This is a genomic window from Pedobacter psychrodurus, from assembly GCF_004331735.1.
Taxonomy (GTDB): Bacteria; Bacteroidota; Bacteroidia; order Sphingobacteriales; family Sphingobacteriaceae; genus Pedobacter; species Pedobacter psychrodurus.
Genome location: NZ_SJSO01000004.1, coordinates 1 through 115,343 on the forward strand (window position 1 = coordinate 1; position 115,343 = coordinate 115,343).

102 protein-coding genes and 2 pseudogenes (1 of these 104 running past the window's edge) are annotated in these 115,343 nt (G+C 37.0%); 50 read left to right on the forward strand and 54 right to left on the reverse strand.

The window, feature by feature from the left end; translation table 11 throughout:
* A pseudogene (locus EZ456_RS25275) lies at window positions 1-221 on the forward strand (hypothetical protein); the annotation flags it as partial.
* A gap of 148 nt (window positions 222-369) precedes the next feature.
* Here EZ456_RS25275 and EZ456_RS25790 read toward each other — a convergent pair.
* The 18 genes and pseudogenes from EZ456_RS25790 to trpS all read right to left on the reverse strand — a co-directional run bounded on the left by EZ456_RS25790 (window position 370) and on the right by trpS (window position 20,825).
* Window positions 370-474 (reverse strand): IS3 family transposase, encoded by a 105-nt coding sequence (locus EZ456_RS25790; RefSeq protein ID WP_131528020.1) that lies wholly within the window; start codon window positions 472-474, stop codon window positions 370-372.
* Window positions 440-592, reverse strand: a complete 153-nt coding sequence (locus tag EZ456_RS25050; RefSeq protein ID WP_165501254.1) for a hypothetical protein — start codon at window positions 590-592, stop codon at window positions 440-442. The genes EZ456_RS25790 and EZ456_RS25050 overlap by 35 nt, the downstream gene beginning before the upstream one ends.
* A 222-nt stretch (window positions 593-814) precedes the next feature.
* Window positions 815-978 (reverse strand): annotated as a pseudogene (locus tag EZ456_RS25855) (IS3 family transposase); the annotation flags it as partial.
* Window positions 979-1,541: 563 nt separating this feature from the next.
* A complete protein-coding gene (locus EZ456_RS05245) occupies window positions 1,542-2,858 on the reverse strand; it encodes a C10 family peptidase (protein ID WP_205945032.1) in 1,317 nt (438 codons plus the stop codon).
* On the reverse strand, window positions 2,858-3,337 hold the full coding sequence (locus EZ456_RS05250; RefSeq protein ID WP_131528024.1) for a hypothetical protein: 480 nt from the start codon (window positions 3,335-3,337) through the stop codon (window positions 2,858-2,860). The genes EZ456_RS05245 and EZ456_RS05250 overlap by 1 nt, the downstream gene beginning before the upstream one ends.
* 927 nt (window positions 3,338-4,264) lie before the next feature.
* Entirely contained in the window at window positions 4,265-5,536 is a 1,272-nt protein-coding gene (locus tag EZ456_RS05255) for a nucleoside recognition domain-containing protein (protein ID WP_131528026.1), read from the reverse strand.
* A gap of 276 nt (window positions 5,537-5,812) precedes the next feature.
* Window positions 5,813-8,671 (reverse strand): S9 family peptidase, encoded by a 2,859-nt coding sequence (locus EZ456_RS05260; RefSeq protein ID WP_131528029.1) that lies wholly within the window; start codon window positions 8,669-8,671, stop codon window positions 5,813-5,815.
* Between the two features lie 222 nt (window positions 8,672-8,893).
* Window positions 8,894-10,699, reverse strand: a complete 1,806-nt coding sequence (gene yidC, locus EZ456_RS05265; protein ID WP_131528031.1) for a membrane protein insertase YidC — start codon at window positions 10,697-10,699, stop codon at window positions 8,894-8,896.
* 20 nt (window positions 10,700-10,719) lie between these two features.
* On the reverse strand, window positions 10,720-12,336 hold the full coding sequence (locus EZ456_RS05270) for a CTP synthase (RefSeq protein WP_131528033.1): 1,617 nt from the start codon (window positions 12,334-12,336) through the stop codon (window positions 10,720-10,722).
* A 159-nt stretch (window positions 12,337-12,495) separates the two neighbouring features.
* The gene (locus EZ456_RS05275; protein WP_131528035.1) at window positions 12,496-13,257 is read right to left on the reverse strand and encodes a GLPGLI family protein; all 762 of its coding nucleotides are present in this window, start codon (window positions 13,255-13,257) and stop codon (window positions 12,496-12,498) included.
* A gap of 6 nt (window positions 13,258-13,263) precedes the next feature.
* Complete coding sequence (locus EZ456_RS05280; RefSeq protein WP_131528037.1) at window positions 13,264-16,038, reverse strand: outer membrane beta-barrel protein; 2,775 nt, start codon at window positions 16,036-16,038, stop codon at window positions 13,264-13,266.
* 145 nt (window positions 16,039-16,183) lie between these two features.
* On the reverse strand, window positions 16,184-16,660 hold the full coding sequence (locus EZ456_RS05285) for a DinB family protein (RefSeq protein WP_131528039.1): 477 nt from the start codon (window positions 16,658-16,660) through the stop codon (window positions 16,184-16,186).
* 28 nt (window positions 16,661-16,688) lie between these two features.
* Window positions 16,689-17,255, reverse strand: coding sequence for a hypothetical protein (locus EZ456_RS05290; protein WP_131528042.1), 567 nt, complete (start codon window positions 17,253-17,255; stop codon window positions 16,689-16,691).
* Window positions 17,256-17,266: 11 nt separating this feature from the next.
* The gene (locus EZ456_RS05295; protein WP_131528044.1) at window positions 17,267-17,836 is read right to left on the reverse strand and encodes a hypothetical protein; all 570 of its coding nucleotides are present in this window, start codon (window positions 17,834-17,836) and stop codon (window positions 17,267-17,269) included.
* A 246-nt stretch (window positions 17,837-18,082) separates the two neighbouring features.
* Window positions 18,083-18,871, reverse strand: a complete 789-nt coding sequence (gene kdsB, locus EZ456_RS05305; RefSeq protein ID WP_131528046.1) for a 3-deoxy-manno-octulosonate cytidylyltransferase — start codon at window positions 18,869-18,871, stop codon at window positions 18,083-18,085.
* Window positions 18,868-19,071 (reverse strand): DUF5808 domain-containing protein, encoded by a 204-nt coding sequence (locus EZ456_RS25510; protein ID WP_131528048.1) that lies wholly within the window; start codon window positions 19,069-19,071, stop codon window positions 18,868-18,870. Before EZ456_RS25510 ends, kdsB begins: the two co-directional genes overlap by 4 nt.
* A gap of 62 nt (window positions 19,072-19,133) precedes the next feature.
* A complete protein-coding gene (locus EZ456_RS05315; RefSeq protein ID WP_025144984.1) occupies window positions 19,134-19,748 on the reverse strand; it encodes a deoxynucleoside kinase in 615 nt (204 codons plus the stop codon).
* Between the two features lie 78 nt (window positions 19,749-19,826).
* Window positions 19,827-20,825, reverse strand: a complete 999-nt coding sequence (gene trpS, locus EZ456_RS05320; RefSeq protein ID WP_131528050.1) for a tryptophan--tRNA ligase — start codon at window positions 20,823-20,825, stop codon at window positions 19,827-19,829.
* Between the two features lie 513 nt (window positions 20,826-21,338).
* Here trpS and EZ456_RS05325 point away from each other — a divergent pair.
* The 6 genes from EZ456_RS05325 (at window position 21,339) to EZ456_RS05350 (ending at window position 24,461) form a co-directional block, all read left to right on the forward strand.
* Window positions 21,339-22,064: a lysophospholipid acyltransferase family protein gene (locus EZ456_RS05325; protein ID WP_131528052.1), complete on the forward strand. Its 726-nt coding sequence runs from the start codon at window positions 21,339-21,341 to the stop codon at window positions 22,062-22,064.
* Between the two features lie 2 nt (window positions 22,065-22,066).
* Window positions 22,067-22,357, forward strand: a complete 291-nt coding sequence (gene gatC / locus EZ456_RS05330) for an Asp-tRNA(Asn)/Glu-tRNA(Gln) amidotransferase subunit GatC (protein ID WP_131528054.1) — start codon at window positions 22,067-22,069, stop codon at window positions 22,355-22,357.
* Window positions 22,358-22,436: 79 nt separating this feature from the next.
* Window positions 22,437-23,195 carry an ABC transporter ATP-binding protein gene (locus tag EZ456_RS05335; RefSeq protein ID WP_131528056.1) on the forward strand — a complete coding sequence of 253 codons (759 nt, stop codon included), beginning with the start codon at window positions 22,437-22,439 and terminating at the stop codon, window positions 23,193-23,195.
* Window positions 23,196-23,262: 67 nt separating this feature from the next.
* Complete coding sequence (locus tag EZ456_RS05340; RefSeq protein ID WP_131528058.1) at window positions 23,263-23,811, forward strand: cob(I)yrinic acid a,c-diamide adenosyltransferase; 549 nt, start codon at window positions 23,263-23,265, stop codon at window positions 23,809-23,811.
* Window positions 23,812-23,896: 85 nt separating this feature from the next.
* Window positions 23,897-24,118 (forward strand): DUF2795 domain-containing protein, encoded by a 222-nt coding sequence (locus EZ456_RS05345; RefSeq protein WP_010603503.1) that lies wholly within the window; start codon window positions 23,897-23,899, stop codon window positions 24,116-24,118.
* Between the two features lie 184 nt (window positions 24,119-24,302).
* The gene (locus EZ456_RS05350) at window positions 24,303-24,461 is read left to right on the forward strand and encodes a lmo0937 family membrane protein (RefSeq protein WP_108199010.1); all 159 of its coding nucleotides are present in this window, start codon (window positions 24,303-24,305) and stop codon (window positions 24,459-24,461) included.
* A 101-nt stretch (window positions 24,462-24,562) separates the two neighbouring features.
* Here EZ456_RS05350 and EZ456_RS05355 read toward each other — a convergent pair whose 3' ends face one another.
* On the reverse strand, window positions 24,563-25,228 hold the full coding sequence (locus tag EZ456_RS05355) for a 2-C-methyl-D-erythritol 4-phosphate cytidylyltransferase (protein ID WP_131528060.1): 666 nt from the start codon (window positions 25,226-25,228) through the stop codon (window positions 24,563-24,565).
* Window positions 25,229-25,301: 73 nt separating this feature from the next.
* On the reverse strand, window positions 25,302-26,351 hold the full coding sequence (gene queA, locus EZ456_RS05360; RefSeq protein WP_131528062.1) for a tRNA preQ1(34) S-adenosylmethionine ribosyltransferase-isomerase QueA: 1,050 nt from the start codon (window positions 26,349-26,351) through the stop codon (window positions 25,302-25,304).
* A 200-nt stretch (window positions 26,352-26,551) separates the two neighbouring features.
* Between queA and EZ456_RS05365 the strand changes: the two genes are divergently transcribed.
* A complete protein-coding gene (locus EZ456_RS05365) occupies window positions 26,552-27,796 on the forward strand; it encodes an ABC transporter permease (RefSeq protein WP_131528065.1) in 1,245 nt (414 codons plus the stop codon).
* Between the two features lie 366 nt (window positions 27,797-28,162).
* Here EZ456_RS05365 and EZ456_RS05370 read toward each other — a convergent pair whose 3' ends face one another.
* Entirely contained in the window at window positions 28,163-29,359 is a 1,197-nt protein-coding gene (locus tag EZ456_RS05370) for a pyridoxal phosphate-dependent aminotransferase (RefSeq protein WP_205945033.1), read from the reverse strand.
* A 113-nt stretch (window positions 29,360-29,472) separates the two neighbouring features.
* Here EZ456_RS05370 and EZ456_RS05375 point away from each other — a divergent pair, with 113 nt between their 5' ends.
* From EZ456_RS05375 to bioA, 3 genes are read left to right on the forward strand one after another with little or no spacing between them, the layout of a single operon-like run.
* Window positions 29,473-30,459 (forward strand): cation diffusion facilitator family transporter, encoded by a 987-nt coding sequence (locus tag EZ456_RS05375; protein ID WP_131528067.1) that lies wholly within the window; start codon window positions 29,473-29,475, stop codon window positions 30,457-30,459.
* A complete protein-coding gene (locus EZ456_RS05380) occupies window positions 30,446-30,898 on the forward strand; it encodes an NUDIX domain-containing protein (protein ID WP_131528069.1) in 453 nt (150 codons plus the stop codon). The genes EZ456_RS05375 and EZ456_RS05380 overlap by 14 nt, the downstream gene beginning before the upstream one ends.
* 2 nt (window positions 30,899-30,900) lie before the next feature.
* Window positions 30,901-32,205 carry an adenosylmethionine--8-amino-7-oxononanoate transaminase gene (bioA, locus tag EZ456_RS05385; protein WP_225876473.1) on the forward strand — a complete coding sequence of 435 codons (1,305 nt, stop codon included), beginning with the start codon at window positions 30,901-30,903 and terminating at the stop codon, window positions 32,203-32,205.
* A gap of 228 nt (window positions 32,206-32,433) precedes the next feature.
* Here bioA and EZ456_RS05390 read toward each other — a convergent pair whose 3' ends face one another.
* From EZ456_RS05390 to EZ456_RS05430, 9 genes are all read right to left on the reverse strand, one after another.
* Window positions 32,434-32,868, reverse strand: coding sequence for an SRPBCC family protein (locus EZ456_RS05390; RefSeq protein ID WP_131528071.1), 435 nt, complete (start codon window positions 32,866-32,868; stop codon window positions 32,434-32,436).
* A 204-nt stretch (window positions 32,869-33,072) separates the two neighbouring features.
* Complete coding sequence (locus EZ456_RS05395; protein WP_131528073.1) at window positions 33,073-33,489, reverse strand: VOC family protein; 417 nt, start codon at window positions 33,487-33,489, stop codon at window positions 33,073-33,075.
* 281 nt (window positions 33,490-33,770) lie between these two features.
* Window positions 33,771-34,106, reverse strand: coding sequence for an MmcQ/YjbR family DNA-binding protein (locus tag EZ456_RS05400; protein WP_131528075.1), 336 nt, complete (start codon window positions 34,104-34,106; stop codon window positions 33,771-33,773).
* Window positions 34,107-34,122: 16 nt separating this feature from the next.
* Window positions 34,123-35,496 carry an exonuclease domain-containing protein gene (locus EZ456_RS05405; RefSeq protein WP_131528077.1) on the reverse strand — a complete coding sequence of 458 codons (1,374 nt, stop codon included), beginning with the start codon at window positions 35,494-35,496 and terminating at the stop codon, window positions 34,123-34,125.
* A 126-nt stretch (window positions 35,497-35,622) separates the two neighbouring features.
* On the reverse strand, window positions 35,623-36,252 hold the full coding sequence (locus EZ456_RS05410) for a hypothetical protein (protein WP_131528080.1): 630 nt from the start codon (window positions 36,250-36,252) through the stop codon (window positions 35,623-35,625).
* An 8-nt stretch (window positions 36,253-36,260) separates the two neighbouring features.
* Entirely contained in the window at window positions 36,261-36,614 is a 354-nt protein-coding gene (locus EZ456_RS05415) for a response regulator (protein WP_225876489.1), read from the reverse strand.
* A 124-nt stretch (window positions 36,615-36,738) separates the two neighbouring features.
* Entirely contained in the window at window positions 36,739-37,497 is a 759-nt protein-coding gene (locus EZ456_RS05420; protein WP_131528084.1) for a LytR/AlgR family response regulator transcription factor, read from the reverse strand.
* Window positions 37,498-37,661: 164 nt separating this feature from the next.
* Entirely contained in the window at window positions 37,662-38,744 is a 1,083-nt protein-coding gene (locus EZ456_RS05425) for a sensor histidine kinase (RefSeq protein ID WP_131528086.1), read from the reverse strand.
* Window positions 38,745-38,835: 91 nt separating this feature from the next.
* Window positions 38,836-39,576, reverse strand: a complete 741-nt coding sequence (locus tag EZ456_RS05430; RefSeq protein ID WP_131528088.1) for a LytR/AlgR family response regulator transcription factor — start codon at window positions 39,574-39,576, stop codon at window positions 38,836-38,838.
* Between the two features lie 290 nt (window positions 39,577-39,866).
* Between EZ456_RS05430 and EZ456_RS05435 the strand changes: the two genes are divergently transcribed.
* The 4 genes from EZ456_RS05435 to idi all read left to right on the forward strand — a co-directional run bounded on the left by EZ456_RS05435 (window position 39,867) and on the right by idi (window position 42,597).
* Window positions 39,867-40,142, forward strand: a complete 276-nt coding sequence (locus EZ456_RS05435) for a hypothetical protein (RefSeq protein WP_131528090.1) — start codon at window positions 39,867-39,869, stop codon at window positions 40,140-40,142.
* 186 nt (window positions 40,143-40,328) lie between these two features.
* Window positions 40,329-41,234 (forward strand): MerR family transcriptional regulator, encoded by a 906-nt coding sequence (locus EZ456_RS05440; protein WP_131528092.1) that lies wholly within the window; start codon window positions 40,329-40,331, stop codon window positions 41,232-41,234.
* On the forward strand, window positions 41,218-42,054 hold the full coding sequence (locus EZ456_RS05445) for a phytoene/squalene synthase family protein (RefSeq protein ID WP_131528094.1): 837 nt from the start codon (window positions 41,218-41,220) through the stop codon (window positions 42,052-42,054). The genes EZ456_RS05440 and EZ456_RS05445 overlap by 17 nt, the downstream gene beginning before the upstream one ends.
* On the forward strand, window positions 42,055-42,597 hold the full coding sequence (gene idi, locus EZ456_RS05450; protein ID WP_131528096.1) for an isopentenyl-diphosphate Delta-isomerase: 543 nt from the start codon (window positions 42,055-42,057) through the stop codon (window positions 42,595-42,597).
* 293 nt (window positions 42,598-42,890) lie between these two features.
* Here idi and EZ456_RS05455 read toward each other — a convergent pair whose 3' ends face one another.
* On the reverse strand, window positions 42,891-43,094 hold the full coding sequence (locus EZ456_RS05455) for a KTSC domain-containing protein (RefSeq protein WP_131528098.1): 204 nt from the start codon (window positions 43,092-43,094) through the stop codon (window positions 42,891-42,893).
* Between the two features lie 536 nt (window positions 43,095-43,630).
* Between EZ456_RS05455 and EZ456_RS05465 the strand changes: the two genes are divergently transcribed.
* The 4 genes from EZ456_RS05465 (at window position 43,631) to EZ456_RS05480 (ending at window position 47,794) form a co-directional block, all read left to right on the forward strand.
* Complete coding sequence (locus tag EZ456_RS05465; RefSeq protein ID WP_131528100.1) at window positions 43,631-43,819, forward strand: hypothetical protein; 189 nt, start codon at window positions 43,631-43,633, stop codon at window positions 43,817-43,819.
* Window positions 43,820-44,563: 744 nt separating this feature from the next.
* Window positions 44,564-45,376: a HipA family kinase gene (locus tag EZ456_RS05470; RefSeq protein WP_394343140.1), complete on the forward strand. Its 813-nt coding sequence runs from the start codon at window positions 44,564-44,566 to the stop codon at window positions 45,374-45,376.
* Window positions 45,354-45,737, forward strand: coding sequence for a DUF3037 domain-containing protein (locus EZ456_RS05475; RefSeq protein ID WP_131528102.1), 384 nt, complete (start codon window positions 45,354-45,356; stop codon window positions 45,735-45,737). The genes EZ456_RS05470 and EZ456_RS05475 overlap by 23 nt, the downstream gene beginning before the upstream one ends.
* Before the next feature lie 143 nt (window positions 45,738-45,880).
* Entirely contained in the window at window positions 45,881-47,794 is a 1,914-nt protein-coding gene (locus EZ456_RS05480; protein WP_131528104.1) for an AAA domain-containing protein, read from the forward strand.
* Between the two features lie 230 nt (window positions 47,795-48,024).
* On the opposite strand, the gene EZ456_RS05485 is transcribed toward EZ456_RS05480, so the two are convergent.
* Window positions 48,025-49,878, reverse strand: a complete 1,854-nt coding sequence (locus tag EZ456_RS05485; RefSeq protein ID WP_131528106.1) for a DNA topoisomerase 3 — start codon at window positions 49,876-49,878, stop codon at window positions 48,025-48,027.
* A gap of 202 nt (window positions 49,879-50,080) precedes the next feature.
* Here EZ456_RS05485 and EZ456_RS05490 point away from each other — a divergent pair, with 202 nt between their 5' ends.
* Window positions 50,081-50,524, forward strand: a complete 444-nt coding sequence (locus EZ456_RS05490; RefSeq protein WP_131528108.1) for a hypothetical protein — start codon at window positions 50,081-50,083, stop codon at window positions 50,522-50,524.
* Here EZ456_RS05490 and EZ456_RS05495 read toward each other — a convergent pair.
* Window positions 50,521-51,306: a murein L,D-transpeptidase catalytic domain family protein gene (locus EZ456_RS05495; RefSeq protein ID WP_131528110.1), complete on the reverse strand. Its 786-nt coding sequence runs from the start codon at window positions 51,304-51,306 to the stop codon at window positions 50,521-50,523. The two genes, EZ456_RS05490 and EZ456_RS05495, sit on opposite strands and share 4 nt — an antisense overlap.
* 215 nt (window positions 51,307-51,521) lie before the next feature.
* Between EZ456_RS05495 and EZ456_RS05500 the strand changes: the two genes are divergently transcribed.
* Window positions 51,522-52,970, forward strand: coding sequence for an SDR family oxidoreductase (locus EZ456_RS05500; protein WP_131528112.1), 1,449 nt, complete (start codon window positions 51,522-51,524; stop codon window positions 52,968-52,970).
* A 143-nt stretch (window positions 52,971-53,113) separates the two neighbouring features.
* Here EZ456_RS05500 and EZ456_RS05505 read toward each other — a convergent pair whose 3' ends face one another.
* Together EZ456_RS05505 and EZ456_RS05510 are read right to left on the reverse strand one after the other, a co-directional pair.
* Complete coding sequence (locus EZ456_RS05505) at window positions 53,114-55,021, reverse strand: DUF3857 domain-containing transglutaminase family protein (protein ID WP_131528114.1); 1,908 nt, start codon at window positions 55,019-55,021, stop codon at window positions 53,114-53,116.
* Window positions 55,022-56,995 (reverse strand): DUF3857 domain-containing protein, encoded by a 1,974-nt coding sequence (locus EZ456_RS05510; RefSeq protein ID WP_131528116.1) that lies wholly within the window; start codon window positions 56,993-56,995, stop codon window positions 55,022-55,024. It abuts the gene before it with no gap.
* A gap of 183 nt (window positions 56,996-57,178) precedes the next feature.
* On the opposite strand from EZ456_RS05510, the gene EZ456_RS05515 reads away from it, so the two are divergent.
* Window positions 57,179-58,132, forward strand: coding sequence for an exonuclease domain-containing protein (locus EZ456_RS05515; protein WP_131528118.1), 954 nt, complete (start codon window positions 57,179-57,181; stop codon window positions 58,130-58,132).
* Window positions 58,133-58,208: 76 nt separating this feature from the next.
* Complete coding sequence (locus tag EZ456_RS05520; protein ID WP_131528120.1) at window positions 58,209-60,068, forward strand: M1 family metallopeptidase; 1,860 nt, start codon at window positions 58,209-58,211, stop codon at window positions 60,066-60,068.
* Window positions 60,069-60,180: 112 nt separating this feature from the next.
* Here the strand turns inward: EZ456_RS05520 and EZ456_RS05525 are convergent, their stop codons facing one another.
* Together EZ456_RS05525 and queG are read right to left on the reverse strand one after the other, a co-directional pair.
* Window positions 60,181-61,026, reverse strand: coding sequence for a hypothetical protein (locus tag EZ456_RS05525; RefSeq protein WP_131528122.1), 846 nt, complete (start codon window positions 61,024-61,026; stop codon window positions 60,181-60,183).
* The gene (gene queG, locus EZ456_RS05530; protein WP_131528569.1) at window positions 61,027-61,962 is read right to left on the reverse strand and encodes a tRNA epoxyqueuosine(34) reductase QueG; all 936 of its coding nucleotides are present in this window, start codon (window positions 61,960-61,962) and stop codon (window positions 61,027-61,029) included. It abuts the gene before it with no gap.
* A gap of 136 nt (window positions 61,963-62,098) precedes the next feature.
* Between queG and EZ456_RS05535 the strand changes: the two genes are divergently transcribed.
* On the forward strand, window positions 62,099-62,305 hold the full coding sequence (locus EZ456_RS05535; RefSeq protein ID WP_131528124.1) for a hypothetical protein: 207 nt from the start codon (window positions 62,099-62,101) through the stop codon (window positions 62,303-62,305).
* Window positions 62,306-62,364: 59 nt separating this feature from the next.
* Here the strand turns inward: EZ456_RS05535 and EZ456_RS05540 are convergent, their stop codons facing one another.
* From EZ456_RS05540 to EZ456_RS05550, 3 genes are all read right to left on the reverse strand, one after another.
* Window positions 62,365-63,876, reverse strand: coding sequence for a bifunctional GNAT family N-acetyltransferase/carbon-nitrogen hydrolase family protein (locus tag EZ456_RS05540; RefSeq protein ID WP_131528126.1), 1,512 nt, complete (start codon window positions 63,874-63,876; stop codon window positions 62,365-62,367).
* 237 nt (window positions 63,877-64,113) lie between these two features.
* On the reverse strand, window positions 64,114-65,136 hold the full coding sequence (gene ruvB, locus EZ456_RS05545) for a Holliday junction branch migration DNA helicase RuvB (protein WP_131528128.1): 1,023 nt from the start codon (window positions 65,134-65,136) through the stop codon (window positions 64,114-64,116).
* Window positions 65,137-65,167: 31 nt separating this feature from the next.
* Complete coding sequence (locus EZ456_RS05550; protein ID WP_131528571.1) at window positions 65,168-66,061, reverse strand: 3-hydroxyacyl-CoA dehydrogenase family protein; 894 nt, start codon at window positions 66,059-66,061, stop codon at window positions 65,168-65,170.
* Between the two features lie 143 nt (window positions 66,062-66,204).
* On the opposite strand from EZ456_RS05550, the gene EZ456_RS05555 reads away from it, so the two are divergent.
* Window positions 66,205-66,456 carry a RagB/SusD family nutrient uptake outer membrane protein gene (locus tag EZ456_RS05555; protein WP_131528130.1) on the forward strand — a complete coding sequence of 84 codons (252 nt, stop codon included), beginning with the start codon at window positions 66,205-66,207 and terminating at the stop codon, window positions 66,454-66,456.
* Window positions 66,457-66,865: 409 nt separating this feature from the next.
* Here EZ456_RS05555 and pdxH read toward each other — a convergent pair whose 3' ends face one another.
* Window positions 66,866-67,516, reverse strand: coding sequence for a pyridoxamine 5'-phosphate oxidase (gene pdxH, locus EZ456_RS05560; RefSeq protein ID WP_131528132.1), 651 nt, complete (start codon window positions 67,514-67,516; stop codon window positions 66,866-66,868).
* 46 nt (window positions 67,517-67,562) lie between these two features.
* Between pdxH and EZ456_RS05565 the strand changes: the two genes are divergently transcribed.
* A complete protein-coding gene (locus EZ456_RS05565) occupies window positions 67,563-68,126 on the forward strand; it encodes a YqgE/AlgH family protein (RefSeq protein ID WP_131528134.1) in 564 nt (187 codons plus the stop codon).
* 145 nt (window positions 68,127-68,271) lie between these two features.
* On the opposite strand, the gene purE is transcribed toward EZ456_RS05565, so the two are convergent.
* The gene (gene purE, locus EZ456_RS05570; protein ID WP_131528136.1) at window positions 68,272-68,778 is read right to left on the reverse strand and encodes a 5-(carboxyamino)imidazole ribonucleotide mutase; all 507 of its coding nucleotides are present in this window, start codon (window positions 68,776-68,778) and stop codon (window positions 68,272-68,274) included.
* 83 nt (window positions 68,779-68,861) lie between these two features.
* Window positions 68,862-70,001: a 5-(carboxyamino)imidazole ribonucleotide synthase gene (locus EZ456_RS05575; protein WP_131528138.1), complete on the reverse strand. Its 1,140-nt coding sequence runs from the start codon at window positions 69,999-70,001 to the stop codon at window positions 68,862-68,864.
* 54 nt (window positions 70,002-70,055) lie between these two features.
* Between EZ456_RS05575 and EZ456_RS05580 the strand changes: the two genes are divergently transcribed.
* Window positions 70,056-71,246 carry a BaiN/RdsA family NAD(P)/FAD-dependent oxidoreductase gene (locus EZ456_RS05580; protein ID WP_131528140.1) on the forward strand — a complete coding sequence of 397 codons (1,191 nt, stop codon included), beginning with the start codon at window positions 70,056-70,058 and terminating at the stop codon, window positions 71,244-71,246.
* 49 nt (window positions 71,247-71,295) lie between these two features.
* Here the strand turns inward: EZ456_RS05580 and EZ456_RS05585 are convergent, their stop codons facing one another.
* Complete coding sequence (locus EZ456_RS05585) at window positions 71,296-72,012, reverse strand: hypothetical protein (RefSeq protein WP_131528142.1); 717 nt, start codon at window positions 72,010-72,012, stop codon at window positions 71,296-71,298.
* Between the two features lie 179 nt (window positions 72,013-72,191).
* On the opposite strand from EZ456_RS05585, the gene EZ456_RS05590 reads away from it, so the two are divergent.
* Window positions 72,192-74,408: a B12-binding domain-containing radical SAM protein gene (locus EZ456_RS05590; RefSeq protein ID WP_131528144.1), complete on the forward strand. Its 2,217-nt coding sequence runs from the start codon at window positions 72,192-72,194 to the stop codon at window positions 74,406-74,408.
* A 395-nt stretch (window positions 74,409-74,803) separates the two neighbouring features.
* Here the strand turns inward: EZ456_RS05590 and EZ456_RS05595 are convergent, their stop codons facing one another.
* Complete coding sequence (locus tag EZ456_RS05595; protein WP_165501256.1) at window positions 74,804-78,031, reverse strand: amidohydrolase family protein; 3,228 nt, start codon at window positions 78,029-78,031, stop codon at window positions 74,804-74,806.
* Between the two features lie 15 nt (window positions 78,032-78,046).
* Entirely contained in the window at window positions 78,047-79,015 is a 969-nt protein-coding gene (locus tag EZ456_RS05600; RefSeq protein WP_131528146.1) for a PDDEXK nuclease domain-containing protein, read from the reverse strand.
* 112 nt (window positions 79,016-79,127) lie between these two features.
* Between EZ456_RS05600 and EZ456_RS05605 the strand changes: the two genes are divergently transcribed.
* From EZ456_RS05605 to rplT, 9 genes are all read left to right on the forward strand, one after another.
* Complete coding sequence (locus EZ456_RS05605; protein ID WP_131528148.1) at window positions 79,128-81,020, forward strand: RecQ family ATP-dependent DNA helicase; 1,893 nt, start codon at window positions 79,128-79,130, stop codon at window positions 81,018-81,020.
* Window positions 81,021-81,206: 186 nt separating this feature from the next.
* A complete protein-coding gene (locus tag EZ456_RS05610; RefSeq protein WP_131528150.1) occupies window positions 81,207-82,514 on the forward strand; it encodes an MFS transporter in 1,308 nt (435 codons plus the stop codon).
* Window positions 82,515-82,536: 22 nt separating this feature from the next.
* Window positions 82,537-83,274 (forward strand): (Fe-S)-binding protein, encoded by a 738-nt coding sequence (locus EZ456_RS05615; protein ID WP_131528152.1) that lies wholly within the window; start codon window positions 82,537-82,539, stop codon window positions 83,272-83,274.
* Window positions 83,275-84,251: 977 nt separating this feature from the next.
* Entirely contained in the window at window positions 84,252-85,151 is a 900-nt protein-coding gene (locus EZ456_RS05620; RefSeq protein ID WP_131528154.1) for a hypothetical protein, read from the forward strand.
* Between the two features lie 219 nt (window positions 85,152-85,370).
* Window positions 85,371-86,459 (forward strand): acyltransferase family protein, encoded by a 1,089-nt coding sequence (locus tag EZ456_RS05625; RefSeq protein ID WP_131528156.1) that lies wholly within the window; start codon window positions 85,371-85,373, stop codon window positions 86,457-86,459.
* A 271-nt stretch (window positions 86,460-86,730) separates the two neighbouring features.
* Window positions 86,731-88,656: a threonine--tRNA ligase gene (gene thrS, locus EZ456_RS05630; protein ID WP_131528158.1), complete on the forward strand. Its 1,926-nt coding sequence runs from the start codon at window positions 86,731-86,733 to the stop codon at window positions 88,654-88,656.
* A 17-nt stretch (window positions 88,657-88,673) separates the two neighbouring features.
* Window positions 88,674-89,243, forward strand: coding sequence for a translation initiation factor IF-3 (gene infC, locus EZ456_RS05635; protein WP_056872808.1), 570 nt, complete (start codon window positions 88,674-88,676; stop codon window positions 89,241-89,243).
* 29 nt (window positions 89,244-89,272) lie between these two features.
* Window positions 89,273-89,473 (forward strand): 50S ribosomal protein L35, encoded by a 201-nt coding sequence (gene rpmI / locus EZ456_RS05640; RefSeq protein ID WP_116251007.1) that lies wholly within the window; start codon window positions 89,273-89,275, stop codon window positions 89,471-89,473.
* A gap of 76 nt (window positions 89,474-89,549) precedes the next feature.
* Window positions 89,550-89,894, forward strand: a complete 345-nt coding sequence (gene rplT, locus EZ456_RS05645; RefSeq protein ID WP_025144714.1) for a 50S ribosomal protein L20 — start codon at window positions 89,550-89,552, stop codon at window positions 89,892-89,894.
* Between the two features lie 83 nt (window positions 89,895-89,977).
* Here rplT and EZ456_RS05650 read toward each other — a convergent pair whose 3' ends face one another.
* From EZ456_RS05650 to EZ456_RS05665, 4 genes are all read right to left on the reverse strand, one after another.
* Window positions 89,978-91,579 carry a discoidin domain-containing protein gene (locus EZ456_RS05650; protein ID WP_131528160.1) on the reverse strand — a complete coding sequence of 534 codons (1,602 nt, stop codon included), beginning with the start codon at window positions 91,577-91,579 and terminating at the stop codon, window positions 89,978-89,980.
* Between the two features lie 582 nt (window positions 91,580-92,161).
* Window positions 92,162-92,491, reverse strand: a complete 330-nt coding sequence (locus tag EZ456_RS05655) for a YegP family protein (protein ID WP_131528161.1) — start codon at window positions 92,489-92,491, stop codon at window positions 92,162-92,164.
* A gap of 119 nt (window positions 92,492-92,610) precedes the next feature.
* The gene (locus EZ456_RS05660; RefSeq protein WP_131528163.1) at window positions 92,611-94,062 is read right to left on the reverse strand and encodes a DUF294 nucleotidyltransferase-like domain-containing protein; all 1,452 of its coding nucleotides are present in this window, start codon (window positions 94,060-94,062) and stop codon (window positions 92,611-92,613) included.
* Window positions 94,052-94,729, reverse strand: coding sequence for a 3'-5' exonuclease (locus tag EZ456_RS05665; RefSeq protein WP_165501257.1), 678 nt, complete (start codon window positions 94,727-94,729; stop codon window positions 94,052-94,054). Before EZ456_RS05665 ends, EZ456_RS05660 begins: the two co-directional genes overlap by 11 nt.
* Window positions 94,730-94,968: 239 nt before the next feature.
* Between EZ456_RS05665 and EZ456_RS05670 the strand changes: the two genes are divergently transcribed.
* Window positions 94,969-96,258 carry a M16 family metallopeptidase gene (locus EZ456_RS05670; RefSeq protein WP_225876474.1) on the forward strand — a complete coding sequence of 430 codons (1,290 nt, stop codon included), beginning with the start codon at window positions 94,969-94,971 and terminating at the stop codon, window positions 96,256-96,258.
* Window positions 96,259-96,269: 11 nt separating this feature from the next.
* Window positions 96,270-97,553, forward strand: a complete 1,284-nt coding sequence (locus EZ456_RS05675; protein ID WP_131528169.1) for a M16 family metallopeptidase — start codon at window positions 96,270-96,272, stop codon at window positions 97,551-97,553.
* Window positions 97,554-97,882: 329 nt separating this feature from the next.
* On the opposite strand, the gene EZ456_RS05680 is transcribed toward EZ456_RS05675, so the two are convergent.
* The 3 genes from EZ456_RS05680 to EZ456_RS05690 all read right to left on the reverse strand — a co-directional run bounded on the left by EZ456_RS05680 (window position 97,883) and on the right by EZ456_RS05690 (window position 101,825).
* On the reverse strand, window positions 97,883-98,620 hold the full coding sequence (locus EZ456_RS05680; protein WP_131528171.1) for an MIP/aquaporin family protein: 738 nt from the start codon (window positions 98,618-98,620) through the stop codon (window positions 97,883-97,885).
* A gap of 107 nt (window positions 98,621-98,727) precedes the next feature.
* Entirely contained in the window at window positions 98,728-100,218 is a 1,491-nt protein-coding gene (glpK, locus tag EZ456_RS05685; RefSeq protein ID WP_131528173.1) for a glycerol kinase GlpK, read from the reverse strand.
* 14 nt (window positions 100,219-100,232) lie between these two features.
* Window positions 100,233-101,825 (reverse strand): glycerol-3-phosphate dehydrogenase/oxidase, encoded by a 1,593-nt coding sequence (locus EZ456_RS05690; protein ID WP_131528175.1) that lies wholly within the window; start codon window positions 101,823-101,825, stop codon window positions 100,233-100,235.
* A gap of 158 nt (window positions 101,826-101,983) precedes the next feature.
* Here EZ456_RS05690 and EZ456_RS05695 point away from each other — a divergent pair, with 158 nt between their 5' ends.
* Together EZ456_RS05695 and EZ456_RS05700 are read left to right on the forward strand one after the other, a co-directional pair.
* Complete coding sequence (locus EZ456_RS05695) at window positions 101,984-102,748, forward strand: DeoR/GlpR family DNA-binding transcription regulator (RefSeq protein ID WP_108198946.1); 765 nt, start codon at window positions 101,984-101,986, stop codon at window positions 102,746-102,748.
* A 45-nt stretch (window positions 102,749-102,793) separates the two neighbouring features.
* On the forward strand, window positions 102,794-103,183 hold the full coding sequence (locus EZ456_RS05700) for a response regulator transcription factor (protein ID WP_131528177.1): 390 nt from the start codon (window positions 102,794-102,796) through the stop codon (window positions 103,181-103,183).
* 69 nt (window positions 103,184-103,252) lie between these two features.
* Here the strand turns inward: EZ456_RS05700 and EZ456_RS05705 are convergent, their stop codons facing one another.
* Window positions 103,253-103,930: an acetyltransferase gene (locus EZ456_RS05705; RefSeq protein WP_131528179.1), complete on the reverse strand. Its 678-nt coding sequence runs from the start codon at window positions 103,928-103,930 to the stop codon at window positions 103,253-103,255.
* Window positions 103,931-104,644: 714 nt separating this feature from the next.
* Here EZ456_RS05705 and EZ456_RS05710 point away from each other — a divergent pair.
* The 9 genes from EZ456_RS05710 to EZ456_RS05750 all read left to right on the forward strand — a co-directional run.
* Complete coding sequence (locus tag EZ456_RS05710; protein ID WP_131528181.1) at window positions 104,645-105,403, forward strand: polysaccharide biosynthesis/export family protein; 759 nt, start codon at window positions 104,645-104,647, stop codon at window positions 105,401-105,403.
* Window positions 105,404-105,425: 22 nt separating this feature from the next.
* Complete coding sequence (locus tag EZ456_RS05715; protein WP_131528183.1) at window positions 105,426-107,717, forward strand: GumC family protein; 2,292 nt, start codon at window positions 105,426-105,428, stop codon at window positions 107,715-107,717.
* A gap of 346 nt (window positions 107,718-108,063) precedes the next feature.
* Entirely contained in the window at window positions 108,064-108,612 is a 549-nt protein-coding gene (locus tag EZ456_RS05720; protein ID WP_131528185.1) for a UpxY family transcription antiterminator, read from the forward strand.
* Window positions 108,605-109,903: a nucleotide sugar dehydrogenase gene (locus EZ456_RS05725; protein WP_131528187.1), complete on the forward strand. Its 1,299-nt coding sequence runs from the start codon at window positions 108,605-108,607 to the stop codon at window positions 109,901-109,903. Before EZ456_RS05720 ends, EZ456_RS05725 begins: the two co-directional genes overlap by 8 nt.
* Window positions 109,904-109,907: 4 nt before the next feature.
* Window positions 109,908-111,350 (forward strand): lipopolysaccharide biosynthesis protein, encoded by a 1,443-nt coding sequence (locus EZ456_RS05730; RefSeq protein WP_131528189.1) that lies wholly within the window; start codon window positions 109,908-109,910, stop codon window positions 111,348-111,350.
* The gene (locus tag EZ456_RS05735; RefSeq protein WP_131528191.1) at window positions 111,347-112,504 is read left to right on the forward strand and encodes a DegT/DnrJ/EryC1/StrS family aminotransferase; all 1,158 of its coding nucleotides are present in this window, start codon (window positions 111,347-111,349) and stop codon (window positions 112,502-112,504) included. Before EZ456_RS05730 ends, EZ456_RS05735 begins: the two co-directional genes overlap by 4 nt.
* A 14-nt stretch (window positions 112,505-112,518) precedes the next feature.
* Window positions 112,519-113,388 (forward strand): glycosyltransferase, encoded by an 870-nt coding sequence (locus EZ456_RS05740; protein ID WP_131528193.1) that lies wholly within the window; start codon window positions 112,519-112,521, stop codon window positions 113,386-113,388.
* 6 nt (window positions 113,389-113,394) lie between these two features.
* Window positions 113,395-114,489: a glycosyltransferase family 4 protein gene (locus EZ456_RS05745; RefSeq protein WP_131528195.1), complete on the forward strand. Its 1,095-nt coding sequence runs from the start codon at window positions 113,395-113,397 to the stop codon at window positions 114,487-114,489.
* Window positions 114,486-115,343 carry the 5' portion of an O-antigen ligase family protein gene (locus EZ456_RS05750; RefSeq protein ID WP_131528197.1) on the forward strand. The gene runs 360 nt beyond the window's last position, so only the first 858 of its 1,218 coding nucleotides appear in the window; it begins with the start codon at window positions 114,486-114,488; its stop codon lies beyond the right edge, outside the window. The genes EZ456_RS05745 and EZ456_RS05750 overlap by 4 nt, the downstream gene beginning before the upstream one ends.

The following is a 115,343-nucleotide window of genomic DNA, read 5'->3' on the forward strand; positions in this document are numbered from 1 at the left end:
AGGGTTTGATCAACTATTACGGAAAATTCCATAGCTCAAAGTTGAAAGGCTTTCTGCGTGGGGTTAATGCAAAGTTGGCTAACTGGGCAATCAGGAAATACAAAGGGTTGAGAGTCAGCGTGACCAGTGCGATGAAATGGCTAAAGCGTTTATATAAACGAAAACCAAAACTCTTTGCACACTGGACATTTGGCTCAAAACCTACTATGGAATTACGATAATAAGAGCCGTATGATGGGAGACCATCACGTACGGTTCTGTGAGAATCTCAGGTTGAGATACCTGGGTTTACTTGATAACTATTGAGCTATTATTAAAAATCCCCGATTTGAAATAGACCGTCCACAAAAGTTTGGACAAACGTAACAATTAACTATTTAGGCTGTGAGCTCGGTATTCCACCGGGCTCATTCCTTTTAGATTCAACCCGATTTTATCATTATTGTAGTAATTGATGTAACTTGTCAATGTCATTCCATAACTCTTCCACTGTTGTCCGGTTAAAGTCTAAAATAATGACAAAATCTTTAAAATTAAGCTGAAAAAGCGGTTTTTGTTCCGCTTCTAAAAGGCAAGCCCCCTGTTTTTCCAATTTTAAAAATTCTTATCTAAATCCGGCTGTCCGGTAAAAAACTACTCATTTGTTGAAGTTCTAATCATTTAAACCATTTATGGCTCAAATATCCAGCAAAATATCCTCTTAGTATATAAATATTGCAGCCATTTGCGGTTAGGCTGTCCGCTAAAAATTCATACAAAAAAGTTTACCGGACAACAGTGTAACTCTTCTACGAATAAGTATTTTTTGAGATAAAAATACCTCATACTTCAGCGTACCAAAAAAGTTTTCTATTATAACATTATCAAGGCAGTTTCCCTTTCTCGACATGCTTTGAATAATTCTATTCTTGCGCAGAATACCTTGGTAACTTTTCATCCTATATTGTATTGCCATCCCTGATCCGAATGTAATATTGGTTTGGAACTCTTTGCATCTTTTTCAGTGCATACCAAGCATATCGGTAATATGCCCGAAATTCGGCACCAGAGATAGTGAATAGCTTATAATATCCCAATTGAATAAATCTATTACGTGAGAGAGAGATACAGTTTTTTGCCCGCTACACTGAATTTAGTGACATCGGTAGCCCATTTTTCAAACGGCCTATTTGCATTAAACTGCCTTTTAGTATATTAGGTGTATTCTTCTCTTCTTCTCCTTTGTAAACTATGTATTTCTTAAGCTTGACGACCATCTCGCCAGTCAGTCTCAGGACAGTTTTGTGATTGATGGCATGCCCTTATTTTTTTAGTTGAAATAGCATTCTCCTATAGCCGTATCTACATCTATCCTTATGCTGTTTGGCAAGTGCAATGATGCGTGTCCCAATCACTTCGTACTTATCAATCACCTTATTACGCTTCATATAGTAATAAAACGAGCTTCATGCCATATTGGGTACCATCAAAAGCATTGACAGATCAAACACCTCCTAAAGTGTCTAACTTTTTGGGGCACTGCAGAGGCTTAAGGTGACATCTTAATATATATCTGTGATCATTCCTTTTTTATAATTAAAGGTATATCCAGGAGCTGGATTCCAATTATCAAATGCATACCAACCGTTATAAGAACCATTCCATCCCCAGTTCATTGATAAATGACCATAACCTACCTGAAAAATGTACATCCATGGGCTTGCACCTGGTTCTGGTCTTGGGTCATTTGTTAACATACATTCAAACATATAGGTGTCTTTATACCCATCACATACCCATGCATGCCCTTCTTCGTAACTATTAAAAATCCACCATTTACCTTGTTTTCCACCTGTTAAAATAACCGGTCTTCCTAGGTTTAAATCGAATTTAACTTTACTATAGTTGTAGTTTGCAGCGGTACTTTGGCCATATCCGAAGGTTTGTAAACCCATTATCGCCTCCCCGTCTGTAGCACCTGAACCATCGCAGCCATAGTCCATAGAGCAAGCTTGACCGACCAGTGACATTAGGTATTGGACATCCGCATTGCCATAGTTGTTACTCATCCCAGCCCAATTAAAATTAAACATAGATGGTTTTGCGTGGTATCTCAAGATTTGAGCAATGGCAGTTGCATAACAACCTGTCGGAGCACGACCATTTGAGTAGTTAGAACAACCCATATGCGGACAAAGATCGTTATAACCGGTACCCTGACCCCATTGCGTTTGCAATAATGGTCCAACTTGGGCTACTATCATAGACAGCTGGTTCCCTTCTTCAAACCGATCACAAGGGAAGTTCCATAAATCCACGGACGATAACTCATTGTTTCGTCCGTTAAGACTTAGTTTTTTTTGATTCGAAACTATTGGAGCTTTCTCTAAAAGATTTTTCCAACTCTTTTTGATAGTTTCAGTCGGCTTTAGATTTTTCTTTCTAATTTCTGTGATACCATCATTAGTTTGCTGAAGCCATGCAACCAAACCAGGTGGATAATTTATTTTTTCACTTACTTCAAAGTTTCCTTTGTCTGCATATGCCAGTATCGGAATTGCACGTTTATCAGCCGAAACAATCGCAAAACCGCCGTCATCATAATTTAATATATAAAAGCTAGGTTCAGATTTATTTGGGTCGATTGTAAATGCTTGTTTAATAATTTTGGCCTTTGCCGACACCTTTGTGTTTTTAGATGCCATTATTTTTGCCTTCGATGTATTGAATGATTCTTGAATAGCAATGGATTTTGCTGTTGAAAGATCTACAAAATTTGAATCTTTGAGTATCTTGTCTGTTATTTCTAAGTTGTTTTTTTCTTTTGCACATCCGAACAGAAATACAAGAAGAACGAGAGTGGTTAATTGTTTTTTCATCATTTAATTATATTAATTATTTTATTTGAAGAATTCGTATCTGTCCACACCACCACGTCATTATAAGTTACACTAACGGTTAGGGCACTATTGCGATTTGGATGTAAATATTTATAAACAATTTTATCTTCGGTATTATTATTGAACCTTAAAATTACCGTTGCCTCATCCGTATCAAGGAAAGGAAATGGATATACCTTTAACATTTTTTCATTTAACGGGCCAGGTATTAATTCAAATCCTTTCTCACTTCCGGTTGTTTTGTTAGGACGAACTTCCTGCCCGTTAACATTATATATTACTGCCAAGTTCTCTATATAAGCTTCGGAAAGAAGAGGACTGCCGATGGCATTGGAATATGTAAAATAAACAGATAAATCAAGTACAGGACTGTTTTTCCCACCTTGTTTTTTACATGAAATTATATTCATCAATCCCATAGCCATTATGATGTGACAAGAAAATAAGATATATTTCATATGGGCTTTCACATTTTAAAAAATTAAAAGATTTTTATTTTGAATTATAACGAGAGTATTTTAGCGCAAAAGAGAAACTTATGCGTTCACGATTAAGTTGAATTGGGAAAGAGAGATTTAATTTCATAAGAGATGTTTTTAGTTTTCGATTACATAAAAGTATTATATTATTTAATATAAAATGACAATAAAATGTAACAAAACTAATGATAATAAAGTAGCTAATTCTTTACAACTAAGCATACAGATTCTTCAGTTGATGACTACATTGCCCGATATTTCTAGGGAATATTAAGATTAATCAATGAAAAGTGCCGCTACTTGTGATAAATTGAATATTTTTTTGATAATATAAAAACAGCAAAATTCTAAAATATTGGATGCAGCTTTGGAAAACTCAAGAATAATATTTAGCCTTTTTTAAAGGCGAAGAAAATTAGCGAATTTTGCTCTATATATTAGAAATTTGTATTCTTGTATTGATTTCAGACTCCAATTTCAATGAAATTATTTTCCAATTGATACCATAGTTATATTGAATCTCCGTTGACTTGCGAGATTTGTAACAAATCAGTACCGCTTTACAATCTTGGTATCGATGATTTAAATGCTCGAGTTTAGTGGGATAAACCTTAAAATAGTACTGTATTAGCGTTTAAATTACGCGACTCTTGTTTATATTAAAAAAACCTGTTAGATTAATTTCTGACAGGTTTTTTTTATATCTGTTCAACTCTTTCTATTTGTCATTCTGAATGCAATAAAAAATCTTTAAAAGAAGGGGAATGAAATGGGATTGGAGCTGAGTCTGAAGTTAACAAGCCTGATACCAATACGATCAAATAGATTGCTTCGCCCGATGAAAAATCGGTCTCGCAAAGGACAACAGGACTAATGCACTAATGACAAATAAACCAATGAACCGCTTTATGCAAAAAACATATAACTAAGCGCAATCGCTGTACAAACCCCAACCAAATCGGCTAGTAACATCGAACCGATGGCATAACGTGTATTTTTTATTCCAACAGAACCAAAGTAAACCGCTACTACATAAAAAGTGGTATCAGAAGCACCTTGAAAAACGCCTGATAGCTTACTGGCAAATGAATCTGGTCCGCTAGAAATCATGGTGCTTACCATCATTCCGCGAGCAGCACCACCACTTAAAGGCCTGATTAAAGCTGTTGGCAAAGCGTCTACAAATTTAGTGTCGGCTCCAATAAACACAAACATGTTTTTAATACCGCTCATTATTACATCAAAAGTTCCGCTGGTTCTTAACATGCTTACGGCAACTAAAATTCCAACTAAATAAGGGACAATTTTCAATGCAGTTTCAAATCCACCTTTGGCCCCATCGATAAACGCATCAAAAACATCTATTTTTTTATATAATGCACCCAATACAATCAATAAAAAGATCAATAAAATTATTCCGCCGCTTAATAAGCCTGAAAATGATTTTATACTTTCTGCATTTAACTTGCTTACATACCAAACCAGTAAGCCAACTACTGCCGAGATACTTAATACCCAGGTAATGATAACGGGTTGAAGTAAGTTTATCTTTTGTTTAAAGGATACGATGAGCATGGCGGCCATGGTACCAACAAAAGTTACGATTAGGCACGGAATAAAAATATCGGTTGGGTCTTGCGCATTTTGGGTTGACCTAATGGCGATTACACTAACCGGAATTAAACATAAACCTGCGGCGTGTAAACATAAAAACATAATCTGTGAATTACTGGCCACATCCTTATTTGGATTGAGCTCTTGCAAACTTTCCATAGCCTTTATGCCAAAAGGGGTAGCTGCATTATCTAAACCTAACAAATTGGCTGAAAAATTCATGATCATGTGCCCCATAGATGGGTGCCCTTTTGGAATTTCGGGAAAGAGTTTCGAAAAGAAAGGACCAATAATTCTGGATAATAAACGAATACCGCCTGCTTTTTCGGCAATGCTCATTAAACCCATAAATAAAGCCAGTGTTCCAATTAATTTAATGCAAAGGTCAACCGCGATCCAGCAAGTTTCGATAATGCCATCTAATTTTAAAGGATTTAAGGGATCGGATGATTTTCCGATTACCATCCAGTTAAAAATATCGCTATGTCCGAAAAAGAAACATTTAATACTTGCTACAACAATAGCCACGATAATAAATGCTGACCAAATTCTACTTAATGCCATTAGGGTTGTTTAGTTTTATTTGAAAAGGTTAAAATACTTCTTTTAGTCGAAAGTTCATAGAAGAGATTTTGGAGTTGGGAGTTCAGAGTTACTGGCGATCGCTCTATTTATGGTCGAATAATAGCAATGAATTTATAGTATTTATCCAATGAAAAATCCATGATACAAAGCTTTTGATATGCTTGTATCATGGATTTAGATTCTTAGTTGCCAGCATTGGATTGTCGTTTTCTGAATTAAGCACGCTAAACTCCCAACGCTAAACTCCAAACTCAGCTAAGGCTTATCATCTGTTAATTCAAAACCCCAGGTTTTTCCTTTTTCAGTAGCAGGAATCCCACTTGTCATCCAAGCTGGAGCCTTTGCGCCTTTTAAATAATAATCAAAAAATTGTTGTTCGCGGATTTGAATATCCTTACGATTCTGGCGTTGAACTAAGTTATGCGCTTCACCATTATAGTTAAGCATCCAAACTGGTTTACCTAATCGACGTAAACCGGTAAACATTTCTATTCCCTGATACCAAGGCACAGCACCGTCTGCATCGTTAGCCATTACCACAACTGGTGTATTTACTTTCGGGAACATAAATAAGGGTGAATTCTCGATATATAATTCTGGTTTTTCCCAAAGTGTTGCACCAATACGGCTTTGTGTTTTTTCATACTGGAACTGACGGTTCATACCGGTTTCCCAGCGGATACCACCATAAGCAGAAGTCATATTGGCTACAGGTGCACCAGCCCATGCTGCAGCATACATGTTATTTTGGGTAATTAAATAAGCTACTTGGTAACCGCCCCAACTTTGACCCTGGATACCAATTTTACTACCATCTACCCAGCTGTTTTTCTTTAAGCTTTCTACGCCAGAATTGATGAACTCTACAGCAGATTTACCTGGGTGACCAGTTTCGTAGCTAATATCTGGTGCAAAAACCAGATATCCATTACTCACGAAATAAGATATATTTAAGCGTGACGGCGTAGGTGCCGGCGCTTGATAAGTGTATAAACCATCGGTTAGTTTTTCGTAGAAATAGGCGATCATCGGATATTTTTTATTTGGATCGAAGTTTTCTGGTTTGTACAGAATACCTTCAGCTTTATAGCCTTTTGGCGTGGTCCATTTAACCAGCTCAGCCGTACCCCAATTGTAGTTTTTTTGTTGAGGATTGGTATTGCTTAATTTGGTTTCAGTTTTTAAATCTGTAGTGATATAAACATTTGGCGATTCTACATAATTGGCTTTATCGTAAATGTAAACATCAGCATCTTTAGCTTTTACCAGGTTTGAATATTTAAACTTAGCCATTACTACCAATTCTGGTGCTTTAGCTGAACTTACGTTGGTGCGGTAAAAACCGTTTTCTTTAGTTAAATTGTTAAAACCATCTAACCAAACTGTTTCGTTCGGTTTTACAAATTTGCTATCGGCATTGCGCTCAAATCTGTTGTCCTGTTGTACTCTTTCGTAACGGAAGGTAATGTTATTTGCTCTTCCAAAACCAGCGGTAATATTTTTTGGTGCCGATTTTCCGTCTGGTGAGAACGACCAGATATCATATTTATCGTTAATTAGAACAGCTTTATCACCTTCAGTCCAGGTAGCTAAGCCATAAGCAGAAGGTAAGTCTGGTACATCATTCTCTTCATCAACAAATTTTTCGCTTAAACCTGCTGTTAAAACGGTAACCTTTGCAGTAGCTACATGGTAAGTATTCCAACTGCCTGATTTTCGATCAAAGTATAAAACATAATTCCCTGCTGGTGAAGCTATTGCATAACCATTGAGGTTTTCTATAATTTTCTTTTTCTGGCCATTTTTAGTATCAACCAAATAGTAATCTTTTGAAGTTGAGCCGCTCCATTGTGATTCTATCCTGCGACCGTAATCAGTAGAAGCCAAAACCTGCCCGGCATCACCTTCAGCAATGATGTTTGCATCAGGCAATTTTAAGTCTGCTAAAGGAATTACTTTTGGATCACTGCTATAAACGTCAATCACCGATAAATAACTTTTCTTACTGTCTCTTTCTGCGTTTTTAAGCTGCATAGGCTGTAAATAGTCGTCTTTGTAATTCCAAACATCAACTTTAGCCACTTCGAAATCTACAATAGTTGTGTCTTTTGGTTTTTTGATAGGAGAGATGCCAAAAAATAATTTCTTGCCATCTTTACTAAAAGTTATTTTACCATCGCCATTAACCGACCATTTTGCGGGCAGCCCAGGCATATCAAAATCAACCAGTATTTGTGCTGTATCGAGCGTTAAGGAGTTGTAATAAATATTGTAATCTTTTATTTCCTGTTTCTCCGGACTTTGTTCGCCCACAAAGGCCACATGTTCGCTTTCCTCATCAAAAGTGAAGTTTTTGAAACTTCCTTTTCCCTTAATCAGGGTTTTAAGTGCGCCTTTTTCTGTATTTAACAAGAATATACCTTGTGGAGCAGTTTTGTCCTTTTTAGATCCGCTACAGGCAAAAACTAACTGTTTGCCATCTTTACTAAAGTAATAATCGGTAACAAATTTATAGGTTTTATCTGTGCCTGTTAAAAGGTTTTTTACCACTAAATCAGTTCCCTCTTCGGTTTTACCTTTACCTGCAGGTTCATCATCGGCAAAATCTGTTTCACCATCTTTTTTATCGGTTGGTTTTACTGTTTTCTTTGCGGTATCTGGTTTTTCAGTTAAATAGGCCATTACACTTGCACCTTCTTCAGGAAATTTGAAAGATTTTACTCTTGCCACTTTTGTAACAGCACTGGTAGTGAGGTTAGCAATACCTAAAGAGTCTTTTGGCAATTCATCAGGCTTTCTCTTTTTAATTTTAGCCTGACGTAAATCTTTATTTAAGGGACGGATGTTAAAAGCCGCGAATTTAGAATCGTTACTAAACTGCGAGTTCATTCCTCTTGGTATATTGATCTTCGCATTGGTTTTAATATTGGTAAGGTACAATTGTACATCTCCTTCTTGCTGTAAGATGCTGTACATAGCCCATTGGCCATTATTTGATAATTGCTTTGTTCCTACTGATTCCCAATTATCATATACCGAATGATCTAAAGGTTTCTTTTGTGCGTAGGCAAAGCTGACAACGAAAAACAGAATAATAGTTAGTCTCTTTTGCATTTTTAGAAATTATTAATTTGTTGGTTGAGATTTAATCTTCTAAAATTGGAATTTTTTAGCTTATTAAGAAACTTGTATGTCAAATATTACAATTAAAAGCATTTAGTTGGAAAGTATGAGGTCGGAGGCCCAATTTACGCCATGCGCTTAGCGCTCCGCTCCAAACAAAAAACCTCGATCACTTTTAAGCGATCGAGGTTCTCGTTATAGTTGAGCAGCTAATTATTTTTTAGCTTGTTGTTGCTGACGCATATAATCATCTAAACGCTGTTGGAATTTAGATTTTTTCTTTTTCTCATCAGCTGGTCTGGCTTTGTTCTGTTGAATCAAAGCGTGGATCTTATCATCATCAACCATTTTACGAATTAAGAACTGCTGTCCGAAAGTCATTAAGTTGGCTAAGAAATAATAATAGTTTAATCCGGCAGGGTAGCTGTTTAATACACCTAAGAAAATAACGGGCATAATGTAACCGATGTATTTCATTTGGCCTGTTGCTCCAGAAACCTGATTGTTAAAATAAGTCATAATCAATGTAGAGATGGTCATCAATACACACATTAAACTTAAGTGATCGCCAATGAAAGGGATTTTTACACCAAATTTGATAAACTCATCATAAGTTGATAAATCTTTCATCCACAAAAAACTCTCACCACGTAACTCAAACAAGTTAGGGAAGAAGAAGAAAAAGGCCATTACCAAAGGCAATTGTAATACCATCGGCAAACATCCGCCCAGAGGATTAACACCGGCTTTCTTATATAGTTTTAAATATTCCTGTTGAACCAATGTTGGATTATCTTCACCTACCTTAGCTTTAATTTCGTCCATTTCTGGCTTCAATACCCTCATCTTCGCCATTGACAGGTACGACTTGTAAGTAAGCGGTGATAAAGCAACTTTTAGTAAAATGGTTAATACCAAAATAATTAAGCCGAAGTTCCAATTAAAGTTATTTAGAAAATTAAATACAGGTAGTACAATGAAACGGTTAATGTATTTTAAAGGCCAGTAACCCATATCAACCTGTTGCTCTAAATCATAACCTTGTGCTTTTAAAGCAGAGAATTTGTTGGTTCCGAAATAGAATTCCATTTCATAAACCTGATTAGCGGTATGTGCATATGGCAACTGCATATTGGCATCATAAAACTTCACCAAGCCTGGAGATGTTGGGATTTTAACTTCTAAACTTCCTTTTTCGAAAGCCTGTTTCGAGATTAAAGAAGCTGAGAAAAAGTGTTGTTTGAAAGAGAACCATTGGATTTTACCTTTCGATAAATCTTCTTTCTCATCTTTCGAAACACTGAGGTGATCTACATCGCCATCTAAATATTTGTAGTATGGCGCAGAATAACGGTGCTCACTTTCGAGCGATTTTTCTTGCTGTAATAAAGTAGTTTGCCAGTTTAATCCAATGTTATTGCCTGCAATTACTTGTTGTAAGCCAACCAGGTTAATGTTGAAACCAACTTTATTGCTCAGTGCTTTTAAATCGTAAACATATTCTACGTATGCATTAGCACCATAATTGGCACGCATGGTAACGGTATTTCCGGTTTTTGTTGGTGTAAAGTATAAATCGTTGGTATTAATTACTTTACCAGCAGCATTAAGGTTTAAGCCAAATTTATTCTGATTTCCATCAAATAAAATTAGGGGCTTACCGGTAAAGGTTTTCTGACCTTTAATTTTAACCGAGGTAATTTTACCACCTTTATTGCTTAAAGTGATTAATAAATTCTCGTTTTCTAAAATAGTATTAGCTTCTGTGCCATTTATAGCAGTACCAAAAGGGCCTTTTAGGGCTAAAGAATCTACAACTGGGTTAGCAATGGCAGCTGTTTTAGTGGTGTCTTTTTGAATTGGACTAACGCCAATCTGTTTTAGTGAATCTGCTCTTTTAGTAGAGTCGATTCTTACTTGTTCTCTTTTTACTTCAGCTTCATTTGGCTTCAAAAAGTAGAATGATCCTGCCAAAATGATCATGATCAGGAACAGTCCTGTAAAGGTATTTCTATCCATTATTTATGTATGTACTGCTTTTAATTCGTTTTCTTTTTCGCAAACTCCATCGCAGCGGCGACAAATTTAACAAAAAGTGGGTGAGGATTAGCAACTGTTGATTTTAATTCTGGGTGAAACTGTCCACCAACGAAAAATGGATGATTTTTAAGCTCCACAATTTCAACTAAATTGGTCTGTGGGTTCATACCCGACGCAATCATTCCTGCATCTTCATACTGCTTTAAATATTCATTGTTAAATTCGTAGCGGTGACGGTGGCGCTCATTGATGTGAGATTTCCCATAAATAGAAAAAGCTTTTGTTCCTTTTTTAATATCGCAAGGATAAGAGCCTAAACGCATGGTTCCACCTTTATTTGTTATTTTTTTCTGCTCTTCCATCATGTTAATTACCGGATTTGCAGAATTTTCTTCAATTTCTGTAGTATGTGCATCTTTTAAGCCTAAAACATTACGTCCAAACTCAATAACGGCACATTGCATACCCAGGCAGATTCCGAAGAAAGGAATATTGTTCTCACGAACGTATTTGATGGCATCAATTTTACCTTCAATACCACGACTACCAAAACCTGGCGCTACCAATACACCTTGTAAATGGCCCAGTTTATCTTTTACGTTATCTGGGAAAAGACCTTCAGAGTGGATGTATTCTACCTTTACCTTACATTCATTTTTCGAACCTGCGTGTACAAAAGATTCGATAATTGATTTATAGGCATCAGGTAATTCTACATATTTACCAATCAAGCCTATTTTAACTTCGGCAGTTGGGTTTTTTAAACGGCCAAGGAAATCTTTCCAGCTTTCCATATCCGGATCATTCTTGGTTGGCAGTTTTAATTTCGATAAAACAGTTTTATCCAATTGTTCTTTTAACATCAACAATGGCACATCATAAATTGTAGATGCATCCATCGATTCGACTACCGCATTGATGTTAACGTTACAAAATAAAGCAATTTTTTTTCTGATCTCAGGGCTAATGTGGTGCTCGGTTCTGCAAACCAATATATCTGGCTGTATTCCGTATTCCAATAAAGCTTTAACAGAGTGTTGTGTTGGCTTGGTTTTTAACTCGCCGGCAGCAGCCAAATAAGGCACCAAAGTTAAGTGGATAACAATCGCATTGGTGCTGCCTTCTTCCCATTTAAACTGACGAACAGCCTCAATAAATGGTAACGATTCGATATCACCAACAGTTCCGCCAAGTTCAGTAATGATAATATCATAATCACCACTATCGCCTAAAATGCGCATGTTGCGTTTAATCTCGTCGGTAATGTGAGGAACAACCTGAACTGTTTTGCCCAGATACTCGCCTTTACGCTCTTTGTTAATTACATTCTGGTAAATACGGCCTGTGGTAATGTTGTTTGCCTGTGAGGTTGGAACGTTAAGGAAACGTTCATAATGACCAAGATCCAGGTCGGTTTCAGCACCATCTTCAGTAACAAAGCATTCGCCATGTTCGTATGGATTTAAAGTTCCCGGATCGATATTAATGTACGGATCGAATTTTTGAATGGTTACACGGTAGCCACGTGCCTGTAAAAGTTTAGCTAAAGATGCGGAAATGATGCCCTTACCTAAAGAGGAAGTAACACCGCCCGTAACAAAAATATACTTTGTCATGATTGATAATTTGTGAAATTAACCAGGTGTTTTAAGCCTGTTTAATTGTTTTTGTACGGGATACAAAGGTACAAAAAATTATCACTCGATTAGGTTTTGCTTGAATATTTTTTAATGATATTATGTCTCTGATATTGACTGGTTTAGGTAATACGCCTGTTAAAGTATCAGCGTATAAAGTTCTTTTTTGATATCATCTATCTTTCTTGGGTTCTTTTTATCATCGTAACGGGTATAGAGGTCGATCATTTTTTTGAAATCTTTTTCGGTATCCGTTCTTTTCCCTTTTGCAGGAGGAGCAATGTTAAAGATGGGAACGTTTTTCGCTTCAACCTTGATGGCAAACCAGGTGGTATTGTACCGTGGTATGGCCAGCCCCAATATCATTCCAGGTAAGCCCGTAAATCCCTCGGGGCCGCCTTTTAATAAAATTTCCTCGCTATAGAAAGCCACTACAGTAACAGAATCGTTTATTACTGCTATTGCTTTACGGCATTCGTAACCTGCAATTTGGCGTACATCATGCATGATTTTCCAATTGAGATGGGGAATAGTGTCTTTTAAAATAAAATCTTCGCCGCTTATTGGTTTTCTTATTACCCTTGCTTTTTTGCTAAAGTCGGTATACAGCTCATTCGTATTCTCGCCAGCAATAAAAAAGAAATTATTGTCATTTAAGGTTTCTTTCGGTTTAATCTTATAAATGGAGCTACTGTCGTTAAAACTATAATCCCAATTGGAAGTCCTGTATTTGCTCATTTTATCCCTGGCGTCGTCAGATATCCAGGTGTTTGATGCTAATTGCTGTTTTTGATTGATTTTTTTCTCGAAAGTTATTTTAGCACTTTTGATGAAAACAGTTTGTGCAATCACTCCTGTTACTGCAAAAAACAAGATTATGGTTAGTCCTAAATTCTTCATCTTCAATTATTTTTTGTCTTGTTTAATAAAGTTTCCGGTTAAATTATAGGTGATACCAATTAGGACGTACCTCGGAATAAAACTGTTGGTGTATTCACTGATGTTATTGCCTCCAACGTAACGGTTATAGCCAATTTTTTCTGCCAGAATATCAGAAATAGATACTTTTAATTCCAGTTCTTGCGCTTTAAGCATCTTCTTTGATAAATAAGCATTCCATAGCGCAATATTTACCGGTGTGCTGAACGAAGAGTTTGCAGGCTGATAAGATAAGGATATGGAGGTGTTAAATTCGGTATTATACGGTAGTTCAATGTTACCCGAAATATCATGGTTGTGGCTAAAGTTTTTACCATTATTTATAGAACCGATTGATGAACGGCTGTTCGAAAATATAAATGAAGGGTTATACTGCACCTGGACTTTATCACCATAATAACTAAATCGGGGACGTAAATTAAGGCTATTGTTCACGTTTTCATTCAGTTTGTTATTTAAAATGGAAACCGAGTTCGAATGGTTATAACTGGCATTTAAACCTATATTGAAATTAATCTTACTAAAACTTTTATTAAAGCTTGCACCCCCGTAAAAATTGTTATTGCCATTTAAATTGATATAACTGCTCACGGTTTTGTTCACGTCATCAATCGTTCTCGAGCTCACAACAGCATTTTTGGTAAAGCTATAGCCACCATACACATATGCATACATCTGCGATTTTTGTTGGTAAGTGTTAAAATTAAAGCCAATATTATTATTGAATGATGGTTTTAAGTTTGGATTACCTTTAATTTCGTAAAGGGGATTATTTACCTGTATGATGGGTTGTAATTGATCCAGACTTGGCTGCCTGGTACTGCCGTTGTAATTTAACGATACACTAGTACTTTTACCAAGTTTATAGTTAAAGTTACTCTGTGGCGCCCAGTTTAAATAGTTTCGGTTAAATTCGTTGTTCCGGTCCAGATCATTCAGCTCGAATGTAGTTTCAGTAGCTTCTGCACCACCAGATAGGGTGAATTTCTTTGATCTGTATTGCAGCACAATTTTACCGATGTTCGAAAAATTATTGAAATCGAAATTGTTGCTCAGCGAATCGATTCGTTTATTATTTAATGATTTATCGAACACTAATTTATGGCTATTTGATGTTACAGTTTTAAAGCTGTAGGCTGTTTGTAATGAAAATTGCTTGCCCAATGGTTCTGTATACGATATTCTGGTACCCAGAGAGCTTTCACTACCCGAATTATCGTTCAGGAAGTCTTGGTTAATAGTTCTATTGATTGCTCCATTCCCATCATAATAATTGGTAACACTTAAGCTGGTGCCCAAACTGGTGCTGTTTTTGGTTTCAGGCTGTACATCGATGGAAAGCGTTCTTCCTTTTTTTACAAACTTTTTGGAGTAATTGATATTGCCGTTAAACAGGTCGTTTTCGCCATTGCTATCATTAAACTGGTCACTATTGTTTACAAATATCCCTGCGTCATTTTTAGTTTCGTTAGTACTCGTATATAGGTTGCTGCTTTTGCGTTTACTGCCTGCAAATGAAATTTTTAAAGTTGATAGCGAATCTAATTTAATATCAACACTTCCTTTTAAACTTTGTCCGGTGTTTCTGTTTTCACTATTTGAGCTGCCCTCACTAAAGAAGTTTGTTCCGTTAGGCAATAGCGACTGGTTTTTAGATGTTGTTCTGTCCAATATGTTTCTATCACTGCCTTTATAATTGAGCTTCAAACCAACTTTGTTTTCATTCCATTTGTCAGAAAAATGCGCACCATATCCTGTTACATCAGGCAGACCACTTGATGGTGAAAAATCATCTTCATCGTTGTTGCCATAACTGATCATTACGGTACTGCCATCATCACCAACTTCAATCACATCATAATCATTGCCTTTTAGCTTGCTCATGGCAGCACTTGCCTTCGAATCTTGATTGGTATTGGAGTTAGAACCAAAAACGGCGGCTTTTAATTTGTTTTTATAAATGCCTGCCATACCACCTATGTTTTTATAGTGCTTTAGGTCGCTATTGGCATCCAGGGTACTGAGATACCCATTTTTGGCGTTTTCCTTGAGTTTGATGTTCATCACTTTCTCTTTGGCATCGCCCTCTTTTATACCGGATAATTCTTCCTCCTTGGTTTTTTTGTCGTAAACCTGAACTTCGCTAACCGCATTGGCTTTCAGGTATTTCTGGGCCAGAAGTGGATCATCACCAAAAAATTCTTCGCCATCAACCAAAAGCGTATTTACATCTTTTCCACCTGCTTTTATGGCGCCATCTTTGTCAACCTCAATTCCAGGTAAGCGCCTTAATAAATCCTGTAGATTAGCGTGTGGTTTTACTGCAAAGCTATCTGCCTGGTAGGTTATGGTATCGCCCTTCATACTAATGGCCTGCTTTTGTGCCTTAATTACCACTTCATTTAAAAGCGTTGCTTTGCTATCCATCGCGATATTACCCAGGTTAAATTTTGATGAATCAGACAATTGGATGTCTCTTATATAATCGGCCATCTTAGGAAAGGTGACCACCAGGGTATAATTTCCTTTTTTTAAATTAGAAAACACAAATTCACCGTTAGCCTTGGTCCGTGCATCTTTAACTAAAATGGAATCTTTGCTTCTTATCAGCAGGATAGAGCTGTTCTGTAATTTTGTTTTTTCAACGGTATCAACCACAACACCTTTTATGCTTGCGTTTTGCGCTTGGGCTGAAAAAAATAATAACGAAAAAAGAAGAACTGAGAGGAGTTGCTTGAGCATTTATGTTGTTGAAAAAGCGTTAAATAATTTGTGTCTGGTTAAGCGCTCTAAAATACAACTATTTATTTAGTTTAAAAATAAATATTAAAATATTTTTTTTGATAACGAGAAGAGGGGAGAGCTTAGCGCTGAGGAGAATGGCATTTTATTTTCCTGCTGCAAAAATTAGTTTTTTGATAAGTACTAGCTGTCCAAGATGGTAGTAACTATGTTCTATTACACCTTCTACATTACGTAGATAGGTGCCGTATTTTTCATCAATAAATACCTGATCTAATTTTTCGTCACGCATTTGGGCTACTTCATTGGCGAAAGATGCCGAATTTACCAAAAACTCTTCCACCAGCTTTTTCCAATCTGTTTCTGATTGTATCGGTGGCAGGTCGAAACTATACTGATCCTTAATTTCTAGCAGCCCCCCTTTAAATACGTTTAAAAGGCCAGCCAAGTAATAATTGATATGATAGGTTAAAGCTGCAATTGTATTTAAATCTGCTATTTGGTGTACGGCCTGTTGCCAGGTAATGCTCAATAATTGTTCCTTGTAGTTGGTATTGGCAATCCAATATCCGTTTAATAAAACCTCCCTTAGTCGGTTTGCAATAAATTCAGATCTTTTCATTTCTAAATTTTTGTGTCTGTTTTCCCCGTTAGCAGCAGTTGTAGTAAATCTTCACTTTCTGTTCTTTTTCACTCCAGGCAATGTAAATGTTGTTTTCTTTTCCTAAACGATACTTAAATCCATTTAAGCCCGATTTCTTTAATTCTTCGTAAAGTGCTTTATCAGGGGTATAATTATCGGCCTTATCTTCGGGCATTACCGCTGGTTCCAGAAAGTTATCATCGCTAAAAAAATCATCAGCAATGGTTTTTAAGAAAATAATCTGATCTTTTTCTTTTGATAAGTCAACATTTGGATCGGTACTGCCCAATAATTCAGTTCCTTTGACTTTGGTGTTGTAAATTTCTTTTCCATCAGCATTTTTAATGGTGAAGTTCAATACCATTTCTTCGGGTTTTCTGCCGGTAAGTTCGATCTTAAAAGTATCCAACCGTTTTAAATCAGAAAAAGATTTGGCAAGGCTTTGGTTAACATTTTTAAACTCAATGGCATTGGTTTCTTTTTTGCCGTTTGAATTGCAGGCAACAAGTGCTAAAAGGCAGATAGCAACGAAGAGCGATATATTTCTCATACTCAAAACTACAAATTTTATCATGCCGTTTAAAATTAAAAGGAATAACCAACTGATAGCCACAATTGAAAGTCAAAATATCCATTTGGTAGTTTGCTGTTTAAATTATTATGAACATTAAAATAGTTCCCATAGCCTAATCCTGTTAATCCTTCTAAGAGAAAATGTTTCTTTGGGATAAATGATACCCCAAAAGTTCCACCATAACGTAAAGAACTTGCCTTAAAATCTCGATCATGGCCCCAACTAAAAAAGCCCGTATTATCTACTGAGCTGTGTGAGACCACTGTTTTATTTAGATTTCCGAAATAAGCACCGTAGAAAGCGTTAGCTTCTCTATTTTTAATTGCCCTGATGTATTTCTTTGCACGCAGTAAAAAACCATCGTAATGGTAATAATCGCGGTAACCGAAATTTTTAATTTCTCCCGAGGTATAGGCAAACTCTAAACCATAAAGATCAGAAAAGGTCTTTTCTACAGATAGGGTAGGTCTTTTAGCAACCAAATTTAAAAGATTTGTTTTCACAATTAAGCCAGCCGGTTTTTGCGCAAAAATGGCAGAGTTACATAATAAGAAAATAAATAGGAGCGTTTTCTTTTTCATAGATAAACGAAAATACTAAAATATCGGCTTCAAGCAATTAATGCTATGGCATATTGTAATTTAGTATTTATAGTTGCGTAAACCAGCCATAAATCTTTACCCTAAACTGGGTTTCCAAAAAGTGGCTGGCGAACCAAGGCCTTATACAGGTTGCAATATCCAGATGGAACTAGTGATTAGATAGGTTAGGGAGTGTTTATGGTTTAGGGAGTAGCACTAACCGCTAACCCCTAAACTTATAACCAATTATTCTAGTTTCAATGCTTTAAGTAATTTGTTCAGCTTTAATAAATCCTCGGGCGTATCAATAGCAACAGTTTCCAGATCGGTAACCTTAGTTTGGATATAAAATCCGTTTTCAATCCAGCGAAGCTGCTCTAGGCTTTCGGCAATTTCTAAAGAAGATGGTGGTAATTTGGTAATGGCTTTTAAAGATTCTGTACGGTAACCATAAATCCCGATGTGCTTGTAAAACTGATGCTTCTCTGCCCATACGCCCGGTTCGCCATTTCTGAGAAAAGGAATCGGACTACGGCTAAAATACATGGCTCGGCCATTTACATCGATTACCACTTTAGGACTATTCGGATTGTACACACTTTCCTGACTCTGGATCGATTTAATTAGCGTAGCTAACTGTACTTTCTCTTCAGTAAAGCAGCTTGCCAATAATTCAATCTGTGCAGGCTCAATAAAAGGTTCATCACCCTGGATGTTGATCACAATATCGTAGCCAGGTAAAGTTTCAATTACTTCAGCGCATCTATCGGTTCCACTTTGGTGATTAGTTGAGGTAAAGATAAATTCTCCACCAAACCTTTTCACTTCATCAGCAATCCGTACATCATCGGTGGCAATAACTACTTTCGATAAACTTTCGGCTTTCGATGCTTGCTCGTAAACCCTTTGGATCATGGTTTTTCCGGCAATATCTACTAAAGGCTTTCCCGGAAAACGGGTAGAGGCATATCGTGCAGGAATAATTCCGATAATTTTTGGATTTCCTAATGTGGAGCTTAAATTTCTATCACTCATATATTCTTTCGATAGAATTGATAAAAAACAAATATGAAGATCAATGCGATGATAATATAAGATATCGGATGTGCAAAATTGAATGTCCAACCAAGCAATTTTATACGCTTCGGAACAATTAATCTCGAGTCTTTTTTATTGAAATAAAAAGTACCCCATTTCCAGTTCTCTGCAGTATCATGCTCGAAATCTTTTCCCATATTTATCGCATTTATAGTTAAATAATGTATTCCACCTATAACTCCCCTTTAGGGGCTGGGGACTAAAATAAACCGTTAATCTCCGCTTCTATAGATTGGATTACCGTACCTAAATCTTCTGGATTGTTGGTGAAATCTAATTTATCTTTATCTAAAATCAATAATTTACCCAGGTTATAACCTTTAATCCAGGCTTCGTATTTTTCGTTCAGTTTAGAAAGGTAGTCAATGCGGATACCTGCTTCGTACTCACGGCCACGACGCTGGATATTATTAACCAGTGTAGGTACCGATGCACGCAGGTAAACCAATAAATCAGGTGGTTTAATAAAAGAGGTAATATTATCAAAAATGGCCCGGTAATTATCATGATCGCGGGTGGTCATTAAAGCCATATCGTGCAGGTTTTCGGCAAAAATATGTGCATCCTCGTAAATTGTTCTATCCTGGATAACGTTACGTTTATTTACCTCAATATCGGTAATTTGCTGAAAACGACTATTAAGGAAATAAATCTGAAGGTTAAAGCTCCATCGTTTCATGTCGCTGTAAAAATCCTCCAGATAGGGGTTATTGTCCACAGCCTCGTATAAAGCTTCCCATCCATAATTCTTGGCCAACAAGCCTGTTAAGGTAGTTTTACCGGCACCTATATTTCCTACAATTGCTATGTGCATATTTTCTTGCGTTTTGCGGTGAGCGTTTTGCGTCAGGCGATTATAGCGCCAACCGCCATCCGCTTACCACAATATTAATTAAAAACTTTTAAACCCGATTAAACTGCGAACCTCTCTGATGGTTTTTTGTGCGCTTTCACGGGCTTTTAATGCGCCATGTTTAGCAACCTGCCTTAAATAAGAATCATCTTTAGCGATATCCTGAATACGCTCACGCATTGGTGCGGTAGCGATAATCATATCTTCTGCCAGTTGTTTTTTAAAATCGCCGTAACGGATCTGCATTTTGTTGTACAAATCTTCAAAATGAGCATGAGTATCAGCACTCGAAACCACTTTCATTAAATCGAAAAGATTCTGTATAGGCTCAGGTTTTGGTTGGTTTTCTTCTGTCGGACCACCGTCACTAACCGCTCTCATTACTTTTTTGCGGATGGTTTCAGGATCATCAGATAGATAGACTGCATTCGCTTCACCTTCTGATTTACCCATTTTGCCTTTACCATCTAAACCAGGTACTTTAACCAATTTATCAGAGTAGCTAAAAGCGTAAGGTTCAGGGAAATATTCTGTATTGTATAACCTGTTGAAACGGTTTCCGAAAGTACGGGCCATTTCCAAATGTTGCTCCTGATCTTTTCCAACAGGTACTTTTGTAGCCTTATGGATTAAAATATCGGCTGCCATTAATACCGGGTAGGTTAATAAACCTGCATTTACGTTATCAGGGTTGGCACGTACTTTATCTTTAAAAGAAGTACTGCGCTCCAATTCACCCATATAAGCGTTCATATTTAGATATAGATATAACTCCGCAATTTCGGGAACATCGCTTTGTATATAAATGGTGCTATTTTCTGGATCAATCCCACTAGCCAGATATTCAACCAAAACATGTTTAATATTTCCATGTAAATCGGCTGGAGTAGGGTGTGTAGTTAAAGAGTGTAAATCGGCGATAAAAAAGTAGCAATTATAGTCGTTCTGCATTTGAACGAAGTTTTTAACTGCACCATAATAATTACCCAAATGTAATTTTCCTGTTGAGCGAATGCCGCTCACCACTGTTTCTTTCATAATGGCACGAAATTAAAAATAAAATACAAGCAAATCATAAATCGCTTCAATTTTAATGGTAAGATTTTTTTGAGCAGTCGTCATCTCAACTGGAGTGGGTATATCGCGATCGTCATCTCTCGCTATTTCTTCGTCATTGCGAGGAGGAACGACGAAGCAATCTTTTCATGGCGCTTGGTATCTCACCGACCACAAGGATATTACCCATAATTTGGAAATCAAAGTCAGTATTTCATCGGAAACTTTAGCCCTTCTTTCCGTTACAAGTCCTCTCCCGATGAAAAATCGGGATGTGGGCTTTACACTTCAATAAGGTTTATAAACAGCGGTTTTGCAAGAATGAATTGTTTTAAATACAATCGTCATCTCGACCGTAGTGTTCCGAAGGAACTCCTTTGGAGGAGAGATCTTTAGACCGGCAGGGCGCCAGTGATTGGTGTTCTACGATCATATTCTTGGCCCAATGCAATCAGTTGTTTTAAATATCAAACTATTTTATATTTTTGATCATCTATGATTCACTTTCTAAGACAAGTACACCGGGTATGTTTTTTATTCTGGATACTGTTTTTTTTCGCGCTGTTCTATCCTTTATATTACATTACTTCTCGTAATGAGAAATATTATAACATCCTCAATTTTTTCAGAAAAGCCAATAGTTTTTTGTGCAGCTCGTTTTCAGGTGTTTTTTTTCGTTATCAATATGAAGAAAAGCTAAATTCAAAACAAACTTATATCTATTGTGCCAACCATACATCTAATCTGGATATCATGATTTTCTGCATCATGGGGCATGGTAAATTCCACTTTATGGGAAAGGATGAATTGTTGAATAATCCAGTATTGGGCATTTTTTTTAAAACCATCGATATTTCTGTAAACCGTGACAGTAAGATTTCGGCTTTTAAAGCATTTAAAAAAGCTGGCGAGAACCTAGAAAAGGGAATGAGCCTGGTTATTTTTCCTGAGGGTAAAATTGATGACCATTACCCACCAAAGTTAGGCGAGTTTAAAAATGGTCCGTTCCGTTTGGCTATTGATAAAAATATAGCCCTGGTGCCTGTTAGTATTACCGATGTTTGGAAAATTAATTGGGATGACGGAGCAAAGTATGGAAGTAAGCCAGGAATTTGCGATATTTACGTCCACAAACCCATAAATACATCAACTTTGGCCGATGTTGATTCTGATGTATTGAAAGAAAAGGTTTACAGATTGATTGATAGTAAGTTAGTATAAATATGAATTTAGACGCAAAAACCATCCATAAAATAGCCGATCTGGCCAGAATTCATATTGATGAAAAACAAGTGGATATACTGATCCCTGAAATGAACAAAATTTTGTCTTTTATGGAAAAGTTAAATGAATTGGATACTTCAAATGTAAAACCGCTGGTTTATATGAACGAATCGGTAAATGTTTGGAGAGAAGATGTCGTTAAGCAGGAAATAGCTACGGTTGATGGCCTGAAAAATGCCGCAAAGCATACCGACCAATTTTTCATGGTGCCAAAAATTATTGAAAAATAATAGATCAACAACATTTGAGCTTAATTTTCAATCCGCTTGTAACATCTTACCCGCTACGCTTGTCTAAAAAAGAAAAAACATGGAGAAACCACTCATCACTATAAAAGAAATTGGCCGTAAATATGTTATTGGGTCTGAAGTGATTCACGCGTTAAAATCAGTTTCTTTAGATATTAATAAAGGCGAATTCGTAGCCTTGATGGGCCCATCTGGTTCTGGTAAATCAACCCTAATGAATATTTTAGGCTGTTTGGATACACCTTCAAGCGGAACCTATGTTTTAAATGGAACTAATGTGAGTCACATGAGTGATGATGCCTTGGCAGAAGTGCGCAACCAGGAGATCGGTTTCGTTTTTCAAACCTTTAACTTATTGCCACGTTCAACATCTTTAGATAATGTTGCCTTACCCTTAATTTATGCCGGAACCAGTAAGAAGGACAGGGATGCAAGAGCAGCTAAGGCATTAGAAAATGTAGGCTTAGGCAATCGTATGGATCATAAGCCCAATGAATTATCGGGCGGTCAACGTCAACGTGTGGCTGTAGCCAGGGCTTTGATCAATAATCCCTCTATTATTTTAGCCGATGAGCCAACAGGTAACTTAGATACCAAAACATCAATTGAAATAATGGGCTTGTTGGAGGAAATTCACAGCAAAGGGAACACCATTATTCTGGTTACGCATGAGGAAGATATCGCGCAACACGCCCACCGTATTGTACGTATGCGTGATGGTTTGATTGAAAACGATTATTTAAATACAGATATAAAAAATGTCTCTCCACGTTTGCAGGCTTTGAATGATAATGGCAACGATTTTGAGAAAATTAACTAAAGCCCTAATTCCCCTGTAGGGGAATTAGGATTCACATAATTATTCCCCCTCAAAGGGGGCAGGGGGTATGAAAATCTACACTAAAACAGGCGATAAGGGCCAAACATCACTCATTGGAGGTACCCGTGTGCCTAAATACCACTTACGTATCGAAACCTATGGAACTGTTGACGAATTAAATTCGTACATCGGATTAATTATGTGTCAAGATATTGATGCGCATGACCAGAAACTATTAAAAGAAATTCAGGATAGGTTATTTACTATCGGCTCATCGCTTGCAGCCGACCCTGAAACATCTAAAATGAAGATCCCTGATCTGCACGATGCTGATGTTATCTTGTTGGAAAATGAGATGGATCTGATGAACGAAAAGCTACCGCCTTTAAAACATTTTGTTTTGCCTGGTGGAAATACTGTAGTTTCTTACTGCCATATTGCACGATGTGTTTGCAGAAGGGCAGAACGCCTGACAGTAGCGCTTGCAGATAATAGCTTTGTAGATGAGCGTGTAACAGTTTATTTGAATCGGTTAAGCGATTATTTATTCGTTTTGGCACGAAAACTGACCGTCTATTTCAGCGCGGAAGAAAACATTTGGATTCCGCGGATTTAATAGTGGAAAAATAAGTTTGTTTTGCTCAAAAATTTTAATATACTTTGCGCAATAATAAGAACAAGAATTTAATTGAATTGACGATATGTATTGGACATTAGAATTAGCATCGCACTTGGAAGACGCACCATGGCCTGCAACTAAAGACGAATTAATTGATTATGGTATCCGCTCTGGTGCCCCAGTAGAAGTAATTGAAAACTTACAGGCATTAGAAGATGATGGCGAACCTTATGAAACCATTGAGGAAATATGGCCAGATTATCCAACTAAAGAAGATTTCTTCTTTAATGAAGATGAATACTAGAATTTTAAACAGATAAAAACCTTTCAGTAAAACTGGAAGGTTTTTTTTTGCCTTACATTTTTGGTTTAACGTATTTAACAGGGATTGATGAGTGTGGGTAAATAAAATTTACATTTTTTAAACAAAACCGAAAAGCCATGTGTTAATAGAGCAATAATATAACATTGCTTAAAAAATTAACACTATGGGAAATTTATTGTATTTAGTCGCAGTAGTATTGGTGATACTATGGGTGATCGGATTTATATTTCACGGCTTCGGCGACGTTGGCGGAATAATCCACGTTTTATTGGTAATCGCAGTTATTGCAATTCTGCTTAAAGTAATTGGCCGGGCAACGTAAAAAATATATCGCACCGATATTCATTAATTTAGAAGTGAGTAACAGTTTAAAATAATGAATTAAAAAAAGGAGTTTCATTTTTGGAACTCCTTTTTCTAATTTTAATTTTTCAGCAACAATTCAGCAAGCTCCAGATCGATTGGGTAAGTAATTTTGATATTTCCTCTTTCTCCTTCGATGATATTAATTTCATAACCTATAGATTCTACCACGCTTGCATCATCGGTAAAATGAGAATTAAACTCCTGGTTATAGGCTTCTTTAAGAATGTTAAGGTTAAAAGTTTGTGGAGTTTGTACTAAATAGATTTCATCACGTTTTAATGCAGTTGTTTTATCGTCTCTAAGCAAGCGTACACTGTCGCTTGATTGCACTGCTGTAATAACGTTGCCCTGCAGCTCAGCTTCTTTAAAACAATTGTCGATAAGTGATTTGGAAACAAGAGGACGAACGGCGTCGTGAATGGCAACATAACTTTCTTCTTCTATAGCATGGATTGCATTTTTTACGGAGTGAAAACGCTCCGTGCCACCATCGATAACTTGGTGCGGTACATGGAAATTAAATTCTTCGCATAACCGTGCCCAATAGCCTTGCTGATCTTCGTTTAGAACCAATAAAATTTTAGGTTGAGTATCGCTTTGTGCAAAAGCTTTTATCGTGTGCATTAAAACCGGAAGGTTTTTGAGCAGTAGAAATTGTTTTGGGGTTTCCGTTTGCATCCGATTTCCAGAACCGCCTGCTACAATTATAGCGTAGTATTTCATATTTAAGAGATGAGATTATAGATTTGAGATATGAGACTTGTATAACTCAAATCTCACATCTCAATACTCAAATCTATATAATTAGCATGGCGTCGCCGTAGCTGTAAAATTTATATTTTTCTTTTACTGCAACTTCGTAAGCATTCATAACGTTTTCGTATCCGCCAAATGCACTTACCATCATCAATAAAGTAGATTCTGGTGTATGGAAATTGGTAATCATTGAGTTTGCAATATTGAAATCGTAAGGAGGGAAGATAAACTTACTGGTCCAATCGCTAGCTGATTTTAATGTTCTGTTTGCAGAAACAGCCGATTCAATTGCACGCATTGAAGTGGTACCCACCGCGCAGATTTTTCTTTTTTCCTCTAAAGCTTTATTTACGATACTTGCATCTTTTTGCTCGATAATAAACTGCTCAGAATCCATTTTGTGTTTGGTTAAATCTTCAACCTCAACAGTTCTGAAAGTTCCTAAACCAACATGTAGCGTTACTTCTGCAAATTCTATACCTTTAAGTTCAAGGCGTTTCATCAACTCACGACTAAAGTGTAAACCTGCAGTTGGAGCAGCTACTGCACCTTCATGTTTAGCGAAAATAGTTTGATAACGTTCTTTATCTTCGGCGGTAGCTTTACGTTTAATATACTTAGGAAGTGGGGTTTCACCTAAAATTTCAACGTTTTTTCTGAATTCTTCGTCAGTACCTTCAAATAAGAAACGGATGGTACGGCCACGTGATGTGGTGTTATCTACAACCTCGGCAACCAATAAATCGTCGTCGCCAAAATATAATTTATTGCCTACGCGGATTTTACGTGCCGGATCTACCAAAACATCCCATAAACGTAATTCCTTGTTTAATTCACGTAGCAAGAAAACCTCAATGGTTGCACCAGTTTTCTCTTTATTGCCATATAAACGAGCAGGGAAAACCTTAGTATTATTTAATATCATTACGTCTTTGTCATCGAAATAACCTAAAACGTCTTTGAAAATTTTATGTTCAATTTTACCGCTGTCTTTGTGTAAAACCATCAGGCGAGCTTCATCGCGTTGTTCTGCCGGATTGTTGGCTATTAATGATTCAGGTAAGTTGAATTTGAATTGTGATAATTTCATTCTTGATGAATTTTTTGAGGTGCAAAAATACGAATTTAATTTTTCTTTTCCGTATTTTATCAAACGCATTTTATGTATATTATGTTTTAATCATTTTAAATCAAATAATACAGGGCGATTAATGCATTGTAGACATAAAATTAATTAGTTTTGAAGATAAGCTGTAACCTTTTCAAAGGCTTTGCATCTAATCTTTAATTATGATAATTTTTAGGCTAATAGGCGAGAGTTTCCGTTTTGCATTTGATGCGTTGCGCCAGAATAAATTACGCACCATGTTATCGCTTTTGGCTATAACAATCGGTATTTTTACCATTATTGCTGTATTCTCTGCGGTAGATACCTTTCGCGGTAAATTGCAGGCCAGTGTAGATAAACTGGGCTCTAACACGATTTATATTCAAAAATGGCCTTGGAGTTTTGGCGATAATTACCCTTGGTGGAAATATATGAACCGCCCTCAGCCTTCGTTGCGCGATTTTGAAGCCCTCCGCGAAAGAATTGAAAATGCACAAGGCGTTACATTCGAAATATCGACTAACGATAGGACAATCAAATATAGAAGTAGCTCAGTAGAAGGGATTTCGGTATGGGCAGCATCACACGATTTTAATAAAACTTGGAATTTCGAACTTCAGGACGGCCGGTATTTTACCGAAAATGAGAGTAAAAACGGTTCACCTGTTTGTATATTAGGCTCTGATATTGCAGATGGACTTTTTGATGGCGATGCGCCAGTAGGTAAACAAGTGCAGATTTTAGGAAGAAGATTAACTGTTGTTGGTGTTTTCAAAAAAGAAGGAGAAGATATGTTGGGTACCTCTCTTGACAAAAACGTAAATATTCCAATTGCTTTTGCAAAAGGTGTTTTAGATATCCAAAGTGAACGCTACGGTCCACAAATTACCGTTCGTGGTAAGGATAACGTGAGCTTAGAAGAGGTAGAAAGCGAATTGAAAGGTTTAATGCGCTCTATCCACAGAATTAAGCCTGGCCAGGAAGAAGATTTTGCACTAAATAAAACCACCATTATTTCTAACCAGTTAGATTCGATGTTTAAAATGGTGAATATTGCCGGTTGGGTAATAGGTGGGTTTTCGATCTTGGTTGGTGGTTTTAGTATTGCCAATATCATGTTTGTATCGGTTAAAGAACGTACCAATATTATTGGTATCCAAAAATCGTTGGGTGCTAAAAACTATTTTATCTTGCTTCAATTCATATTTGAATCTATCTCACTTTGTATTTTGGGTGGCTTGCTGGGCCTATTACTGGTCTTTCTGCTCGCATTGGGGATTGGTGCGGCCACAGATTTCCATATTATACTGGGCTTGAATAATATTGCCTTAGGTATTGGAATATCGATTATTATCGGCACTATCTCTGGTTTTTGGCCAGCATATTCAGCATCAAGATTAGATCCGGTAGAAGCGATTAGGAGCTAGTTTTCAGTTAGCCGTTTTTAGTTAGCAATTAGCAGTTTTCTGCACTTCCGTAGTTCATAAACCTTATTGCAGTGGAAAGCCCACATCCCGATTTTTCATCGGGAGAGGACTTGTAACGGAAAGAAGGACTGGATTCTCCGATGAAATGCTTGCTTTCATTTTCAAACACCATATCGTCATTTCGAGCGGGGTGCAACGCAGTCGAGAAATCTGTTGCAATAGATCTCTCCATTCCGCTGGGCTTCAGTCGAGATGACGAACCTTTTTTTCTTGAGATATGATATAAATAAAAAACCCATGTTAAACTTAATTAACATGGGTTTTTATGATGATGTTGCTAACAGTAAACGGTTAACTGAAAACTTGTTAGGCTAACTTACCTAAAGCTTCTTTAATTCTTCTTAATGCTTCAACCAAACTCTCGTCTGATGCTGCGTATGATAAACGAATGTAGTTGTTGTTACCAAACGAATCGCCACCAACGGTTGCTACATGACCAACGTTTAATAAATACAAAGCCAGGTCTGATGAATCTTTAATCACGTTTCCGTCAGCATCTTTTTTACCGAAGAAAGAGCTGATTTCCGGGAAAAAGTAAAAAGCCCCATCAGGAAGATTTGTTTTTACACCTGGAATTTCATTTAATAAATTGTAAACCAATTCTCTACGGCGTAAAAATGCTTCTTTCATTTCTAAAACACTTGCTAAACCCTGCTCGTAAGCAACAATCCCTGCTCTTTGCGCAATAGAACACGTTCCAGATGTTGTTTGTCCTTGTAATTTATCATTTGCTGCTGCAATTTCTTTATTAGCTGCAATATAACCTAATCTCCAACCCGTCATGGCGAAAGCTTTAGAGAAACCATTAACAATGATTACACGGTCTTTAATGCTGCCGAATTGCGCAATAGACTCGTGTTTATCAACAAAGTTAATGTGCTCATAAATCTCATCAGATAAGATATAGATATTAGGGTGTTTTTCGAAAACGGCAACCAAAGCTGCTAATTCTTCTTTACTATAAACCGAACCTGTTGGATTACAAGGTGAAGAAAACATAAATAACTTCGATTTCGGTGTAATGGCTGCTTCTAACTGTGCAGGAGTGATTTTGAAATTACTTTCGATGTCCGTATCGATAAAAACAGATTTTCCTTCAGCCAGGGTTACCATTTCTGAATATGAAACCCAGTAAGGTGTAGGTATGATTACTTCATCATCCGGATCAATTAAAGTTAAAATAACATTCGATAGTGATTGTTTAGCACCTGTTGAAACAACGATCTGAGAAATATCATAATCCAGGTTGTTTTCTGTTTTTAACTTATTCACGATCGCCTGGCGCAGATCTGGGTAGCCCGGTACTGGTGAATAGCGCGTATAATTCTCGTCTAATGCTTTTTTAGCTGCATTTTTTACGTGATCGGGTGTATTGAAATCGGGTTCGCCAACACTTAAACTAATAATGTTAATGCCCTTTGACGCTAATTCGCGGCCAAGTTTGGTCATTTTAAGGGTTGCAGATTCAGATAGACTGTTGATTCTTTTGGATAAGGTGCTCATGGTTAATTACTTTGAGCGCAAATATATAAACCAAATATTATTCTGCACTAAAAAAGACATAGTTTTTCTCATTTAATTTATTCGATAAGCGTATTTTTGAAAAAAATATCCTTGTGTCGGTAAAAAAGAAAGCAATAATAATTTCTCTGGTGGTGAGTGTGGTGCTGATGTTGGCCAAGTTTGTTGCGTATTTTATTACGGGATCGAATGCCATCTTAACAGATGCAGCAGAGAGTATTGTAAACGTAATTGCAGGGAGTTTCGCCTTTTATAGCATCTATCTTAGTACGCAACCCCGCGACGAAAATCATCCTTATGGACATGGGAAGGTGGAGTTTTTCTCTGCCTTTGTTGAAGGGATATTGATTCTGATTGCGGGAGTGGTTATTATTTTCAAATCATCGTATAACCTTATTTATCCTCATGTAGTAGGGGAGCTATTAACCGGAACACTAATTATTGGTATTACGGGTTTAATTAATCTAATTGTTGGTCTATACCTCATAAACGTAGGTAAAGATGAACATTCGGTTACATTGCAGGCTGATGGCAAACATTTATTAACTGATACCTATACCAGTGTAGCGATTGTTTTTGGCTTAATATTAATTCAGCTAACAAATATTATTTGGCTAGATAGCTTACTTTCTTTTTTGGTAGGCTTTTATATTGTTTATTCTGGTTATAAACTTACCCGTGGTTCGGTGGGTGGATTAATGGATGAAAGTGATTTTACACTTGTTGAAGAAGTAGTAGATGTTTTACAAAAGAACAGGCACAACCCGTGGATTGATGTGCACAATCTTCGTACCCAGCAATATGGCCCTGAATTTCATATCGATTGCCATGTAACATTGCCATACTACTTTGATTTAAATAAAGTTCACCGCGAAATTTCGCAGATTGATGAACTGATCAACAAAAATGGCTTTCGTAAAGCAGAGCTCTTTATTCATGCAGATCCATGTTTGCCTGAGTGTTGCCATTATTGCCATATGAGTGAATGTCCGGTGAGGGCAGAGACCTTTAAAAAGGAAATTGTATGGACGCCAGAAATAGTAATTAAGAATAAAAAACATTTCGAAAATGAGCTACTTTAATGTTAGGGTTTATGGATTGTTAATTAACCAGAATAATGAGGTTTTGGTAAGTGATGAGGAAGAATATGGCTTTCGTTTCAGTAAGTTTCCGGGGGGTGGTTTAGAACTTGGCGAAGGCTTAATCGATGGATTAAAACGTGAGTTTGTGGAAGAGTGCGATGCTGAAATTGAAGTATTATCTCATTTTTATACTACAGATTTTTTTGAAAAATCGTCATTTAACGATAGCCAGGTAATTAGCGTGTATTATATCGTTAAAGAAAAAGCTCCTTTGCAGTTGGCCTTTAAAGATACCATTTACGATTTTGATGGAGAAGGTGAAATTCTTCAGGCTTTTAGGTGGGTGAAAATTGAAGATTTAAGTATTGAAGATATCACTTTTAAAACAGATAAAACCGTAGGCCAGCTTTTAAAAAATCAATATTCAGTTAACTTATAATCATGATGCTCGATAACGACCAAATCTTAGCTCCTTCCTCAAACCTCAACTTGGCTGAACGCGATAAAAAGGTAATCTGGCATCCCTATACCCAAATGAAAAATGCACTTCCTCATATCCCAATTGTTAGGGGTGAAGGGGTATACGTTTTTGATGAGGATGGTAAACGGTATATCGATGCGGTTTCATCCTGGTGGGTGAATATTCACGGTCATTCACACCCTTATATTGCACAAAAAGTAGCCGAACAGCTCAATGTGCTCGAACACGTAATTTTTGCAGGTTTTACGCACGAGTCCGCTGTATTGCTGGCAGAAAGGCTCTTGCCTATTTTACCAGGCAAACAAGATAAAGTTTTTTATACCGATAATGGATCAACCGCGGTAGAGGTAGCCTTAAAAATGTGCCTGCAGTACTGGGACAATAATGGCACGCCAAAAACGAAGATTTTAGCCTTTAAAAATGCCTATCATGGCGATACTTTTGGCGCCATGTCTGTTAGTGGCCGCAGTATTTTTACCGATGCTTTTAATAGTTTATTATTCGATGTTGAATTTATTGATCTTCCAAACGAAGATAATATCTCACATCTCATATCTCATATCTCAAATCTTACCGATACCGCTTGTTTTATCTTCGAACCACTCATTCTAGGATCTGGCGGGATGTTGATGTACGAAGCTAAACATTTGGATCAACTTTTATCGGCTTGTAAAGAAGCCGCGATTTTAACCATTGCTGATGAGGTAATGACGGGTTTTGGTAGAACGGGAACTTACTTTGCCTGCGAGAAATTAATTAATAAGCCTGATATCATCTGTTTAAGCAAAGGTTTAACCGGTGGAACAATGCCATTAGGGGTAACCACCTGTACGAATGAGATTTTTGAAGCATTCTTAAGCGACGATAAATTAAAAACGCTTTATCACGGACACTCTTTTACAGCAAACCCGATTGCTTGTGTAGCTTCTTTAGCGAGTTTAGATATTTTGTTAAAAAGCGAAACACTTCAGAATATTAAACGGGTAGAGGCCAAACATGCTGTTTTTCTTGAAGAAATTAAAGCGCATCCTAAAGTTAAAGCCATTAGGCAAACGGGAACAATTATCGCAATTGAGTGGGAAACAGGGAATGAAACTTCTTATTTAAGTAATCTGCGTAATTTGTTGTATGCTTACTTTTTAGATAAAGGAATTATATTGCGGCCATTAGGTAATATCATCTATATTCTCCCACCTTATGTAATCAGTGATGAAGATCTCAATTACATTTATGCAGCCATAAAATCGGCTTTGGAAGAGGTATAGGTAGCTTTTAAGTCGTAGCGAGAAGCTACGACCAGTATTTGAATCTAGTATTTGTCTTTTGGAATGGTCGTCATTCCCACGCAGGTGGGAATCTTAAAGCAATTTACAAATTAAGCTAAAGCATTAAGATTCCCAATCAAGTTGGGAATGACGAATCGACTAAATCTGTCATTCAAACTTCTTTGCTTTTCCTGAAACTGACTTCTCAGAATGACGAAACAAGTGAAACTACGATTCAGCCTCGAAATAATTTTTAAGCGCATCATTAACAAAATAAGTCCAGCCGCCATTGAAACTTGTTTTGGCAAAGTCAGGGCCGTTCTCAGCAAAGCTTTCTATGCCGCTATGTGTTAATTTAAGCCTTGTTTGCTCGCCTTGCTCAAATAACTCCCAGCTAACAACTGAATGGCCTGGGTAGCCATCATACCGCCAAGTGTAAGCGAGTTTTCTGCCTTCAACTATTTCTGTTATTTCGCAGAGATGTAAATATTGCGGTCCATCTTCCGGTCCACCAGAAAACTCAAATTTAAAACTCACTTCTGGCTTAAAGTCTTCCAATTGAAAATACCATTGTTTAATTTCGTTATTGTCGGTTAAAGCTTTCCAAACTTTTTCGATAGGGGCGTTGTACACCCGTTCTACAATAATTGGTTCGTTTTCCATCTTTATTTTGATTTTGTCTCTTTTGATAGAGTATTTCTAAAGCATCTAATTTGCTTGCCCAAAAAACACGGTATTGTTCTACCCACTTAGATACTTCTGCGAGTTTTTGAAATTGTATGTTACAATCAGTCGCGGCCTTGTTGGGTAATTTCTACCAAACCGCATTCCGTTAAATTTTAGTTTATTTTTCTTGAATGATAAAAACTAACCCAAGGGCATTTTGCTCATATCCATATAAAGAATACTCCATCTTTGTCCGTCCAGGTCAACAAAACCACAGCCATACATCCAGCCATCTTTGTAACCAGGCTCGCCATAAAGTGTACCACCTGCGGCTACCACTTTTTGCGCAAGGTCATCCACTTCTTCCGGGCTTTCTGCATCAAAGGAGAATAATACTTCACCACCATTGCGTTTATCGGCAATGCTGGTTCCTGCAAAACCCTCGTACAAAGTTTCTTCAAAAAGCATAATTGCTAAATTGCTTTCTCCTACTAAAAAACACGCAGAATCTTCGCGGGTACCATACTGAAGGTTAAGCGTGAAACCTAGTTGCGTGAAGAATGCTTTAGACTTGTTAATGTCTTTTACCGGAAGATTTATCCAAAGTGATTTTATCATAACGTTTTATATTTTGATGTAAGTAAAGATAGGTAAGCAGCTGTAGAGTTGTCCTTGCTAAAAAAGAAAATTTGCAGGGCTGTTTGAGACAATTTATTTTAGTAGTAAGTTTTTACCCCGTTGGGCATTAAAAAATAATAATGTTATCAGTTTATATTTTCTTATAATTCTATAGGGTCAACCTGCTAATTTTAGCCTTTTGTGTTAATTTTTACCATGTAAGACATTTAAGAGCATTTTAGCTCATTAAGCATAGACATGTTACTTTAGGAATGAGGTACCTAATATTTGTATTTTTCGGAAAGCTTTTTAGTCGCTACGTTACAATAAGAAAGTGTAAGCGCATCGAAGATCGTTTCATCTGTTAATGCTGTTAGGTCAAAAATAGTCCATCCTTGTTTACCCCATGCCCCGGTAGCCGGCCATATTCTGTTCTGATCAAAATCACAAAAAACAGACTGATCAATTGCTGATAATTTGAATGTCGCCTGCTTTTTTTGAATATTTAATGTAGCAAAGATCTTTTTATTTACCCGGAAAGATGTTTTTTCGAAATGTGGCAGTTCAATAACTTCATCAAAAGATAAACAATGTGCTATAAAAGTTGATGAATCCATGGGATATAATTGATTGTTACAATTTATACAATTTCTGTGGATGTTGTTCTGCGTAATTCAGAATTAAATTTAAAATATAACTGTTGGATTTATAGATAGATAAATCGTTTTTGATGGGGGCCAGGCCATCCGCAAGATAATCCTTATCCGTAAAGTAACCCATCCCATAAAATTTTCCATTCTCTACAACCAAACAGCTAAACTCGTCATCTTTTCTGCCTTCATCCACCAATGCGAAACTTGGTTGTTGTTTCTGGATATCGGCCAATGCAGTGTTTAATTTTTTATTATAAACACTAACAGTCTCTATTCCACTGCAAGCACCAAAACACTGGCCATTTTCATGGGCATAACATTTGGTTACTGTTTTTTGCAAATAACAAAGCTTTGCACAAAGTTGGTATTTGTCAACCAGTTGATTTAAAAAATTATAGCCTTCCAATAAACTGTTGAAACTTTGCAGTGCATTATTGTTTTTTTTATGTTTATCAATAGCTAAACGAAAATAGCCGTTTTGATCTTCGAAAACATATAGATCATATTTATGCTCATAGCGCTTCATTGCCCGGTTATTTTCTGGCCAAAGGCGTTTAATTTCATTGGCTTCTAAAATTAAGGCCATCAGTTCGGTGCCGCAAATTACGTGGTCTACATGATGAATAGTGCGTAAAAACTCCTGCCGCTGTCGGTTGGGTGTGTTACCGGTAAAGTGACTGGTTACGCGTTTTTTAAGATCTTTCGCTTTTCCAACATAAATAATTTTGCCCTTACTATCTTTAAAATAATATACACCAGGCTGATGAGGTAACCGCAAAATAGAAGCTTTATCTAAGTGGGGCGGTAAAACCTGTTCTTTCGATGTTTTCTTCAGCATATCGGCTATTATGCCTTCTTGGTCGCATTCCAGTAATAAATTGAAAAGGATACTTGTTGCATCTGCATCTCCCGCTGCCCGGTGTCGATTTTGAATCGGTATCTGCAACGCTGTACAAAGTTTTCCTAAACTATAAGAAGATTTGCCAGGAATTAGTTTTCTGCTTAATCTTACGGTACACAGTTTTCTGCATTGTAAATCGTATCCTGCAGTTGCCAAATGATGCTTCAAAAAGGAATAATCGAAGTTTACATTGTGTGCCACAAAAATCTTATCGTTTAATAGTTGATAAATCTGTAAAGCAACGTCATCAAAAGTTGGGGCATCCAATAACATGTTATCATCAATACCTGTAAGCGCCGTAATGTAAACGGGTATAGGCTGCTTCGGATTAATCAGGGTAGTGTAAGATTCAACTATTTCATTGCCATCATGGATGTTAATGGCAACCTCGGTAATACCATTTGCTGAGGCATGACCGCCAGTGGTTTCGATATCTACAACTGCGTATAACATTAAATTAATTTTAGATACAAATCTATGCTAAAATAATTAGTATGAAAATAATTTTGATTATTTCTTTAGCATAAAAAAAGCGGCTACGTATTTAACGTAACCGCTCCTGTATTTTGTATATAGCTGTTATTTAAGTTTACTAAGCAGTTTGCTTAAATTAGGTTTAATACCAACAGAGATTGGTACAGTGTTAAAAGCCCTGTTCTGGATTTTACTAAAACCATACATGTAACTGGCCTCCACAAATAAATTAGCGCCTCCAATATTGTATTCGATACCGGCGCCACCTTCGGCAATACCCAAACTGTTTGATTTATTATCTTGGGTAACCTGTAAAGTTGACGTATTGACCCCCGCCTGAGGAGTAAGAATAATTCCTCCACCGGCACCCGCAAAACCATAAAATGCCCATTTATTTACAATCTTCCGGTAACCTAGTGCTACATTTAATAAATAGGTGGTTGCTCTTCCTTTTTGAAGGGTATAAGTATATCCTGCATCTGGGGTAATCTGGTTAAAAGTGAAAGCATGTAAACTTACTTTTGGATACAGGAACAATCCACCATTGCCTAAACCTAAATTTATACCTAAAGATGTTGAAAATTTTGGCTTAAAATAATCCGAAGTTTCACCCATTGGGAATGCAAATCCAATTCCACTCATCGAATAGAGTTTATCAGGTCTGCTTTGTGCTTTAACTTTGATTGATATTGTTGCACATAACAATAGAAGAGGTGTTAGTAATTTTAATTTCATATCTGATTTTAATTTTCGGTTAAAGCATTTACTTTTTGGAGTAAATCTGCCATGTTAAAGGGTTTTTCTAAATAATCATCAGGATGGTATTTTTGAGACGAGATATAATTTTCATCATACCTGGCCGATGCCAAAATAATGGGTATGTTTTCTGTTTCTGGATTTAACCTTAACGCTTTAAATACGGCACGCCCATCCATTCCATTTAACATAATGTCTAGAATGATCAGATCGGGACCAAAATCTTTTATGGTTTTAAAAATATACCTAGGCGATAGTAACGGATAAACTTTATAATGTTCAGTTTCTAATACATCCTGGAAAACTTCTAATATATCTGGATCATCATCCACAATCAACACTCTTTTCAAAACAGATAAATCATTAATTAATAATAAATAGATTATCCTAATACAAAGTTTGGGACGTAATGTTTTGATTATGCGTTAAAAATTGATAGAGATGCTGATGTTAGGCTATTAAAGACTACATTATGGTGCCAGGACGGGGTTTTTCTTGCAGTAAATTGTTCTTAATAAAATTTGCAAAAAGTTCTATATATGCACCTGAAACAGTAAAGGATGTTTCGCCAGAAAGCAGTATTTTGTTGCCAAGTACACTCTTGATATGCTGCTTTGCAATAACAACAGTGGGGTTAACCTGGATAAATGCGGAATTTTTTTTCAACATTTTCAAAGTCTTGATAAAATTAGATTTTGAACTTAAAAAAGCATTTTTTGTAGTTTTAAATTGAATATCCTCTCCCATTTCTTCTACTGCAATTAAATCATCCAGATCTATTCTTACCAAATCGCCATTTTCTCCTTGTAAAGGGATATAAAAGAAATGATCGTCGAAAATAGAAAAAGGATGTTGTTCTTTTTTTCCAGTTGGGTAGAGGTTATTTATTGTTTTAGCAAAATGTAAAATAGAGTAGGGCTTAAGCAAATAAGCATCTGCGTCTACCTTAAAAGCATCGATTGCATACCTTGGGTGTGCAGTGGTGAAAACAAGGTGTTTTGTTTTTTGCCTTAACAGGCTTGCCAGTTCGATTCCTGAAAGCGAAGGCATTTCGACATCCATAAAAATAATGTCGACAGGATTAGATACCGATATTTCTGCCAGGGCTTGGAGCGGTTCAGTAAAAGTTTGGATAAGCTTTAAATCGGGCAGCTTGTCCATATATGCTATTAAGCTCTCTAGGGAATGAGGATCATCATCAATAGCGATACAACTTATTGACATTTTTTATAGGTTTAGTTGATGCAAATTACAATTTCAACCAGTAAAATGGAAAAAAAATACATTCGAAACGGATTTTTATGTATTCGGCAAGGAAAATCAGCTTTTCTTCTGAGATTATTGTGTAATATGAGATTTTAAACTAAAAATTAGTAAAGCAATTTTTTTTATTTAAGTTTAATGATTAGAATTACCTTGAAATACTGGTTTGAATCAGTAAAGTAGTTGAAATCAGCATTTTTGCCATAGGTGTAATCTAAGCGCTTCTTTATGTTTTCCATTCCAGAACTTAAACCAGAGCTATCTTTAACTGCCTTTATTAAGTTAGAAGTTTCTATAATAAGTTGACCATGTACTATCTTCAAACTCACCTCGGCAGGATGTGATTCTGTAAGCAGTTCGCCATGTTTAAACATATTTTCTACTAAAGTGGTTAACACTAGGGGAATGATTTGAGTATCACGTATTTCGTCGTCGTACCAGAAACGGAGCTTTACATGGTGATCTTTACGGAGCTGATGCAGGTTGATGAGGTTTTCTACCTGATTAATCTCCTCATCAAGCAAAATAAATTCTTTATCCTTATTGCTGTCTACCGAATAGCGCATCATCTCTGCAAGAGAATGAATGGCTTCTGCGGCAACTGGAGATGAATCTTTAGCATTTTGATAAATAAAATCTAAAGTATTAAATAACAGGTGTGGCTGTATTTGCGCCTTTAAAAATGCATTTTCTGATTTAGCTATTTGGATAATGTTATTTAACCGTTGTTTTTCAAGATCTTCAATCTTCTTCCGCTCTTCGAGAAAATTAAGGAGAAAATAGTAACTGGTAGCAAAACACATAAAATATATGGCACGATAAATCGGCGCAGCAAAAAAAGCTGCGTTAAATATCAGTTTAATGGGACCATTATAATCGGTATAATTAATTACGATATAGTCTAAACAAACCGTTAATATTAAGTAGGCACCCAGTTCGAGTAAAATAAATAAGGGTAATTTCCACCATCTTTCGTTAAGTTTTTTTAGGGCAAAAGCTAAAACTACGTGTGCATGAAAATAAAATGTAAATATGTTTAAACTATAAAAAATAACATAAGTGCTCAGGGTAGAAAATCTGCCAGCAAAGATGCCGATGATTATGGCTTCGTAAAATATGAATATGGTCCAACTTAAAATGTGAAGTCTTTTGTCGGAAAACCAATTTAAAATTTTTTGTAATTTGTTTTTTTTAGCGATAAGCGTCATTGGCTAGTTAATTGGGGAACGGCTATAAATCATAAACAATAAAACCGTAGGCGTTTAATTGTTTAGATAACGAATATACTAAAAAATTAGTTTAAGATCGATTAGTTTTAATCGTTTTCTCTTTTATGTAGTCCTGTATGCTCTCACGGTAACTATTTCCAATATTGATGGTTAAATCATTGATCATTTTTAAGGTATTTCCTTCTACTTTTTCAATGTAGTTTTTTGCGATAATAAAAGAGCGATGTGCCTGGGCAAAATTCTGATAGTCTTTTAAAATGATTTTTATCTCTGATAATGCTATGTATGAAACAATCGTTTCGTTTAAGGTAAAAATCCGGACATAGTTTTGTAGACTTTCTACTGCAATGATATCGGTATACCTTACTTTAATCAAATTGTTCTTCTCATTTTTATTCCTGACAAAGAAATAATCATCCTCTTGCTTAATACTAACATTCGGTAAGCCAGGGCTAAGGGGAAATAATCGGTTAATGGTCTCCGCAAAACGGGCAAAGGTATATGGTTTTAATAAATAAGCGCTTGCATTCATTTCAAAAGCTTCATAAGCGTATTTAGAATGCGAAGTGGTAAATATTAATTTATCTGTTTTATGTCTAATTGCTTTTGATAATTCTAATCCCGAAATCATAGGCATATCAACATCTATAAAAACAATGTCAACATTATCTCCTGCGGTAATTTCGTTTAATGCCTGTAAGGGATCTGTATACGATTTTATTAAATGAATATTTGTGAGATTATTGATGTATGATTTTATACCGTTGACGGCGTGAATGTCGTCATCAATTACGATACAGGTTAATTTCATTAGGTATGTTTTAAGGTTAAGCGAAATTATAGCTTGCTTTTTAAATAAAGAAATTATTTTAGCCCTGTAATGGTGTTTAGTTGGTTTTTGTAGTAAATATGATACGTATATGTTTTTTTTTCTGCAAGAAACATAATCAGTGAAAATCCATAATAAAAATTTTTTACCAAATAAATAAAACAAATCTATTTAATTGCTTGTATAACAATATATTGTATTTTGAATCGTAGTTATTAATAGATATATTTAATAACCAAATAATCATCCCTAATTACCTAAAACAATATCCCATGAAAAATAGAATTCGCACCACCAATAGATTAAACGTGTCTATTACTAAAAAGGTTATTGAACTGCAGGAGCAAGGTTACGATTGTGATTTTCTTCTATTGGCCAATGGCAGTTTGCAGTGCATGCAAACTAACTTAAATTACCCGGTAAGTACAGTGGCTATTAAACAAAGGGAACATGGCTACGATTTCTTCAGCCATTCATACAAACACGTGCATACCATAGAAACAAGTAACGGCGAAAGGGGAGTATTACTTACCGAAAAGGCATTTTAACCGATTGCTTTATACACTAATTAGTAGTTAAAATTTGCTGTGTCTAATAGTGTATATTTCATGTATGTGAAGCCCAATTAGAACGATTAACATAGAAATATCAGACAATACATTTAGCAAATTTTAGTAAAAAACTTTTTTTTCTTCTTTTTGTTTAAATTTTATTGAATATATTTAAACAAAATAATGACTTACTCTATTTCAGATCTTGAACAGCTTTCGGGCATTCATTCTCATACTATCAGGATCTGGGAGCAGCGGTATAATGCGCTGAGTCCGATGCGATCGCAAGGTAATACCCGTTTATATGACGATAAGCAGCTCACAAAACTATTAAACATTGTAAGTTTAAATAAAAGCGGCTTAAAAATTTCTAAAATTTGCAGTCTTTCAGATGAGGCGATTGATAAACTTCTCGATCAGCAGTTTTCTTATTCATCTGATGATGAGCAAGCTGACTATTATATTTCACAACTTATCCGGCATGGTTTAGCTTTCGATGACCACTCTTTTAATCATTTAATTGATCAAAGCATTGATAAGTTAGGGCTTTCTGATTGCTATCGGAAAATTATGTATCCACTATTGGTTCGTTTGGGATTAATGTGGCGAAAAGACGATATTTGTCCTGCTCACGAGCATTTTTTATCAAATATTATCCGTCAAAAAATATTTGTCCATATCAACAATCTTCCGTTAACAAGGCATTCTGGTGAAAGCTGGCTTCTTTTTTTGCCAGAAGATGAGGAACACGATATTGGGCTGCTTTTTGCCAGTTATATGCTGAGGCTACATCATCATCAAGTTATTTTTTTAGGCAGCAAGGTTCCATTGGATTCAATAAAGCGAGTATTTTCGACATTAAATGTGAACCATGTTTTACTTTTTATGATAAAATCGAGATTAGCGCCTGCGGCACAGAAATTCATAGATCAACTGTCCGAAATATGTTCATCCAGCAAAATCCATCTTGCCGGAAATAGCCAGGTTATCGGTAAACTAAACAATATCAATCACATCAACTGGTTTAAAACGCTCGATGAATTTGAAAAAACAATACAATATCCAGTTTTACATGAAAGAAATTTTTGATCAACTATCTGCCGATTGTAGTCGGCTTACCACTAAGTTGTATAGTACTAGCTTTTCTTATGGTATTTATTTTCTTGGTAAAGAACTACGCCAACCCATACATGCTATTTATGGATTTGTGCGTTTAGCGGATGAAATTGTAGATAGTTTCCATCATTATGACAAGAAATTTTTATTAGATAAATTTAAACTGGATACCTTCGAAGCCCTTAACTTGGGCATTAGTTTAAACCCCATCTTAAATTCATTTCAAAAGGTCGTAAATCAATACCAGATAGATCAGGAGCTGATTGTTCTTTTTCTGAGGAGTATGGAGATGGATCTTTCGACACAAAAATATACTCCCGAACTTTATAACGATTATATTTTAGGCTCTGCAGAAGTGGTAGGGTTGATGTGCTTAAAAGTTTTTACCCATGGTAGCACTGCAGATTACGAACAATTGAAACCTTACGCCATGAAATTGGGTTCTGCATTTCAAAAGGTTAATTTTTTGAGGGATGTTAAGGCTGATCATCAAACGCTTAATCGAAATTATTTCCCTAATGTTAATTTAGCCCTATTCTGCGATCATCAAAAAAAAGAAATCGAAAAAGAAATCGAAGCAGAATTCGCAATGGCATTAACTGGTATTAAGCAGTTGCCTACAGGTTCTAGAAATGGCGTATATTTGTCCTATATCTATTACAAAAAATTATTCGCAAAGATTAAGCGTTTAAGTGCTGAAAAAATTATGACTGAAAGGATAAGGATTTCGAACACGCATAAAGTTGGTTTGATGTTCGATTCGATTATCCGTAATAAGTTAAATGTAATTTAAATGGAAGAGCAAGTTATTCTGGTTGATGAGGAGGATATACCGAAAGGGCAGATGGATAAAATGGAAGCACATGAAAAAGGTGCATTACACCGTGCCTTTTCCGTTTTTATTTTTAATTCTAAACGCGAACTGTTGCTGCAACAAAGAGCAATGAGCAAATATCATTCTGCAGGCTTATGGACGAATACCTGCTGTAGTCATCCTCGGATTGGAGAAAGTAATATCAACGCAGCAAGAAGGAGATTGATGGAGGAAATGGGGATGGGTTGCGAATTGAACTATTTGTTTAAATTTACCTACAAAGCAATATTTGAAGATGGCTTAACGGAACACGAGGTAGACCATGTTTTTTTTGGCATGAGTGATGAATTACCTATTATAAACTATGAAGAAGTAGAAACCTTTAAGTATATGGATTTGGAAGCGTTAACACAAGATATTGCTGTTAATCCAGGTGCCTATACTCCATGGTTAAGAATTTGTTTAGATAAAGTTGTAGCGCATGCATCCACTGCTAAAACAAAAAACGGGCATACAGCCTAAGCCATATACCCGTATCTAAATTAACGCTCTCGAGGACAAATATAGGACTAGTTTGCAAAATTCCTAAAAGTTTAACAATTCTTTTACTTTAAGATTATAGTTCTTAGTTTGGATTTATGCTGATCTGAAAATTAAGATATTAATATATAGATATTTATAAGTTTGGACAGAAATAAACACTAAAAAATATTTTTTTCAGAGTCATATCATTTTTGATATTTCATACAGTTGTAAGCTTGTCGATCTGTTTTTATCCACTTCTTTTTTCTCGATCACACAGCACTTCTGTGATATTATTCTTCCGCTAATTTCTGGAATTTAAATTTATCTTTAATGTGGCGGTTAAAATATCTTCCTTTCGATCCGGAAGCCTTTAACATTTTATAAATCCGTTCAGGAACATTTTTATACAGATAAATCATTTCGGTTATAAAGATGATTTTCAATGTTTCAGAAGCAACATCATAACTAAAGTATTTGATCACTGATGATGGCATAATATCAGATTATACCCTAAAAACAGTTGCCATTACAAATGGTTTCAATCGTTTTTGAGTGCTGCTTCTTCTTCCTGAACTTTAATCTTTTCCTTTTTAAGATCAATACGGATAATGTTATATAAGCTCATATAAACATTTGCAACCCATACTATAGAAAAAAAAGAAATAATATAACCACGCTAATCTGGATAAATTAACATGAATTTTGTAATAAATAGTAGGATTATGGCTACATAATGACTAAAGCAGTATTCGCATGTAAATACATAAAAAAACTTTCTTTTCGCCAGCCGATTGCAGTTTTTAGAACGGTTTATACAGAATTCACGTGCCTCTTTGAAAATTTCTTCTTTAGTAACTGTCCAGGCTATGCAAGCTATTGGCAAAGCCATAATAAAGAGGTAATAGATGTGTGTTTCCATAGCAATCAAATCAGGATATAATTACAACCTTAAACCCTTGAAAATGTTTATTAAGCGATAAACATTTTGATTACATTTATGTTAATTAACATATCGCTAATTATTTATTTTATGGAAAGATCAGAAATCATATCTCTACTTGAGGTAATCAATCAACAGGTGAGCTCTTCGATTTTAGGTGGGATGGAAGAAGAGTATGAAGAATTAGAGAGCATGGGCCTAATTAAAATTAACCGAGATTCGGTACAATGGTCATCTGCTATGACGCCTGCAGGAAATGCTTATTTGGGGCATGATTAGACCAGATTGCAATGTTTTAACCACAGAGGACGCAGAGTGAAGAGCACGGAGATCACAAAGCTGCCAGTGGCTGTCCATACTGGAAAAGGTTTAACCACGAAGATTCACAAAGAAAAATTCCAGAGAAAGCAGAGTACAATCGGTTTGTCAGTCTGAGGAATAATTTATTGTATAAATCAATTTAAATGACAAGGTGATTTTAAGAGATGATAATCCTCGATGAATCGTCATTCCCAACTTGATTGGGAATCGTAATGCCATAAGCTTTAAGATTCCCGCCTGCGCGGGAAAGACGCCGTTCATTGAAATCTGTGGATGGTAGCGTAGTCGAAAGCTCTTAGATACGTAGATTTATTATTGACCATATAAGAAATATAAGGTCATGTAAGGTTGTGTGTTCTTGTATGGTTTAAAATGATTTGGAATTCGTTCAATTTATATTTAATATCAAGATTATTAAGAATTTGATTCTTCAAGCCATATAGCCCTGATGGAAATGGAAATCCCTTTTGGGCGGCCGTTAAATTTTCTTATTTCGGGAGTTTAACCAAAAGGATTGAAATGGACAGCAGGACTGAACCCTTCCTAATGGTACTGGCGTTGCGCTTCAAAAAAAATAACTACCTATTTTAACGATTAATCAGTAGAACCCCATCAGGATCTTTACGACTAAACTTTGACCAATTTATTGTTGGAATTCTGCTAAATTTGCAGCAAGTTTAGAATTGTGCCTAAATAAAATAAATGGCCATTCTATCTGCAGATATGAACGATTTACAACTTAGAACAGTAAATGTAACCAGATACGTTACGCCATTACGCGAGGGTGGCTCTATGCCCGCTATTGCTGAGGCTGATGATAATTTTTTATATGTACTGAAATTTAGAGGGGCAGGACAAGGTAGCCGGGCTTTAATTGCAGAACTAATTGGGGGTGAAATAGCCCGCTATTTAGGCTTGCGTGTGCCTGAACTCGTTTTTGCCAATTTAGATGAAGCTTTTGGAAGAACAGAACCCGATGAAGAAATCCAGGATCTGCTAAAAGCCAGCGTAGGCTTAAATTTGGCATTACACTATTTATCCGGAGCGATAACATTCGACCCTACAGTAACTACTGTTGATGCTAAACTTGCTTCGCAGATTGTATGGCTTGATTGTTTTTTAACTAATATGGACCGTACCTGCAGGAACACCAATATGTTGTTGTGGCATAAAGAGCTTTGGTTAATCGACCATGGTGCTGCATTATACTTTCATCATTCTTGGCAGAATTGGGAAGAACAAGCAATTAAACCTTTCTTTTTGGTTAAAGATCATGTATTGTTACCATGGGCTACTGAACTAGAAAGCGTGCATGAAGAATTTAGTAAACTACTTAGCCCGGAGAAGATCCAATCTGTAATTAATTTAATTCCTGATGACTGGTTGGAAGGCGAAACGAACTTTGAAAGCAAAGCGGAGCACCGTAATGCCTACACACATTTTCTTACTACCCGATTAACTCATTCAACTATATTTTTAAAAGAAGCACAGCATGCAAGGGAAATTCTTATTTGAGTACGCTGTGATTCGCGTAATGCCGAGGGTAGAACGTGAAGAATTTATTAATGTGGGCATTATATTGTTTTGTGCTAAGCAAAAATTTTTAAAAAGTGTTTTTGCCTTAGAGGAGAAAAGAATAAAATCTTTTTCTGCTGAGGTAGATTTAGAAGAGTTAAAAGAAAACTTAAATGCCTTTGAAAGAATAAGTATGGCTGCAAAAGGATCAGGCCCCATTGGTTTATACGACCAGGCTTCTCGTTTTAGGTGGCTTACTGCAACCAGAAGTACTGTGGTGCAATGCTCAAAAGTACATCCTGGCTTTTGCGATGATGCCGGAGAGACTTTGTTTAGATTGCATCAGGAACTGGTTTTATAAAGGTTGATAATTACAAATGCTTTAGCTTAGGGCATGGCGCCAGGCGCTTGGCGTTTGATTTACCTTAGCGACAGACCGTTTTCAGTTAAAGCAATCAAATCAATTTAACAATACAACAATTTATACCATTAACCCATCTATCCTTGCCAAAAGAATATTTCAAAAAACTTCAAGATTTGCTCGATACCGAACGCAACGAAGATTTACAATCGTACTTAAAACTTACTGAAAATACTTCGGCAGCCGATAGGAGGGCTTTGGGTTTAACCTGGTATCCTATTGCAATCAGGAATACTGAAATAGGTCGGGGCGATTATTTAACTGTAGAGCTGGAAAGAACTACCCATCAGGATTTTTCTCATCAGTTCCGTTTTGGTTCTGCTGTGGTATTGTTTTCTAATCACGATGCCAAAGCAGACCGGTTGGAGGGGATTATAAATCACCAAAGTGGTAGCAGGATGAAAATCAGCTTCCGTGTTGATGAATTACCAGACTGGACAAGAGATGGCAAACTCGGTGTAGACTTACTTTTTGATAATAATAGTTACGACGAAATGCAGAGTGCCCTTAAACAGGCTACGCATTTGGCAGAAAATGAATCAGAAAATAAACTGATTCGTATATTAACGAAAGGAGAAAAACCTTCATTTCAGGGAGAAGAGAAATTTATTATTCCAAATACGCTAAACGACTCACAGCAATTAGCGGTGAATAAAATTATTGCAGCCGATCATTTAGCAGTGGTTCATGGTCCGCCAGGCACGGGAAAAACAACAACACTGGTGCATGCTATAAAATCGTTGGTTAAACACAGCGATCAAAAAATCCTGGTGGTAGCACCAAGTAATACCGCTGTTGATTTACTTACTGAGAAGTTAGCTGCTGAAGGGTTAAAAGTAATCCGTGTGGGTAACCCGGCAAGGGTTTCTGAAAAATTGCTGGCGGCTACTCTTGATCATCAAATGGCCGATCATCCAGAGATGAAAACGATTAAGGCTTTAAAAAAACAGGCCAGTGAGTATAAAAACATGGCCCACAAATACAAACGGAGTTTCGGTAAGGCAGAACGCGACCAGCGTAAGGCACTTTTTGATGAAGCGCATAAAATTGGAAAGGAAGTTGAAAAAACAGAACAGTATATTATGGATAATCTGTTTACTAAAGCACAGATTATCACCGCCACTTTGGTAGGCGCTAACCATTACACCGTTCGGAATTTAAAGTATAATACCATTGTAATTGATGAGGCTGGCCAGGCTTTAGAGCCGGCTTGTTGGATACCGATTTTAAAGGCGCAGAAAGTAATATTGGCCGGCGATCATTTTCAGCTCTCTCCAACCATAAAATCAAATGAAGCAGCCAGAAATGGATTAAGTAATACTTTACTAGAGAAAATGGTAAATCTTCATCCAGAGTCAGTTGTGTTGTTAAAAGAACAATACAGAATGAACAAAGATATTATGGGCTATTCATCTGAGGTGTTCTACAAAAATGAGTTAAAAGCGCATCACTCAGTTGCCAATCATTTATTATTTGAAGGCGATCAACCAATTCAATTTATCGATACTGCAGGTTGTAGTTACGACGAAAAATTAGACGGAACAAGTACAACCAATCCTGATGAAGCTGCATTTTTAGTCAAACATTTAACGCATTTAGTAGCCAATTTAGCTGGTCAGACTTTAACTGATAGTTTTCCCTCTATCGCTATTATTTCCCCTTATAAACAGCAGGTTCAAATTTTAAATGCATTGGTTCAGGAAAATGAAATTTTAAATCCATATCGTAATAAAATTGCAGTAAATACCATTGATAGCTTTCAAGGGCAGGAACGTGATGTGGTTTATATTAGCTTGACCAGGAGTAATGGCGATGGAAGCATAGGATTTTTATCCGATACGAGGAGAATGAATGTTGCTATGACGAGAGCCAGGAAAAAGCTGGTTATTATTGGCGATAGCTCTACATTATCGAAATCTAATTTTTATGCTGAATTTATCCATTATGCGGAACAACTGAATGCCTACCACAGCGCTTGGGAATTTATGGATTTATAGCCATAAAAGTGTTACTTAAGAAGCTGAATGAGGAATTAAAGGAGGTGATAGCAATCCGGGCACGATAAAAGAAATCCTGGCCATTTAGCCGGATATTAAAATCTGTATGTTTAGCGGGAATGACAGAACCACGCTAGCGCAAGGGTATTTGATGCTGGTGCCGTGGGCTTTATTCAGAAAGATGAAAATATGGGTTCTTCACTCGAATAAGTAATTAAAGGTGTTTACTGCTAAACTTTTTCCAGTTTCTTTTCTTCTTCGAGTTTGCCAGATATACTTGCCCCTGCAATTAACAGCTCGTGCGTAATGGTTTTGGTATATTCTGTAATTTCTGATTTAAAATCTTTTACCGATGAGCCAGAACGTATTTCTTCTAACCTTTTTTCCCACTGTCCGGTAAGCTCAGCCTGCGCAATCTGTTTATCCTTAACAACTTCGTAAACAGCGAGTCCTTTATTAGTGGGTACTAGATTTCGCTTTTCCCTTGTAATATATTCTCTGGTGATTAAGGTTTCGATAATAGATGCACGTGTTGCTGGCGTACCTAAACCGCTATCTTTCATCGCATAACGTAATTCTTCATCTTCAATCTCTTTGCCACATGTTTCGAGTGCTTTTAATAGCGAAGCCTCGTTATACATTGGCTTAGGTTTGGTTTGTTTTTCTAAAAGAGATTTTTCCGTTATAGGCAATTGTTCTCCAACAGCAACTTTTGGTAAGGCTGCATTGTCTTCATCTTTTTTATCGTCTTCTGGGTCGTTAAAAACAGCCCGCCAGCCTGCAGAGCGGATTACCGTTCCATTGGCCACAAAAGTGACTCCTGATTGAATGGTTATTTTGGTTAACTCTTTAAGGCATTCCTGGTGAAAAGCCTCAATCATACGCCCAACAACCATATCGTATACAGCTTGTTTATCTGCACTTAGCCCATAAGCCTGTTCGCCAGTAGGTAAAACAGCATGGTGATCGGTTACTTTTTTAGCGTTAACACTTCGCTTATTTAATGTAGTGGTTTGTAGAAACTGGGCTTGTTTTCCAAAATCAGGATGATCGGTGAATTTGGCAATCAAGTCTGGAACTCCAGCAAAAACATCATCACCAATATAGCGCGATCCGGTACGGGGATAAGAAACCAGCTTACTCTCGTATAAGTTCTGCAAAATATTAAGTGTTTGATCGGCAGTATATCCCTTTTTCTTATTGGCTTCTTGCTGCAAACTGCTTAAATCGTGCAATAACGGAGGTGGTTCTTTTCTTGGTTTAGCTTCAACGGCCGTAATGTTTCCACCTGTTGGAAAGCCAGAAGCCACATCCTCTACAAGCGCAAATAACTTTTCTACTTCTTCCTTTTCTTTATAATTCGAAGTTGATATAGCCTTAAAAATTTGCTCATCTTTAGAAAGCAAAATACTGATTTGATAATAGGTTTGAGGTATGAAGTTTTTGATTTCCAAAAAACGGGCGCAGATCATGGCTAGGGTAGGCGTTTGTACCCGTCCTAACGAAAGAACTGTTCTATTGCCTGCAGAAATACTTAGCGCCTGCGTAGCATTCATCCCCACCAGCCAATCAGATTCTGAGCGGCAATGCGCCGAATTAAACAAAGTATCGTAATCTGTTCCAGGTTTTAAATTTCTAAATCCATCTTTTATAGCTTCATCTGTTTGCGAAGAGATCCAAAGACGTTTGAAAGGTTTTTTGCATTTCAGGTAATAATAAATGTACCTGAAAATTAATTCACCCTCACGCCCCGCATCTGTTGCTACAATAATTTCGCTCGCCTCATCGAAGAGTTTTTTTATGGTGTTTAATTGTTTCCGAACCGCCGGGTCTTCTACAAAACCATCTTTTGTTTTAATTTTTCTAACGGCAAGTTTAAACTTTTGCGGAAGCATGGGTAAATGTTGCTTCCTCCAGCCAATAAAGCCATAATCTTGAGGGGGAGCCAATTGTAACAAATGCCCAAATGCCCAGGTAAAAGAATATCCTTTACCTTCAATGTATCCATCTTTTCTGGTGGTTGCTCCGAAAACTTTAGCAAGTTCACGACCAACAGAGGGCTTTTCTGCAATTACAATCTTCATGAATGGGCTTATCTTTTCAACCCCAAAGATGATTAAAATATCGGCAACAGATTAAAAAAATTACTCACAATGCTATTTAACACTCGTTTCGGCAAACAATTATCAGATAACTTTGTCCAACATTTGTTTCAGGAATTTTTATATCGAATTGATTAACAAATTGGTAATATCTTCATCTAACAGCAACAATTGATTTTAATGAATGGATAAAATTTATGAACTGGCAGGAAATAAAATTAAAGTTGGGCTCGAGCCTCAGTTAATCCGTGTGTACAGTAATGCAGAACTTTGGGCTTATCTCGATGGAAAAGCAGATGCACGTTTTGAGCTGATGATAAATACAATTAAAGCCGATTATGAGCAACATTTTGGTAAAGCACTGGCTATCTCTAATGCTTCGCTTATTGTAGAAATCCTGGTACACGTGTACTGCGATTACCTGGGTTTGTCTTTCAACCGTATGGTACAAATAAAATGGGTACAGGCTTTGGTTAAAAAACTGCTCAAACGTGCCGAAGTTGTAGATTGTGGCGAAAAAGGGGTAGACAGTAACCGCTGGGTTTGGGATTTGCTCGCCAAAGGCAAATCGATCTTTATCAAGATCTTGCCTGAAAACCTAAACGCCAAAAATATTAAGAGCCATTAGTCCATTTGAGCTGCTAAAATTTGTTCCTGATTTAATATAACACTTGCAGCCAGTGTTTCATTTAAAAATGATGAATTGTATTGCTGGTCTGAATTGTTGATAAACAGCACCGTTCGGTCTGAAATGGTATTGATTACTTGATCGGCTAACTTAGCCGGAACAGCGGGGCAACCCTGGCTTCTGCCCAGTCTACCCAATTGATCGATGCTTTTTTGGCTTACATAACTTGCTCCATGAACTACGATAGATCTTTCTCGTGCATTGCTGTTAAAACCCTGGTCCATGCCATCCAGTTTAAGCGAACGCCCATGTTTTCCGTTATAAATTTCACCAGTTAAATAAAACCCTAAACTACTCTGATTTGAATTGATATTGTTAGAAAAATAGGATGGTTTATCGCCACCACTGTTTTGCCCATGTGCTACCCAAGTATTTAATATCAGTTTTTTGCTCGCAAGATCGATAATATATAAGCGTTTTTTACGGCTTTCCTGATCGAAATCAGCAATGGTTAAAATAGACTTGTTATGTAATAGGCCGGAATACTTCAAGTTATAAAAACCAGTTAAGGCTTTTTCAAAAACCTGTTCACTTAATCCGGCAGAATCTAAATGAACCTGATGGTAAATATTCGAGATATATTGCTTGTATAAACTATCTGCTGCGATCTGCTTAACTACTTCTTGTTGAGTATAAGGAAGCTCCACTGCTTTCCAACTTGTTCCGACAATGCTCATACCCACTAAAAAAATCGTAGCAATGTCCAGGATGTATTTCTTCATTCAGTATGGTTTAGTTTGATATTGAGCTATTTATACGGTTATTTAACTCAAATGTTGCCCAAAACAATTTTTGTAGCGTTTTAAATACAATTGGTTTTACATTGTTGTGACTCAAAGGTAGGGTATATAGCTTTTAGGAATTTGATTTTTTTTTCTGAAAATTAATATCGCTAACAATTTTTTTTATTTGGTGTTATGTATTAAATCTGTACATCATGAAAATTTTATTAACCGGAGCAAACGGTTACATTGGCACCAGACTACTCCCGCTATTGTTAGAAGAAAAGCACGAAATCGTTTGTTTGGTTCGCGATAAGCGCAGGTTTATTTCAGCGTCTGATTTAAGTGATCAGGTTAAGATTATTACAGGCGATTTACTAAATGCAGAAAGTTTAAACGAAATTATAAAAGATATTGATGCTGCATATTACCTGGTTCATTCTATGTCTTCAAGCCAAACTGGTTTTTCTGATATGGAGAAAGCTTCGTCCGAAAATTTTTCGACAGCCATACAAAAAACCAATTGCAAGCAGATTATTTATTTAACAGGCATTGCCAATGATGAGCATTTATCCAAACACCTAGGATCGAGGTTGGCGGTAGAAGAAGAACTTAAATCATCAGGAAAAGCCTGTACTATTTTAAGGGCCGCTATCATCATTGGTTCCGGAAGTGCCTCATTTGAAATTATTAGAGATTTAACAGAAAAAATTCCGTTCATGATTACGCCCAAATGGGTAGAAACCCGTTGCCAGCCAATTGGTATACGTGATGTTTTGGCCTATCTGATTGGTGTTCTGCAGAATGATAAGGCCTATAATGAAACTTTTGATATCGGTGGGCCAGATATTCTAACCTATCGGGAAATGCTTTTAGGCTACGCTAAAGTACGTGGATTAAAACGCTGGATCATCACCGTTCCGGTTTTAACACCACGGTTATCTTCATTGTGGTTAAATATGATTACTCCAGTGCCTTATGCGCTTGCCAGAAGTCTGGTAGATAGCATGAAGAATGAAGTGGTTTGTAAAGATAACCGAATCCAGGTGGCGGTGCCCAGAAATTGTTTAACCTATGCCGAATCTCTACACCTGGCCTTTGAAAAGATTGATCAAAACTCTATAGTTTCGAGTTGGAAAGATGCATTAAACCGTGGTTATCTCCATTCGGATTTTATGGATCAGATTAAGGTTCCACAGAATGGAACTTTACAATATAAAGTTAAAATGCCCTTTGAACGCAAGGCTGAGGAGGTTTTCGAAAACATCTGGAGCATTGGTGGCAATAGAGGCTGGTATTTTATGGATTGGCTTTGGCATTTACGCGGGTTTTTAGATAAAATGTTCGGTGGAGTAGGTACCAGAAGAGGAAGAACCAGTAATATTGATCTTCAGGCAGGTGATGTGCTCGATTTCTGGCGTGTATTGCTTGCAGATAGAAAGAGTAAAAGATTGTTACTATATGCCGAAATGAAAGTGCCTGGTGAGGCATGGCTCGAATTGAAATTGGTAGAGTTTCATGGAAAAGCATTTTTATCGCAAATAGCTACCTTTAGGCCTAAAGGTTTGTGGGGCAGGGTATATTGGTATGCCATGTGGCCCTTTCATGTTGTACTCTTTAAGGGGATGGCCAAAGAGATTACCACTTATAAACCTGGTAATTAAATCTATTTGCCTATTTTTGCCGCATAACGAATGTAAAATGCCAAAAGAAGAAAATGATTACGCTTTCTGGACCAAGTACAAGAGATTTGCCTCAACAGAAATTTTGATGTATTTAATTATGATTATTGGTATCGGTCTTGGAATTATTTTTTTAAGCTAAGCGCTAATTTTAAATAATCTGCAGCATTTACATCATTAATGAATTTCGAAAACTCATTATATTGCGCTGCAGGAAATGTACCATCGTTTAATATAAATTTCCGGTAATAGGTTAGTTTGTTGTCCACTAAGCTTGCCTTACATACATATTCCCCGAAAGGGCTTTTAAAAGCTTTGTCTTGTCCAATAATCAACGCTGTGTTTATATTTTCTGGTAAAGTATAAACGATGGTATCTTCATCAGTATAACCACGGTTAATGTAAACAGGCAGGGTTCTATTCTTTATTTCAGGAATTGACCTCCGAAGATTAAATGCATTGAGCTGTAAAAACATTTTGTTTCCATTAATCGGGGCGTAATTTCTGATATTAATACTTACATCTTCCGTTAATTTGGGCGATATATCTTTTTTCTGTGCAAAGGAAACTGCCTCAAAATCGATATTATCGATGTTGTATGCTTCTTTTAATAATTTATGCTGTTCGGTTATTGATTTACCAATCAGCGATTCCTGGTTTTCATACTGTGAGCCAGCGTAAACGGTATTCATTTTTCCAGATATACTTCCATCTAACTGAACGATTAAATCGGCTTTACGTATTTGCAAATTCTCAGCAGTTGTTAGTTTTGGGGTATGCAATAGTTTTCCTCCTTCGGCTGTACAGGCCAGCACCAGTCTATCATCCGTAAAATCGCTTAAAAAACCAAACGGAATTTTTTGGCTCGTGCATTCTAACCAGGTGGTATCACCCTTTAATGGCATACACAGGATAATATGATTGCCCTGTACCATACTAGCGTATTCTGGGTCCATACTTCTCTTTTCAGAACCTGCTGATACTACACAGTAATAAGAATCTATATTTGCAGCACTGAGGAGGCTTTGCATGTAATTTACCAAAGCTTTACAGTCGCCATAGCCCAACCGGTCTACTTCGCTGGCTGCAATGGGCTGGAAACCGCCAATACCAATTTGTACGCTGATATACCTTGTTTTGTCTTGTAAATACTGATAAATTTTGCGCGCTTTATCTTTCTCTGTCTTTTCGTTTTTTACCAGCTCTTTTACCATTTCAATGGTGGCAGGCGACAAGGCTTTACGTTCTGCTAACAAATCGTCGTATATCCATTTGCCCAGCTCTTTCCAGTTGGTATAACTGCCTTTATGATTGTAATAATAAAACGCTTGCGGGGCAATCTGGATGCTCGTTGCATAAGTTTCGTGTGCCGGACTATAGGGCTCAGTTCTAACGGCCAAGATATTGTTTGCTATCCAGATTGTTTTTTTCTGCTTCTCATCCGTTATTACTTCCGGTATTCCGCTATAATTCTGGGTTTTTATTCTTACCTGATCTGTTGGTTTACAAATAAAGGTATAAGTACTTTTCTCTACTGAAACATCATCTGCGGGTTTCGGGCTCCAATCGGGTATAATCAGATTTTGCCTATTTCTAATTTCATAATTATAAACCACGGTGTAAGGATACTTGTTAACCGATGGCAGATAGTGTTTTACTCGGCTATCCACAAATAAGGAGAACCCATCGGCTGCGCTCATATCAGCAAAATCGTTCTGAGAAAACTTGTTGGTGAGTTTGCCAACGCTATTATAAACTTCTCCTTTTATCCCTTTAATTGAAATATTTTTATCGTAATAGAGTACCAAACGTGCTTCATCCTCTCCATTTTGGTTAAATACCGTAATGGCTTTTTTAACATGGAGCATTACGTTATCGGGCGAGCGCATATCGATAGTTGTTTCTTCATTTCTGATACAGGCGTTTGCCCGGTTGCGCAGATTAGCAGGAATTAAATCAACATCATAACTATCTTGCGCAAAGCCAACAACAGAAACTAAAAGAAAGAAAAAAACGGTGAATGAAAATCTCATTTAGTTTACTTTTTTTAATAAAAATTCTGTTTTCTGGTTCTGGATAATCTTACTATAAAATTCCTTTAGGAAAAGATATTCTTCTGGTTGATAAATAGCATTGTTAAATTGTAAAATTTGATTCATTGAAATGGTGTTTTCATCTAAACCTGTTTGCAATAAATACTTTCCACCAGCATTGGGCAAAGCAATAGCCATATCTTTTGGTTTTTCCAGCAGTTGATATTTTTCTGGTAAAAGCACATTGATGATAATCCGCTCATCGGATGCTGCACCCAAATCAACAGGGTAGGTACGCTCGTTTAAATTAAACGGGTTTTTCGAAATGGTATTAATAAAAAATGGACTGAAATAGAACTGATTTTTATTGGTGCCATCGTTTATGGTAAACTCTACCTCGTATTTTTCTATTAAAGAATTTTCTACACTATCCAGGTTTGAAATTTTATGATCCAAGATTTTAATTCTGGTTAAACGTTCATCAAGTTTCTCTACATACTCATCTGGAGAATTGTATCGAAGAATATCTCTGCGTTTGCTATATGCCGCGTAACCCATTGTATGGGTAGTTAAAGTGCCCATAATTTTTCCATCAGTAGTCATTTTTCCAGTAAGGATATAACTGGTAGTTGTTTTCTGGCTTGCCTTTAAATCGATCCAATAAGATGGTTTCTTCAAATTGATTACCCTGCCCTGGTCGTTAATACACCGAAGTGGCAACAAACCGAAGGGTAAAAGTGGTTCAGTAGCATCTAGTAAATAACTTTTATCGGCAACATTTACTTTGGCAACCAGATAATTAAAATCGCTCATTACCGGATAAAGTTTATTTACAGTTCCGTTATCACGAGTAGAAAGAATAACCGCTTCTGCATCCAGCCCTGCCGCAGAAAGTGCAGCAATAAGACTCAGATTAACATCTGCCACATTACCAGATCTGTCTTCTAGTGCCCTTTTAATGTTGTCTTCAGCGTATTTTCCATAATAATTATTCCACTTTATTTGTTTTTTGATGTAATTATAAATGGCTTTTGCTTTATCTAAATCAGTTGTACTTTCTTTTGTGATTTCTGGAATAAGGTCTTTAAAAACATCTTTCCTTTTCATCTGATCGCCCAGGGTTTTATAAGATGATAATTCATAATCAACATCTTTCCAGGTTTTGGTAAAAGCTGTTTTCCCTCCATTTAAATTCTGAACATCCGAAAGTTCGAAATAAATAGCCGATTTGAAGTTGCTCGGAGCAGTCATGTTATCTTCCTCCATAAATGCCGGAATATTTTTCATCATATAGTTGATTTTTGAGCAATCGATAGCCACGCCCGAAAGCCTTAAACATTCTTTGCTCAGTTCAACTTTTTGGTCTGTCAGTTTTTGAAATCCGCGTAACGAAACATTGTAATTGTAAATGCCCGGAATGTAAACCAAATATTCGCTAATCACCTTTGGAATGTCGCTTTGAAATTCCCATGTTTTGAAATTAAATAAGTTAGGAGATTTTAACCTATAGCTATATTCGATTACCGATCCTTCTTTGAGGTTTGGAAGCGTAAACTTGGTCAGTCTGGTATATTTTGAACGGTTTTCTATGAAAATAGCCTTTTTATCCATAGCCGTTTCTACAAAATTATTGTTTACATAATTAAATGTAGAAGCTTTTAAATCACTAATTGTTTCTTCGCGTGATTCGTCTTTATAGGTTGGGATAACAATATTAGCTTCCTTAAAGCCTTCTTTATTATATATTTTGATTTTTACGTGGTGTTCAAAAATTAGCTCTAAACTGCCTGTATTATCGTCTCGTTGAACAGATGCCGTACCAAATTCTTTTAAAACAATAGCATTGGCATTACTGTCTAATTTTTTTCTGTCAAATTCGTAATCGTCATAGGTAATTGCGCCAAAGTTAAAGTTTTGAGCATGAGTAGTTAATGATAAAAATAGGAGGAAGAGTATGGCTAATGTCTTATTCATTTGAGCGTATATAAATTGCCGCAATTTAATCCTACAAACTAACATTCTGAAATAATTTGACAATTAAATTTATAAATTAATAAAGCTGTTTTACAGAACTAATGAAACCTTTTTAGCACTTTTGAAAAAAAGAATTTGACATTCCGATTCAAATCTAATGTCGCAAATCTCACATCATAAGAAATGAAATTAAATTTAAAGCGCCCTTTAGCATTTTTTGATTTAGAAGCTACTGGAATTAATGTTGGAGCTGACAGGATCGTTGAAATAGCGATTTTAAAAGCCATGCCAGATGGTTCTGAACTTGTTAAAACCTGGCGCGTAAATCCAGAAATGCCGATTCCTTTGCAAACTTCGTTAATACATGGTATTTATGATGAAGACATTGCAAATGAGCCTACCTTTAAAACTTTGGCAGTAGAAATTGCTGAATTTATTGGAGAAAGTGATCTGGCAGGATACAATTCGAATAAATTTGATATCCCAATGCTTTTAGAAGAATTTTTAAGAGCAGAAGTTGATTTCGATATGAGCAACCGCAAATTTGTTGATGTACAGAATATATTCCACCAAATGGAACAGCGTACATTAAAAGCAGCTTATAAATTCTATTGTCAGGAAGATTTAATTAATGCACACGCTGCAGAAGCAGATGTAATTGCCACTTACAAGGTTTTACTTGGACAGTTAGAAATGTACAAAGAAACCGAGTTTGAGAGTAAACAAGGTGTAAAAAGCATTCCAGTTGTAAATGATGTAGATGCACTTCATATCTTTACCAACATTAATAAACCTGTAGATTTTGCTGGCCGTTTGGTTTACAATGATAACGATGAGGTATGTTTTAACTTTGGCAAACACAAAGGTAAAACCACTGCTCAGGTGTTTTCTGTAGAACCTAGCTATTATGCCTGGATGAAACAGGGCGATTTCCCTTTGTATACCAAAAAGAAATTAGATGAGGAGTGGGCAAAATTCAATGCCAAGAAAAACGAAAACAAAGCAGCAAGGCCTCAAAATAATGTACCTGCAAATAAACCTCATTACCAGCAGAAACCCCAACCTAAGCCAGAGAAACCTGCACAGCCGATCAATACGGATATGTTGGAGCAATTAAAAATGAAGTTTGGCAAGTAGGTTTGGGTGGTTAATTGTTAAATTGCTTTTACTGAAAATAAATCAACCGCCCGGCGCTAAGCGCTATGCTCAGAAAATGAAATCTATAAAAATATTCAGCCTTCTGTTGTGTACAGCATTTTATGCTAGTGCGCAAATATCCTTACCAATAGAACCCGTATTTCAGAAAGCCTATCAAAAGGAAACTAGAAATGCAAATGGGAAACCTGGTAAAAATTATTGGCAAAATACTTCAAAATACGATTTGAATGTAGATTTTAATCCTACCAGCAGGTTGTTAAAAGGTAAGGTTCAGGTAACTTATACTAATAATAGCCCTGATACACTAAACGAGATCTGGTTTAAGCTTTATCCAAATCTGTACAAAAAGGGAACACCAAGAAAATCAAAATTGGCAGAATCTGATCTTGGTGATGGGGTTGCTATTGAAAAAATGGTAGCGAACGGAAAGCCAATCGCCGATTTTAAAATTGATGGAACAAATATGACCGTTAACGTTCCGGCGGTTTTACCGGGCAAAACCATTAGCTTTTCTATCGATTATAGCTATACTTTAAATAAAGGATCGCATATGCGTACAGGGCAGGTTGATGAAGGTTCGCATTTTGTGGCTTACTTTTTTCCACGTATTGCGGTTTATGATGATGTAGATGAATGGAATAAATTTCCTTATACCGGTGCCGAAGAGTTTTATAATGACTTTGATCAATTTAAGGCTTCAATTACGGTTCCAGGTGGTTATGGTATTTGGGCAACAGGAGATCTGAAAAACCCTTCAGAAGTATTTCAGAAAGATATTGTTTCCAGAATGTTATCTGCAGAAAAAAACGATGCTGTAATTGATGTGATTACAGATAAAGATTTAGCCGATAAAAAAGTAACACAGCCTAATGCTTTTAACACTTTTAAGTTCGAAGCTAAAAATGTAACCGATTTTGTATTTGCTTTGAGTGATCATTATTTATGGAAATCGAGCAGTTTAGTGGTTGATCCTAAAACGAAAAGAAGAACCCGTGTGGATGCTGTTTTTAACCCAAAACATAAAGATTATTATGAAGTGATCGATTTTGCCCGTAAAACGGTAGAAGCCATGAGTTATACTTTTCCGAAATGGCCTTTCCCTTATAGCCATGAAACCATATTTGATGGTTTAGACCAGATGGAATATCCAATGATGGTAAACGACAATCCTGTCGATAATAGGGTTGATGCCATTACTTTAACTGATCATGAAATTTTCCATACCATGTTTCCATTTTATATGGGTATAAACGAAACCAAATATGGCTGGATGGATGAAGGTTGGGCAACTATTGGGGAGTGGCTAATATCACCGATGATTGATGCTACCATTGTAGACGAATATGGCGTTCAGCCTACCGCTTCTTCTTCTGGTGGGAAAGACGATACTCCGATTATGACATTAACGCCTGATTTAAAAGGATCAGGATCATTTACCAACTCTTACCCTAAACCTGGTTTAGCTTATTTGTATGTTAAGGATTATCTGGGAGATGAATTGTTTACCAAAGCTTTACACACTTACATTCAAAATTGGAATGGCAAACATCCAATGCCCTACGATTTCTTTAATAGTATGAATGAGGGGAGTGGTAAAAATTTAAACTGGTTTTGGAAAGCCTGGTTTTTTGAGGATGGTGTTACCGATATGGCTATAAAGGGGGTAGATAAAACTTCAGATGGATACGCAGTTGTTGTGGAGAATAAAAGTGTTAAAGCTATGCCAATTGATTTAACCTTAACTTATGATGATGGTTCTGTAGAGAAAAACCACAGTACCATTGGGGTTTGGGAAAAAGGTGACCAACAGGTTAAAATCAATATAAAAACTACTAAAAAGTTATCTAAAGTAATGATGGGAAATCCACATACGCCAGATAAGGTTAAAAGTGACAATAGTTTTTCGGTGAACTAACAAGAATTCTATTGGTTGGTGTCTCACCAACCAAAAAGAATATTTCTTTTTACTTACCGATTGTGTTAACATATTGGATTTCTGTCGTTGAGACACCGACCGATAGATTGAATTAATAAGATTTAAATATAGGATAGTAAGGGTTATCAATCCTACCTTCATCACTAAAAACATTACAGAATTCAACATCTCCTAAAGCTTTTTTAAGAGATGTTTTTTTTTGATTGATATAAATACTGTTTTGGATTAATCTAATGCCGTGACTGTAATCAGCCCAGGTGTTGGTGTGTTTGTTGAATACCGGTTGAATGGCTTTTCCGTCTAATTTATGCCAACCATAAATGACCACCCTGGACGTTGATTCTCCATAAATCTTATTTGAAATAATAATGTCTTTTTTATTTCCTGCGGTTAGTTCTCCTAAGTGATGGCTAGCCAAGAGTGGAGTAAGCTGCTTAAGTATAGAATCTGTGTGTGCAATAAAAACTCGTACAGTTGTCATTTCTTTAGTTGGTAGAATAGGTTGAGGAGCCAACTTGATTTTTGCTTCTTTATAAATGTGATCGACCAAGAGTTTGGTGGGAAGTGAGCACTTAGTTAGGTTGGCAACTTTCTGAGCTAAAATAGGCGTCATTGGAACATAAAAAAAATCGTTGTTGGTCCCGATTGCAAAATAATCAGGTAGTACGTAGTAACTAATATGATTTGTTTTTTGATCACTTATCCAATCCACTTCGATCTTTACAAGTTTCCGTAAAAAATCAGGAACATTGCCTTTTTTAATCTCTTTGAATATTATTTTTTCACGATCCGACAGGCTTAAGCTACTATCACTGATGAGCATCGCAAATTCTTTCCCAGCTAATGCATTCTTTTTTCTTTTCTTGAGATGAAGATCTTGTGCGCTCGTATAAAGGAAAGTAAAAGTCAATAAAAAAAATGCTGATAATCCTTTCATTTATTCAGGTTTAAGAAAATCGATATTTCTTTTCAATCCCGTAAATTTAGTGCGCTTAACTGCTGATCCCTTAAAAACCTTTTTAAAAACATCATCCGTAATTTCGGTTAGGTCTTTTGCGTTTAAATCCAGTAATCCATTCTCGGGTTTAAAGGCATCCTCATTGTGTGCTTTAGAGAAACGGTTCCAGGGGCAAACATCCTGACAGATATCGCAGCCAAACATCCAGTTACTCATTTTATCTTTAAACTCATTCGGGATTTCATTTTTGAGCTCAATGGTGAGGTAGGAGATGCATTTCGTCCCATCTACAACCTGTGGCGCAATAATAGCATCAGTGGGGCAGGCATCCAAACAGCGGGTGCAAGTTCCACAGTAATCGGCCTGATACGGATGATCGTAATCCAGCTCTAGGTCAACAATTAGTTCGGCAAGGAAAAAAAAAGAACCATCAGTTTTACTGATCAGGTTAGAATTTTTACCGATCCATCCAATCCCCGATTTTTTGGCCCAGGCACGATCTAAAACTGGAGCAGAATCTACAAACGCCCTTCCAGAAACTTCTCCAATATTTTCTTCTATAAAATGAGTGAGTTCCTTTAGTTTATCTTTTATTACAGTGTGGTAATCCTGTCCGTAAGCATACTTAGAAATTTTAGGCGCATTGGGATCTGATTGTTTTTCTTCGGTATAATAGTTTAACGACAAGGAGATTACCGATTTAGCATCATCAACCAGTAATCTGGGATCTAGACGTTTATCGAAATAATTTTCCATGTATTTCATTTCGCCATGATGGTTTTTGTTCAGCCATTTTTCCAGTCTGGGCGCTTCTTCTTCAAGGAATTCAGCTTTGGAAATGCCACAGGCCATAAAGCCTAAACGCATGGCTTCATCTTTGATCAGCTGGCTATATTTTGCATAATTGTTGTACACCGATTTGCAAAGATAAGGCTTAGGATTTAAAACATTTTCATTAATCACTTGTTCTAAACATAGAAACTAAATTAATTGATTAGGGTTCATCCAAATTGGATATCAACTAAGAAGGAGAACTTTTAGCATAGTAGATATGGAAAACATAGAACCACAACATACGGAATCAGGAGCAGCTCCGAAACCGATTGAAAAAGATTATGAAAGTCATAAAGAAGATCCAGGACCCGCAAAACCTGCGGTAACTGAGAAAGATGAAAATGGCGCAGGGCAGGCTCTGAAATGGGTGCTACCAATAGCCATTATCATTGGTTTGATTATATGGTTTGTGATGAGAAAATAATTAGCTTTAGGTTAAAAATGAAATGCCGGTAGATGATATGACCGGCATTTTTTATTTTGTTATTCTTTTAAAAGTTTAATCTGGTAGAGATCTTTCCGCCTGTCTTTTAAAATCTTTACGGTTCCGTAATGATGCAGCTCATCCAATAAATGCAGATCGACATCTACTACCAGTACCATCTCCGTATTCGGTGTAGCCTCGGCTTTAATTGCATTAGTAGGAAAAGCAAAATCGGATGGTGTAAAAACTGCCGATTGAGCAAACTGGATGTCCATGTTGTTTACTTTAGGTAAATTGCCTACGCAGCCTGCAATGGCTACATAACATTCGTTTTCTATTGCCCGTGCCTGTGCGCAATGGCGAACACGTGTATAACCGTTTTGCGTATCGGTTAGGAATGGTACAAATAAAATCTGCATACCCTGATCGGCATATATGCGGCTCAATTCAGGGAATTCTACGTCATAACAAATCAAGATACCTACTTTACCACAATCGGTATCGAAAACCTGAACTTTATCGCCACCGATCATGCCGTAATATTTTTGCTCATTTGGTGTGATGTGGATTTTTCTATATTCATCTATTTTACCGGTGCGGTGGCAGAGGTAGGTAGCGTTATAAAGTTTTCCATCCTCCAATAATGGCATACTACCTGTAATGATATTTACATTATAACTTAGCGCATATTCATGCATTTTCTGTACAATCTCTTCTGTTTTTTCGGCTAGTTTTCGCATAGCCTCAATTTCGGGTAAGTGGTTGTAAGGCTGTAATAAAGGAGTATTAAATAGCTCAGGGAACATAATAAAATCCGATTTGTATCCGCTCAGTGCATCAACAAAAAATTCTACCTGCTCATAAAATGCATCCATATTTGGAAATAAGCGCATTTCCCATTGCACCAAACCTAAACGGATGGTCATTGCCGAACGGGCTGAAGCAACAACTCCCTGGTAGTATATATTGTTCCATTCAATTAAGGTGGCATATTCTTTTGATTCTTTATCGCCAGGTAAATAATTCTTTAATACTTTTCTTACGTGAAAATCATTCGAAATCTGAAAAGTAAGCGTTGGGTCGTAAATTTCTTTCGCTTTTACCTTGTCTATATATTGCCTCGGACTCAACTGCTCTGCATATTGATGGTAACCGGGAATTCTGCCGCCTGCAATAATGCTTTTAAGGTTAAGACTTTCACAGAGTTCTTTCCTGGCCTCGTACAATCTTCTTCCTAACCGTAGTCCACGGTAATCAGGGTGTACGAAAATTTCGATGCCGTAAAGTGTATCGCCATTGGGATCGTGTGTTGTAAAAGAGTAATCACCAGTAATCAATTTATAGGTGTGCCGATCGCCGTATTCATCATATTGTACAATAATGGCCAATGAACAGGCCACAACTTTGTCGTCAACAGCGATGCAGAGCTGTCCTTCAGGGAAAATATTTAAAAGTTTTGCGATACTCGATTTTGGCCAGATGGAACCACCCATACTGTCATAAGCCTGGAGCATTGATTCTTTAAGATCTTCGTAATCTTCGAGCGTTAGTTTACGTAATTCAATATTCATAATGTTTGATTTGTATTTAATGAACACAGAATGAAGTCAAATGTTCAAAAGGATTTTATTTTTTCAGCAGATCGTCATTGCGAACTGAAGTAGAAGGGTTTGGGTTGTATGAAGAAATCTTAAACATAAATCGTCTTTCCCACGCAGGTGGGAATCTTAACGCAATAGGCTTTAAGATTCCCCAATTAACCCGATAGCTATCGGGTTGGGAATGAAGAACCGCCAATATGTATGCTATTAAAACAACTTCCCAGTTTGCCCTGGATAGTTCTTTTTTAAGTGTTTGTACGCGGCTTCGGTAACCTCGCGGCCACGTGAAGTACGCATGATATATCCCTCCTGGATCAAAAACGGTTCATAAACCTCTTCAATGGTGCCTTCATCTTCTCCAACAGCCGTTGCAATGGTTTTTAAACCTACCGGGCCACCTTTAAATTTATCGATAATGGTAACCAGAATCCTGTTGTCCATCTCATCTAATCCATGTTCGTCAACATTCAGGGCATTTAAGGCATACCGAGCTATTTCCGTATCGATATTTCCATTTCCCTTAATCTGCGCAAAATCTCTGGTTCTGCGTAAAAGTGCATTGGCTATACGTGGTGTACCACGGCTACGGCGTGCAATTTCATAGGCACCTTCATCACTGATCGGTGTTTTTAGTATTTCAGATGAGCGCAGTACAATTGTTGTTAATAGTTTTGCGTCATAATAGGCCAAACGGGCATTAATTCCGAAACGGGCTCTTAAAGGAGCTGTTAATAGTCCGGAACGCGTAGTTGCACCAACCAGCGTAAAAGGATTAAGCGATATCTGTACGGAACGTGCATTCGGACCAGTTTCGAGCATAATATCGATCTTAAAATCCTCCATGGCAGAATAGAGGTACTCTTCAACAAGGGGTGATAAACGGTGGATCTCATCAATAAAAAGGATATCGCCTTCATCCAAGCCAGTTAATAAACCAGCTAAATCGCCAGGTTTATCTAATACCGGACCAGAGGTTACTTTGATGCCCGTAGCCATTTCATTGGCAATGATATGAGAAAGTGTAGTTTTGCCTAACCCCGGAGGGCCATGTAAAAGAACATGGTCTAAAGCCTCGCCACGGAGTTTCGCCGCCTGAACAAAAATTTTCAGGTTTTCCATCACTTTTTCCTGCCCCGTAAAATCTTCAAAAGCCTGCGGCCTTAAAACCCTTTCAATATCGCGATCGGTAGGGCTTAGGTTGCTTGCTTCAGGATCCAGATTCTCATTCATACAGCAAATATAAAATTAAATGCTAAAAAAATTAGGATTTTTTAAATTTATCAGAAACGATAAGATCTTTTGATCCCGCAGTATATTTATAAAAACCTTCGCCAGTTTTAGCGCCTTTTTTACCCGCTGCCACCATGTTTACCAGTAAAGGGCATGGTGCGTATTTAGGATTACCAAAACCATCGTTCAATACTTTTAAGATCGCCAAACAAACATCCAGACCAATAAAATCGGCTAACTGTAAGGGCCCCATGGGGTGTGCCATTCCGAGTTTCATTACCGTATCGATTTCGTAAACACCTGCAACGCCTTCGTACAAAGTATAAATGGCCTCGTTAATCATTGGCATTAAAATGCGGTTGGCTACAAAACCCGGATAATCGTTTACCTCAACAGGAACTTTCTCCAAACTTTGCGATAGCGACATAATGGTACTGGTTGTTTCATCACTGGTGGCGTAACCTCTGATTACCTCTACCAACTTCATTACTGGAACGGGATTCATAAAATGCATCCCGATTATTTTATCTCCTCTACCAGTTACGGCAGCAATCTGCGTAATGGAAATAGAAGAAGTGTTAGAAGCCAATATAGCATGTATAGGAGCATATTCATCTAAATCCTTAAAAATTTTCAATTTTAAGTCAATATTTTCGGTAGCTGCCTCTACAATTAAATCGGCACGCTGAACCCCATCCTTTGTTGAGGTATATGTGGTAATGTTATTAAGTGTTTTAGCTTTCTGAACTTCTGTTAATGTTCCTTTGGCAACCTGTCTGTCTAGATTTTTGGTAATGGTTTGTATGGCTTTATCCAACGCAGACTGATTGATGTCGATCAGGTTGACTTGATAATTGAATTGTGCAAAGGTGTGAGCAATGCCATTTCCCATGGTGCCAGATCCTATAACGGCGATTTGTTTCATCATTTAATAGATTTAAAAAGCGAATTTACTTATTTGCAACTAAGTTCAGTCAATCTTTATTCATTATAAAACGCACATATAATACCGATTTTTTTAATTAGTAATAATCTCAAATTGTCCGTTTCTGAAGTAATTTAGTCTTTATGCGCTTTTTTTGTTTTTTAGTGATATTTTTCAATGGGAGTGGAAATTCAGCTAAAATACTGGTAACTGCTTTAAGTCGGACTGGTTCTAACTGGGATGCTGTGTTAAGGCCGGTTACAACTGAGGCTAAAGCAGCAATTGCTTATAGGTACATTTGGTCAATTCCAATTGATGAGCTTAATGTTAATCCAAATATTACTCAAAATCCAGGCTACTTAAAAAATGTAAAACCCATAGTTAACCCAGGCTAAAATTTTATTCCGATCAGAATGATATTTGAGCCTGGTTTTTTTGCTATATATTGAAATTATTTGAATAGATTTTACTTTAATTTTTAATATATAAAATACTGATTAACAAATTTATATAGTTAAAAAATGTTAAAGGAGACGTTAAATATTATTTAGGTTTTTTTTGATCGATACAAAGCAATTATTCATCGATACTTCCTTCATTTTAATGTCTTTTTTGAGGACTTTTGATCTATCAGCAAAAACAAGAAAGCAAATGATTTGCTTACAGAATATAGAAAATTACCGTCAACATTGAAGAAATGAAGACGTTTTCATAAAGGCACTTCCTAGTAAAGTTAGGTTAGTTAATGATTAGTTAAAATAGAGATCTTGCTGGATAGCCGATCTCTATAGTTTTATATTAAGCTTACGGTGCTAGTCTGGTTTTAGTCCAACTTCCTTTTATCAGCTCGAAATTTATCCTGTCGTGTAATCTGCTTCTTCTTCCTTGCCAAAACTCTATTCTAGTCGGTTTTACAATATAACCGCCCCAATGCGCTGGTTTTGCGATGCCCTTATCTGCGCTTTTAGCTTTTAATTCTTCAAATTTTTCTTCTAAAAATACTCTATTTGGAATAACCTGACTCTGAGGTGAGGCAACTGCGCCAATCTGACTGTCAACAGGTCTTGTATTGAAATATTCTTCAGAAGTTTCTTTATCTAATTTTTCTACCGTTCCTTCAATTCTGACCTGTCTTTCCAGTTCAGGCCAGAAAAATACCAAAGCCGCATAAGGGTTTCGTTTCAGCTCTTTTCCTTTTTCGCTAAGGTAATTCGTAAAGAACCTAAATCCATCGGTATCAACACCTTTAAGTAAAACAATACGGGCATCTGGTCGGCCAGCTTTATCTGCCGTAGCCAAAGTCATTACATTGGGCTCATATATCTGGGCATCAACAGCATGCTGAAACCATTTTTTAAACTGGATAATCGGGTCTTGATCAACGTCAGATTCGTCTAGCGAAGCGCTTTTGTAATCTTGGCGCAGGTTTTGTAGAAATTCATTTGTAACTTGCATTTAACAAAAATAGGCATCTTTTACGGTGTAACAAATGATTATCATCATGCTGAACAATATAAAACCAAAAACTGGCCGCTTGCTCATCTCAGAACCTTTTATGGCCGATCCGAATTTTAAAAGATCTGTTGTGCTGTTAACAGAACATGGTGATGATGGAACTGTAGGTTATATCCTTAATCAGGTAGGTAATCTGATGCTGAATGATGTAATACAGGATTTGTGGGACGCGAAAAATTACATTTATTTTGGTGGACCTGTTGCTGCAGATACCTTACATTTTATCCATAGGTGTTATGATAAATTGCAGAGTGGCGAACCCATAGGGAATGGGTTATATTGGGGCGGGAATTTTGAAACACTTAAAATCCTCTTAAATACCAATGCCATAAGCGCTGATGAGGTGAAATTTTTTATGGGCTATTCTGGTTGGGATAATGGGCAGTTAGATCGCGAAATAGAGCAGAATGCCTGGATGGTAAGTGATAGCTTTAATCCTGATCTCATTTTTAGTAATGATGATGAAAAGCTTTGGCGGGATGTGGTTGTAAACTTAGGCCCAAAATATGCACATATTAGTAATTTTCCTGTAGATCCGAGTTTGAATTAGTTTGGAGTTGGGGGGGTGAGTTTTATATAAAGTAGTCGTCATCTCGACTGAAGCGTAGCGGAATGGAGAGATCTATCGAAACAGATTTCTCGGCTGCGTTGCACTCCGCTCGAAATAACGATACATTTTGGTCGGTCATTGCCACTTAGGACTCCAGACTATCTGCGCTTTCTTCTACTTTTCTTCTCAGTTCATCTTTATAAGCCTGCATTTTAACTGTTAAAGATTCATCTGCTGTAGCTAAAATCTGAGTGGCCAATAAACCTGCGTTTTTAGCTGCATTTAAAGCTACTGTAGCAACCGGAATACCATTTGGCATTTGTAAGATCGATAAAATACTATCCCAGCCATCAATAGAATTAGATGATTTAACCGGAACACCGATCACAGGTAATGTGGTAATAGAAGCCACCATTCCTGGCAAGTGAGCAGCACCACCAGCACCGGCTATAATTACTTTTAAGCCACGGCCTTGTGCTTCTTTGGCATAATTGAACATACGTTCTGGTGTTCTGTGGGCAGAAACAACCGTAATTTCATAGTTTATTCCAAATTCTTTTAATACATCAGCAGCATCTTGCATAACAGATAGGTCAGATTTGCTTCCCATTATAATTCCAACTAATGCCGAACTTGAATTTCCTTCACTCATATCTATTTATTTCTTTTTTAACTTCTTTTAAACTTTTTGCATTTCCACCCTGCTTTTAGTTCCCCCTTCAGGAGGCTAGGGGACTATGCAATTACTTTTAATGTTTTTTGAACAAACCTTGCTTTTTCAATGGCTTTTTCCCTATCGATATCTACAATCGTTACATGTCCCATTTTGCGGAAGGGTTTAGTATATTTCTTTCCATACAGATGGACATAAACACCATCAATGGCTAATATTTTCTCTAGATTTTCATATTTTGCTACACCTTCAAAGCCTTTTTCGCCAAGTATATTAATCATAATGGCATTGGTAATGCTACTGGTGTCGCCAAGTGGTAAATTATAAATAGAACGTAAATGTTGTTCGAACTGAGAAACATAATTACCCTCTATGGTTTGATGACCGCTATTATGCGGGCGGGGAGCAACCTCGTTAACCAGCAATTCGCCATCTTTACATATAAACATTTCTACGGCTAAAATTCCCGTAATGTTCATTGCAGAAGCTATGTTTTTGGCAATGTTCTCTGCTTTTTGTTGCAAGCTTTCTGCAAAAGTTGATGGGGAAATCAAGAACTCAACCAAATTGGCTTCAGGATTAAACTCCATTTCTACCATAGGGAAAGTTTTCATGTCGCCATTGGCATTACGGGCCACAATTACAGCAACTTCTTTTTCAAAATCGACCAGTTTTTCAATAATACAAGGTGCATCAAAAGCTTTATCCAAATCGGCAGCACTGTTGATTTTTATTACACCTTTACCATCGTAACCATCTTTTCTCAATTTCAAAATGTATGGAAAATGGAAAGGACTGTTCTGCATGTCTTCCTTCGTATTTACAATCTGGAAAGGAGAGGTTGGGATATCGTTTTCTTTGAAAAACTGTTTTTGTACGCCTTTATCCTGGATTAAACGGATCACTCTTGATTGAGGAAATACCTTTTTACCTTCCTTTTCGAGCTGTTCAAGTGCATCAATATTTACTTTTTCAATTTCGATAGTAATGATATCGGCTTTCTTCCCGAAGTTGTAAACGGTATCAAAATCGGTAATCGATCCATTTTCGAAATAATTAGAGATATGTTTACAAGGCGCATCAGGATCTGGGTCTAAAACTAATGTAGTTACATTATAATTAATTGCTTGTTGAATGAGCATTCTGCCCAATTGTCCGCCACCTAAAATACCTAATTTTAATTCGCTAATCTGTTTTGCCATGCGCTTGAAAATAATGCTACTTTTGTGCAAAAGTAACCATAATAAATTTTATTGATGAATGCTGATGCAATAATTATTGGTGCAGGTGCTTGCGGATTGATGTGTGCAGTGCAGGCAGGCTATCTGGGTAAGAAAGTAATTGTGCTCGAAAAAAACGAAAAACCAGGTTCCAAAATTTTGATTTCTGGCGGTGGTCGCTGTAACTATACAAACCAATTCGCATCAGCTGAGCAGTTTATATCTGCAAATCCACATTTTATCAAATCTGCTTTCACGCAATGGACGGTTGACGATACCATTGGCTTTTTTGAAACCTATGGTATCGCGGGCAAAGAAAAAACTTTAGGCCAATTATTTCCCGATGATAAGAATGCTAAGGATGTTGTTCAGGTTTTTACTTCCATTTGTGAAGATTTCGGGCAGGAAATTAGGTGTAGTGCCGATGTAAAGGATATCGAAATATTACCTGAAGGTTTTAAAGTAAGTTATGAGAAGAATGGAAAAACAGTTGTTTTAACGGCAGAAAAGCTGGTAATTGCTACAGGAGGATTACCGATCCCGAAGATGGGTGCTACTGATTTTGCCTTACGTTTTGCCAGAAAACACGACTTAAAAATCATCGAAACCGCACCCGCTCTGGTTCCATTAACCATTACTGGAAAAGACGAAGAGTGGTTTGCACAGCTTTCGGGCAATTCTGTTTTTTGCGAGGTAAGCAATGATGAAATCTCGTTCGAAGAAAATATCCTTTTTACCCATTGGGGATTAAGCGGCCCAGCCATTTTGCAAATTTCTTCTTTTTGGAGAAGGGGTGAAACCATTAACCTGAATCTGTTACCACATCAAAATATGGTTGCACTATTGGATGAAGAAAGGAAAACAAATGGTAAAACTTTATTATCAACGCTGTTGAACCGGATGTATACCAAAAAGTTTACCGATGCTTTAGGGAAGTTTTTGCCTTTAAGTAAACCTGTTGCTGCATTAACAAAGGCAGAGATCGATTTAATTGAACAAACTATCCACCATTTTAAAGTTAAACCAGCAGGCGATAAAGGTTACGATAAAGCTGAAGTAATGCGTGGTGGAATTGATACCAATGAGATATCCTCTAAAACTTTGGAGTGCAAAAAGATTCCGAACCTGTTTTTTGGCGGCGAGTGCTTGGATGTTACAGGTTGGCTGGGGGGCTATAATTTTCAATGGGCCTGGGCAAGCGGTTTTGTAATAGCGAAGAACTTGTAGCCCAGTCTATTAAACCTATCAGGTTTCGAAAACCTGGTAGGTTTAGACCCTACAAATAAACATTAGGCATTACTTCCCACGCCCATGGTTTTTTAAAGGTTTTAAAAGTTCTAAGTTGCGAAAAATACAAAACCTCACTTGTCCTCCGGTTCGAAATATCTCTTCTATGCAGATTACCAACGGTGGTAAATAACTCACGCGTTTTGAAATCGTAAACCCTTTCTGTCATATCACCACTGTTCTGGTTAAAGTACAGGTTTATCGCACTTGTTAAAAACCAGTCTTTATTCTCGAATTTAAAAGTATAGCCCAATTCCCAGCGCCATTCAGAACCACCCTGAAAACGCAGATAGAGTTGTTGGTCTTTAATTGCAATCTGCTGTAATGGATCACCTAATTTTCCACCTTCTTCCGAACGTAAAATGAAATCGTTGTTTTGTGTGGATAAACTAAAAGTTCCTGTTAATTTATCTTTAAAAAAAATAGCCAGTATCCTCGGTTTTTGTGTTTCTTTTATAATATCTGTATTATTATCGCCGTAAACACGGGTTTCGTCGATAGATTTATTAAACTCGAAAACTACTGCTAAATCGTCTGAAGCATCGTTGTTTAAATCTCCATAAACCTGATCGATAACAGTCCAGTTGGCTGGGGTAAACTGTTGAGCAGAAGATCCTTGTGCTTTAATTTTAGGGAATACAAATGTTTTTTGCGCAAAGCTGATTTGCGCACAGAGCATCAGGATGTAGAAACAAAAAACTTTCATTTAATTAGAAAACGTTTTAATTGGCATTTTAGTTTAATTGAATTATATCTCACGACTCATTATGCCGTCGCAGATTTTACATCGGGATGAGCATTTCTTTCGAAAAATAGACCCTGAAATAAATTCAAGGTGACGACTGTATAAAAATTCCCGTACTTTTGCAGAAAAAACAATTCCTTTTGAAAACCGAAATATTTGCCATTACGCCACCCTTTACCCAACTGAATACTCCATATCCAGCAACGGCGTATATAAAAGGTTTTCTGAATACCAAAAATATAAGTGCTACACAGGCCGATTTAGGCATTGAGGTAATTTTAAAATTATTTTCTAAAAAAGGACTTCAAGATTTATTCAGTCACACTGCGCATAGTTCAATTGTTGACAATAGAAACCTCAAAAGTGACAATGCTAAACGTATTTTTGCTTTACAGGATGAATATCTAAAAACAATCGATGCTGTAATTTCATTTTTACAAGGAAAGAATCCAACTTTGGCTTTGCAGATCTGTAGCGACGATTTTCTTCCGCAAGCTTCGCGATTTTCGCAATTAGAAGAGTTAGATTGGGCTTTTGGTGCCATGGGTACGCAAGATAAAGCTAAACACCTTGCTACGCTTTATCTCGAAGATATATCTGATTATATTGTAGAATGTATCGATGAAAATTTTGGTTTTAGCCGTTATGCAGAACGTTTGGGTAGAAGCGCAAACTCTTTTGATGAGTTGTACGGTGCTTTGCTGAAAGAACCAACCTACATTGATCACATTCTGATTTCGGTTTTAAAAGCGAAAATTGAAATCCTTCAGCCCAAATTATTCCTGATTTCTGTTCCTTTTCCAGGCAATTTATATAGTGCTTTCCGCTGTGCGCAATGGATAAAGGCCAATTATCCAGGAATTAAAATTTCTATGGGCGGTGGTTTTCCGAACACCGAGTTAAGGTCATTATCAGATGCAAGGGTTTTTGAGTTCTTTGATTACATCACTTTAGATGACGGCGAACTGCCGATAGAGCTCTTATACCAAAACATTACACATCCTGTTCCAGCTGAGGTTCATTTTTATAAAAGAACTTTTTTGCTTGAAAATGGTAAAGTAGTTTACCGTAACGATGCTTTCAGAAACGATTATAAACAGGCTGATGTAGGTACGCCAGATTACACTGGCTTATTATTGGATAAATATATTTCTGTAATTGAAATTGTAAATCCAATGCACCGCATGTGGAGTGATGGACGTTGGAACAAACTCACCATGGCGCATGGATGTTATTGGGGCAAATGCACATTCTGCGATATTTCGCTTGATTATATTAAGGTTTACGAACCTGTTGCAGCTAGGTTGATTGTAGATCGGATAGAAGATCTTTATGAGAAAACAGGGCAAAATGGTTTTCACTTTGTTGATGAAGCTGCACCACCTGCATTAATGCGTGAGGTAGCTTTAGAAATTATCAGAAGAAAATTAGCCGTTACCTGGTGGACCAACATCCGTTTTGAAAAGAGTTTTACAAAAGATCTATGTCTATTGTTAAAAGCATCAGGTTGTATTGCGGTTTCAGGAGGATTAGAAGTGGCATCAGATCGTTTGTTAAAACTGATCGATAAAGGGGTAACCGTAGAACAAGTGGCTAAGGTTACACGCAATTTTACCGAAGCTGGTATTATGGTACATGCTTATTTAATGTATGGCTACCCTACACAAACGGTACAGGAAACGATCGATAGTTTAGAAATGGTGCGCCAGCTGTTCGAAGCTGGAATATTACAATCTGGATTTTGGCACCAGTTTGCCATGACTGCACATAGCCCTGTAGGCATGTATCCAGAAAAATTTGGGGTGGTAAAAGACACAGAAGTGATTGGGACTTTTGCTAATAATGATATCAATTACACGGATAAAACAGGGATTGATCATAATAAATTCAGCTTTGGATTGAAAAAGTCGCTTTTCAATTTTATGCACGGCATCTGTTTTGATTACGAATTGCAAGATTGGTTCGATTTTAAGATTCCGCGAACTAAAATCACTGCCGATTTTATTGAAAAGGCTTTGAATGATGCAGATCAGTTTAATACGAAACCTACTGCAAAAGTAGTGTGGATAGGAGGAAAACCTTCTACCGATTATTTTACCAAATCGAAAAAAGGGCATAGCTGGGAAATGGCTTCGCTTACTTTTCACGATAAAAAAGAAACGTTTACCCTACAGACGAATAAAAAAGAAGGGGAGTGGCTGAGTGCTGTTTTGGGTAAAATTTCCATCTCAAACGAAAAGGTATTTACTTTTCAAGAAGTTAAAGCTGATTTTGAGTGTGAAATGGAAAATTTCGAGCTGTTTTGGTACTCTAAACCGATTAATACGCTTAGAGAATACGGCCTGTTGGTTTTATAAATTCTTATCATAAAATCGTCATTTCGAGCGAAGTGCAACGAAGTCGAGAAATCTGTCTAGATAGATCTCTCCATTCCGCTACGCTGCAGTCGAGATGACGAATACTAATTAATAATTGGCGTCAACACTACATCTTCATTTTAAAATGCGTCAGGAAATAAATGATACCGATTAGTATAATTGAATTTAAGATCAGCAGCAACCACGATACGATCGATTTCCTGTCCTTCATTACTGCAACGAAGAATTGATATAAGCCATTGCAATCAGTGCTAAAAAAAAGGATTATCGTATTCTTGTTTTTGACCATATAAAAAATATAAGATCATTTAAGCTTATATTCCCTCATATTTCTTATAGGATCAAAATAGTTTAACAATTACGCTATAATAATTTTAATCACAATGCGGAATAGTAAATGTCCAGGTTTCTGAATCAGTAGTAGGAACAATATAACCGTTTCCTCTGGTATTTTCGAACCATAATTTACCCCGCAATTTTTCTCTGGTTCCCACTTCATTTAAAGTAGCGCTATCATAAAGCCGCCCGTTAATCATTACATATTTAATTTTCTCCGAGTTGCGGATATCATCCAAAGGATTGGCATCCATAATCACCATATCGGCCAGTTTACCAACTTCCAGTGAGCCAATTTCTTTATTCATGCCTAAATAGCTAGCACCATTTAAGGTTGCTGCCCTAATAGCCTGTAATGGCGTAAAACCGCCCTGAACAAACATCCATAACTCCCAGTGTGCACCTAGCCCTTGAATCTGTCCGTGTGCACCGAGGTTAACTTTTGTCCCACCATCAGCGATCTGTTTGGTTGCTTTGGCGATATCGATATGGTTGTAATCGCTGTACTCAGAAGTTGTTCTCCGTCTTGCTCTGGCATCAATAATCGAACGGGGCGTATAGGTCATTAATTTTTCGTTCTCCCAAACATTGGTTCTGTCATACCAATAATTTTCGCCCCATTGCCCCCCGTAAGCCACAATTAAAGTAGGTGTATAAGCCACTTCGGTATTGTTCCAAAGCGTAGTCACATCTTTATAAACTGGTATAACAGGAATACTATGTTCAATTCCGGTATGTCCATCGGCAACCATATTCATGTTAGTGAAAAAGGTTGAGCCACCTTCAGGTACAACTTCCATATTTAACTGTCTGGCTGCTTCTAAAATCTGTTGACGCTGCTCTCTGCGTGGTTGATTATAAGATTTTACTGAAAAGGCCCCAACTGCTTTTAACCTGCGTAAATTGGCCAAGGCATCGTCTAAACTATTAATTACTACTTTAAAATCGCCATCTGCACCATATAAAATACCACCAGTTGAATAAACTCGTGGACCAACCATTCTGCCGGCTTTAAGCATTTCGCTCTGGCTAAAAACCATTTCGGTATTGCTCGATGGATCGTGCGAAGTGGTGACACCAAAAGCCAGATTGGCCATATAACTCCAGTCGTTTTGAGGTGTAATTCCATCCGGACTGGTACGTAAGTGGGCGTGAACATCAACAATGCCTGGCATAATGGTCTTGCCATTTACATCAATTACTTTTGCATTGGCTGGAATAGTCACCGCATCTGCTTTTCCTATTGCAGTAATTTTATTTCCATCAGTAATGATGGTTCCATTTTCAATTACTTCGTCGCCTTTCATCGAAATAATCCTTGCGCCTTTCAGCGCCACTATTCCGGCAGGTATGTCAGACTTTAATGTCAAATTGATGTCGATAGAAGATGCTTCAGTTTTAGGAGTAGCTCCATCAAAGTTGAAAGCATTATTTACATCAATGGTAAAATATTTCGGTCCCAGTGTCCAATGCAGGTTTTTGCTATCCGCACTCCATTGAAGGTAGGTACCACCATCGGTAGTCACTTTGGTAGCCGGAATGGCTTTATTGCCTGCTGATGCATCCTGTGCAGCACCAATATTGATCATTGGTGTGATGTAAACGTTAAATAATTCGTTAAACGCCATCCATTTATTATCTGGACTAATAACGAACTGATTGGCATATTGAGAAGTAAAGTGTGTTCTTTCATTTGCACCGTTTAAGTCGATACTTTTTAATGCTTTTTTACCGTCAGCATAACTCTGGAAATAAATGCGGGTATCGGTATTGTTAAACTGCGGGCGGATTCCATTATCTAAAATCAAAGTTTTAGCACCACCATTTGCTGGCATCATAAAAATACCTGTTCCTCGGCCATAGTTATAACCTAAAACATCGTTACCACTTCCTTTTCTGAAAACGATTTTATCACCTTTTGTTGAGTATTGAGGAGAATAATAAAAACCTTTTTCATCAGTTAGCATAATGGTTTTTCCCGATTTCACGTCCGTCCGCTTTATTGCCCCTCGTAATTCATCGCTCCAGGTTGTATAAACAACATATTTTCCATCAGGGCTAAAGGCGGGTTCAAATTCGAAATCCAATCCATTGGTTAACCTTTCTGGTGTTCCCGCTGGCAACTCTTGTTTGTATAAGTATCCTGCTGCATTAAAAACAATTATTTTTCCATCAGGTGAAGTTGTTAATTGTCTTAACATTTTTGCCGAAAACTCATTACTGAAAACCTGTTGCTCAAAATGTAAGGCTTTTTGTACTGTTTGAATTGTATTGGCCTGAAAAGGAATGGTCGTATTGATCAGTGTCACGATTTCTGTTTTTCTAATTTTTCCTTTTGCATAGTATACGATACTTTTGCTATCTGGAGTCCATGCAAAATTTGGATAAACGCCGAAAATCGCCCAGGTTTCCTGCTGATCGTGAGACAAATCTTCATTTATCGGCCACTCTTCACCCGTTTTAAGATTCTGCACATATAAAGTAGATTTTAACCTTACACGTTTTACAAAAGCAATTAAATTTCCATCTGGAGAAACCTGCGGACGACAAGCGCCTCCCTGTTCATTAATTAAGGTATTTAATTTGCCTGTAGTTAAATCAAGCTGGCGGATGGCATAAATGGTTCCGTTTGGATCTTTACTGTATTCGAAATTAGGGCCAGGGCTTACATCTTCGCTAAAGTAAACATATCTGCCATCTGGCGAAACGTTAGGTTCGCCTGCATCTTGCTGATCGTTTTTGCGTTTGGTTAGTTGTACGCCATCACCGCCGTTTATACTATACATCCACATTTCACCGGCGCCTAAAGAGCGACCTGCAGTAAAGTGTTTTCTTGCAATTACGTATTCGCTATTGGGCATCCAGGTGGCATTATTCAACAGCCTGAAACTTTCTTTAGTAATCTGTTTTTTGCCGGAGCCATCGCGGTTCATAATCCAGATGTTATCTCCACCACTTTTATCACTGGTGTAAGAAATGTATTTGCCGTTCGGGCTAAACCGGGGTTGAACGTCCCATGCAATACCACCACTAATTAGTTTTGCTACTCCACCAGCGATGGGCATCACGTAGATATCGCCCAGTAGATCAAAAGCAATTTCCTGTCCGTCAGCACTTACATCAAGATTCATCCAGGTGCCTTCATCAGTATTTAAAGTGAAGTTTTTTGTTGTGCCTTGGTATTTTTCAATGTCCCATTTCTTCTCTTGGGCATTTGAACTGAAAAATAATAAGGAAAGAGCGGATAGAAAATAGAGGTGTTTCATTATTATATTGGATGATTATTTAAACAATTCGTGTATTTTTCTTTGGAGTAATTTTTTATCTGGTAACTGGGTTTTATATTCGGCTACCAAAGTAGGGGAGAGACTTCTGCTCAATGCGTATTCTACCACTTCGTTATCTTTATCCTTACAAAGCAGAATTCCGATGCTTGGATTTTCGTTTGATTTTTTTACATCCCTATCTAATGCTTCTAAATAGAAATTTAATTGTCCTAAATGTTCAGGCTTAAATTTATCTACCTTTAATTCAATTGCCACTAAACATTGTAAGCCACGATGGTAAAAAAGTAAATCGATATAGAAATCGCTGTTGCCAACCTGTATTTTGTATTCTTCACTGATAAACAAAAAGTCTTTTCCGAGTTCAAGAATGAAATTTCGCATTTCCATAACTAAGCTTTTTTGTAACTCGCTTTCGTTGTGAGGTTCTGGAAGATTAAGGAATTCAAATACGTAGCTATCCTTAAAGCTGTTTTCTAACTCGTCATGTAGTTCTCTCAACACTGTTGAGAGTTTTGTATTTCCTATAATTGATCTTTCAAAAAAACCAGCTGAGATTTGGCGATCGAGTTCTCTAAAAGAATAATTTTCTTTTTTAGATAGTTTAAGATAAAATTCACGTGCTTCAGGACTACCGCATCGAGAAAAGATAGCTAGGTTGTGCGACCAGCTAATTTCTCTCACCAGTGGTGAGAGTTTTGGATAATCTTTATAACTTTCATAAAACTGTTTCATCCGCCAAAGATTCTTATCCGAAAAACCCTTTAAATCTGGTTCATTTTTTGATAAAAACTCGGCCAGCTGCTTTACTATAGATTGTCCCCATTCGGCATTTTTGACTTTATTGTGGATATACTCGCCAATATTCCAATACAGATTTATTAGTGCAGCATTTACAGTTTTTAAAGCAGCCGTTCGGGCATTTTTAATTAAACTAATAACATCTGCAAACTGCGTTTCTAACATGTACCTGTCTTATTAAGCAAAGTTAATAATCTTTTATAGATGATTTTTTCAATTTCTGGTAATAATAAATGGCGATTTTGGATTAAATGTATAGTTTTGATACCGCCGATTTATGACAGCAATAGAGATTTTACAAAAATATTGGGGACATCAAGCTTTTAGGCCCTTACAGGAAGATATTATTTCCTCGGTTTTAGAAGGAAAAGACAGTTTAGCATTGTTGCCAACAGGTGGTGGTAAATCGATCTGTTTTCAAGTTCCTGCTTTGGTTAAAGAAGGGATTTGTATTGTAGTTTCGCCGTTAATTGCCCTGATGAAGGATCAAGTAGAAAACCTAAAATCGAAGGGAATTGAAGCCATTGCCATTTATGCCGGGATGGGTAAACGTGAAATCGATATCCTGCTGGATAATTGTATTTACGGAAAAATCAAGTTTCTCTATTTATCTCCAGAGCGTTTATTGTCTGATTTAGTGCGTGTTCGTATTTCCTACATGAATGTAAGCCTGATTGCGGTAGATGAAGCGCATTGCATTTCGCAGTGGGGTTACGATTTCCGTCCGCCTTACCAACAGATTTCCAAACTCCGTGAAATCCTTCCGAATGTTCCGGTTATGGCACTTACTGCAACGGCTACTGAGTTTGTGCGGAAAGATATTGTAGAGAAGCTTGAGATGAAAGACCCGCAGGTTTTTGTTAAAAGTTTTGCCAGGGGTAATTTAAGCTACGTGGTTTTCGGTAATGAAGATAAATATAAAAAACTGATTGATATCTGCCAGAAGGTAAAAGGTACTGGTCTGGTGTATGTGCGTAACCGCAGGGAAACTGCAGAAGTGGCTAATTTTATCAACAGGAATGGGATTAAATCCGATTTTTACCATGCCGGATTGGAGCGTGATACCCGCTTCCTGAAACAGGAAGAATGGAAAAACAATAAAACCCGTATCATGGTGGCTACCAATGCTTTCGGGATGGGGATTGATAAGGCTGATGTCCGTTTTGTGGTGCATTTAGATTTACCAGAAAGTTTAGAGGCTTATTACCAGGAAGCAGGCAGGGCAGGGCGTGATGAAAAACGAAGTTACGCCGTTCTTCTAGCCAATCAGTCTGATGTTTTGGGCTTAGAGTCCAGATACCTCGATAGTTTTCCATCTCCAGAAGAAATCAGGAAAACCTATCATTACCTTGGCAATTATTTTCAATTAGCTTTTGGCGCAGGTGAAGGTTTAACCTTTACTTTTGATATCGCTGATTTCTGTAAGCGGTTTAATGTTAGTGTTTTAAAAACAATTTCCGCACTGAAATTTTTAGAACATGATGGCTATCTTACGTTATCTGAAAGTGTTTTTTTGCCTTCTAGAATGATGTTTATTGCCAGTCATGAAGATATTTATCGTTTTCAGATTGAAAATAAGGCTTACGATGGTATTATAAAAACGATTTTGCGTTCGCATGGTGGTGCTTTTGATGGTTTTGTAAAGATAAATGAAGCCGATTTAGCGAAGAAAACAGGATTGTCGTATAAAGAGATTATCGCCTTACTTAATAAATTGCAGGATATCGAATTGCTAACCTACATCCAGCAAACCGATCAGCCGCAATTGCAATATATTAGGCCGAGGGTAGATATGGACCATTTTGATCTGGATGTGAAATACCTGGCACTGAGAAAAGAAATTCTCCATAAACAGATTAACGCTGTGGTAGGTTATGCTTCATCAAACTTCTGCAGGAGCGTTCAACTCCTTGATTATTTCGATGAAAACAATGCAGCCAAATGCGGCGTTTGCGATGTTTGCCTTGCAGAGAAAAAGGCTGAGAACGAGAACCAAATGGATGAAAAAATTGAATTTGAGATTATTTCTTTGCTTCAACAACAGCCTTTAGGCCTTGATGATCTGGTTACAAATATTAAAAATGGCGCCGAAGCCGAAAGGATTGATACCATTAGAGAATTATTAGATGCAGGTAAGATTAAAACTGATGGGAAGAAGTATTATATTTAGATGTGAGATGTGAGATGTGAGATGTGAGATGTGAGATGTGAGATGTGAGATGTGAGATGTGAGATGTGAGATGTGAGATGTGAGATGTGAGAAAAATGCCAGTCAAGTTACCAATAAAGTATTAGTTTTGTAGTCAATCAGTGCAATCCAAAAATCAGTGTAATCTTCCGCGAAGCGAAAAAATAAATGATAGCAAAAAACAATAAGAAAACCATCCGTTCGTGGGCATTCTTCGATTGGGCAAACTCTGCCTATAACTTAGTCATCACTTCTACCATTTTTCCGGCTTATTATACCATTATTACCACCACTAAAGAACATGGCGATAAAGTGGAATTCTTTGGAAGAACTTTTGTAAATACCTCACTTTCCAACTACGCCTTATCGTTTGCGTATCTGATTATGGCTTTTGCGTTGCCAATGCTTTCGTCCATTGCAGATAGAAGGGGGAATAAGAAGTCGTTTATGAAATTCTTTACCTATGTTGGTGGAGCGGCCTGTATCGGTTTATATTTCTTTAAATTAGATACACTCGAAATGGGTATCATTTTGTTTGCAATAGCAGCAATGGGTTATATCGGTGGGGTGTTGTTTAGTAATTCTTACCTGCCAGAAATCGCCACAGAAGAGCATCAAGATCGCGTGAGTGCACAAGGTTTTTCGTATGGTTATATTGGCTCAGTTTTACTCCAACTGATTTGTTTTCTGTTTGTGCTAAAACCGGAATGGTTTGGTATTACTGATGCCTCATTTCCGCCAAGATTATCTTTTTTATTGGTTGGGGTATGGTGGATAGGTTTCTCTCAGATTCCTTTTTCGGCACTTCCGAATGGAACACCTCAGCACGATAAGGTTAAAACGAATATTCTTAAAGATGGCTTTAGTGAATTATCGAAAGTTTGGGCGCAGGTGAAACAAATGAAAGTTTTAAAAGGATTTTTAGTTTCTTTCTTTTTCTACTCCATGGGCGTACAAACCATTATGCTTGCTGCTGCTGGTTTTGCAGAAAAAACGTTAAAACTAGGAACAGCAAAATTGATTGCTGTGATATTGATCATTCAGCTTGTGGCTATTCCCGGCGCCATGCTCATGTCTTTTCTAGCTAAAAAAATAGGGAATATAAACGTATTGATTATGGTAGTTGTAGTATGGATAGGCTGTTGCGTTTTCGGTTATTACATCACCAACGAATATCAATTTTATTCATTAGCTGCAATTGTAGGTTTAATTATGGGTGGAATTCAATCTTTATCGCGCTCTACTTATTCTAAATATTTACCGGTTGATACAAAAGATAGCACTTCATTTTTCAGTTTTTATGATGTAACAGAGAAATTGGCGATTGTAATTGGCCTTTTCAGTTTTGCTTACATCGAAGATTTAACTGGAAATATTCGCTACTCAATTATTGCTTTGGCATCATTTTTTATTGTTGGATTAGTTCTTTTAGTGCTTCTAAGAAAAAACCAACATAAAGAATCGCTAAAATTGTAAGTTTGCAGTCGTTAAGAATATTATGAAAGTAGAATTATTTGTGCCTTGTTTTGTAGATCAGCTCTATCCGGAAACCGCTTTTAATACCTTAAGGTTATTAGAAAAATCGGGATGTGACGTAACCTACAATTCAAAACAAACCTGTTGTGGTCAACCTGCATACAATGCGGGTTATTGGGATGAAGCGAAGGAGGTAGGTACGAAATTTCTGAACGATTTTACCGAAAATACCTATGTTGTTGCGCCTTCGGCATCGTGCGTTGGGATGATAAAAGGTGGTTATAACGATCTGTTTACCAATACCATTGTGCACAACAAATGCCGGAATTTGCAATCGAATATATGGGAGCTTTCTGATTTTCTGATAAACGTAGCCAAAAGAGATTATTTTGGAGCCGAGTTAGAAGGAAAAGCTGTTTACCACGATTCGTGTAGCGCCTTACGCGAATGTAAAATCAAAGATGAACCACGCCTGTTGCTTTCGAAAGTACATGGTTTAGAAATGATCGAAATGGAAGATACGGATATGTGTTGTGGCTTTGGCGGAACCTTCGCAGTTAAGTTTGATGCTATTTCATCTGCAATGGCAGAGCAGAAAGTTAATCATGCCTTGGCACAACAGGCAGATTATATCATTTCAACAGATTTATCCTGCCTTTTACATCTTCAAGGCTATATCGAGAAAAATAATTTACCGATCAAAACCATGCATATTGCTGATGTATTGTGTAATGGCTGGTTAGAAAGTACAGAATATTAGCCACCACCTTTAGCTTTTTGAGGAAGTAACACTGGAGATGGTTAAATCTTAAATTTATTTTGGAAAGCAGTTGCAGAAGCCAGTGGGTTAGAGCAATCCCGCTCTCGCTTCTGCTCCGATGAAAAAATCGGGAGCATTCCGCTATGATCGGGTTTATGTGGCATAAATAGTAATGCTATCAAGGATGAAATAAACCCGACCGACAGCGTTATCCCGATTTTAGTCTCAATTTCAATTTACAGAGCTTCTATCGGGATTAAGCAAAGGGCGGGACTACAGCCTCCTAAGAACTACTGGTATTGCTTTTCTAAAAAAAAAGATGCTCAGATTTGAAGTATTAAATTTTGTAGCTAAATTGCTAATGCAATGCCTATACCACGACTGATAGCCACAAGCCAATTTATAGATATTGTTTTTCGGAAAGCAGTTGCAGAAGCCTGTTGGTTAGAGCAGACCCGCTCTCGCTTCTGCTCCGATGGAAAAATCGGGAGCATTCCGCTATTATCGGGTTTAGATCAGCTTAAATCGTAGTGCTATCAAACGATATAATAACCCTTATTCTGTGGCTGTTTCAGCATCTCAAGGGCAAGTAAGACCCTGAGATAAATCCGATAGTTATCGGATCAGGGTGACGACCTCCCAAACCTGGAAGGTTTTGTGGTTATTTGCACCGCTCTTTGTTAAATAAACCTGACCGTCAGCGTTATCCCGATTTAATGATCAATTTTAAATTAAACGGTCTATTCTATCGGGATTAAGCAGAGGGCAGGACTACCGCAACCTAAGAACCACTGTAATTGCTTTTCAAAAAAACAATCTTAATTGTAAAAAATAAATTACATCTGCCTTTAAAAATCTTGTTAATCCAATCCGGCTATTGATTTTAACACAATTTAACATGTTTTACGTTACAATCTATAATACCTTTGTTAAACCTTTTTAAGGCTTTCGTATCTAACAAACAAAACAAAATCGTAATGAAAAAAATAATCTTCACTTTACTAGGAATTTTATCAATGGCAAGCTTTGCAAATGCGCAGCAGAAAAAAACTTCGGGAGCAATACAATTTGAAAATATTATTGATCCGGCAGCCATGGCTTCGGCAAGTGGTATCCAGCTAACCGATCAAATGAAAGCCAGAATGCCTTCTACCAGCAAAAGTAATTTCGAGTTATTGTTTACAGCTACAAATGCCAGTTACATGCCAGTTGAAGAAACTGAAGATAGCAACGGAGCTGGCGGCGGAGGAGGAGGTATGGGACGTATGATGATGCGTTTTGGCGGTGGCGGTGGTAACCGTGAGTATTATTATGTTTTTGCCGACAAAAGCTTAACAGAAGTTTTCGACTTAAACGATACGACTTATTATATGCCGAGTAAATTAACTTTAGCTACTTCTGGTCCGATTAGCTCATTCAGAATTGGTGGAGGTAATGCTAATGATACCACGAAAGCAAAACCTGCTCCAGCACCAACAATAGAAGTAGTTAAAACTGATTCTACTAAACAGATATTAGGTTTTACGTGCCATCAGGCAATTGTAAAATCAACAAGAGCCATCAAAATTTTGGATATGGATAAAAACGTGGTAGAAGAAACGAAAATCTGGTATACAAAAGATTTAGGCTTCGATTTTTCTCCAAACCCAAATATGTGGACAGAAGGTGCTGTTTTAGCTATTGAAGGTAGAGGTAGCAGCTCAATTGCTAAAAGCATTGAATATAGAAATGTAAGTTCGAAAGATGTAACTGCGCCTAAAAAATCAAAATTAATTACTGCTGAAGAGTACAAGACTAAAATGGAGACCATGATGAAACGTTTTAGACAAAATAGACCAGGTGGTGGCGGTCAGGTTAGATCTTTTGGAATGAATTAATTGAGTTTCATTGCTAGATATCCGAAGTTTTGCCCGGGCCTGTGCCTTGTGCTAACTTCGGATGTCTTTACATAAATTACGACCATAATTATTTTATCAGGCCCTGAAAGCATAAGCTGTCGGGGCTTTTTTTTTGTATCATTTTTGAAAGGCTTGGTTTTACTTTTTGCAGCTAAAATTAGAATAACTATTATTGGGATTAATTAAAACCTAACCAGAGTGATTACAACACAGAAAGAAAGTAACCTATTAGCAACTAAACAGCATTTCGAAATTTTAGATGGATTAAGAGGCGTAGCCGCTGTAGTGGTAGTGATATATCATTTCATGGAAATTGCGATTACCGATTATAACAAAAATTTTCTCTCCCATGGATTTCTGGCGGTCGATTTCTTTTTCTGTTTATCAGGTTTTGTAATTGCCTACGCTTACGATACACGTGCAGAAAATATTGGATTAATGCAGTTTTTTAAACTAAGGTTGATCCGTTTGCATCCTCTTGTAATTATCGGTTCAATTTTAGGGCTGTTAACCTTTCTGTTCGATCCTTATAGTGATTTTTATGCAGTTTATGGCTTCGGGAAAACACTGTTGATGTTTTTAGCATCCGCGTTTTTGATTCCATATCCGGTTATGCCAGAGCGTTATACCAATCTATTCTGTTTAAATGCACCAGCATGGTCTTTGTTTTGGGAATATGTTGCGAATATTTTTTACATCCTCGTGCTTTACAAATTGAATAAAAAAATGTTGGCTGCATTAGTTTTTACTGGAGCAGCCTGCATCTGTTATGTCGCCTGGAAGGTTCCCAATGCAAATTTAAGTGGCGGCTGGGGTGGACAAAACTTTTGGGACGGTGGTGTGAGGGTACTTTATTCTTTTTCAGCAGGGATGTTGGTTTATCGTTTCAACTGGATCATTAAAAATAAGCTTGGCTTCCTGGGCGTGAGTCTACTCTTGCTAGTGGCCTTTCTTTTTCCTTATGCAGATGCTTATAACTGGATTACCGAACCCATAATTGTATTGTTTTATTTCCCGCTTTTAGTGGCTTTAGGTGCCGGAGCAGTAGTTAGCGAACCTTTAAAAAAACTGCGTACACTATCTGGAGAAATATCCTATCCACTTTATATGACACATTATCCCTTCGTATGGGTATTTCTAACTTATGTTGCCGTGGTTAAACCTGCAATGTCAACCTTATGGGTGGTTATCCCGGTTTCGGTAACCTTGTTGGTGTTATTGGCTTATCTAATCATGAAGTTTGTTGATATCCCATTGCGTAAATATTTGAAGACTAAATTTTTATAGATCATTGGTGCAAGCACGAAGCTTGGTAGTATGCTCTATTTTTTGCCACGGAAACATAGATATCAAGGAAGTAGGAAAGGCCAAATGAGAGTGGACAGTAAAATATTGCATTCAATCCACTAACATAAATATAATCTCCGTGTTAATCCGTGCCTCCGTGGCATCTTTTATCTCGCTTTTTCTCAAAAAAATACCTACCTTTGCACAAAATAAAATCACATTGTAGGTGATCTTTACTAACATTTTATAAAAAATTAAATCATAGTTGTAGATGATTAACATTACTTTACCTGACGGTTCTGTCCGTCAGTACGAAAAGGGCACTTCTGCCCACCAAATTGCATTGTCAATTTCTGAGGGTTTAGCCCGTAACGTATTAGCCGCTGAGGTTAATGGCGAGGTTTGGGATTCAACAAGACCAATCGAATCTGATTCATCAGTGAAATTATTGACCTGGAATGATACTGCGGGAAAATCGACTTTCTGGCACTCATCTGCTCACTTAATGGCTGAGGCTTTAGAGGCGCTTTATCCAGGTACCAAATTCGGTATCGGTCCGGCTATCGAAACTGGGTTTTATTATGACGTAGACTTTGGCGACCGCGAATTTTCGTCGGACGATTTCAAAGCCATCGAAACCAAAATGATCGAACTGGCCAAACAAAAGGAGACTTTTGTTCGCGAAAGTGTAAGCAAAGCTGATGCAGTTAAGTATTTCACCGAAAAAGGCGATGAATACAAATTGGATCTAATTGATGGCTTGGAAGATGGTAAAATTACTTTCTATACCCAAGGCTCATTTACTGATTTATGCCGTGGTCCACATATTCCGAATACTGGTTTTGTTAAGGCAGTAAAACTGATGAATGTGGCTGGTGCTTACTGGCGTGGCGATGAAACCAAAAAACAGTTAACCCGTATATACGGTGTAACTTTTCCTAAGGCGAGCGAGCTTACTGAATATCTTTTAATGATTGAGGAAGCAAAAAAACGCGATCACCGTAAATTAGGAAAAGAGTTAGAGCTATTTGCTTTCTCAGAAAAAGTAGGAATGGGCTTACCTTTATGGTTGCCTAAAGGAACTGCTTTGCGCGAACGTTTGGTTAATTTTTTAACTAAAGCACAGGCTAAAGCAGGTTACGAGCAAGTAGTAACTCCGCATATTGGTCATAAAAATTTATATGTAACCTCAGGTCACTGGGAGAAATACGGTAAAGATTCTTTCCAGCCGATTAAAACGCCACAAGAAGGAGAGGAGTTCTTCTTAAAACCAATGAACTGCCCACACCACTGTGAGATTTACAAAACAAAACCACGTTCTTACAAAGATCTTCCTGTTCGTTTTGCAGAGTTTGGTACTGTTTACCGTTACGAACAAAGTGGCGAATTACACGGTTTAACCCGCGTGCGTGGCTTTACTCAGGATGATGCACACTTATTCTGTATGCCAGAACAAGTGAAAGAAGAGTTTAAAAAAGTTATTGATTTAGTGCTTTACGTATTTAAATCGTTAGGTTTTGATAGCTATACTGCTCAAATTTCCTTAAGAGATCCAGAAAATAAATCGAAATACATTGGTTCTGACGAAAATTGGAGACTATCTGAGAATGCCATTATCGAAGCAGCTGCAGAAAAAGGCTTAAATACTGTTGTAGAATATGGTGAAGCCGCCTTCTATGGTCCTAAGCTCGATTTTATGGTGAAAGATGCTTTAGGTAGAAAATGGCAATTGGGTACCATTCAGGTAGATTACAACTTGCCAGAGCGTTTCGAACTAGAGTATACTGGTAGTGATAACCAGAAACACAGACCAGTAATGATCCACCGTGCACCATTTGGTTCATTGGAAAGATTTATTGCTGTTTTGATCGAGCATTGTGCCGGAAACTTCCCGTTATGGTTAAGTCCGGAGCAGTTTATTATTCTCCCTATTTCAGAAAAATATGAAGAATATGCGAAAAAAGTTTTAGATGAACTAAATAATTCCGATATTCGCGGGCTGATTGACTTTCGTGATGAGAAAATCGGACGCAAAATACGCGATTCGGAAGTTAAAAAGATCCCATACATGCTCATCATCGGTGATAAGGAAATGGCAGAAGGAAAAGTTTCTGTGCGTAAACATGGCGAGGGAGATTTAGGCGAAATGACCTTGGAAGAGTTCAACAATTTATTAAGAAAAGAAATAACAGTTTAAATTAAAATAGTACAAATTTGGCATTAGGAAGACCAGGATTTAACAGGGGACCACGTCCACCTTTTAAGAAAAAAGAAGCAGAGCATAACATTAATCAGTATATAAAATCGCCCGAAGTGCGTTTAGCTGGCGATAATGTTGAACCGGGGATTTATCCTTTGGCAAAAGCTTTGGCGCTTGCTGATGAACTGGAATTGGATTTGGTAGAAATATCTCCAAATGCCGTACCACCAGTTTGTAGAATTATCGATTACAGTAAATTTGTTTACGAACAAAAGAAAAAGCAAAAAGAAATTAAATCTAATGCTAAACAAACTGTAATTAAGGAGATCCGTTTCGGTCCTAATACCAACGACCACGATTTCCAGTTTAAATTGAAGCACGCAGTAAGTTTTTTAGAGAACGGTGAGAAGGTTAGGGCTTACGTGCATTTTAAAGGTAGAGCAATTGTTTACAAAGAGCAGGGAGAAATTTTATTGTTAAAATTCGCTCAGGCTTTAGAAGATGTAGGAAAAGTAGAGTTATTACCTAAGTTAGAAGGTAAACGTATGTTCCTAACAGTTGCGCCTAAAGTAGCAAAAAAATAAAAATAGGTTTATAAATTAAAAAACAGGTTATGCCAAAAATGAAAACCAATTCCAGTGCTAAAAAGCGTTTTTCGCTTACTGGAACAGGTAAAATCAAAAGAAACAACGCATACAAAAGTCACATCTTAACAAAGATGAGTACTAAACGTAAACGTGCGCTTGGAAATGCTAGTATCGTAAGTGATGCAGATTCAGGTAACGTTAAACGTATGCTTTGCATCGGAAAGTAATTTATTAATTTCACCAGGTATCAGGCTTTAAGTTTCCGGTTAAACGGAACGCCGCTTGCCAAAAAACAACAACAACATGCCACGTTCGGTAAACGCAGTAGCTTCGAGAAGAAGAAGAAAAAAAATCCTTAATCTAGCCAAAGGCTATTGGGGAGCAAGAAGTAAGGTTTATACTGTTGCTAAAAACACAGTAGAAAAAGGTTTGCAATATGCATACCGTGACCGTAAAGTTAAGAAAAGAGAATTCCGTGGATTATGGATCCAACGTATTAATGCGGGTGCTCGTCAGCACGGTATTTCTTACTCTCAATTAATCGGTAAACTAGCTTCTAAAGAAATCGGTTTAAACCGTAAAGTATTGGCTGATTTAGCAATGAATCACCCAGAAGCTTTCAAAGCTGTGATTGATGCAGTAAAATAGAAATTTTCGCTTAGGCGATAATCATATTTAAAAAAGGTCCCGATGTAAATCGGGACCTTTTTTTGTTGTTTGGTTTTGAAAATCTAGTATAATCCCATTTCTGCCAGGCTTGCAAATTGTTGGCCATCGTGCGCAGATTTGGCAATGATTTTATAATAGAGGAAAGTTTGTGCCGAAGCAAAATCAAAGTATTGCACCCCACTAATGTTTTTTGCCACATAGTCACCTCGTGAGGTGAAATTGATACCATCAGTACTGGTTAAGATTTCGAAATCTTTAACCGCTCTGCTTAAGCTACTGCGTTGTAATAAACTAACACCACTAGCTGTTTTTGAAGTCGTTCCTACCTTAATTACCACATTGTGAGGATATGAAGTAGCCGATGTTCTCCAACGCGAATGCCAAATGGTAGTAGTATTGCCATCAATCAAACTGGTTGCCTTACCATCAGAGCTTTCTTCTGAACTAAATGAATTGATGGTCCAACCTGTTTTGCTTAACTCATTTTTGGTTGAGAAGTTAAGTACAGGTAAGCCTCCCGAAAAAGTATATGCATAAATCTGTTCGGTTACCGTTCCATTGTCGTGCACCAATTTAACTTTCAGTTCGTACGGAATACCATCAGCTTTTTCTTGTAGATCGGCAATTGGCATTACCACTCTAAAACTATCTGTACCTATCTTTTTCGATTCCCAGGTAATGGCATTATAATCTTTATTTACACCAGTACCTTCATTGTTTACATTTGGGTCGTTATAATACAGAATACTCGTTACGTTACCTGTTGACGTAAATTTTCCTGATACCACAATCGATGCCAATGTACTCGAGTAGCTGGCATATATTTTATTAATACTACTCGTTACCGAGCCATAATAGGTAGTGGCATTATTGTTGAAAACCTGATTGGCATTTAAAATAGCCGCATCGGCAGCCGTTAAAAAAGTAGGACTTTTACCTAAAGTTCCATTACCACCCCACATTAATGCCATACCTAAGGTTGAATTTTCAGAAACTTTTTGTCTGTTGTGTGGTAGATTTAATCCATGACCGAGCTCATGAACCATACCGCCAAACCAAACACTGAAGCGGTTACCTACTGTAGTGGTTAAGCCAAGGTTTACAATGTCCATTTCTTCATAATCTAAGGCGTAACACCATTTGCCGGTACCATAAAACGGGCCTCCACTTGGTGTACCATTCGAACCGATAGAATACCTTGGGATAATAATTAAAGTATGCTCGCTGGTTTTATCTGCCGGGTGCGCAGCAAAATAAGCATTTACTTCGCTTGCAACTGCGCCGCTACCTCCCGAGTATGGGTAACTGGCTTTTGGCAACGTTCCCCTAATGGTTAGGATTTTTACATTTCCTGCGCCATCATCTGCAAGACCGAATGTTTTGTTGCCATAACCATTGCGGTTCATTTCTTGTTTGTACCAATCCTGTGTCCATAGTAAAAGATCGCTCAATCTTTTTCTGTAACCCGCAAGCGTGTCGAGGTCGTTAGGTACAAAATACACAATATTTACATTGCGGCTTTGGGTAATAATATTGGTTGTAGCCAATTTTTTGTTAATAGAGAAGGTTTTTTCCTCTGGTTGTAATACTTCGGCCTTTTTACAAGATAGGGCGAATAGGCAGGCACAGCATAGCCCTGTTAAAAGTAGACTGTTTTTTTTCATACGATAATTTTTGGTTTAGGTTGATAATATTGGAAATTGGTTATTGTTGCTTTCTTACATGCTGCGCTCAGCCTCTTTACCTAATCTTATCGATTTTATACGACGATTATACCACCATAATTTGCCAGTCTTGGCCGCTATCCCCAAATCTTAAAAGAGCGCATTGTAAATAGATTTTTACCTTATCTAGATTTAAGTTACAAACAAACTTATACAGTAGAATGATTTAAAACCGCGCAAACGTTTGTGTTGAATAAAATATAATTGACCAAATTAGGGTAGTAGAAATGCAGTTTAAGCAGGTTTTACATCTATTTGATTGCCTGCTTAAAATGAGCTTAAAATTTATGATGCGCAAACGTTTGATCGACTTGTATTAAGTGATGGGTGCCGTAGTAAATGTAAGCCTGCAGTTAGTGCTAAGGGGGGATGGCTGTAATGGTTAGATTAGTTACACCAAATTGCTGTAGATTAATTGCTTTGCCTCAAACAAAAGAATTTTTACCATAAGGTGTTGAGGGGGAGTGTAGGGTTGGTGAAAAGCGACCCGATGTGAAATCTCGTGTCGCTGTGTATTTTTGTTTAACTCTGGTCATCAGTATCTGCATCCGGAGCATTCTTTTGAACAGATTCGATGCCGTTATCCCTGGCTGCAGTACTTTCGTACATTTCGCTAGACCCAATAATCTGGCCATTTGTAGCCTTTAAGCTGAAATGGTACTTACCGTTAGACGAAGTCTTTTTCTCGAAGTTGGAATCGTCCTTTGCATTTTTTTTAACAGATTCTATCCCATTTTCGCAGCTTGATTTGGCCGAATAGCCTTCGCTGGTTAAAATGGTCTGGCCATTACTCGCTTTCAGATTAAACTGAAATTCTCCGTTTGATCTTTTAGTAATTACAAATTTTCCCATAGCTCTGATTTTAATTTAGTAATTGGTTAGTATTTTAACTTATAAAAAGTATGTATTATTCCTAAAGTTATTAAACTTGTAACCAATTACAATAAGCAGACAAGAGAATTAATGATAATTTAACCCAGACTATTGGTGAATTTCATCCGGATGCCGCTTTGAAAGTTCTGGATGATTTTGAAAATTTCGATTAATGTTACTTTTTCAATTTTGGTTAAACTATCAATTTCAATAAAGTTATTGGGGGCCGCCAGATCATTGATAATCAGGTTGGCCTGGTGTTTTAATCTCAAGCCCATCAAATAATAATAAGACTGCGAAAGTTCGTTAAACTGCTCTTCACTAAAAACACCAAGTTCTCTTAAGGCCTTTAAACGTTCGCCCGTATTCTCTTTTTGAAAAATCCTGTTCTGTAAAGCATACACCCTTGCCAGATCGACAATAGGGGTCATGGCTGTTTTAATGTCGAAAACCTCTTTTTTAAGGATTTTCTGCGTCCTGATGTTTCTAAAATAGGTAAGCGGTGGCTCATAAAGTAAGGCATTTTTGGCCAGGTATACGTAGAATTTTTCAATAGGTTTCTGCAGTTCTTCATCAACAAAAGAACGTAGACTTTCCATAATCGCTAAATCACCATAAATGGCCCTGCAATCAAAAAAAGCAGAAAATTTTACCGCGGCTTCCGGTAAAGCTTCTTCTATCCAGTTTTTATAATTGTATTTCCAGTGCGATAGTGAATGTGTCCAGTTTGGGTTGGTGGCCATGTAATCGCCATCGCAGTATACAAAGCCGACAAAATTTAGTTTATCAGAAACCTGGGTAGCCAGGTCTAGAAAATAAGAACGTACAGCAGCTCTTTTATCTTCTCCGGTATCTTCGTAAATAATGGCATTGTCCTGATCGGTTTTTAGGCTAAGCTCTTTTCTTCCTTCGCTACCCAAAACCATAAATACAAATTTTGCAGGTGGCGGACCTAATTTGGCAATTATATCTTCAATAATTTTAAAAGAAATGGTATCAGCAATAGTAGTAAGCACCTCGTTTACAATTTTCGAATGCACGCCTCTCGCCAGTAGTTGAGACACAATGCCTGGTACTTTCTGCCATTTTAATTTTAAATCGTTGGTATTTGCAGCTGATTTTACAGATTGGATAAAAACTAATGGAGATTCTGCCTGCTCGCTTAAAAGGCGGTTCCTGCTTAGAAAGCCTACATAATTACCATTGTCGTTTACCAATAAATAGCGCGATTTTTTGCTGAACATCATCAATATCGCCTCATACACATAGGCTTCTGGAGCTATGGTAACAATATTGGTATCCATCACTTCATCGATCGGCAAATTTGGATTCAGTTGTTTGGCAATTACATTATCCCTTAAAGTAATATCGGTTACGAAGCCCAGATAAACATCCTGATCATTTTTAATAAAGAGGCAACTGGTTTTCTGTTCTGCCATTTTAATTGCAGCTTCGAAAATAGGTGTGCCCGGGCTGCAGCTCACTATCTTTTTGAAAGTAATGTCTCCAATACGAGCAGTGTAAATTTGATCGGCTAATTTATCTTCCATTAAAAAGTCCCCGTAAAATTCTTTTAAACGAAAATTCTTTTGTCTTTTTCTTTTCCAGGTTAAAAGTATGCTCCTGATGGTAGGCTGAAGTTAAACTAATTTTGCCTGTTTTTAATAGATGAAAGAAAATCTTTGCCGTATTTAGTACGTCTGATAAGGCATTGTGTGCATTTTGAGGTACTTCATTAAATAATATCGTGTAAAATTTATCCAGTTTTAAATGGCTGATTACCGTATTGGTGATATAAGGTGCACTCGCCTTCATGGTACAGAAAAAAGCCAGATCTTTAAATACGTTTTCCTTTCCGATGCGGTATAATTCAACATTCACCATGTGATAATCGAGCTCAATAAAATGCCCGATAACCAGAGGCTGGTATTTTTCGATATCTTCAGAAAACTGCAACATCACCTTTTCTTTGTTTTCGCCATGCGTATGGAGGTATTCAGGGGTAATTTTGTGAATTTTTAACGCAGCTTTATCAATGATGAAATCGGTATTTTTGATATAGTGATTCTCCCGCTTAATTTCCTGATAAGATTGATCATAAATAATCCAGGCAATTTGGACAATATGAGGCCAGTTCTTTTCTTTAGAATAAGGTGCTGTCCAATTTTTAGGCAGACCTGAAGTTTCGGTATCAACAACGAGGAAGTTTTCTTGCAATTTTAAATGGTTAGCGTATAAGATTGAACTCTTTCAAAGGTAATTATTTAACAATATAAACTGTAATAATTCATATATCCTTGATTTATAAATAAAGCATTTTTTATTTGTTAAAGTGAAAGATTTACAGTTATTTGGTGCCAAAATTTAATTAAAATATGCGCTCTCTATTATTTAGCTCCCTAGCCTATATATTGTGCCTTAGTTCTGCTTTTGCTCAGGAAAAGCTTGGAGAAAACATGCATTTCAAAAAACTTGATAACGGTTTAGAAGTGCTGGTGGTTGTAGATCGGACGGTGCCACTGGTTACCATCGAAATGGCCTGCAGAAATGGTTCTTTTACCGAAACCGATGAATTTAACGGCTTAAGTCACCTTTACGAACATTTATTTTTTAAGGCCAATAAAGATTATCCCGATTTCGAACGTTTAAATTCGAGAATGAACGACCTGGATATTAACTCGAATGCCACCACCAGAGAAGAAGTGGTAAATTATTTTTTTACGCTCCCAGCTGCTAATTTAAAACCTGGATTAAATTTAATGAATTCCTCTATCCGTTATCCAAAATTCATTAAAGAAGATATGTCTTTGGAAAACGAAGTGGTAAATGCTGAATTTACGAGGCACGAATCGAGTCCAATATTCGCGCTGATAGAGGCTAATTCGCGGCACATGTGGGGTGCAAATTATTCCCGTAAAAACGTAATCGGTAGCCATGAGGTAATTTTATCAGCTACTCCATCAAAAATGGATTCCATTAAAAATAAATACTATTGGCCAAATAATGCTGTTCTGGTAATTGCTGGCGATGTTAAAGTAGATGAAGCTTTTAGCTATGTAAATTCTGTTTTTGGAAGCTGGAAAAGATCACCGGTTGATCCTTTTGTAAAATGGCCAATCCCAGAGTTTAAACCGCTTCAAAAAAATGATTATTATTTTGTAGAATCGAATAAGAGCCCTGTTCCATTTATGCTTTTTAGCTGGCATGGCCCTGATACCAGAAACGATATTCCAGCCACTTATGCTGCCGATGTTTTTTCTTTTATCGTGAATCAAAACGGTTCTAAAATGAAGCAGGCGCTTATTAATTCCGGATTGGCCCAACAGGCAGATGTGAATTATTATACGCAAAAATATACCGGGCCAATTAGTTTGATGGTGAGCCCTAATCCGGCAAAAATAAAAGAATGTTACCAGGAAGTGCTGAAGCAAATTTCGCTTTGGGCCAATGAAGATTATTTGTCTGATCTACAGATTGAAAGAGCTAAAAGGCTATTGTCTATCGAACAGGTAGAAAGGAGAGAGGTTACTTCCGATTATGCACATTTGCTTTCGTTTTGGTGGGCTTCTGCATCGATTGATTATTATACACACTATGAAGAAAATGTAAATAAAGTAACAAGAAAGGATTTACTCGATTATGTGCGCAAGTATATTAAAGATAAACCTTATTGCGCTGGCCTGATGATGGATAAAGCAGGTATGAATGAAGTGAAGCCAGAAACATTTTTTAAATCACCTAAATAACCTTACGCTCCATGAAAAGATTCATATTTTTTATAAACTTTATCTTAGTTTTTCATATTGCCAACGCGCAAACCAAAGCCATTTCATTTGATGTGAATGGTTTAAAGGTAATTTTAAAATCTACACAGAAAGAAACAGTTAGTATGAGCATGTTTTTTAAAGGTGGTGTAATGAATTATAACGCGGAGAGGGCTGGGATTGAAAATCTGGCTTTAGCATCTGCAGCTACCTGTGGTACTAAAAATTACAGTGTTGTCGATTATCAGGAGTTGGCTGATGAATATGGAATTGATATTTCTGGCTCATCGAGAACTGACTATGGCACCATTAGTATGGATTGTATTTCTAAGTATCTTGATCAGGGCTGGAAGCTTTTTTCGGATGCAGTAATTAATCCGGCCTTTGATAAAACGGAGTTTCAGACCACTAAAGAGCGTATGATTACGGGTATTTACCATAGTCAGTCTGATCCTGAAACAAGGATTGAGCAATTAACCATGGAAAGCATGTTTAAAGATTCGCCTTATAGTATTAATCCTTTGGGCACAAGCAAAGCTGTAGGTGGTTTTACTTCCGAAATGGTTAGCAATTATTACCATAACGAACTCTTGAACAAGAATAAAATGTTTTTGGTAGTGGCTGGAAACATTACAAAAGAAGAACTGGAAAAGAAGATTCAAGCCTCTTTTAGTACCCTTAAAGGAAAAGAGTACACGCCGCCAATTTACGATCGTAAGACTTTAACAGGAGAGCATCTGGTAATAGAGCAAAGAGATATAGCGACTAATTACATGAGTTGTATTATGAATGCTCCAACCATGACGAATGCCGATTATTATGCTTTTGTGCTAACAATTAACGCATTAAGTGGCAGTATGAATTATGAACTGAGAACTAAACTTGGTTTATCATATGCGCCAGGTGCAACCGTTAAAGTGCAACAAATTCCATATACCTCTATGTTTGTAAGTACCACTCAACCTAAAAAAGCTTTTAAAGCTATGGTTACGGTTTACAACAACATTAGAGAAGGAAAGTATGGTGAACGTTATCTTGAGGCATTAAAAAAAGATCATCGCGATCGATACTACAGGCACGAGGAAAGCGCAAGTTCGATTGTGAAAGATTTAGGTGAAGCTGAAGTGCTTGGCGATTATAGTATAACTGAGAATATGGTAGCCAATTTTAATAAAGTAAGCCTGCAGGATATGAAAGATTCTTTTGGAAAGTATTTGAAAGGTGCCATTTGGATATATTTAGGTGATGAACAGGTAGGTAGAGCTGCATTTCAGTAACTCTTTAAGATCGTCATTTCGAGCGAAGTGTAACGCAGTCGAGAAATCTGTTTAGATAGATCTTTCCATTTCGCTGCGCTTCAGTCAAGATGACGATTTTCCTATATTTATTGTACCTGCAGTGGCGATCTCCTTATATGATATCGAAAGAACTTGACACTAAATAAGGTTTGGAATTGCAATTCTTCAATTCCCGTTTTTGGTCAATGAATTTTAGATTTACTTATAGCCAGATGGTAACATCTGACTACACAATTAAAAATCATGATAAGAGAGTTGTCAACTTTCTAGCGGGAAAGCTACTATAAGTTGACAATTCAAATACCATTCTATTTACTAACCAATAAAAAGACAATAGCAGCCAATGTTGATCCAATAATCGGCCCAACAATTGGTATCCAGGCATAACTCCAGTCGCTACTTCCTTTTCCTTTCATTGGGATTAAAGCGTGAATAATCCGAGGTCCCAGATCTCTTGCCGGATTTATGGCATATCCAGTAGTTCCACCTAAAGCCAAACCTATTACCCATACCAAAAACGCTACTGGGATTGCACCCATTGAACCTAAGCCAATAGGGGTAACTGTTTCTTTAGTGCCCATACTGGCATCAGTAAAATAAAAGATCACAAAAATTAAAACGAAAGTGCCAATAATTTCTGATACCAAATTCGACGACATATTTCTGATGGCTGGAGCTGTTGCAAAAGGTGCGGCCTTTAAGCCTTGGTCATCTGTGGCATCGAAATGATCTTTGTAAATAAGCCAAACCAGAAATGATCCTGTCATTGCGCCAGCCAGTTGTGCAATAATATAAAACGGAACCAATGTCCAGCTGAAGCCTTTTCCGATGGCAAGTCCGAGGGTTACAATTGGATTTAAGTGCGCCCCACTGTACGGACCGGCAACAACAACCCCTACAAATACGGCAAGTGCCCAAGCAGTTGTAATTACAATCCATCCACTATTATTGCCTTTAGTGCCTTTTAGCACTACGTTAGCTACTACACCATTTCCTAAAAGAATCATTAGTGCAGTACCAATAAATTCTGCGAGATATACATTCATCGAAAAAAAAATTAAGCGATTTATAATAAATTACTATTCCGGAATAGATTAATATCTATTCCGGAATAAAAGACCCTGAACTAAATTCAGGGTGACGACGGTTCTTGTTAGTCTTCTGCATTTACCCTGGCCGCTTTTATTGCTCTATTCCAGCCCTTTATTCTTTCCGTGTTATCAATTCCTTCCTCAGCAACAAAAGTTTTGTTAATTTTCCATTGCGAACGGATCTGATCTATACTTTTCCAGAAACCAGTAGCTAATCCGGCCAGATATGCAGCACCAATAGCGGTAACTTCTGTTACATCAGGTCTGATTACTTTACAGTTTAACAGATCGGCCTGAAACTGCATCAATAAATCGTTAGCCGTAGCACCGCCGTCTACCCTTAATTCGGCAATATTTACGCCTGCATCCGCTTCCATGGCTTTTAAAACGTCCATGGTTTGATAGGCAATGCTTTCTAAGGCTGCCCTGGCAATATGCGATTTATTTGTGCCGCGGGTTAGTCCTGTTATGGTGCCTCGTGCATGTTGATCCCAATGTGGAGCACCTAAGCCTGCAAAAGCAGGAACAATATAAACCCCATCAGTATCTTTTACTTTTTTAGCTAGCGTTTCTACATCTGCCGATTTAGAAATGAGTCCCATTTCATCGCGAAGCCACTGTACAACTGCGCCACCAATAAAAATACTCCCTTCTAAAGCATAATTTACTTCTCCATTAATCTGCCAGGCAATAGTGGTTAATAGATTATTGGCAGAAATTTTTGGCTTTGATCCGATGTTCATGAGCATGAAACAGCCCGTGCCATACGTGTTTTTTACCATACCAATTTCTGTACACATTTGTCCGAATAAAGCCGACTGCTGATCGCCAGCTATACCTGCAATAGGGATTTTTGCTGCCAATATACGGCCAGCGGTTTCGCCATAAACCTCGCTCGACGATTTTACCTCTGGGAGCATTGCTTTCGGTATCGAAAAGAGTTCAAGCAATTCGTCATCCCAACTTAAAGTGTGGATGTTATAAAGCATTGTTCGCGATGCATTACTTACATCGGTTACATGTTTTTCGCCTGCAGTTAATTTCCAGATTAACCAGGTGTCGATGGTTCCAAAAGCAAGTTTTCCGGCTTCAGCTTTTTCCCTTGCTCCGGCAACATTTTCTAAGATCCACCTGGCCTTAGTAGCCGAGAAATATGAATCTATAATCAGCCCCGTTTTTTCCTGTATTTTATTGGCCAGCCCCTGTGCTTTAATTTCATCGCAATAGGCAGAAGTACGCCTGTCTTGCCATACAATGGCATTGTAAATCGGTTTTCCAGTTTCTTTATCCCAAACTACTGTGGTTTCACGTTGATTGGTAATGCCAATGGAATCAATGTCGCCTACAGTTAAGCTTGCTTTAACAATCACCTCTGTTACAACAGCCAATTGCGTCGACCAGATTTCCATGGGATCGTGCTCTACCCAACCAGCTTTGGGGTAAATCTGTGTGAATTCTCGTTGTGCAATGGCAACAATTTCGCCATTGTGATTAAAAATAATTGCTCTCGAACTTGTGGTTCCCTGATCGATAGACAAGATGTATTTACTCATAATTAGGAATTTGGTTAGTTGGCTAAAGCCGATTCGGTTATTTTGGGTGTTGAATGATAAATATAACCATCGGCTAATTTATTAAAAGTTTCGATTTGGTTAATTTCCCAGTTTTTATCAGCTGATAATTCTTTAGCCAGGAGCGAAGCTACTCTAGGTGCCATATCTTTGGCCGCTTGTGCATTAATAAACAGTATTCTTAATCTTCTGCTTAAAATATCTTCTACCGTTTCGGCCATTTCATTTCGTGCAGACCAAAGCACTTCGGCTTCTGTATAAGGGAATGCAGGATTTAATTTATTGCCGAGACTTGGATCTTGTGCTATTAAAGATTCAATTTTACTGCGATCGGATCCATATATAGCTAAATGATGATCTCCGGTAGTGGTTGAGCTGCCATGTATGCTTAAATTTTGGGTTACGCATGCTTTCGATTCTAAACCTGCGTGAGTAATGGCCAAATCAACCGTTTCTTCCGCCATTCTGCGGTAGGTAGTCCATTTACCACCAGTAATGGTAATCAATCCCTTTGCAGAAACAATCAGTTTATGGTCTCTGCTAATTTCTTTCGTACTATTTCCATCGCCATTTGTAGGGGCGGCCAAGGGGCGTAAACCCGAGAATACGCTTAAGATATCTTTTTCCATAGGTTTGCGGTTAAAATAACTTGCGGCTGTACTCATAATAAAATCTACCTCTTCTTTTAATGCTCTGGGTTCTAAACTATGTTCGTTTAACGGAGTGTCTGTTGTACCTACCAGTAAATGTTCGTGCCAAGGAACGGCAAATAAAACACGGCCATCAGAGGTTTTTGGTATCATTAATGCCGATTGGCTATTTAAAAAGCTTTTGTCTAGCACCACGTGTACACCTTGGCTAGGGCGTACCATTTTTTTTGAATTCGGGTTATTCATTTGCAGAATGTCGTCTACAAACACACCTGTTGCATTAATCACTATCTTGCCATTATATTTAGTCGTTATGCCTGTTATGGTGTCTTCTGTTTCAATACCAGTAACCTTATCGCCACTTTTTAACAAGCCGGTTACCTTGGTATAGTTCAATAATGATGCACCGTTTTCGATAGCAGTTTGTGCAATATTTACCGCTAAACGGGCATCATCAAACTTTCCATCGTAATACCTGATGCTTCCTTTTAATCCTTTTTCCTTAATGCCAGGCATCATGGTTAAGGTTTCTTTTTTAGAGAAAAATTTAGATTTTCCGAAGCTATATTTACCTGCAAGCCAATCGTAAAGCGTAAGTCCGGTTAAATATTTTATAACAGAGAACCAATCGTAGCAGGGAATCAGAAATTCTTCTTTATTTACCAGGTGCTTTGCATTTTGTTGTAGTAAGCCACGTTCTTTTAAGGCGTGTTTAACTAAACCAATATCGCCCTGTGCTAGATAGCGAACGCCACCGTGTACCAGTTTGGTACTCCGGCTGGATGTTCCTTTGGCAAAATCGGATTGTTCTACCAGTAAAGTTTTAAAGCCCCGGCTTGTAGCATCTAACGCAGTGCCTAAACCTGTAGCACCTCCACCAATAATAATGAAGTCCCAATTTATGTTTTCTGCTATATGATGCGGGTGTAATCTTTTCATTTAAATCTGTAAAAATAATAAAACGAAACAATACGCAATTATAAGAAATCATAATCGAAATAATATAATATGTGTATTAAAAATTTATTAAATATTTGTGTAAAATATTTTAAAGAATGTTTTTATTGCTAATTTGCAGCCCGCTAATTAAATATACTATGATGAATTTGGCTGAGAGGCACCAGTTTATTTTAAGTCGCCTGCAACGTGATCAATATATAAATGTAGTCGATTTATGTAAGGAATTGAAAGTGTCGTCTGTAACAATAAGAAAGGACTTAAAACTACTGGAAGATAAGAGCCTTTTGTTTAGGACACATGGAGGTGCTACCGTAAATAATCCATATACAGTAGATCGCCCGGTTAACGAGAAAGAGAAAATACAATCTACTGAAAAAAATAAAATAGGTATTGCTGCTGCTGCATTGTTAAACGATAATGATTCTATTGTTATTGCATCGGGTACCACAGTACTGTATTTTGCGAAGAATATTGCGCCTGCAACAAATTTAACGGTTGTTACTTCTGCATTAAATGTAGCGCTCGAATTAATGCGGGAGCCTAGTATTGAAGTAATACAATTGGGTGGATTGCTTAGAAAAAGTTCTTCATCGGTAATGGGTGCTTATGCAGAACAGGTTTTGCAGGATTTTTATTTTAATAAACTATTTCTGGGTGTTGATGGAATTGACCTTGATTTTGGATTAACCACTACCAACGCCATGGAGGCACATTTAAACCGAAAAATGATCGGTGCATCACAAAAAACAATTGTGCTTGCCGATTCTACTAAATTTGGGAAAAGAGGCTTTGGAAAAATATGTGGATTAGAAGAAATTGATCATATTATTACCGATAAAGGAATTTCTGAACAAATTGTTAAACATTTAGAGAGTTTAGGTGTTACTGTAACTATCGTATAGCGCGTTCCACGCGAACGGTATAATCCCAAACATTATAATTTGAATATGGAAAGAAAACGAATACACATTTTAGAGGATGATCAGGAGATCAGAAACGTTATTGAAATTCTATTGAAAGATGAGGGCTTTGAATTACAGCTTTCATCATCATTTGCTGAGTTAAAGAAAAATATTCAGGATGCAATGCCCGATCTTTTCTTGCTTGATGTAATGTTGCCAGATGGAAATGGGGCAGAAATTTGTGAAGATTTAAAAACTGATATTTTCACCAAACACATCCCAATTATTGTAATGTCTGCACAGAATAATAGTGAACAGAAAGCTATTGATGCATTCGCAGATGATTATATTAGTAAACCATTTGATATTTATGACGTTTTAGACCGCATTAATGCACAGTTAAAACGAAGCTCAGAAAATAAGACAAAAGTTTAATTACAATTAGGTTAAATAAAAAAGGGAAGCCATTTTTATGACTTCCCTTTTTTATGCGTAAAGAATTTCTTAAGTCTGTTTAACATCCTGAGCTTTGTTAAACATTACAAAACGTTTAGAATCTCCTACACGTTGTGGTACCGTAGCGTTAGAAACAATAGCATAATCTTCAGTATTCTTGTTTATAAAAACCCCTGCACCAATAATGTTATGGCTGCCAATAGTAATATCTTCCTTAACTGCTGAGTTTATACCTAAAAAAGAGTTATTTCCAATAGTTACATTACCAGCTAATATATTACCAGATAATAGTACATTGTTTCCTATGGTAGAATGATGGCCAATCCTAGCGCCTATCAGCATGCAGTTATTGTTTATGGTAACAAAAGGCTGTATATCACAACATTGATCAATAAAAATATTGTGGCCAAATACCAAATCGGGCCATACATTAGCTTTCGAAGAAATATAATTGGCAAAAGTATAACCATTTTCACTCACCTTTTGGTATACACTTTCCCTGGCACTGTTTCTACCAATGGCAATATGCATTTTATGGGTTTCTGGAGGGAAATCTTTAAACACCTGTGCGAAGCTTAATATGGGTAATCCCAATAGCGTATTACCTGCAGGGGGCACATAGGCATCATCAACACAAAATGCATCAACGTTATAATCGCTGTCATTCATAAATGAGTAACAGATAAATTCAGCCATTTTTCCAGTTCCATAAATAATAACTTTCATAATTCATTCTTGTTTTTAGGTTTCTAACGAATTTATGGATAAAACAGGCGTTTAAACCCTTTTAAAGCATACTGTACACATTTTGCTAATTCATGTTTACAGCATTCACAGTTGCGCATATTAATACTTTCTGGTTTGATTTAAAGGCGTATGTCTTTATATTAATCGTTTTATCTGGATGGATTGCTACCAGCGAACAACTGTTGATGAAACCTCAACTATTGGGGAAAATGTAATTTTTAGAAGCCTTAAAAATGTATTGTAAAATATGTTGCACAGAAATATGCAAGCGCCACTTATTCCATAATAATTAGGAGAAAATAATCTGTTAACCAATAAATCTGCGCTTGGTAATCGGCAGGTTTGCTTTGAGATTTTATAAAAATCATTTTATAACCCCTATAAATTGTAGTATTAAACAGCTTTTTTAAATGTTAAAACATTTTCTGATGTTTTTTGAGTTTTACCGATTAAGATTTTAACCAAAACCAGGCTTTTTTGAGTGAAAATACTGCCGAAATATTATACATGTTATGCGTTGTAAAATTTACAAATGATGTGCAATTTATGGGCACAGTATTTAATATGCTGTGCATGCTGGTTATATTTTATACAATTTAAATACAACCCCAATCCGCCTATAAAACATTGGCGCTTAATTGCATAGCTTAGTTCTCAATAAATCGAAACAAAAAACTAAACATTACTTAAGCTATGAAGAAAGTAATATTATTTATCGCAATATATACAGGCATTATCACCGGATGCGCTCCCAGAAGAGATCTTGTATACTTCAGTAACATGGCTAAACAAACAAGCGAAGTAAAACTTCAAGGTCAGGAAGTTAAAATTCAGCAAAATGACCTTTTAAGTGTAAGCATAAACAGCTTAAATCAAGAGTCGAATGTTTTATTTGCTGTTAATACCCGAAATGCAAGCGCTGATAACAATTATAAAGTAGAAGGTTACCGGGTAAGTAAAGACGGAATGATTAATCTACCAGTTGTAGGTAACGTTCGCCTTGAAGGTTTAACCATTGAGCAGGCACAAGCTACCATCTCCAAAGAATTAGATAAGTATGTTAAAAAACCGGTAGTTGATGTTCAGTTGGTCAATTTTAAAGTAACGGTAATTGGTGAGGTTAACCGACCATCAACTTTTACCGTGCAGGGAGATAATATTAACCTCTTAGAAGCGCTTGGAATGGCGGGCGATATGACCGTTTATGGCAAAAGGGAAAATATTTTAGTAATCAGGCAACAGAATGGTCAAAGGGTGATGAAAAGACTTAACCTGAACAATCAGGATGTGATGGATTCTCCATTCTTTTATCTGAAACAAAACGATGTTGTGTATGTGGAACCAGATAAATCAAAAGCGATCGAGTATAGTCCAAATACGCGCATTATGCCAGTGGTAATTGCTTCTATATCAGCAGTTGCAGTATTAATCACAGCAGTTCTTCGTCGATAACGTCTCTTAAAAATATTATATCATGCTTAAACAAAGTATAAATGGTGGCGCAAAAGATTTTGCAGAAACTATGACTAGTTTTGCCAGAAATTGGCACTATTTCCTAATCAGTATCATTATTTCGATGGCTGCTGTATATGCTTTTATATACGTTACCCCACCAAAATATAAAGTTAGCAGTACGTTATTAATTTCTGATGATAAAAATGGTGCAGCAATGTCTAACAGTACCGCTTTTAGTGATCTTAATATGTTTCAAACGGTTAAAACTGTTGATAATGAAATTGAGATTTTACGGTCTAGAGATTTGATTTTTAAAGTATTAAAAAAACTAAACTTAGAGACCGCTTACTTTAAAAAAGAGGGGATTAGGGAAAAAGAACTTTATGGAAAAACCTCTCCACTTGTAGTTACTGCTATCAGTTTAAAAAATGGTGCTTATGCCAGAAAAATTAATGTTTCTTATCTGGATGAAATCTCTTATATCATTCAAGACAGTCTAAATACTAATATTGTAAAGTATGGCGATACCATTAATACTAAAAACTACGCGATTAAAATAAATAAAGGCCCAGCTTTTAAAGCCGAATTTAGTAAAATTAAACTACAGTTTAAAAACCTGTACAAAATGACAGAGGCTTATAACCTGGTTTCACTAAAGATAGTTCCGGTTGTTAAAGATGCCAATACCATTACCATTAGCTTGAATGACGTTGTTCCGCAGCGGGGAATTGATATTCTGACCGATCTGATTGAAACCTATAATATTAACAACGTTAATAATAAAAATACCATTGCCCGAAATACCATAAAATTTATCGATAACCGCCTAAAATACCTCGTTGCAGATCTTTCTGGAACTGAAGAGGATGTAGAAAGCTACAAACAACAAAACCGTGTTACCGATGTGAATATGGATGCACAGATGAATGCTGCACGCTCAGGAGAGTATAATCAGTTATTGGAAACATCATCAGTACAATTAAGGTTATTACGGTCTATCGAAAATTATTTCAGAGGTAAACAAAGCCAGTTTAACCTGGCCCCAAGTGCAATGGGCTTAAAAGATCCGATTTTGAATTCGTTGATTTCAAAATTCAACGACCTCCAACTGGAAAGAAATAGGATGTTGCGTACCGCTAATGCAGAAAATCCTTTGGTACTAAACCTTAACGAACAAATAGCAAGCTTAAAAACTAATATTCTAGAAAACCTATCAAGCATTAAACAAGGTTTTGTTATTGAAAGAAACAACTTAAGTGCCAACTACTCCCAATTCGACAATAAAATTAGATCTGTGCCTACAATAGAGCGTGGCTTATTAGAAAGAAGCCGTGAGCAAAGCGTAAAATCAGGTTTATATAAATATTTGCTACAAAAAAGGGAGGAAACTGCTTTATCGCTTTCTGCTACTGTGCCAACTTCTCAGATAGTAGATAAACCGGCTTACAACACTATACCGAATAGCCCTAAGCAGCCGCTTTTGTACTTGTGTGGATTCATTTTTGGTTTTTTTGTTCCAGCTGGTGTGATTTATGCAAAAGGATTTTTTAACAACAAAGTAAAAGATGCCAGTACAATTGAGTTAACTGGCGCAAAAATGCTTGGCGAACTTTCTCATAACTTGGATAAAAGTACCATTGTATTTCAAAAAGATAACCGTTCTACCATATCAGAGTTGTTTAGGTACATCAGAATGAATTTAGGGCTGATGTCTAACAATATCGAAAATAAAGTAATGTTGGTTACCTCGAGTATGAAAGGAGAGGGTAAAACATTCTTTAGCGTAAACCTGGCTACCACCTTGGGGATGCTTGATAAAAAAGTTGTTGTACTTGAGTTCGATTTAAGAAAACCTGATCTCTTGAATAAGGTTGGTTTAAAACAAACGACTGGGTTAACAGACTATTTAATGGGTGAGTCTGTGTTTTTAGATGATATTATTAAACCTACCAGCGTTTCTCACAATATTTCGGTTATTGGATGTGGCCAATTGTCAGAAAACCCAGCCGAAGTAATGATGAGCCCTAAAATGGATCTATTATTTGATGAACTGAAAGAAAGGTTCGATTACATCATTATCGATACCTCGCCGGTTGGCCAGGTGGCCGATGCCTTTAGTTTAGCCGAATATGCCGATGTAAGCATTTATCTGGTGCGGTATAACTACACCAATAAATACCAGTTGGCCATATTGAAAGATATTTGCGATAACAATAAGCTTAAAAATCCGATGGTTGTTTTTAACGACGCCAAAAGAGAGAAAAGTCAAAAATACAGCTACGGTGGTTATGGTTATGCCATGGCAAACTAAACCTAGCTTATTTAAAAGAGAATACCTTGCCTTTTACCAAACAAACGTCCCCAAACGATTTAATTCTGTTTACAAACAATAAAGCTAGGATGCTTAAACTGAGCATCGATTTAAAGCACTTGCTGCTTGTAAACAACTCTTAATTAGATTACCTATTTGCCACAAAAGCAAATTTAAAATTAGAAAATAAAATTGTCATGTAAGTGATATAGCGAAGCTGTATCCGGCCGTCAGAAAAAGGAGTTTAGCATACAATTTAAATAATTAACCAATAACAGTCATGTAAGTGATATAGCGAAGCTTTATCCAGCCGGCTAAAAAATAAAATTATAACCTTATCAAAAAAATGGAATCTACAATTAACATCAAGCCCTCCTTCGCAAAAAAATGGTTTGTGATTTATACCCGCCCCCGTTGGGAGAAAAAAGTTGACCGTTTGCTGCAAGAGCAAGGTTTCGAATCCTTTTGCCCTGTTCGTAATGTAGAAAATCAATGGGCCGATAGAAAGAAAATCGTTAGTCTTCCACTTTTTACCGGATACGTATTTGTGAAAATAGATGAACGGGAGGGCTACAAAATTAGGTATACACTGGGTGTTTTAAACTTCATTAACTACATGGGTAAACCTGCAATGGTTCGGGATAGTGAGATTGATAAGCTGAAACACATCATGGATACTTACAATGATGTAGATGTAGTGAGTTTAACCGGTGTTTCGAAAGGAGACCGTGTTCGGATCAGTAATGGTCTTTTCCATAACCAGGAAGGAGAGGTGATTCAGATTCAAGGTAAGCATGTTTTAATGTCGTTTGATCATTTAGACTGCGCTTTAGTTACCAGAGTGCCATTAAGCAACTTAACATTAACCGTAAATACGCAACAACATTATGTATAACGCTGAAGATAATCTAAAAATGGCGGTAATTGGCCTGGGCTACGTTGGCTTACCGTTGGCAGTAGAATTTGCAAAAAAATACAAGGTATTTGGCTTTGATATTAACGAGAGCAGGATAGCAGAATTAAAAGCTGGATACGACAATACATTGGAAGTTAATGAAGCTGAATTGAATGAGGTTTTAACGTTCGAATGCACCACTTTAACAGGCTTGTACTGTACCAATGAAATCGAAAAATTACGCAGCTCGTCGGTTTACATTGTTACAGTGCCAACGCCTGTTGATAAAAACAACAGACCAGATTTAACACCTTTAATTAAAGCGAGCGCAGTTGTAGCTAAAGTTTTAAAGAAAGGAGATATAGTGGTTTATGAATCAACTGTATATCCTGGCGTAACTGAAGATGAATGTGTGCCCGTTTTAGAAAAAGGATCGGGTTTAGTGTTCAATAAAGATTTTTTTGCTGGTTATTCTCCGGAGCGTATTAACCCTGGAGATAAACAACATACCGTTGCTAATATCTTAAAAATTACATCAGGTTCTACTCCCGAAGCCGCCGAAAAAATAGATGAGTTGTACCGCTCGGTAATTACTGCCGGCACTTATAAAGCATCGTCTATTAAAGTGGCCGAAGCTGCTAAAGTAATTGAAAATGCCCAGCGCGATATCAATATTGCTTTTGTAAACGAATTGGCCATGATCTTTAACCAGATCGGTATCGATACTTCTGAAGTTTTAGCCGCGGCCGGAACCAAATGGAATTTTCTGAATTTTAAACCAGGCTTGGTTGGTGGGCATTGTATTGGCGTAGATCCATATTATTTAGCTCAAAAAGCACAAGAAGCTGGTTATCATCCTGAAATTATTTTAGCCGGACGACGGGTAAACGATGGGATGGGTAAATATGTAGCCGATCAGATCATCAAAAAAATGATCGCTAAAAACATCCACATTGTGGGGGCAGAAGTACTGGTGTTGGGCTTTACATTTAAAGAAAACTGCCCTGACGTGCGAAATACCAAAGTTATTGATATTGTAAGGCGATTGGAAGAATACAAAGTTAAAGTAACCATTCATGATCCTTGGGCAAATGCCGATCAAGCCAAGCATAACTATGGCATTATCTGCGAAAATGGTTCATCAAAAACCAGAAAGTACGATGGAATTATACTTGCAGTCGCACACGAAGCTTTCAATAATTTAAATATTACAGCATTACGTAAACCAGAATGTGTGGTATACGATATAAAAGCAGTATTGCCACAATCAATGGAAACGGTTAGATTGTAAGGACATGAGTTTAACCTATAAAGCGCGGTCGGGCATTATATGGTCGATTGGACAGCAGTTTAGTGTTAAATTCATAAACCTGTTCGTTACCATCATATTGGCCCGCTTATTAAGTCCAGCAGAATTTGGCTTAATCGCAATGCTCTCTATTTTTATTGCTGTTGGCAATTCTTTAATGGACAGCGGATTAACATCATCACTAATCCGGACAAGGACGGCAGGGCAAAAGGATTTTTCTACCATATTTTTTTTTAACCTATTTGGAAGCATCATTGTTTATGGTGTTTTGTTCTTTGCAGCACCTTTAATCGCCAATTTTTACAGACAGCCCTTGCTTACCAATATGGTTAGAGTTTACGGCTTAACCTTTTTAATCAATGCCTTTTTCAGTATCCAGAGTACTTTATTAACAAAGGAAATGAAATTTAAACTGCAAACGGTAATTCAAATACCTGCAGTAATACTGGGTGGTTGTTTAGGTATTTACCTTGCAAAAAACGGTTATGGTACCTGGAGTTTGGTTTGGATGAGTTTGCTGAGTGCAAGTATTTCTACCGCATTGCATTGGTTTTACTCAGATTGGCGGCCACGACTCATTTTTAATAAAAAAAGCTTCAGAAAACACTTTCATTTTGGCTATAAGATGACGCTTTCTGGTCTGTTGGATGCCATTTATCAAAATTTATACACCGTTATTATCGGTCGCTTTTATGCTGCAGCCCAATTGGGATTTTATGCCAGGGCAGATAGTTTAAGTCAGTTGCCCATTGGGATAATTTCTACGGCAATTAGCAAAGTAACCTATCCCATGTTTTCGAACATCAGCAATGACGATGTAAAACTTAAAATGGTTTACCGAAGGTTAATGCAGCAGGTATTGTTCTGGAATGCGCCAATCCTGATTTTTTTGGCGCTTATTGCTCAACCTTTAATCTCCTTGCTGTTAACCGATAAATGGCTGCCTTCTGTACCTTATTTTCAGATTTTATGTGTCGCGGGTATTCTATATCCATTACACGCATACAACCTGAATATTTTAAAAGTTAAGGGCCATAGCGGGCAGTTCTTAAGATTAGAAATTATAAAAAAGGTGCTTAGTGTAATTGGAATTATCTGTGTAATTCCATTTGGCATCATGGGGCTGCTATATTTTCAGCTCTTCTTTACTGTTTTTGCCTACTATATCAACTCAACATATAGCGGCAAATTAATCAATTACCCACTTAAAGAACAACTTCAAGATATCGCACCTATTTTAATGTTGTCTAGTCTGTTAGGTATAGCCTGTTATTATCTAGATGCATGGTGCTTGGCACATTATCACATTAATAATGTTCTGCGCATTCTTGGTATAAGCCTAATCTACGGCAGTTTTTACCTCGGCATAAGTAGCAGCATCAAACTGGCTGCACTCGTTGATTTTAAACAATTAATCCTCAAACAATGATACCTGTAACTAAACCCTTTTTGCCAAAACAGGCAGATTTTAAAAGCTATGTAAGTAGCATTTGGGCCAGACAGTGGCTCACCAATAATGGTCCGTTAGTAAATGAGCTGGAGTTAAAGTTACAGCAATACTTAGATCTGCCACATTTGTTGTATGTAACCAATGGCACCATCGCATTACAACTGGCCATACAGGCTTTAGAAGTAAAAGGTGAAATTATTACCACGCCATTTTCTTTTGTAGCTACCACCAGCAGTATTGTTTGGCAAGGCTGTAAACCTGTTTTTGTTGATATAGACGAGGATACACTCAATATAGATCCCAATAAAATTGAAGCAGCCATTACGCCCAATACCTCGGCGATTTTAGCTACTCATGTTTTTGGAAATCCTTGCGATGTAGAAGCGATAGATCGTATTGCGAAAAAACATGGATTAAAAGTAATTTACGACGCTGCCCATTGTTTTGGTACAAAATATAAAGGCAAATCTATTTTCGCTTATGGCGATGTAAGCACAACAAGCTTCCATGCTACAAAACTTTTTCACACCATTGAAGGCGGGGCTGTTTTTACTCAAAATCCAGAAATTTTAAAGAGAATGACGCTGATGCGTAATTTCGGTTATAGTGGGGTAGATACTTTTTCAGAGATCGGTACCAATGCTAAAAACTCCGAATTTCATGCTGCAATGGGCCTGTGCAATTTAAAGCATATTGATCAGATTTTAAGTAAACGCAAAGAACTCTCACAGCATTACGAAATGCGCCTGAATAAAATTGAAGCCCAGTTTCAAGTTATCCAGGCCGATACGGAATTTAATTATGCTTACTATCCTGTCATATTCCGATCGGAAGAAATTATGCTCGATTGTATGAAGGAGTTAGAACTGGTTCAGGTGTATTGCAGAAGATACTTTTATCCATCTTTATCGGCCTTGCCCTATATCGATAAGGTAAATATGCCGATCTGCGATTCTATTTCTAAACGCATTATGTGTTTACCACTTTACCACACTTTAACCAGTGCCGATCAGGATTTAGTGGTCAGGATTATTTTGAGAACTCAGAACTACCGCAAAAAACAAGTGCTTAAAATCGCCAATTATGGCACATTGCTTAATGGTAGCACAGGTATGGTAGTTAATGGAAATTAGTAGGAACTTCTATTATGAAACAAGACGATACAGGTGTAATGGTTAGCATTTTTTGCATCACTTATAACCACAGTAAATTTATTGCAAAAGCCCTGGATGGATTTCTGATGCAGCAATGCAATTTTAACACAGAAATTATTATTGGCGATGATTGTTCTACTGATGGAACTACAGAGATTATTGACGAATACGTTGCGAAGTATCCGGATAAAATTAAGCGCTTAAAAGCACCTAAGAATATCGGTGCTACGAAAAACGTTGTTCGCGTTGCCTTAGAAACCAGAGGGAAATATGTGGCCACTTGCGATGGTGACGATTATTGGACAGACCCATACAAGCTGCAAAAACAAGTTGATTTCTTAGAAAACAATCCTGATTATGTAATGTGCTGCCATTATACGCGTGAAATTAATTTTGATGATACAGAGTTGATTTACATGGATTTTAGTCCTGTTCCGTTACAGTATAGCTTTAACGATCTGATCGTAAATAAACAAGCGGAAACATGTACAGCAACCATTGTTTATCGCAACGTTGAAGCCATTAGAAATCTTTATAAAAATGATTGGCTTTTAAAATGTTACGCATGCGACAAGTTATTGAAACTTTACTGCACGTGGGTAACAGGTAAAAAAATATACGTTTTACCAGAAGTAATGAGCTGTTATAGACGTCATCCCGGTGGTATTTGGAGTCCGGTGTCTTATGTTCCATTAAAAAAAATGCAGCTGAGCGATTTCTATATCATCATTAAGATTTTCACTTATACCGGTTTGCAAAAAGCTAAGCTTTTGTACTTCTACTTTAGAAAATACTTCTTCTTCGAAGTGAAATATAAAACATTCAAAAACGCTTTCCAGACCATTAAAACGATTGTAAACTAATTCGAAATGGCTACTAAATTATGCTTCGTGATTAACAGTTTAGAAGGGGGCGGTGCTGAGCGTGTAATTAGCAATTTAGCTAATCACTTTAGTGATAAAAATTGCAGCGTTACGATGATTTGCCTCAACACAGCAGAAGTTAGGTATGAAATAAATAAAAACGTTAAAATCATAAACCTGGTTGCGCGTAAAGATCATCAAAATCTTTTAAAAAGACTTAAATATGCTTACTTAACTTTTTACCGGTTACTCTCTGTATTAAAGAAAGAAAAACCAGTTTGTACCATTTGTTTTATGACATCTGCAAACATTTGGGCAGGTTTATGTTGTGTGATTTTGGGTTTGCCCTACCTCGTTTCAGAAAGAACAGCACCGGTTTATACTTTACATCAATACAATAAATTGTTGCAGTGGATTGTATTTCATATTTATAGAAAATCAAAAGCCATTGTATTACCCGCATTTGAGATGTTTAAGGGATTTAAGAGAATTAAACAGTTCGAAAAGCTGCATAATTTTAAAACAATACACAATCCAATCCATCACTTTTCTCGTTCGAATGCGAACCCTGTTAACGATAAACGATTTATACTCTCCGTTGGAAGATTATGTTACGAAAAAGGTTTCGACAACCTTATTGAAGCCTATAGTAAACTACAATTGTCTGATGTTGATCTTTTAATCTCCGGAGAAGGGCCGGATAGAGCAAGTCTCGAAAAACAGATCGCCGATTTAAATCTAAAAGATAAAGTCAAGCTAATCGGTTTTAAATCTAACCTGCAGGATTATTATGCACAGGCTGAAGTTTTTGTGCTTTCTTCCAGGAGTGAAGGTTATCCTAATGTACTAGTAGAAGCAATGGGAATGGGCTGTGCCTGTGTAGCAATGGACTGTGAGTTTGGTCCTTCAGAGATTATCAAACATGGAATTAATGGGCTTCTGGTTGCTAAAGAAGATATAGTTGGACTTTCATTGTCTATTAATAAAATACTCAATAACAGTTATTTAAGAAATGAACTTTCAGAGAAAGCAAAATCCATCAATGAAACAAATTCAATTGAAAAGATTTCTGCTAACTGGGAGCAACTCATCATGTCATGATTAAAAAAATAATGTTTCTCTTTTTGTTGTTTGCCTACGTTTACGCAACTACATTCAATATCTTCATGACTGGGGTTTTCAGAATTCCGGCACCAATGGTTTTCTTGGCTCCGTTAATCTATTTCTACCGAACTGAAGAAACATCCTTTCTATATGGCAAAGAGTTATTTGTTTTCTTTATTGCCGCACTGTTTTTTTATCTCATAGGTCAGGCAGATGTTACCGGTTTTTTTGCCCTATTAATTGTAGCGTGCTGTTTTGCCTTGTTATTCAATTATGTTATCGGCACTAATTTAAAGCGAATGAACATCGCTGTCGGATTTTTCTTCGGCTTGTTATTGCTTTCTGGAATCATCATGTTTATCGATCACCAGTACAATATGGCGCCTATCCGTTCGCTTTTAGTGCAGGAAGACGTATTGCAGGCGCCCGCCGGTATATCGACCACTATTTTTACTTTCGGCTACCAGATGGCTGCTTTAACCCCATTTTTAGTTATTAACGCCATATTATTTAAAAGAAGCTGGCTAATTAACCTTCTCTTATTTGGATTATCGCTCTCTCTTATTTTCTTCGGTATGCAAAGATCGGTTTTGGTGGCTTTTGCAGTGGTAACCGGATTGTTTTTCTTAAGCTATTATAAAGCCAAATCAATATTAATATTCGGTGTGTTTTGCGCCATATTTTTTATTGCTCAAAGCTCAATTGAGCAATTTTCTGAAGGTAAAAAGCAGCAAAATATTTTAAATAAGAGTGCCGAAAATGCGAAGGGTAAAGAAGAACGTGGCGACTTAATGGGAGAGAACATCCAGATTATAACGGAGTATCCTTTTGGGCTACTGTTTTATGGGAAA

Excerpts from the sequence above, each read along its gene's own strand:
- EZ456_RS05440 (WP_131528092.1), top strand. The coding sequence starts at position 40,329 with ATGACTTACTCTATTTCAGATCTTGAACAGCTTTCGGGCATTCATTCT.
- EZ456_RS05475 (WP_131528102.1), top strand. The coding sequence starts at position 45,354 with ATGCAAGGGAAATTCTTATTTGAGTACGCTGTGATTCGCGTAATGCCG.
- EZ456_RS05280 (WP_131528037.1), bottom strand. The coding sequence starts at position 16,038 with ATGCTCAAGCAACTCCTCTCAGTTCTTCTTTTTTCGTTATTATTTTTT.
- EZ456_RS05425 (WP_131528086.1), bottom strand. The coding sequence starts at position 38,744 with ATGACGCTTATCGCTAAAAAAAACAAATTACAAAAAATTTTAAATTGG.
- EZ456_RS05515 (WP_131528118.1), top strand. The coding sequence starts at position 57,179 with ATGAAATTAAATTTAAAGCGCCCTTTAGCATTTTTTGATTTAGAAGCT.
- EZ456_RS05690 (WP_131528175.1), bottom strand. The coding sequence starts at position 101,825 with ATGAAAAGATTACACCCGCATCATATAGCAGAAAACATAAATTGGGAC.
- idi (WP_131528096.1), top strand. The coding sequence starts at position 42,055 with ATGGAAGAGCAAGTTATTCTGGTTGATGAGGAGGATATACCGAAAGGG.
- EZ456_RS05730 (WP_131528189.1), top strand. The coding sequence starts at position 109,908 with ATGAGTTTAACCTATAAAGCGCGGTCGGGCATTATATGGTCGATTGGA.
- EZ456_RS05345 (WP_010603503.1), top strand. The coding sequence starts at position 23,897 with ATGTATTGGACATTAGAATTAGCATCGCACTTGGAAGACGCACCATGG.
- EZ456_RS05715 (WP_131528183.1), top strand. The coding sequence starts at position 105,426 with ATGCTTAAACAAAGTATAAATGGTGGCGCAAAAGATTTTGCAGAAACT.
- EZ456_RS05490 (WP_131528108.1), top strand. The coding sequence starts at position 50,081 with ATGGATAAAATTTATGAACTGGCAGGAAATAAAATTAAAGTTGGGCTC.
- EZ456_RS05260 (WP_131528029.1), bottom strand. The coding sequence starts at position 8,671 with ATGCAAAAGAGACTAACTATTATTCTGTTTTTCGTTGTCAGCTTTGCC.
- EZ456_RS05395 (WP_131528073.1), bottom strand. The coding sequence starts at position 33,489 with ATGATAAAATCACTTTGGATAAATCTTCCGGTAAAAGACATTAACAAG.
- yidC (WP_131528031.1), bottom strand. The coding sequence starts at position 10,699 with ATGGATAGAAATACCTTTACAGGACTGTTCCTGATCATGATCATTTTG.
- EZ456_RS05505 (WP_131528114.1), bottom strand. The coding sequence starts at position 55,021 with ATGAGATTTTCATTCACCGTTTTTTTCTTTCTTTTAGTTTCTGTTGTT.
- EZ456_RS05655 (WP_131528161.1), bottom strand. The coding sequence starts at position 92,491 with ATGGGAAAATTTGTAATTACTAAAAGATCAAACGGAGAATTTCAGTTT.
- glpK (WP_131528173.1), bottom strand. The coding sequence starts at position 100,218 with ATGAGTAAATACATCTTGTCTATCGATCAGGGAACCACAAGTTCGAGA.
- EZ456_RS05420 (WP_131528084.1), bottom strand. The coding sequence starts at position 37,497 with ATGTCAATAAGTTGTATCGCTATTGATGATGATCCTCATTCCCTAGAG.
- EZ456_RS05335 (WP_131528056.1), top strand. The coding sequence starts at position 22,437 with ATGGAGAAACCACTCATCACTATAAAAGAAATTGGCCGTAAATATGTT.
- EZ456_RS05325 (WP_131528052.1), top strand. The coding sequence starts at position 21,339 with ATGATTCACTTTCTAAGACAAGTACACCGGGTATGTTTTTTATTCTGG.
- EZ456_RS05700 (WP_131528177.1), top strand. The coding sequence starts at position 102,794 with ATGGAAAGAAAACGAATACACATTTTAGAGGATGATCAGGAGATCAGA.
- EZ456_RS05495 (WP_131528110.1), bottom strand. The coding sequence starts at position 51,306 with ATGAAGAAATACATCCTGGACATTGCTACGATTTTTTTAGTGGGTATG.
- EZ456_RS05255 (WP_131528026.1), bottom strand. The coding sequence starts at position 5,536 with ATGGCATTAAGTAGAATTTGGTCAGCATTTATTATCGTGGCTATTGTT.
- rplT (WP_025144714.1), top strand. The coding sequence starts at position 89,550 with ATGCCACGTTCGGTAAACGCAGTAGCTTCGAGAAGAAGAAGAAAAAAA.
- EZ456_RS05695 (WP_108198946.1), top strand. The coding sequence starts at position 101,984 with ATGATGAATTTGGCTGAGAGGCACCAGTTTATTTTAAGTCGCCTGCAA.
- EZ456_RS05445 (WP_131528094.1), top strand. The coding sequence starts at position 41,218 with ATGAAAGAAATTTTTGATCAACTATCTGCCGATTGTAGTCGGCTTACC.
- EZ456_RS05705 (WP_131528179.1), bottom strand. The coding sequence starts at position 103,930 with ATGAAAGTTATTATTTATGGAACTGGAAAAATGGCTGAATTTATCTGT.
- EZ456_RS05400 (WP_131528075.1), bottom strand. The coding sequence starts at position 34,106 with ATGGATTCATCAACTTTTATAGCACATTGTTTATCTTTTGATGAAGTT.
- EZ456_RS05550 (WP_131528571.1), bottom strand. The coding sequence starts at position 66,061 with ATGAAACAAATCGCCGTTATAGGATCTGGCACCATGGGAAATGGCATT.
- EZ456_RS05270 (WP_131528033.1), bottom strand. The coding sequence starts at position 12,336 with ATGACAAAGTATATTTTTGTTACGGGCGGTGTTACTTCCTCTTTAGGT.
- gatC (WP_131528054.1), top strand. The coding sequence starts at position 22,067 with ATGAATTTAGACGCAAAAACCATCCATAAAATAGCCGATCTGGCCAGA.
- EZ456_RS05615 (WP_131528152.1), top strand. The coding sequence starts at position 82,537 with ATGAAAGTAGAATTATTTGTGCCTTGTTTTGTAGATCAGCTCTATCCG.
- bioA (WP_225876473.1), top strand. The coding sequence starts at position 30,901 with ATGATGCTCGATAACGACCAAATCTTAGCTCCTTCCTCAAACCTCAAC.
- EZ456_RS05245 (WP_205945032.1), bottom strand. The coding sequence starts at position 2,858 with ATGAAAAAACAATTAACCACTCTCGTTCTTCTTGTATTTCTGTTCGGA.
- EZ456_RS05735 (WP_131528191.1), top strand. The coding sequence starts at position 111,347 with ATGATACCTGTAACTAAACCCTTTTTGCCAAAACAGGCAGATTTTAAA.
- queA (WP_131528062.1), bottom strand. The coding sequence starts at position 26,351 with ATGAAATTATCACAATTCAAATTCAACTTACCTGAATCATTAATAGCC.
- EZ456_RS05580 (WP_131528140.1), top strand. The coding sequence starts at position 70,056 with ATGAATGCTGATGCAATAATTATTGGTGCAGGTGCTTGCGGATTGATG.
- EZ456_RS05405 (WP_131528077.1), bottom strand. The coding sequence starts at position 35,496 with ATGTTATACGCAGTTGTAGATATCGAAACCACTGGCGGTCATGCCTCA.
- EZ456_RS05520 (WP_131528120.1), top strand. The coding sequence starts at position 58,209 with ATGAAATCTATAAAAATATTCAGCCTTCTGTTGTGTACAGCATTTTAT.
- kdsB (WP_131528046.1), bottom strand. The coding sequence starts at position 18,871 with ATGAGTGATAGAAATTTAAGCTCCACATTAGGAAATCCAAAAATTATC.
- rpmI (WP_116251007.1), top strand. The coding sequence starts at position 89,273 with ATGCCAAAAATGAAAACCAATTCCAGTGCTAAAAAGCGTTTTTCGCTT.
- EZ456_RS05365 (WP_131528065.1), top strand. The coding sequence starts at position 26,552 with ATGATAATTTTTAGGCTAATAGGCGAGAGTTTCCGTTTTGCATTTGAT.
- EZ456_RS25790 (WP_131528020.1), bottom strand. The coding sequence starts at position 474 with ATGACATTGACAAGTTACATCAATTACTACAATAATGATAAAATCGGG.
- EZ456_RS05465 (WP_131528100.1), top strand. The coding sequence starts at position 43,631 with ATGGAAAGATCAGAAATCATATCTCTACTTGAGGTAATCAATCAACAG.
- EZ456_RS05355 (WP_131528060.1), bottom strand. The coding sequence starts at position 25,228 with ATGAAATACTACGCTATAATTGTAGCAGGCGGTTCTGGAAATCGGATG.
- EZ456_RS05660 (WP_131528163.1), bottom strand. The coding sequence starts at position 94,062 with ATGGAAGATAAATTAGCCGATCAAATTTACACTGCTCGTATTGGAGAC.
- EZ456_RS05275 (WP_131528035.1), bottom strand. The coding sequence starts at position 13,257 with ATGAAGAATTTAGGACTAACCATAATCTTGTTTTTTGCAGTAACAGGA.
- EZ456_RS05410 (WP_131528080.1), bottom strand. The coding sequence starts at position 36,252 with ATGAAATTAAAATTACTAACACCTCTTCTATTGTTATGTGCAACAATA.
- EZ456_RS05540 (WP_131528126.1), bottom strand. The coding sequence starts at position 63,876 with ATGAATATTGAATTACGTAAACTAACGCTCGAAGATTACGAAGATCTT.
- EZ456_RS05455 (WP_131528098.1), bottom strand. The coding sequence starts at position 43,094 with ATGCCATCATCAGTGATCAAATACTTTAGTTATGATGTTGCTTCTGAA.
- EZ456_RS05250 (WP_131528024.1), bottom strand. The coding sequence starts at position 3,337 with ATGAAATATATCTTATTTTCTTGTCACATCATAATGGCTATGGGATTG.
- EZ456_RS05595 (WP_165501256.1), bottom strand. The coding sequence starts at position 78,031 with ATGAAACACCTCTATTTTCTATCCGCTCTTTCCTTATTATTTTTCAGT.
- EZ456_RS05370 (WP_205945033.1), bottom strand. The coding sequence starts at position 29,359 with ATGAGCACCTTATCCAAAAGAATCAACAGTCTATCTGAATCTGCAACC.
- EZ456_RS05290 (WP_131528042.1), bottom strand. The coding sequence starts at position 17,255 with ATGATAAAATTTGTAGTTTTGAGTATGAGAAATATATCGCTCTTCGTT.
- EZ456_RS05620 (WP_131528154.1), top strand. The coding sequence starts at position 84,252 with ATGAAAAAAATAATCTTCACTTTACTAGGAATTTTATCAATGGCAAGC.
- EZ456_RS05380 (WP_131528069.1), top strand. The coding sequence starts at position 30,446 with ATGAGCTACTTTAATGTTAGGGTTTATGGATTGTTAATTAACCAGAAT.
- EZ456_RS05605 (WP_131528148.1), top strand. The coding sequence starts at position 79,128 with ATGACAGCAATAGAGATTTTACAAAAATATTGGGGACATCAAGCTTTT.
- EZ456_RS05390 (WP_131528071.1), bottom strand. The coding sequence starts at position 32,868 with ATGGAAAACGAACCAATTATTGTAGAACGGGTGTACAACGCCCCTATC.
- EZ456_RS05340 (WP_131528058.1), top strand. The coding sequence starts at position 23,263 with ATGAAAATCTACACTAAAACAGGCGATAAGGGCCAAACATCACTCATT.
- EZ456_RS05680 (WP_131528171.1), bottom strand. The coding sequence starts at position 98,620 with ATGAATGTATATCTCGCAGAATTTATTGGTACTGCACTAATGATTCTT.
- EZ456_RS05535 (WP_131528124.1), top strand. The coding sequence starts at position 62,099 with ATGGAAAACATAGAACCACAACATACGGAATCAGGAGCAGCTCCGAAA.
- EZ456_RS05740 (WP_131528193.1), top strand. The coding sequence starts at position 112,519 with ATGAAACAAGACGATACAGGTGTAATGGTTAGCATTTTTTGCATCACT.
- EZ456_RS05485 (WP_131528106.1), bottom strand. The coding sequence starts at position 49,878 with ATGAAGATTGTAATTGCAGAAAAGCCCTCTGTTGGTCGTGAACTTGCT.
- EZ456_RS05430 (WP_131528088.1), bottom strand. The coding sequence starts at position 39,576 with ATGAAATTAACCTGTATCGTAATTGATGACGACATTCACGCCGTCAAC.
- EZ456_RS05470 (WP_394343140.1), top strand. The coding sequence starts at position 44,564 with ATGGCCATTCTATCTGCAGATATGAACGATTTACAACTTAGAACAGTA.
- EZ456_RS05285 (WP_131528039.1), bottom strand. The coding sequence starts at position 16,660 with ATGAAAAGATCTGAATTTATTGCAAACCGACTAAGGGAGGTTTTATTA.
- EZ456_RS05315 (WP_025144984.1), bottom strand. The coding sequence starts at position 19,748 with ATGCACATAGCAATTGTAGGAAATATAGGTGCCGGTAAAACTACCTTA.
- EZ456_RS05525 (WP_131528122.1), bottom strand. The coding sequence starts at position 61,026 with ATGAAAGGATTATCAGCATTTTTTTTATTGACTTTTACTTTCCTTTAT.
- thrS (WP_131528158.1), top strand. The coding sequence starts at position 86,731 with ATGATTAACATTACTTTACCTGACGGTTCTGTCCGTCAGTACGAAAAG.
- trpS (WP_131528050.1), bottom strand. The coding sequence starts at position 20,825 with ATGAAAGAAACAGTGGTGAGCGGCATTCGCTCAACAGGAAAATTACAT.
- purE (WP_131528136.1), bottom strand. The coding sequence starts at position 68,778 with ATGAGTGAAGGAAATTCAAGTTCGGCATTAGTTGGAATTATAATGGGA.
- pdxH (WP_131528132.1), bottom strand. The coding sequence starts at position 67,516 with ATGCAAGTTACAAATGAATTTCTACAAAACCTGCGCCAAGATTACAAA.
- EZ456_RS05555 (WP_131528130.1), top strand. The coding sequence starts at position 66,205 with ATGCGCTTTTTTTGTTTTTTAGTGATATTTTTCAATGGGAGTGGAAAT.
- EZ456_RS05670 (WP_225876474.1), top strand. The coding sequence starts at position 94,969 with ATGCATTTCAAAAAACTTGATAACGGTTTAGAAGTGCTGGTGGTTGTA.
- EZ456_RS05725 (WP_131528187.1), top strand. The coding sequence starts at position 108,605 with ATGTATAACGCTGAAGATAATCTAAAAATGGCGGTAATTGGCCTGGGC.
- EZ456_RS05295 (WP_131528044.1), bottom strand. The coding sequence starts at position 17,836 with ATGAAAAAGAAAACGCTCCTATTTATTTTCTTATTATGTAACTCTGCC.
- EZ456_RS05610 (WP_131528150.1), top strand. The coding sequence starts at position 81,207 with ATGATAGCAAAAAACAATAAGAAAACCATCCGTTCGTGGGCATTCTTC.
- EZ456_RS05575 (WP_131528138.1), bottom strand. The coding sequence starts at position 70,001 with ATGGCAAAACAGATTAGCGAATTAAAATTAGGTATTTTAGGTGGCGGA.
- EZ456_RS05710 (WP_131528181.1), top strand. The coding sequence starts at position 104,645 with ATGAAGAAAGTAATATTATTTATCGCAATATATACAGGCATTATCACC.
- EZ456_RS25510 (WP_131528048.1), bottom strand. The coding sequence starts at position 19,071 with ATGGGAAAAGATTTCGAGCATGATACTGCAGAGAACTGGAAATGGGGT.
- EZ456_RS05565 (WP_131528134.1), top strand. The coding sequence starts at position 67,563 with ATGCTGAACAATATAAAACCAAAAACTGGCCGCTTGCTCATCTCAGAA.
- EZ456_RS05510 (WP_131528116.1), bottom strand. The coding sequence starts at position 56,995 with ATGAATAAGACATTAGCCATACTCTTCCTCCTATTTTTATCATTAACT.
- EZ456_RS05720 (WP_131528185.1), top strand. The coding sequence starts at position 108,064 with ATGGAATCTACAATTAACATCAAGCCCTCCTTCGCAAAAAAATGGTTT.
- EZ456_RS05350 (WP_108199010.1), top strand. The coding sequence starts at position 24,303 with ATGGGAAATTTATTGTATTTAGTCGCAGTAGTATTGGTGATACTATGG.
- EZ456_RS05585 (WP_131528142.1), bottom strand. The coding sequence starts at position 72,012 with ATGAAAGTTTTTTGTTTCTACATCCTGATGCTCTGTGCGCAAATCAGC.
- EZ456_RS05650 (WP_131528160.1), bottom strand. The coding sequence starts at position 91,579 with ATGAAAAAAAACAGTCTACTTTTAACAGGGCTATGCTGTGCCTGCCTA.
- ruvB (WP_131528128.1), bottom strand. The coding sequence starts at position 65,136 with ATGAATGAGAATCTGGATCCTGAAGCAAGCAACCTAAGCCCTACCGAT.
- EZ456_RS05435 (WP_131528090.1), top strand. The coding sequence starts at position 39,867 with ATGAAAAATAGAATTCGCACCACCAATAGATTAAACGTGTCTATTACT.
- EZ456_RS05745 (WP_131528195.1), top strand. The coding sequence starts at position 113,395 with ATGGCTACTAAATTATGCTTCGTGATTAACAGTTTAGAAGGGGGCGGT.
- EZ456_RS05500 (WP_131528112.1), top strand. The coding sequence starts at position 51,522 with ATGAAAATTTTATTAACCGGAGCAAACGGTTACATTGGCACCAGACTA.
- EZ456_RS05600 (WP_131528146.1), bottom strand. The coding sequence starts at position 79,015 with ATGTTAGAAACGCAGTTTGCAGATGTTATTAGTTTAATTAAAAATGCC.
- EZ456_RS05675 (WP_131528169.1), top strand. The coding sequence starts at position 96,270 with ATGAAAAGATTCATATTTTTTATAAACTTTATCTTAGTTTTTCATATT.